This is a genomic window from Leucobacter sp. wl10, from assembly GCF_003569785.1.
In the GTDB taxonomy this organism is placed as follows: domain Bacteria; phylum Actinomycetota; class Actinomycetes; order Actinomycetales; family Microbacteriaceae; genus Leucobacter.
Map to the genome: position 1 here is coordinate 1 of NZ_KZ983989.1, position 114,462 is coordinate 114,462.

Annotated in this window: 101 protein-coding genes and 2 pseudogenes; 26 read left to right on the forward strand and 77 right to left on the reverse strand. The window is 71.3% G+C overall.

Annotation, left to right across the window (positions count from 1 at the left end):
* Positions 1-40: 40 nt before the first annotated feature.
* The 11 genes from D1J51_RS03805 to D1J51_RS03855 all read right to left on the reverse strand — a co-directional run bounded on the left by D1J51_RS03805 (position 41) and on the right by D1J51_RS03855 (position 16,841).
* Positions 41-1,396, reverse strand: a complete 1,356-nt coding sequence (locus D1J51_RS03805) for an aldehyde dehydrogenase family protein (RefSeq protein ID WP_119073868.1) — start codon at positions 1,394-1,396, stop codon at positions 41-43.
* 37 nt (positions 1,397-1,433) lie between these two features.
* Positions 1,434-3,350, reverse strand: coding sequence for a 3D-(3,5/4)-trihydroxycyclohexane-1,2-dione acylhydrolase (decyclizing) (iolD, locus tag D1J51_RS03810; protein ID WP_119073869.1), 1,917 nt, complete (start codon positions 3,348-3,350; stop codon positions 1,434-1,436).
* A gap of 130 nt (positions 3,351-3,480) precedes the next feature.
* Positions 3,481-4,980: a PucR family transcriptional regulator gene (locus D1J51_RS03815; RefSeq protein ID WP_162903653.1), complete on the reverse strand. Its 1,500-nt coding sequence runs from the start codon at positions 4,978-4,980 to the stop codon at positions 3,481-3,483.
* Positions 4,981-5,071: 91 nt separating this feature from the next.
* Entirely contained in the window at positions 5,072-6,220 is a 1,149-nt protein-coding gene (locus D1J51_RS03820; protein WP_240422876.1) for a Gfo/Idh/MocA family protein, read from the reverse strand.
* The gene (locus D1J51_RS03825) at positions 6,217-7,962 is read right to left on the reverse strand and encodes a hydantoinase B/oxoprolinase family protein (RefSeq protein WP_119074068.1); all 1,746 of its coding nucleotides are present in this window, start codon (positions 7,960-7,962) and stop codon (positions 6,217-6,219) included. The genes D1J51_RS03820 and D1J51_RS03825 overlap by 4 nt, the downstream gene beginning before the upstream one ends.
* Positions 7,963-7,964: 2 nt before the next feature.
* Positions 7,965-10,061: a hydantoinase/oxoprolinase family protein gene (locus D1J51_RS03830; RefSeq protein ID WP_119073872.1), complete on the reverse strand. Its 2,097-nt coding sequence runs from the start codon at positions 10,059-10,061 to the stop codon at positions 7,965-7,967.
* 17 nt (positions 10,062-10,078) lie between these two features.
* Positions 10,079-11,005 carry a fumarylacetoacetate hydrolase family protein gene (locus D1J51_RS03835; RefSeq protein WP_119073873.1) on the reverse strand — a complete coding sequence of 309 codons (927 nt, stop codon included), beginning with the start codon at positions 11,003-11,005 and terminating at the stop codon, positions 10,079-10,081.
* Between the two features lie 30 nt (positions 11,006-11,035).
* On the reverse strand, positions 11,036-12,307 hold the full coding sequence (locus D1J51_RS03840; protein ID WP_240422878.1) for an aspartate aminotransferase family protein: 1,272 nt from the start codon (positions 12,305-12,307) through the stop codon (positions 11,036-11,038).
* A 17-nt stretch (positions 12,308-12,324) separates the two neighbouring features.
* Complete coding sequence (locus tag D1J51_RS03845) at positions 12,325-13,275, reverse strand: C-terminal binding protein (RefSeq protein ID WP_119073875.1); 951 nt, start codon at positions 13,273-13,275, stop codon at positions 12,325-12,327.
* A gap of 209 nt (positions 13,276-13,484) precedes the next feature.
* Entirely contained in the window at positions 13,485-15,275 is a 1,791-nt protein-coding gene (locus D1J51_RS03850) for a sigma-54-dependent Fis family transcriptional regulator (protein ID WP_119073876.1), read from the reverse strand.
* A 195-nt stretch (positions 15,276-15,470) separates the two neighbouring features.
* On the reverse strand, positions 15,471-16,841 hold the full coding sequence (locus D1J51_RS03855) for a replication-associated recombination protein A (protein ID WP_119073877.1): 1,371 nt from the start codon (positions 16,839-16,841) through the stop codon (positions 15,471-15,473).
* Positions 16,842-16,890: 49 nt separating this feature from the next.
* Here D1J51_RS03855 and D1J51_RS03860 point away from each other — a divergent pair, with 49 nt between their 5' ends.
* Together D1J51_RS03860 and D1J51_RS03865 are read left to right on the forward strand one after the other, a co-directional pair.
* Positions 16,891-18,168, forward strand: a complete 1,278-nt coding sequence (locus tag D1J51_RS03860; RefSeq protein WP_119073878.1) for a DUF349 domain-containing protein — start codon at positions 16,891-16,893, stop codon at positions 18,166-18,168.
* Positions 18,169-18,271: 103 nt separating this feature from the next.
* Positions 18,272-18,838 (forward strand): hypothetical protein, encoded by a 567-nt coding sequence (locus D1J51_RS03865; RefSeq protein ID WP_119073879.1) that lies wholly within the window; start codon positions 18,272-18,274, stop codon positions 18,836-18,838.
* Between the two features lie 7 nt (positions 18,839-18,845).
* Here D1J51_RS03865 and D1J51_RS03870 read toward each other — a convergent pair whose 3' ends face one another.
* The 7 genes from D1J51_RS03870 to leuA form a co-directional block, all read right to left on the reverse strand.
* The gene (locus D1J51_RS03870; RefSeq protein WP_305773785.1) at positions 18,846-21,098 is read right to left on the reverse strand and encodes a RelA/SpoT family protein; all 2,253 of its coding nucleotides are present in this window, start codon (positions 21,096-21,098) and stop codon (positions 18,846-18,848) included.
* 85 nt (positions 21,099-21,183) lie between these two features.
* Positions 21,184-22,209 carry a protein translocase subunit SecF gene (gene secF, locus D1J51_RS03875; RefSeq protein WP_119073881.1) on the reverse strand — a complete coding sequence of 342 codons (1,026 nt, stop codon included), beginning with the start codon at positions 22,207-22,209 and terminating at the stop codon, positions 21,184-21,186.
* Position 22,210: 1 nt separating this feature from the next.
* Positions 22,211-23,938 carry a protein translocase subunit SecD gene (gene secD, locus D1J51_RS03880; protein WP_119073882.1) on the reverse strand — a complete coding sequence of 576 codons (1,728 nt, stop codon included), beginning with the start codon at positions 23,936-23,938 and terminating at the stop codon, positions 22,211-22,213.
* Between the two features lie 63 nt (positions 23,939-24,001).
* Positions 24,002-24,505, reverse strand: coding sequence for a preprotein translocase subunit YajC (gene yajC / locus D1J51_RS03885; protein ID WP_240422881.1), 504 nt, complete (start codon positions 24,503-24,505; stop codon positions 24,002-24,004).
* Between the two features lie 139 nt (positions 24,506-24,644).
* The gene (ruvB, locus tag D1J51_RS03890; RefSeq protein WP_119073883.1) at positions 24,645-25,664 is read right to left on the reverse strand and encodes a Holliday junction branch migration DNA helicase RuvB; all 1,020 of its coding nucleotides are present in this window, start codon (positions 25,662-25,664) and stop codon (positions 24,645-24,647) included.
* Positions 25,661-26,287: a Holliday junction branch migration protein RuvA gene (gene ruvA, locus D1J51_RS03895; protein ID WP_119073884.1), complete on the reverse strand. Its 627-nt coding sequence runs from the start codon at positions 26,285-26,287 to the stop codon at positions 25,661-25,663. Before ruvA ends, ruvB begins: the two co-directional genes overlap by 4 nt.
* 78 nt (positions 26,288-26,365) lie before the next feature.
* The gene (gene leuA, locus D1J51_RS03900; RefSeq protein ID WP_119073885.1) at positions 26,366-28,132 is read right to left on the reverse strand and encodes a 2-isopropylmalate synthase; all 1,767 of its coding nucleotides are present in this window, start codon (positions 28,130-28,132) and stop codon (positions 26,366-26,368) included.
* 199 nt (positions 28,133-28,331) lie between these two features.
* Here leuA and D1J51_RS03905 point away from each other — a divergent pair, with 199 nt between their 5' ends.
* The 3 genes from D1J51_RS03905 (at position 28,332) to D1J51_RS03915 (ending at position 30,961) form a co-directional block, all read left to right on the forward strand.
* Positions 28,332-30,146: a DUF2207 domain-containing protein gene (locus D1J51_RS03905; RefSeq protein ID WP_119074070.1), complete on the forward strand. Its 1,815-nt coding sequence runs from the start codon at positions 28,332-28,334 to the stop codon at positions 30,144-30,146.
* Between the two features lie 150 nt (positions 30,147-30,296).
* A complete protein-coding gene (locus tag D1J51_RS18615; protein WP_119073886.1) occupies positions 30,297-30,551 on the forward strand; it encodes a type II toxin-antitoxin system Phd/YefM family antitoxin in 255 nt (84 codons plus the stop codon).
* 59 nt (positions 30,552-30,610) lie between these two features.
* Positions 30,611-30,961, forward strand: a complete 351-nt coding sequence (locus tag D1J51_RS03915) for a PIN domain-containing protein (RefSeq protein WP_240422922.1) — start codon at positions 30,611-30,613, stop codon at positions 30,959-30,961.
* A gap of 72 nt (positions 30,962-31,033) precedes the next feature.
* On the opposite strand, the pseudogene D1J51_RS18305 reads toward D1J51_RS03915, so the two are convergent.
* From D1J51_RS18305 to lepA, 12 genes and pseudogenes are all read right to left on the reverse strand, one after another.
* Positions 31,034-31,330, reverse strand: a pseudogene (locus D1J51_RS18305) (isochorismatase family protein); the annotation flags it as partial.
* A 21-nt stretch (positions 31,331-31,351) separates the two neighbouring features.
* Positions 31,352-32,305 (reverse strand): GTPase Era, encoded by a 954-nt coding sequence (gene era / locus D1J51_RS03925; RefSeq protein WP_119073888.1) that lies wholly within the window; start codon positions 32,303-32,305, stop codon positions 31,352-31,354.
* Entirely contained in the window at positions 32,302-33,585 is a 1,284-nt protein-coding gene (locus D1J51_RS03930) for a hemolysin family protein (RefSeq protein WP_119073889.1), read from the reverse strand. Before D1J51_RS03930 ends, era begins: the two co-directional genes overlap by 4 nt.
* A complete protein-coding gene (gene ybeY / locus D1J51_RS03935) occupies positions 33,582-34,043 on the reverse strand; it encodes an rRNA maturation RNase YbeY (protein ID WP_119073890.1) in 462 nt (153 codons plus the stop codon). Before ybeY ends, D1J51_RS03930 begins: the two co-directional genes overlap by 4 nt.
* Positions 34,040-35,038 (reverse strand): PhoH family protein, encoded by a 999-nt coding sequence (locus D1J51_RS03940; protein WP_240422924.1) that lies wholly within the window; start codon positions 35,036-35,038, stop codon positions 34,040-34,042. The genes ybeY and D1J51_RS03940 overlap by 4 nt, the downstream gene beginning before the upstream one ends.
* A gap of 31 nt (positions 35,039-35,069) precedes the next feature.
* Positions 35,070-35,420 carry a histidine triad nucleotide-binding protein gene (locus D1J51_RS03945; protein ID WP_119073892.1) on the reverse strand — a complete coding sequence of 117 codons (351 nt, stop codon included), beginning with the start codon at positions 35,418-35,420 and terminating at the stop codon, positions 35,070-35,072.
* 23 nt (positions 35,421-35,443) lie between these two features.
* On the reverse strand, positions 35,444-36,202 hold the full coding sequence (locus D1J51_RS03950; RefSeq protein WP_119073893.1) for a 16S rRNA (uracil(1498)-N(3))-methyltransferase: 759 nt from the start codon (positions 36,200-36,202) through the stop codon (positions 35,444-35,446).
* A gap of 4 nt (positions 36,203-36,206) precedes the next feature.
* Complete coding sequence (gene dnaJ / locus D1J51_RS03955) at positions 36,207-37,307, reverse strand: molecular chaperone DnaJ (RefSeq protein ID WP_119073894.1); 1,101 nt, start codon at positions 37,305-37,307, stop codon at positions 36,207-36,209.
* Positions 37,308-37,360: 53 nt separating this feature from the next.
* On the reverse strand, positions 37,361-38,404 hold the full coding sequence (gene hrcA, locus D1J51_RS03960; RefSeq protein ID WP_119073895.1) for a heat-inducible transcriptional repressor HrcA: 1,044 nt from the start codon (positions 38,402-38,404) through the stop codon (positions 37,361-37,363).
* Positions 38,405-38,471: 67 nt separating this feature from the next.
* Entirely contained in the window at positions 38,472-39,710 is a 1,239-nt protein-coding gene (hemW, locus tag D1J51_RS03965; protein ID WP_119073896.1) for a radical SAM family heme chaperone HemW, read from the reverse strand.
* A gap of 6 nt (positions 39,711-39,716) precedes the next feature.
* Positions 39,717-40,373, reverse strand: a complete 657-nt coding sequence (locus tag D1J51_RS03970) for a DUF1990 family protein (RefSeq protein ID WP_240422883.1) — start codon at positions 40,371-40,373, stop codon at positions 39,717-39,719.
* Positions 40,370-42,220 (reverse strand): translation elongation factor 4, encoded by a 1,851-nt coding sequence (gene lepA / locus D1J51_RS03975; protein ID WP_119073897.1) that lies wholly within the window; start codon positions 42,218-42,220, stop codon positions 40,370-40,372. The genes D1J51_RS03970 and lepA overlap by 4 nt, the downstream gene beginning before the upstream one ends.
* Before the next feature lie 79 nt (positions 42,221-42,299).
* On the opposite strand from lepA, the gene D1J51_RS03980 reads away from it, so the two are divergent.
* Positions 42,300-43,148 carry an MOSC domain-containing protein gene (locus D1J51_RS03980; RefSeq protein WP_119073898.1) on the forward strand — a complete coding sequence of 283 codons (849 nt, stop codon included), beginning with the start codon at positions 42,300-42,302 and terminating at the stop codon, positions 43,146-43,148.
* 164 nt (positions 43,149-43,312) lie between these two features.
* Positions 43,313-43,573, forward strand: a complete 261-nt coding sequence (gene rpsT, locus D1J51_RS03985; RefSeq protein ID WP_119073899.1) for a 30S ribosomal protein S20 — start codon at positions 43,313-43,315, stop codon at positions 43,571-43,573.
* A gap of 51 nt (positions 43,574-43,624) precedes the next feature.
* Here the strand turns inward: rpsT and holA are convergent, their stop codons facing one another.
* From holA to D1J51_RS04015, 6 genes are all read right to left on the reverse strand, one after another.
* Positions 43,625-44,632 carry a DNA polymerase III subunit delta gene (holA, locus tag D1J51_RS03990; RefSeq protein WP_119073900.1) on the reverse strand — a complete coding sequence of 336 codons (1,008 nt, stop codon included), beginning with the start codon at positions 44,630-44,632 and terminating at the stop codon, positions 43,625-43,627.
* Positions 44,633-44,641: 9 nt separating this feature from the next.
* Complete coding sequence (locus D1J51_RS03995; RefSeq protein ID WP_205547698.1) at positions 44,642-47,134, reverse strand: ComEC/Rec2 family competence protein; 2,493 nt, start codon at positions 47,132-47,134, stop codon at positions 44,642-44,644.
* On the reverse strand, positions 47,134-48,066 hold the full coding sequence (locus tag D1J51_RS04000) for a ComEA family DNA-binding protein (RefSeq protein WP_119073901.1): 933 nt from the start codon (positions 48,064-48,066) through the stop codon (positions 47,134-47,136). The genes D1J51_RS03995 and D1J51_RS04000 overlap by 1 nt, the downstream gene beginning before the upstream one ends.
* Before the next feature lie 351 nt (positions 48,067-48,417).
* Entirely contained in the window at positions 48,418-48,606 is a 189-nt protein-coding gene (locus D1J51_RS04005; RefSeq protein ID WP_119073902.1) for a hypothetical protein, read from the reverse strand.
* A gap of 617 nt (positions 48,607-49,223) precedes the next feature.
* On the reverse strand, positions 49,224-49,751 hold the full coding sequence (locus D1J51_RS04010; RefSeq protein WP_119073903.1) for an RNA polymerase sigma factor: 528 nt from the start codon (positions 49,749-49,751) through the stop codon (positions 49,224-49,226).
* Positions 49,752-50,036: 285 nt separating this feature from the next.
* The gene (locus tag D1J51_RS04015; protein WP_119073904.1) at positions 50,037-50,441 is read right to left on the reverse strand and encodes a hypothetical protein; all 405 of its coding nucleotides are present in this window, start codon (positions 50,439-50,441) and stop codon (positions 50,037-50,039) included.
* 695 nt (positions 50,442-51,136) lie between these two features.
* On the opposite strand from D1J51_RS04015, the gene D1J51_RS04020 reads away from it, so the two are divergent.
* Positions 51,137-51,562, forward strand: coding sequence for a hypothetical protein (locus D1J51_RS04020; RefSeq protein ID WP_119073905.1), 426 nt, complete (start codon positions 51,137-51,139; stop codon positions 51,560-51,562).
* 30 nt (positions 51,563-51,592) lie between these two features.
* Here the strand turns inward: D1J51_RS04020 and leuS are convergent, their stop codons facing one another.
* Positions 51,593-54,133 carry a leucine--tRNA ligase gene (gene leuS / locus D1J51_RS18150; protein WP_205547721.1) on the reverse strand — a complete coding sequence of 847 codons (2,541 nt, stop codon included), beginning with the start codon at positions 54,131-54,133 and terminating at the stop codon, positions 51,593-51,595.
* 147 nt (positions 54,134-54,280) lie between these two features.
* A pseudogene (locus D1J51_RS18155) lies at positions 54,281-55,531 on the reverse strand (anthranilate synthase component I family protein); the annotation flags it as partial.
* A 74-nt stretch (positions 55,532-55,605) separates the two neighbouring features.
* Here D1J51_RS18155 and D1J51_RS04030 point away from each other — a divergent pair.
* Genes D1J51_RS04030 through D1J51_RS04040 form a run of 3 tightly spaced genes read left to right on the forward strand, consistent with a single transcriptional unit; the run spans position 55,606 to position 57,615 of the window.
* Positions 55,606-56,370, forward strand: a complete 765-nt coding sequence (locus D1J51_RS04030) for an aminotransferase class IV (RefSeq protein WP_119073907.1) — start codon at positions 55,606-55,608, stop codon at positions 56,368-56,370.
* A 35-nt stretch (positions 56,371-56,405) separates the two neighbouring features.
* A complete protein-coding gene (locus D1J51_RS04035; protein ID WP_119073908.1) occupies positions 56,406-57,383 on the forward strand; it encodes an SPFH domain-containing protein in 978 nt (325 codons plus the stop codon).
* A 1-nt stretch (position 57,384) separates the two neighbouring features.
* Positions 57,385-57,615 carry a type II toxin-antitoxin system antitoxin gene (locus D1J51_RS04040; RefSeq protein ID WP_119073909.1) on the forward strand — a complete coding sequence of 77 codons (231 nt, stop codon included), beginning with the start codon at positions 57,385-57,387 and terminating at the stop codon, positions 57,613-57,615.
* Here D1J51_RS04040 and cydC read toward each other — a convergent pair.
* Genes cydC through D1J51_RS04060 form a run of 4 tightly spaced genes read right to left on the reverse strand, consistent with a single transcriptional unit; the run spans position 57,612 to position 63,496 of the window.
* Complete coding sequence (cydC, locus tag D1J51_RS04045) at positions 57,612-59,303, reverse strand: thiol reductant ABC exporter subunit CydC (RefSeq protein WP_119073910.1); 1,692 nt, start codon at positions 59,301-59,303, stop codon at positions 57,612-57,614. The genes D1J51_RS04040 and cydC overlap by 4 nt on opposite strands.
* Entirely contained in the window at positions 59,300-60,976 is a 1,677-nt protein-coding gene (cydD, locus tag D1J51_RS04050; protein WP_119073911.1) for a thiol reductant ABC exporter subunit CydD, read from the reverse strand. Before cydD ends, cydC begins: the two co-directional genes overlap by 4 nt.
* Positions 60,977-61,001: 25 nt before the next feature.
* Positions 61,002-62,030, reverse strand: a complete 1,029-nt coding sequence (gene cydB / locus D1J51_RS04055) for a cytochrome d ubiquinol oxidase subunit II (RefSeq protein ID WP_119073912.1) — start codon at positions 62,028-62,030, stop codon at positions 61,002-61,004.
* Positions 62,031-62,056: 26 nt separating this feature from the next.
* Positions 62,057-63,496 carry a cytochrome ubiquinol oxidase subunit I gene (locus D1J51_RS04060; protein ID WP_119073913.1) on the reverse strand — a complete coding sequence of 480 codons (1,440 nt, stop codon included), beginning with the start codon at positions 63,494-63,496 and terminating at the stop codon, positions 62,057-62,059.
* A 236-nt stretch (positions 63,497-63,732) separates the two neighbouring features.
* Between D1J51_RS04060 and D1J51_RS04065 the strand changes: the two genes are divergently transcribed.
* Both D1J51_RS04065 and D1J51_RS04070 read left to right on the forward strand, forming a co-directional pair.
* A complete protein-coding gene (locus D1J51_RS04065; RefSeq protein WP_119073914.1) occupies positions 63,733-64,782 on the forward strand; it encodes an App1 family protein in 1,050 nt (349 codons plus the stop codon).
* Positions 64,779-65,849 (forward strand): FUSC family protein, encoded by a 1,071-nt coding sequence (locus D1J51_RS04070; protein WP_240422885.1) that lies wholly within the window; start codon positions 64,779-64,781, stop codon positions 65,847-65,849. The genes D1J51_RS04065 and D1J51_RS04070 overlap by 4 nt, the downstream gene beginning before the upstream one ends.
* Before the next feature lie 13 nt (positions 65,850-65,862).
* Here the strand turns inward: D1J51_RS04070 and D1J51_RS04075 are convergent, their stop codons facing one another.
* The 10 genes from D1J51_RS04075 to D1J51_RS04120 form a co-directional block, all read right to left on the reverse strand.
* Complete coding sequence (locus D1J51_RS04075; protein ID WP_119073915.1) at positions 65,863-66,420, reverse strand: YceI family protein; 558 nt, start codon at positions 66,418-66,420, stop codon at positions 65,863-65,865.
* A 124-nt stretch (positions 66,421-66,544) separates the two neighbouring features.
* Positions 66,545-67,270: a type 1 glutamine amidotransferase gene (locus tag D1J51_RS04080; protein ID WP_371414074.1), complete on the reverse strand. Its 726-nt coding sequence runs from the start codon at positions 67,268-67,270 to the stop codon at positions 66,545-66,547.
* Positions 67,267-68,592 (reverse strand): Mur ligase family protein, encoded by a 1,326-nt coding sequence (locus tag D1J51_RS04085; RefSeq protein ID WP_119073916.1) that lies wholly within the window; start codon positions 68,590-68,592, stop codon positions 67,267-67,269. Before D1J51_RS04085 ends, D1J51_RS04080 begins: the two co-directional genes overlap by 4 nt.
* Before the next feature lie 224 nt (positions 68,593-68,816).
* Positions 68,817-69,554: a tRNA (guanosine(37)-N1)-methyltransferase TrmD gene (gene trmD, locus D1J51_RS04090; RefSeq protein WP_119073917.1), complete on the reverse strand. Its 738-nt coding sequence runs from the start codon at positions 69,552-69,554 to the stop codon at positions 68,817-68,819.
* On the reverse strand, positions 69,551-70,156 hold the full coding sequence (gene rimM, locus D1J51_RS04095) for a ribosome maturation factor RimM (protein WP_119073918.1): 606 nt from the start codon (positions 70,154-70,156) through the stop codon (positions 69,551-69,553). Before rimM ends, trmD begins: the two co-directional genes overlap by 4 nt.
* Positions 70,156-70,425: an RNA-binding protein gene (locus D1J51_RS04100; RefSeq protein ID WP_205547700.1), complete on the reverse strand. Its 270-nt coding sequence runs from the start codon at positions 70,423-70,425 to the stop codon at positions 70,156-70,158. The genes rimM and D1J51_RS04100 overlap by 1 nt, the downstream gene beginning before the upstream one ends.
* 5 nt (positions 70,426-70,430) lie before the next feature.
* Complete coding sequence (gene rpsP / locus D1J51_RS04105; RefSeq protein WP_119073919.1) at positions 70,431-70,850, reverse strand: 30S ribosomal protein S16; 420 nt, start codon at positions 70,848-70,850, stop codon at positions 70,431-70,433.
* A 143-nt stretch (positions 70,851-70,993) separates the two neighbouring features.
* A complete protein-coding gene (locus D1J51_RS04110; protein WP_119073920.1) occupies positions 70,994-71,725 on the reverse strand; it encodes an ABC transporter permease in 732 nt (243 codons plus the stop codon).
* Positions 71,722-72,510 (reverse strand): ABC transporter permease, encoded by a 789-nt coding sequence (locus tag D1J51_RS04115; RefSeq protein WP_119073921.1) that lies wholly within the window; start codon positions 72,508-72,510, stop codon positions 71,722-71,724. The genes D1J51_RS04110 and D1J51_RS04115 overlap by 4 nt, the downstream gene beginning before the upstream one ends.
* A complete protein-coding gene (locus tag D1J51_RS04120) occupies positions 72,507-73,217 on the reverse strand; it encodes an ABC transporter ATP-binding protein (RefSeq protein WP_119073922.1) in 711 nt (236 codons plus the stop codon). The genes D1J51_RS04115 and D1J51_RS04120 overlap by 4 nt, the downstream gene beginning before the upstream one ends.
* A 118-nt stretch (positions 73,218-73,335) precedes the next feature.
* Here D1J51_RS04120 and D1J51_RS04125 point away from each other — a divergent pair, with 118 nt between their 5' ends.
* Positions 73,336-74,208 carry a sensor histidine kinase gene (locus tag D1J51_RS04125; protein WP_205547703.1) on the forward strand — a complete coding sequence of 291 codons (873 nt, stop codon included), beginning with the start codon at positions 73,336-73,338 and terminating at the stop codon, positions 74,206-74,208.
* Complete coding sequence (locus D1J51_RS04130; protein WP_119073924.1) at positions 74,205-74,915, forward strand: response regulator; 711 nt, start codon at positions 74,205-74,207, stop codon at positions 74,913-74,915. The genes D1J51_RS04125 and D1J51_RS04130 overlap by 4 nt, the downstream gene beginning before the upstream one ends.
* Here D1J51_RS04130 and D1J51_RS04135 read toward each other — a convergent pair.
* From D1J51_RS04135 to ftsY, 3 genes are all read right to left on the reverse strand, one after another.
* Complete coding sequence (locus tag D1J51_RS04135; protein ID WP_119073925.1) at positions 74,912-76,375, reverse strand: APC family permease; 1,464 nt, start codon at positions 76,373-76,375, stop codon at positions 74,912-74,914. The genes D1J51_RS04130 and D1J51_RS04135 overlap by 4 nt on opposite strands.
* Before the next feature lie 72 nt (positions 76,376-76,447).
* On the reverse strand, positions 76,448-78,010 hold the full coding sequence (ffh, locus tag D1J51_RS04140) for a signal recognition particle protein (RefSeq protein WP_119073926.1): 1,563 nt from the start codon (positions 78,008-78,010) through the stop codon (positions 76,448-76,450).
* Between the two features lie 13 nt (positions 78,011-78,023).
* Positions 78,024-78,899 (reverse strand): signal recognition particle-docking protein FtsY, encoded by an 876-nt coding sequence (gene ftsY / locus D1J51_RS04145; RefSeq protein WP_119073927.1) that lies wholly within the window; start codon positions 78,897-78,899, stop codon positions 78,024-78,026.
* 195 nt (positions 78,900-79,094) lie between these two features.
* Between ftsY and D1J51_RS04150 the strand changes: the two genes are divergently transcribed.
* From D1J51_RS04150 to D1J51_RS04165, 4 genes are read left to right on the forward strand one after another with little or no spacing between them, the layout of a single operon-like run.
* Positions 79,095-80,453 (forward strand): branched-chain amino acid ABC transporter permease, encoded by a 1,359-nt coding sequence (locus D1J51_RS04150; protein ID WP_119073928.1) that lies wholly within the window; start codon positions 79,095-79,097, stop codon positions 80,451-80,453.
* Between the two features lie 9 nt (positions 80,454-80,462).
* Positions 80,463-81,449, forward strand: coding sequence for a branched-chain amino acid ABC transporter permease (locus D1J51_RS04155; protein ID WP_119073929.1), 987 nt, complete (start codon positions 80,463-80,465; stop codon positions 81,447-81,449).
* Positions 81,442-82,428, forward strand: coding sequence for an ABC transporter ATP-binding protein (locus D1J51_RS04160; RefSeq protein WP_119073930.1), 987 nt, complete (start codon positions 81,442-81,444; stop codon positions 82,426-82,428). The genes D1J51_RS04155 and D1J51_RS04160 overlap by 8 nt, the downstream gene beginning before the upstream one ends.
* Positions 82,425-83,207 (forward strand): ABC transporter ATP-binding protein, encoded by a 783-nt coding sequence (locus D1J51_RS04165; RefSeq protein WP_240422887.1) that lies wholly within the window; start codon positions 82,425-82,427, stop codon positions 83,205-83,207. Before D1J51_RS04160 ends, D1J51_RS04165 begins: the two co-directional genes overlap by 4 nt.
* Positions 83,208-83,244: 37 nt before the next feature.
* Here D1J51_RS04165 and D1J51_RS04170 read toward each other — a convergent pair whose 3' ends face one another.
* From D1J51_RS04170 to D1J51_RS04180, 3 genes are all read right to left on the reverse strand, one after another.
* Complete coding sequence (locus D1J51_RS04170; RefSeq protein WP_119073931.1) at positions 83,245-84,546, reverse strand: ABC transporter substrate-binding protein; 1,302 nt, start codon at positions 84,544-84,546, stop codon at positions 83,245-83,247.
* 154 nt (positions 84,547-84,700) lie between these two features.
* Complete coding sequence (gene smc, locus D1J51_RS04175) at positions 84,701-88,276, reverse strand: chromosome segregation protein SMC (protein WP_119073932.1); 3,576 nt, start codon at positions 88,274-88,276, stop codon at positions 84,701-84,703.
* Positions 88,277-88,464: 188 nt separating this feature from the next.
* Positions 88,465-89,055, reverse strand: a complete 591-nt coding sequence (locus tag D1J51_RS04180) for a hypothetical protein (RefSeq protein ID WP_119073933.1) — start codon at positions 89,053-89,055, stop codon at positions 88,465-88,467.
* Positions 89,056-89,209: 154 nt separating this feature from the next.
* Between D1J51_RS04180 and D1J51_RS04185 the strand changes: the two genes are divergently transcribed.
* The gene (locus D1J51_RS04185) at positions 89,210-90,499 is read left to right on the forward strand and encodes an HNH endonuclease signature motif containing protein (RefSeq protein WP_119073934.1); all 1,290 of its coding nucleotides are present in this window, start codon (positions 89,210-89,212) and stop codon (positions 90,497-90,499) included.
* A 396-nt stretch (positions 90,500-90,895) separates the two neighbouring features.
* Here D1J51_RS04185 and D1J51_RS04190 read toward each other — a convergent pair whose 3' ends face one another.
* A complete protein-coding gene (locus D1J51_RS04190; RefSeq protein WP_162903654.1) occupies positions 90,896-91,270 on the reverse strand; it encodes a hypothetical protein in 375 nt (124 codons plus the stop codon).
* Positions 91,271-91,397: 127 nt separating this feature from the next.
* Here D1J51_RS04190 and D1J51_RS04195 point away from each other — a divergent pair, with 127 nt between their 5' ends.
* The 3 genes from D1J51_RS04195 to D1J51_RS04205 all read left to right on the forward strand — a co-directional run bounded on the left by D1J51_RS04195 (position 91,398) and on the right by D1J51_RS04205 (position 93,755).
* The gene (locus D1J51_RS04195) at positions 91,398-91,997 is read left to right on the forward strand and encodes a TetR/AcrR family transcriptional regulator (RefSeq protein ID WP_119073936.1); all 600 of its coding nucleotides are present in this window, start codon (positions 91,398-91,400) and stop codon (positions 91,995-91,997) included.
* Positions 91,994-92,680 (forward strand): type 1 glutamine amidotransferase domain-containing protein, encoded by a 687-nt coding sequence (locus tag D1J51_RS04200; RefSeq protein ID WP_119073937.1) that lies wholly within the window; start codon positions 91,994-91,996, stop codon positions 92,678-92,680. Before D1J51_RS04195 ends, D1J51_RS04200 begins: the two co-directional genes overlap by 4 nt.
* Positions 92,681-93,197: 517 nt before the next feature.
* On the forward strand, positions 93,198-93,755 hold the full coding sequence (locus D1J51_RS04205) for an MFS transporter (RefSeq protein ID WP_162903655.1): 558 nt from the start codon (positions 93,198-93,200) through the stop codon (positions 93,753-93,755).
* Between the two features lie 107 nt (positions 93,756-93,862).
* On the opposite strand, the gene mutM is transcribed toward D1J51_RS04205, so the two are convergent.
* From mutM to D1J51_RS04255, 10 genes are all read right to left on the reverse strand, one after another.
* On the reverse strand, positions 93,863-94,780 hold the full coding sequence (gene mutM, locus D1J51_RS04210; RefSeq protein WP_119073939.1) for a bifunctional DNA-formamidopyrimidine glycosylase/DNA-(apurinic or apyrimidinic site) lyase: 918 nt from the start codon (positions 94,778-94,780) through the stop codon (positions 93,863-93,865).
* Complete coding sequence (gene rnc / locus D1J51_RS04215; RefSeq protein WP_119073940.1) at positions 94,773-95,441, reverse strand: ribonuclease III; 669 nt, start codon at positions 95,439-95,441, stop codon at positions 94,773-94,775. Before rnc ends, mutM begins: the two co-directional genes overlap by 8 nt.
* Positions 95,442-95,502: 61 nt before the next feature.
* Positions 95,503-95,706, reverse strand: coding sequence for a 50S ribosomal protein L32 (rpmF, locus tag D1J51_RS04220; protein ID WP_119073941.1), 204 nt, complete (start codon positions 95,704-95,706; stop codon positions 95,503-95,505).
* A gap of 13 nt (positions 95,707-95,719) precedes the next feature.
* Positions 95,720-96,268: a YceD family protein gene (locus tag D1J51_RS04225; protein WP_119073942.1), complete on the reverse strand. Its 549-nt coding sequence runs from the start codon at positions 96,266-96,268 to the stop codon at positions 95,720-95,722.
* The gene (gene coaD / locus D1J51_RS04230; RefSeq protein WP_119073943.1) at positions 96,268-96,762 is read right to left on the reverse strand and encodes a pantetheine-phosphate adenylyltransferase; all 495 of its coding nucleotides are present in this window, start codon (positions 96,760-96,762) and stop codon (positions 96,268-96,270) included. The genes D1J51_RS04225 and coaD overlap by 1 nt, the downstream gene beginning before the upstream one ends.
* Before the next feature lie 59 nt (positions 96,763-96,821).
* Positions 96,822-97,526 carry a response regulator transcription factor gene (locus D1J51_RS04235; RefSeq protein WP_119073944.1) on the reverse strand — a complete coding sequence of 235 codons (705 nt, stop codon included), beginning with the start codon at positions 97,524-97,526 and terminating at the stop codon, positions 96,822-96,824.
* A complete protein-coding gene (locus D1J51_RS04240; RefSeq protein WP_119073945.1) occupies positions 97,523-98,908 on the reverse strand; it encodes a sensor histidine kinase in 1,386 nt (461 codons plus the stop codon). Before D1J51_RS04240 ends, D1J51_RS04235 begins: the two co-directional genes overlap by 4 nt.
* A gap of 19 nt (positions 98,909-98,927) precedes the next feature.
* Entirely contained in the window at positions 98,928-99,851 is a 924-nt protein-coding gene (locus D1J51_RS04245; RefSeq protein WP_119073946.1) for an ABC transporter permease, read from the reverse strand.
* 35 nt (positions 99,852-99,886) lie between these two features.
* Entirely contained in the window at positions 99,887-100,792 is a 906-nt protein-coding gene (locus D1J51_RS04250; protein ID WP_119073947.1) for an ABC transporter ATP-binding protein, read from the reverse strand.
* A 128-nt stretch (positions 100,793-100,920) separates the two neighbouring features.
* A complete protein-coding gene (locus D1J51_RS04255; protein WP_119073948.1) occupies positions 100,921-103,107 on the reverse strand; it encodes an ATP-dependent DNA helicase RecG in 2,187 nt (728 codons plus the stop codon).
* A gap of 61 nt (positions 103,108-103,168) precedes the next feature.
* Between D1J51_RS04255 and D1J51_RS04260 the strand changes: the two genes are divergently transcribed.
* A complete protein-coding gene (locus tag D1J51_RS04260) occupies positions 103,169-103,756 on the forward strand; it encodes an RsmD family RNA methyltransferase (RefSeq protein WP_119073949.1) in 588 nt (195 codons plus the stop codon).
* Here the strand turns inward: D1J51_RS04260 and D1J51_RS17825 are convergent, their stop codons facing one another.
* The 3 genes from D1J51_RS17825 to gabT are packed head-to-tail and all read right to left on the reverse strand — an operon-like array spanning position 103,757 to position 106,753.
* Positions 103,757-103,912, reverse strand: coding sequence for a hypothetical protein (locus tag D1J51_RS17825; protein WP_162903656.1), 156 nt, complete (start codon positions 103,910-103,912; stop codon positions 103,757-103,759). It abuts the gene before it with no gap.
* Positions 103,913-103,922: 10 nt separating this feature from the next.
* The gene (locus tag D1J51_RS04265) at positions 103,923-105,392 is read right to left on the reverse strand and encodes an NAD-dependent succinate-semialdehyde dehydrogenase (RefSeq protein ID WP_119073950.1); all 1,470 of its coding nucleotides are present in this window, start codon (positions 105,390-105,392) and stop codon (positions 103,923-103,925) included.
* 23 nt (positions 105,393-105,415) lie between these two features.
* Complete coding sequence (gene gabT / locus D1J51_RS04270; protein WP_119073951.1) at positions 105,416-106,753, reverse strand: 4-aminobutyrate--2-oxoglutarate transaminase; 1,338 nt, start codon at positions 106,751-106,753, stop codon at positions 105,416-105,418.
* 164 nt (positions 106,754-106,917) lie between these two features.
* Between gabT and D1J51_RS04275 the strand changes: the two genes are divergently transcribed.
* Entirely contained in the window at positions 106,918-108,504 is a 1,587-nt protein-coding gene (locus D1J51_RS04275) for a PucR family transcriptional regulator (protein ID WP_119073952.1), read from the forward strand.
* A gap of 12 nt (positions 108,505-108,516) precedes the next feature.
* On the opposite strand, the gene thiL is transcribed toward D1J51_RS04275, so the two are convergent.
* The gene (thiL, locus tag D1J51_RS04280) at positions 108,517-109,533 is read right to left on the reverse strand and encodes a thiamine-phosphate kinase (RefSeq protein WP_240422889.1); all 1,017 of its coding nucleotides are present in this window, start codon (positions 109,531-109,533) and stop codon (positions 108,517-108,519) included.
* 75 nt (positions 109,534-109,608) lie between these two features.
* Between thiL and D1J51_RS04285 the strand changes: the two genes are divergently transcribed.
* Positions 109,609-110,082, forward strand: a complete 474-nt coding sequence (locus D1J51_RS04285; protein ID WP_240422890.1) for a DUF3515 family protein — start codon at positions 109,609-109,611, stop codon at positions 110,080-110,082.
* On the opposite strand, the gene D1J51_RS04290 is transcribed toward D1J51_RS04285, so the two are convergent.
* From D1J51_RS04290 to murA, 4 genes are all read right to left on the reverse strand, one after another.
* Positions 110,076-111,227, reverse strand: coding sequence for a D-alanine--D-alanine ligase family protein (locus tag D1J51_RS04290; RefSeq protein ID WP_119073953.1), 1,152 nt, complete (start codon positions 111,225-111,227; stop codon positions 110,076-110,078). The genes D1J51_RS04285 and D1J51_RS04290 overlap by 7 nt on opposite strands.
* A complete protein-coding gene (locus D1J51_RS04295) occupies positions 111,185-112,306 on the reverse strand; it encodes an NAD(P)H-dependent glycerol-3-phosphate dehydrogenase (RefSeq protein ID WP_240422894.1) in 1,122 nt (373 codons plus the stop codon). The genes D1J51_RS04290 and D1J51_RS04295 overlap by 43 nt, the downstream gene beginning before the upstream one ends.
* Entirely contained in the window at positions 112,303-113,079 is a 777-nt protein-coding gene (locus tag D1J51_RS04300) for a lysophospholipid acyltransferase family protein (protein ID WP_205547706.1), read from the reverse strand. Before D1J51_RS04300 ends, D1J51_RS04295 begins: the two co-directional genes overlap by 4 nt.
* 68 nt (positions 113,080-113,147) lie before the next feature.
* Positions 113,148-114,455: a UDP-N-acetylglucosamine 1-carboxyvinyltransferase gene (gene murA, locus D1J51_RS04305; RefSeq protein ID WP_240422928.1), complete on the reverse strand. Its 1,308-nt coding sequence runs from the start codon at positions 114,453-114,455 to the stop codon at positions 113,148-113,150.
* Positions 114,456-114,462: the final 7 nt, after the last annotated feature.

Genomic DNA, 114,462 nt, shown 5'->3' on the forward strand with positions numbered 1-114,462 from the left:
TTCGATCTGCGACTGCTCGAGCACGTGTCCTCCGTCTCCGTTACTCCGCGAAGCGGAAGAGCTTCTTGTTGGCGAATTCGAGCATGCCGGCCTGACCCATCTCGCGACCGTAGCCCGACTTCTTCACACCGCCGAACGGCACGTCCGGCCCGCCGAGCATGCCGGCGCCGATGAACACCATGCCCACGTCGAGCTGATTCCCGATGCGCTCGGCGCGGTCGAGGTCCTCGCAGATGATCACGGCGCTCAGGCCGTAGGGCGAGGAGTTCGTCAGCTCGATCGCCTCCTCGTCGCTCGCCACGCGGTACAGCTGCGCGACCGGGCCGAACAGCTCCTCGCCGTACACATCCATCTCCGGGGTGATGTCCGTGAGGATCGACGGGGTGTACACGTTGCCCCGAGGCTCGTTGTCGCCGATGAGCAGCCGAGCGCCCTGATCGAGCGCGCTCTGCACCTGCCCGGTGAGCGTCCTGGTCGCCGAGGCCGAGGACAGCGGGCCGAAGTCGCCCGCCTCGTAGGACTGCCCGCCGATCGCCTCCCGGAACCGCTCCGCGAAGGCGTCGAAGAGCGCGTCGGCGACCACGATCCGTTTCGATCCGCTGCAGCTCTGACCGGTGTTGTCCATGCGCCCGATGACGGCCTGCTCGACTGCGCGGTCGAGGTCGTCGGTGTCGAGCACCAGGAAGACGTCGGAACCGCCCAGCTCGAGCACGCACTTCTTCAACGCGCGTCCCGCCTGCTCGGCGACGATCGCGCCGGCCGTCTCGGAGCCGGTCAGCGACACGCCCTGCACGCGGTCGTCGGCGATGATGTCGCCGATCTGCCGGTGGGAGGCGAACACGTTCACGTAGGCGCCATCCGGGAAGCCCGCGTCGCGGAACAGACCCTCGAGCGCCAACGCGGACTCGGGGCACTGACTGGCGTGCCGCAGGATGACGGTGTTGCCCAGGATCAGGTTCGGCACCGCGAACCGCGCGACCTGATAGTACGGGTAGTTCCACGGCATGACACCGAGGATCACGCCGGTTCCCTGGAACCGGAAGAAGCTCCGCAGGCCATCCGCCACAGGCAGGGGTTCGTCGGCCAGCCAGGTCTCGGCGTTCCGGGCGAACGCCGAGACGATCGCCGCGGTGAACTCGATCTCCCCCGCACCCTGCCGCAACGGCTTGCCCATTTCGCGGTTGATGATCGCCGCAAGGCCGTCCCTGCGCTCGATGAAGAGCTCCGCGAGGCGCTGGGCGAGCGCGGCGCGTTCGGCGATCGTGGTGCCTCGCGCCCATTCGCGGTAGGAACGCTGTGCGGCGGCGAGCGCCCACTCGATCTCACCGTCCTGCGTCGCGGGGTACTCGGCGACGCTCTGCCCCGTCGCCGGATCGGTCACGGCGAATGCTGCCATCTGTGCTCTCCTTCAGCCTTCAGTCGAGACGGGCCGCTCAGATCCGGCCCGGCGCCGCAGTGGCGGCGTAGAAGCGCTGGCGCGCGCGCCCCTCGAGATGCTTGGCGGTGCCCTCCCGGTTCCCCGGACGTTCCGAGGTCATCGGGACCCCCACGTCCCAGAAGGCTCCGTTGCCGGAGAGATACCGGTACGGCTCGACCCTGGCGACGATCACCGCGGGGCGATCCTCGACCGTCCGGGCCTCTGCGAGCGCATCCCGGAGCTCATCGACGGTCGTCGCCGTCCAGGCGGCCGCGCCCATGCTGGCAGCGTTCGCCGCGATGTCGATGTCGACCAGGGTCCCGTCGAAGTTGCCGCGCTCAGCGGTGCGCTCGCGCAGCTGGGTGCCGAACTCCGCACCCTTGCCGCCTTTGGCCTCCTGCAGCGGCCAGATGCACTGATTGCCGCGGTTGTCGATCACCACGACCGTGAACTTCTCGCGCAGCTGCGTACCCGTGACGAGCTCCGTGGGCTGCATGAAGTAGGTGCCGTCACCGATGAGCACAAAGACGTCGCCTGGGGCACCGGGCGTTGCGAGGCGATAGCCGAGGCCCGCGGGGATCTCGTGGCCCATGCACGAGTTCGCGTACTCGAAGTGGATCTCGGTACCGTTGGACGGGTCCCAGGACTTGTGCACCAGCTCGACCGCCCCGCCCGAACCCAGCACGAGCGCATCCTCGGCCCCCGTGTGCTCGTTGAGCACTCGGGCCACCTGCGCCTGGCTCATGACCTCGCCGGGGAAATCCTGCAGGTCGTGCTCGAGCCGCTCTGCCGTCTCCCGCTGTGCGTCGGCGATCTCGATGCTGTACTCCTCGGGGGTGGCATACCCCGAGTCGGTCAGCTGCTCGTGCAGTGCGGCCAGGGAGAGCTTCGCGTCCCCCACCACCGGGAACGAGCCCATCTTGTGCGCGTCGAAGGAGCTGACGTTGAGATGCACGAACCGCACCTCGGGGTTCTGGAACAGCGAGTGCGAAGCGGTGATGAAGTCCTGCAGGCGGGTGCCCACGGCGATCACGCAATCCGCCTGCTCCGCGAGACGGTCGGCTCCGACGGTGCCGGTGACCCCGAGGCCGCCGACGCCCAGCTCACCGATCGGACCGGCGCCCTTGCCCGCGAAGGTCTCGGACACGGGGATCCCGAACTCCGCGCTGAAAGCGGCCAGGGCTTCCTGCGCCTTCGCGTAGCGCACGCCGCCGCCGGCGACGATGAGGGGCCGCTTCGCGCCGCGGATGATCTCGACGGCGTCCTGAAGCTCGGCCGGGGTGGCGGGACGGCGGCGGATCGGCCAGACGCGCGGAGCGAAGAACGACTCGGGGAAGTCGAACTCGGCGCCCTGGATGTCCTGCGGCAGGCAGACGACGACCGCGCCGGTATCGACGGGATCCGTCAGCGCGCGCATCGCCTCGGGCAGGGTGGACAACAGTTGCGCCGGGTGGGTGATGCGATCGAAGTAGCGGCTGACGGGCCGGAAGCAGTCGTTCGCCGACACGTCGCGCTCGACGGGGTGCTCGACCTGCTGCAGCACGGGGTCGCCGAAGCGGTTGGTGATGATATCCGCAGGGAAGAGCAGCACGGGCAGACGGTTGGTCGTGGCCGTCGCCGCGCCGGTGACCATGTTGGTCGATCCCGGGCCGGCCGAAGCCGTGCACGCGAGCGTGGACATGCGGTTGGTCGCCTTGGCGTAGCCGATCGCCGCATGCACCATGGATTGCTCGTTCTTGCCCGGATAGAAGGGGAAATCGGTCCCGTACTCGTCGATGCCCTGCGCGAGACCGACCGAGTTGCCGTGCCCGAAGATGCCGTACATGCCCGGCACCAGGCGCCGGCGCTCCCCGTCATACTCGCTGTACTGGACCTGCAGGTACTCGACGATGGCCTGCGCGACGGTGCGACGGCGTACCTCTGTGCTGCTCATGCGTTCTCCTCACATCGATGCTCCCGGCGGTCGCGCCGGTTCGTGTCGAGGATCATGCTTCCACCGGCGCGCACGGCACCGGTGTGCCATTTTGGTACGCGGGTGGTCGCCTGCGGTGCCGATCCCGCACCTACTCGATGAGGGATCGGGCCTCCACCGCGAGCCAGAGCTCGAAGAGATCGCGGTAGAGCTTCAGGCTCCGCCCCGTGAGCTGCTCGATGCGGCGAAGCCGGTACGTCAGGGTGTGCTCGTGGACGAAGAGCTGCGCGGCGGCCTTCCGCAGCCGGCCCTGCTGCTGGAAGTACACGGAGAGCGTGTGCAGCAGCTCGGTTCCATGCTCGGCGTCGTGCCGCATGATCGGCAGCAGCGCCCCGTTCGCGAGCTGCTCCATCGTCTCCACGTCTGGGTTCAGCCAGCGGGTCAGGCCGAACTGCTCCTCCGCGAGCACGACCGCGTTCTCCGGCGACTCCCCCGCGAGGTTCAACGCCCAGAGGCTCTGCCGCTGCGCGCGCGGCAGTTCGGCGATTCCGGTGATCGACGAGCTCGCGCCCGCTCGGATCCCGAGTTCGGCGACGAGGCTCTGCAGCTCCGATTCGCCGCAGGCGACCAGCGCGAACAGCCTGCCCTGCGCCAGCAGCAGATGGGGCAGGGCCCGATCGGCGAGCCAGTCGCGCACCCGGATCTCGCTCAACCCACCACTCGGCTGCTCGAGGGCGAGCAGCCTCAGGCCTTGGGCGGGATCGAGGCCGGCATCGATGAGCTGATCCTCCAGGTCATCTGCGGCGAGCTGCCCATCCAGCGCGCTCGACAGCAGCGCGCTCCCTCGACGGTGCACCGCCTCGCGTCGCCGCTGGTCGTCGATGGCGTCGAGCACCGCGAGTGTGCTCACATGCTGCAGCGCCGCGAGGCCGCCCGGAGCGACCCCGGCTCGTTCCTTGCCCACGAGATACGCGGTCACCCGATCACCGACGTAGAGCGGGAGCACGTACCCGTCGGGGATCACCCGCAGATCAGCAGCGGCCTCGGTGCCGTGATGCAGCTCCAGCCCATCGGGCACCCAGCTCCAGTCGCTCAGCAGCGGGCGCCCGGCCGGGGATACCAGCGCCAGGCGGTATCCGGAGATCTGCTCCAGCTGCGCATAGATCTCGACGCCGTTGTTCTCGGCGCCGTTCCGCAGCCGGAGCGTCTCGAAGATCCGCAGATGGCGGGAGAGGCGCCCTCGCGCCGACCGCTCGCTCGCCCCGGCGACGAGATGCGAGAGCTCGATGAACGGCACCTGGCGCGGGATGCGCAGCACGGGGAACGAGAGACGGTCGGCCTCGTCGAGCAGTTCCTGGCTCAACTCGGGCGCTTTGACGCTCACGGCCAGACCTGCGAGACGGTGATGCGCCAGTCGGGCGAGGTACTCGACCTGCCCCTCGGGATCCGGTGGGATGCCGAAGCCGTTCACGATCAGCAGCTCCCCGCCCTCCAACCACGGCCCGGGATCGGAGAGCTCGGAGACGTGCGTCCACAGCACGGGGTTCGTCGCCGCGCTCGCGCCGGCGACGAGCCGCAGGCCCAAATGCGGCATGGCGACGAGGTCGGCGATCGTCAGGAACTCCCGCGCAACGGTGTGGTTCACAGGCACTGCGCCCCCTCCTCGTGTCGATTCCGACGATGTCGCCGCGGCCGCGCGGCGAGCGCGTGTGCGCCCCGGGACCGCGGGGCGCACCTCGCCGTCAGTCGAAGCGGTACGGCTCCTGCGGACCGACCGAGGGCAGCGGCCGCGGCCGTTCGCAGGTGCTCTCGATCTCGATGTGCCGGCCCTGCTCCGAGGAGGCCTCGAAGGCGAGCAGGATCTCCAGCACGTGGTAGGCGAACTCGCCGCCCGTCCGCGGCTCGACGTCGGCGCGGATCGCATAGCCGAACTCGGCCAGGCCGATCCCGCGATACGCGTCGTCGCGGTGAGTGATCGACGTCTCCCGCCAGTCGCCCCCGCCGGGAGGTGTCATATCGAGCGCGAGGTCCCGCGGTTCACCGCGCCGCAGCACCGGAGCGCCGGAGAAGTGATCGGGGTTCGGTGCCGCGATGGATCCGCTCGTCCCGTAGATCTCCAGATGGGGCAGGTGGTGGTTCCACACGTCCCAGCTCACCACCACCGTGGCGACCGCTCCCGACTCGAAGTCGATCGTGCCCGTCACATGGGTGGGGGTACGGATATCGATGACGCCGTCGAAGCCGCCGTCGCCCGTCGGCCGGGGCCGGGTTTCGGACGAACGGGGAGCCGAGGCGCTCACGCGCGCCGCGGGCCCGAAGAGGTTCACCAGATTGGTGATGAGGTACGGGCCGATGTCGAGCATGGGACCGGCGCCCGCGCTGTAGAACGGATCCACGTTCGGATGCCAGTACTCGTACCCCCGGCAGGCGAAGGATCCGAACGCTGCGACGGGCCGTCCGATCCAGCCGTCGTCGATGAGTTTGCGGCTCGTCTGCATCCCCGAGCCGAGGAAGGTCGTGGGAGCCGAGCCCACCTTGACACCGGCTTCGCGGGCGGCCTCGAGGATCTGCCTCGCCTCGTCGAGCGTGGTCGCGAAGGGCTTCTCGGAGAGCACGTGCTTTCCCGCTGCGATCGCCTGCAGTGTGACGGGGGCGTGGAGCTTCGGCGGTGTGAGGTTGAGCACCAGCTCCACCTCGTCGTCGGCGAGCAACTCGTCCGGCGAGAGCGCCTTCGGCACCGCGTACTCGGCCGCGCGCGCCTGCGCCGCCGCCGCGTTGACGTCGGCGAGGGCGACGATGCTCACGTCGGGGTGCACGCCGATCTTGTCCAGATACTGGTTCAGCACGTTCCCGACACCGATGATGCCGACTCGAATGGGTTCCATGCTCATGCCCTCGCCTTCTCCGTAGCCTCGTCGTCGATTGTGCCATCGACGATCACCACGCCGTAGATCGCCCGTGCCGCCTCCGGTGTGACGCGCAGTTCTCGCACGTCGTCGAGCACCGCCTCGGGGTCGCGCTCCCGCGGATCCCCGTATCCGCCGCCGCCGGGGGTGATCGAGACGATCTTCTGCCCGCGCAGCAGTTCGTATCGGCCGACGACTGGGACCTCGCTGCGCTCGCCGGTCTCCAGGTCCTCGACCCAGGTGATCGGTTCGGCGCCGCCGCGACCGCCGCGCACCCCCTTGGGCGGGTTAAGTTTTCCCTCGATCCCGTAGGTGAGCGTCACCTGCGCAACCCGGGATTCCATGGTCACTCGCGATCCCAGACCGCCGCGCTGGCGGCCGGCGCCACCGGAGTCCGCCACGAGGGCGCGCTCGTGGATGAGAATCGGATAGCGCTGCTCGTCGACCTCGACGCTGTCGTGATAGAGCAGCGCGTTGCACACGGGCCGCTGGTAGGTGGGCCAGCCGTCGACATACGGCGTCGCGGGACCGCCGACCCCGCCCACGAGGATCTGGTTCACGTACGCGTTGCCGGTGCGCTCGTCGGTTCCCGAGATCACTGATTTCGCCGGGGCCTGCCCCGCGGCGCCCTCTGCGGTGCCGTAGCCATCCGCGATCTGGGAGAACGCCGCCTGCGCGATGTTCACGATCCGATCGGCGAGATTCGTCGTCCCGGACGAGCAGGAGAACGGATGCCGGGGGATCCCGACCGCGCTGCCCTCGCGCAGCAGCACGTCGACCCGGCGGAAGGTGCCCGCATTGCTCGGCAGATTCTCCGGGATCCCCGAGAGGATGCCGGCGAGCGCCGCACCCGTCGCGGTCGCGCGGGTGAGGTTCAGCCCGTTCGGCAGGTTGTCGGGGTTGTCCCGCAGATCGATCGAGATGCGGCCTTCCGGGGGTTTGACCTCGATCGTCGCCTGCAGCTGCACGCCCTCGGGACCCGTGCCGGGGAAGGGATCGTGTGTTGACCGGCCGTGCAGCACGCACTCCGGCATCGTCTCGATGGCGCTCGCAGCCAGGCGTTCGGAGTAGTCGAACCAGGCGTCGACGAAGTCGACGAGGTCGACGACCCCGAACTTCTCCGCGAGCTCCGTGATGCGGCGCTCTGCGATGCGCGAGGCGCCGACCGAGGCGAGGTAGTCGCCGTACCACTGGTCCGGCACGCGGATGCGGGCCCGGCACATGCGGACGATGTCGTCGATGTCGGTGTAGTCGCGCTGCACCCGGACGCACGGGAAGATCAGCGCGCCCTCCTCGTAGACATCGCGAGCGGTTGCGAAGAAGGTCGTCGGCAGCGAGTTGCCGCAGTCGGCCTGGTGCGCCTTCGTCACCGCGGTGAACAGATGCCGGCCCTCGAGGAAGATGGGCACGAGGATCACGTGATCAGCGGCGTGGGAGTTGCCCCGATACGGGTCGTTGTGCAGGAAGGCGTCTCCCTCGCGGATGTCGTCGTGCAGCTCGATCATGTCCTCGCCCAGCGGTCCGGCGCCGAACACGTGCACCGGCACGCCCTCGGCAGCGGCGAGCAGCTGGTTGTCCGCGGTCAGCACGGCGCACGAGAAATCCCGCGCCGTGTTGATGACCGAGGAGCGAGCCGATCGGAGCAGTCCGTTCGTCATCTCTCGCACGATGCCGTCGAACGCATTGGCCAGCACCGAGAGCTTCACAGGGTCGAATTCGCGCGTCACGATCACGCCTCCTTACGGGTCAGGTAGATGTTGGATCGATCATCGAGCTGCGCATCCCACTCGGGAGGGATGACGATCGTGGTCGTCGGCTGATCGATGATCGCGGGGCCGTCCACCCGCTCGCCCGGCGAGAGCGTGACCCCGCGGTAGCGCGGGGTGTCGTGGCTCTCGCCGCCGAACACGATCGGATCGGTGCGATGGACGACCGTCTCCCCCACCGACCCGGACTCGGCGCTCAGCTGCTCGGGACGCGGGATCTCGACCCGCACGCCCCAGGTGATGATCTCGACGCGGCTGTCGGGATCGTGCGTGCCGTTGCGGCGGTCGTGCTCGGCGTGGAAGGCGCGCTCGATCGCCCGGGCCGCGTCCCCTTCCGGGTTCGGGACCCCCTCCAGATACACCCGGAGGTCCCAGGCCTGACCGGGGTAGCGCGCATCGACGAAGTAACTGGTCGTCGCATCGGGATTCACGCCGAGGAAGCGTTCGGCGAACGCCGCGCCCTTGGCTGAGAGGCCGTCGATCGCGGTGCGCGCCGACACCGGGTTGAAGCCGCGGGTGTCGTTATGCAGGGGCGACAGGAACTCCGTGGCGATCGGGGCGCGATGCGCCCCGTAGGCCGCGAGCACACCCGCCGTGGCGGGAATGAGCACGGTGTCGGTCTCGAGGATCTTTCCGATGATCGCCGCGACCATCGCGCCGGCGCCGCCACCCGCGACGACGAGGGCACCGCGCGGATCCACGCCCTGCTCCAGCGCGGCCTGGCGCGTCGCCGTGGCCATCTGGTGCGCGGAGACCTCGAGGATCGCCTGCGCGGCCTGCAGCGTGTCCATGCCGAGCGGCCCGGCGATCCTGGTGTCGATCGCACGAACCGCGGCCTCGCGGTCCAGGGTGAAGCCGCCTTCGAAGCCCTCGACGTCGAGGTAGCCCAGCGCGACGCAGGCGTCGGTGACGGTCGGCTCGATGCCGCCGCGACCGTATGCCGCAGGACCGGGAGTGCTGCGGGCGCTCTGCGGTCCGACGCGCAGCAGGCCTCCTCCATCGATCCACGCGATGCTGCCGCCTCCCGCACCGATGCTGGTGACCGCGACCGAGGACAGACCGGTCAGATGCCCGATGAACGGTTCGCCCAGCCAGGCTTCGCGGGTGTGGCGCACCACGCCCTTCTCCACGAGCGAGACGTCGAAGGTCGTGCCGCCCATGTCGCACACGACCACGGTCTCCCGGTCCGGTGCGGCGGCCGCGCCGACGAGCGGCGCCATCGAGGGGCCCGAGTTGAGCAGCAGCACCGGCCGGTCGAGCACGTCGACTACGTCGAGCACGGCACCCTCAGAGGTCACCACGAGCAGATCGCCGCCGAACCCGAACTCGAGCAGGTCGGAGCGCAGCTTGCCCAGGTGATCCGCCATGAGCGGCTTCAGCGAGGCGTCGATCGCGGCCGCGGAGGCACGCCGATACTCCCGGATCGTCGGGTTCGCGTCGTGCGAGAGGGTGTAAGGAATGCCCGGCAGCTCCTCCTCGATGAGCTCCGCGATCCGGCGTTCATGTGCACTGTTGATGATCGACCAGAGACAGGCCACGGCCACCGCCTCGATGCCCCGATCGGCGAGGGGCCTCAGCGACTCGCGCACTCGGTCCTCATCGAGCGGGACGAGCACCTCGCCCTCGGCGGAGATGCGCTCGGTCACCTCCAGGGTGAGGTGGCGCGGAACGTAGGGCGGCGGATAGGCGGCCTTCGAATCGAATGCCTCGCGACGTCCGCCCTCGCGCAGCAGCAGCGTGTCAGCAAAGCCGTCGGTCACGAGCAGCGCGGTCTTCGCGACCTTCCCGGTCAGCACTGCGTTCGTCGCGTGGGTCGTGCCGTAGACGATCACATCGGCGTGGCGCAGTACCTGCTCCCCCGTCCACCCGACCGACTCGGCTGCGCGCGACACGGCGGCCAGGAATCCTGTGAACACCCGGTCGTAGGTGGTGAGGGCCTTGCCGACCGCCATCTGCCCACTGCTGGAGCCGACCACCACATCGGTGAAGGTTCCTCCGGTGTCGACGGCGATGCGGAATCTCAGGTCCTCGCCGGCTCGTCCAACTGCGATCTCGTTCATCTGCTCTCTGCACCTTCTTACGTGTTTGCCTGTGTGTTCGCGGCGGCCGCGGCCGGATCCGCCACGCGGTTGCTGAGCACCCCGACCCGCTCGATCTCGATCTCGATCTCATCCCCCGGGTGCAGCCAGATCGGCGGGTTGCGCTTCGCCCCGATGCCCTGCGGTGTGCCCGTGGCGATCACGTCGCCGGGCGACAGCGTCAGGAATCGCGAGAGGTAGGAGACGATGTCGGCGACCCGGAAGATCTGGTGCCGCGTGTTGGATCGCTGCAGCTCCACGCCGTTGACGCGCGTCGCGAGCTCCAGGGACTGCGGATCGCCGACCTCGTCGAGGGTGACGATCGCCGGCCCCCACGGCGTGGAGCCGTCGACCGATTTACCCGCGAGCCACTGCGTTCCGCGATACTGCAGGTCGCGGGCCGTGATGTCGTTCAGGACGGCGAAACCGGCGACGTGGTCGAGCGCCTCATCGGGGCCGACCCGGCTCGCGGACCGCCCGATGACCACCGCGAGTTCTCCCTCGAAGTCGAGGTTCTCGGTGATGTCGGCTCCCCCGATCTCGTCCTCCGGACCGATCATGGTCGAGGCAAACTTCGGGAAGATGTCCGGATACTCGGGCAGCGCCCGACCGGTCTCCGCGACGTGGTCGCGGTAGTTCAGGCCGACGCAGAGCACCTTCGCGGGGTCCGGCAGTGGAGCCGTCAGCCGAACCTCTGAGCGCGCGCCGACGCGGTCCCTCGCGTTCGCCCCGGCCAGCCGTACGATCTCGGCGGAGAGCGCGCCGAGCCGGTCGCCGTAGAGGCTCAGGAACTCCCGCACCGACGCCGTCGAGCCGAACACGGCTCCGTCGGCCGCGTCGAGCAGATCTTCGAGATCGTACACCGAGTCGTCGACGAGCACGCCGCCCCGCGCACCCGAATCGTGGGCGTAGGAAACGATTTTCACCGTTCGTCTTCCTTTCTTCTGGGTTCGGGATCAGGCAGCCGTGGCGAGGACCGCATCGGCCAGGCGTTCGACGATGTCGTCGACCGCGCCCTGATCCATCGGGGTGGACAGCGACAGCAGGTTCGCCGGCGAGCCCAGCAGGCCGCGCTCGTAGCTCTCCCACCACAACCGGTACTGGGTGGCCTCGTCGACCTTCTCCGCGCCGACGGGCACGGCCCGGATCAGCGATCCACGGCCTCGAACCTCCCACCCGGCGTCCGCGACGCGCGCGTTCAGCGTCTCGCGCGCGGCGTCGCCAAGGCGGTTCAGACGCTCCACCTCGTCCGCCGGGTACAGCCGCAGCGCCGCGGCGCCGGCCGCCATCGACACGGGGTTCCCGGAGAACGTCCCCCCGTAGGGGAGGCTGCCCGGGCGGGTCGGATCGGTCTCTCGCATGAGCGCCTCCAATCCGACCACGGCGCCCACGGGGAGGCCGCCGCCGATGAGCTTTCCGGTGGTGAGCAGGTCGGGCGATACCCCGCACTCGCCGCTCGCTCCGCCGTGGCCGAGGCGCAGACTGATGGTCTCGTCGATGATCAGCACGATCCCGTGCCTGGTCGCGAGCTGCCGTGCCTCGCGCACGAACGGTTCTGAGACGCTCAGCAGTCCGGCGCGGTTCGGCAGGAGGTCGAGGATGATCGCCGCGTAGCCGCTCGCATCCGCCTCGACCGCCTCCCGCAGCGAAGCGATGTCGTTGAGCGGCACCGTCGTCACGTCCTTGACGACGCCCCGGGTGACCCCGCGGGTGTAGCCGGGACCGCCGGGCACCAGCGCCACCTCCGAGGTGCCGTGGTATCCCCCGCGCGTCACGATCACCCGTTCGCGTCCGGTGCTCGCGCGGGCGATGCGGATCGCCGACATCACGGCTTCGGTGCCCGAGTTCGCGAAGCGCACCTGGTCCAGCTGCGGCAGGCGCGCGAGCAGCAGCTCCGCGAGATCCCACTCGTACAGGTTCGGGATCCCCCAGCTCGCGCCCTCGGAGAGCGCCTTCGTGGCGGCCTCGACAATCTCGGGGTGGGCGTTGCCGTGGATGAGGGCGGTGAAGTTGTTGTTCGCGTCGATCAGTTCCCGGCCTCGGTCGTCGGTCACGAGGTACCCCGTGCCGCAGATCGCGTAGGGGCTGGGCGCGCCGGTGTAGTAGGTGGATCGGCCGTAGCCCCCGGGAAGGAGCGGATGACCGCGCGGCCCGCGTCGCAGGTGCGGATCCTCCGCGGTCTGCCGGTCGGTCGCGGCGGGCCGCTCCGTCTGATTGCTCGTCGTCACGTTCTGCGTCTCCACTCTTACTCGGTCACCAGGTCGATCAGGGGCTGATCCGTGAGCGCGAGGCGCACGCGCTCCACGGCGCCGTCCTGGAGGGCCCCTGTGGATCGGTTCGACCGCCATGCGATGTGCGGGGTGAGGATCGTATTCGGCGCGGAGCGCAGGGGATGCTCCGGGTCGAGCGGCTCCTGTGCGAAAGTGTCGATGCCGGCGCCGGCGATGCGACCCGACCGCAGCGCGGCGGCGAGCGCCACCTCGTCGACGAGGCCGCCGCGGGAGACGTTGACCACCACCGCTCCCTCGCGCATGCGCTGCAGCACCTCGTCCGAGACGAGGTTCCAGGTCGCGTCGCTCAGGGGCAGGTGCAGGGACACGACGTCGGAGTTCTCGAGCACGTCGTCCAGGCCCGCCATCTCGACGAAGCTCTCGGTGACGAACGGGTCGTAGGCCCGCACGCTCGCGCCGACCGCTGAGTACATCCGTGCGACGTGCTGACCGATGCGTCCCATGCCGACGACGCCCACCTCGAGCGCCGAGAGAGGCGGGGTGTCGTAACCGATGATGCCGCCCCAGCCGAAGTCGCGGATCGCCGTGTCGCCCGCCGGGAGCCGCCGCGTCAGCGCGAGCCCCATCGCGAAGGCGTGCGACGCCACCTCCTCGGACGCGGTGCCGGGCACGATCGAGACCGGGATCCCGGCCCGTGCGGCTGCACCGACGTCGATGTTGTCGTAGCCGATTCCGTAGCGGATCACCGCTCTGCACTGGCGCATGAGGGGGAAATCCTCCGCGGTGAGTCGCGCATAGGGCGTGACCATCACGATCTCCGCCTCGGGCAGGCCCGCGCGGAACGAGTCGGCGTCGGCGGCGACGACCAGCTCGTAGCCGAACTCGTCGGCGAGCGACCGCTCACGGTCCAGGTCCGGGAAGTGGTGGGGGGCCACCAGGATCTTTCCCCCGCTGTCACGGCTCATCGCCCGCTGTCCTCTCTCTCCATGTCTGCTGCTGCCGTCGAATCGTGGATTCGTGCAGCAGCGCGTGGAGTCAAGTACAGCGCGGAATCGTCGCCGCATTCCGTCCCAGATCGGAACATGATAGGCGCCTGAAAACACGCAAGCCGCGGTGCCCGGAGGGGTCTCCGGGCACCGCGGCCGTTCCGAGCGCGCCTCGGTTGCGGATCAGCTCAGAGTTCGAGGCCTCGGCTCTTGAAGTAGTCCATTCGCCGGTACAGGGTGGAGCGGCCGATCTGCAGCAGTTCCGCCGCGAGCCGTCGATTGCCGCGCGCCTCCTGGAGCGCCGCACGCAGTTCGCTGAGCTCGGCATCCTCCAGCCGGGAGAGCTTGTCACCGGTGACCACCCGCTGGAACCCCTGCGGCAGATCATCGACCGTCACCTCGGCGCCGCGCGCGCGTTCAACCGCGTTCGAGACCACCACCCGCAACTGGTCGATGTTCCGCGGCCAGTCGGCATTCGTGAGCGCGGTCAGGAGGCGGCGCGTCAGTCCACGATCCCCCAGCTCGCGCGCGAACGCCTCGGCGAGTACGGGAATGTCCTCGCGCCGGCTCCGGAGCGGCGAGAGCGGGATCTCGAGCAGGTCGCAGGCCTCGGCCACCAGCATCGTCGCGTCGGTCGGTCGAGCGACCGTCATCAGCACCCGGGTGCCGGTGATCGCCTTCAACGTGCGGACCAGCTCCTGCGCCTGCGGGCGAAGCAGCGCATCCGCGTCCTTCACGATCAGCGCGGACGGCGGAGCGGCGGCGATCCGGCGGATCTGCTGCGAGAAGCGGAGGCCCTGCGACTCGGGCTCCAGACAGTCGATCTCGAGCGCGTCGCCCAGTCTCCGCGCGATCGCCGCGGCGAGCCGTCCGCGCCCCGTACCGCTCTCGCCGACCAGGATCACGTGCCGCCGCTGAGCGATCGCCTTGCGTGCGAGATCGAGCGCCCCGTCGAGCTCCGCGCTCACACCGTCGAACTCGTCGTCCAGGCCGTCGGCCGGCCGTGCCGGTCGCACGAGCCCGGATTCGATCCGCACCGCGTCCCCCTGCAGGCCCGCGCGTGGCCGGATGACGACGATCGCCCCCGCTCGTTTCTGAGTCAGGGGCACCGGCGAGACCTCCAGCGTCACCAGTCCCAGGCCGCGCAGGTGCACCTCGCGCCTCGTGCCTCGCGAGGCGGTCATCACGTCCTTGGCGTAACTCGAGACGACCGCGAAGTCGCCTTGCTCCAGCGTCGCGGTCGCCATGGCGTTCATCAGAGTGTTCTTGCCGTCGGTCGCGAGCACGGCGGAACCGCCTCGGCGTCTCGACACCGTCAGGTACTCGTTCAGGAGCAACCGCTCGTCAGCCGAGGCCCTGGCCTCGATCTCACGTGCCACCTCTGCCGCGACGCCCTCGAGCATCAGCAGCGTCGAGGCCGGATCGAGGCTGCGCACCCGGTTCGCGGGAAAGGTCAGCGCGATGACGGCACGCACTCGGCTGTGGAAGGGATCCAGCACCAGCGAGGCGAAGCACCAGTTGCGCCGCATGTCCTCCCGGAAGTGCTCCTCGGGGGCGAGCCAGACGCTGCGGCCCTCTTCGAGCGCCAGGCCCTCGCCGTTGCTTCCGCAGTGCTCTTCGAGAAGCGAGTACCCCGCCGGGAACCCCTCGGTGTAGCGGAGGAAGTCCGTCCCCTTGATGGACCCGTTCGGCGCGGTGAGCGTGGCGTAACCGCCAAGATCGGCCGCGAAATCGTCGAGCTTCCGCAGAATCGGCTCCGCGATTCGAAGCGTGTGCGCATCGATTCTGCCCTCTTCGAAAACGCCTCGATCCACCGTTGCATCGACCCCGGCCGCCCGGCTCCGGTACCAGGATCGCGCGACGACAGGCCTGACACCCGCCAGATCTGCCGCGGGTTCGCTGAGAAATCGCTCCCAGATGCGCGCGACCTCACCAGACGGTTCTGCGGGCCGAACCTGCGCGAGTTGTGCTGAAGCCATCTGGGGTGCCTCCTTCGTCGAACCACCGCGAAGCCGCCGATTGATTGATCAAGCTAACACAGGCAGCGGGGCTGTGGGTTTCGACTTCGCCACAATCCACCACACCCGGCCTTGGCAGAACCCACAATGCCCCGGCGACCTACTCTCGAGAGTCGCGTGCGCGGCGCGGCGCCAGACCATGCGCCGCCAGCACACTCAGCCGCCGCGCGTGATGCGGCGGATCTTCTCCAGGCGGTCGGCGATCTCGCGCTCGTTGCCGTGCTGCGTCGGCGAGTAGTAGACCCTGTCGACCAGTTCGTCGGGCAGGTACTGCTGCTGCGACACGCCGCGCGGGTCGCTGTGCGGGTAGCGGTAGCCCTTGCCGTGGCCCATGCGCTTCGCGCCGGGGTAATGGGCGTCGCGCAGGTGCTTCGGCACGAGGCCGAAACTGCCGCGCTTGACATCGGCGATCGCGGCGTCGATCGCGGTGATCACGGCGTTCGACTTGGGGGCCGTGGCGATGTAGATGGTCGCCTCGGCGAGCGGGATCCGCGCCTCCGGCAGCCCGATGAGCTGCGTGGCCTCGGCCGCCGCGACCGCGACCTGCAGCGCCTGGGGATCCGCCATGCCGACGTCCTCCGCCGCGTGCACCATGAGCCGGCGCGCGATGAAGCGCGGATCCTCCCCCGCCTCGATCATGCGGGCCAGGTAGTGGATCGCCGCGTCGGGATCCGAGCCGCGCATCGACTTGATGAACGCGCTGATCACGTCGTAGTGCTGATCGCCGTCGCGGTCGTACCGGAGCAGCGCCCGGTCGACCGAGACCGACACGATCTCGGGGGTGACCCGGGGCCTCTCGCCCGCCTCCGACTCGGGCCGCTCCATCGCGAGCGCCGAGGCCGCGGCCGCCTCGAGGCCCGTGAGCGCTCGGCGCGCATCCCCCGAGGCGAGCTGCACGAGTGCCGCGAACGCCTCGTCGTCGACCTCGACGGCGCCCGAGAGGCCCCGCGGATCCTCCACGGCACGCTCGAGCAGGACGCGCAGATCGGCGTGCTGCAGAGGCTCGAGCGTCAGGAGCAGCGAGCGCGAGAGCAGCGGGCTGATCACCGAGAAGGAGGGGTTCTCGGTCGTCGCCGCGACGAGCGTCACCCACCCGTTCTCCACGCCGGGCAGCAGCGCGTCCTGCTGGGCCTTGGTGAAGCGGTGGATCTCGTCGAGGAAGAGCACGGTGGAGGTGTCGTAGAGATCCCGGTCGTCGAGCGCGCGCTCCATCACCGCGCGCACGTCCTTGATGCCCGCCGTGACCGCGGAGAGCTCGACGAAGCGGCGACCGCTCGAGTGCGCGATCGCCTGGGCGAGCGTGGTCTTGCCCGTCCCCGGCGGTCCCCACAGGATCACCGACACCGCTCCCCCGCCCCCTTCCGAATCGGCGGCGAGCGTGCGCAGCGGGGATCCGGGTCGCAGCAGATGCTGCTGCCCCACCACCTCATCGAGCGTGCGCGGCCGCATGCGCACCGCCATGGGGGCGGTGTGCGACGGCACGGCTCTCGATTCCACGTCCACAATGGTATCGATCGCCACCGACATCCCGGCCTCGAACCCCCTGGCTGTGGCATAGTGGAGGGGTCTATTCCGTATGGTCGGCGCGCCGGCCCACACACGACAGGTGAGCAGAACCGTGAGTGAAGCGAGCAACGAAACGGCCTGGGGGCGCGTCGACGACGACCGCACCGTCTACGTGCGCGAGGGCGACGGCGAGCGCGCGGTGGGCTCCTTCCCCGACGGCACGCCGGAAGAGGCGCTGGCCTACTTCACCCGCAAGTACGCTGACCTCGAGGGTCAGGTCACGCTGCTCGAGGCCCGCATCGCCCGGGGCACCGCGGATGTCTCGGCCGCGGACTCCGTCGCCAAGCTGCGCGAGCAGCTCGTCGAGCCCGCTGCGGTGGGCGACCTCCCCGCGCTGCGCGCGCGCATCGACAAGCTCGGAGCGAAGACCGCCGAGCTGAGCGAGAAGCAGCAGGCCGAGCGCGAGGCGGCCCGGAGGGAGGCGCTCGAGAAGCGCGAGGCCATCGTCGCGGAGGCCGAGCGCCTCGCAGCCCAGCCCGAGGAGTCGATCCGCTGGAAGGACACCAGCCAGGCCTTCGAGCACCTGTTCGCCGACTGGCAGTCGGCGCAGCGCGGAGGCCCGCAGATCCCGAAGGCGCAGGCCGATGCGCTCTGGAAGCGCTTCCGCGCCGCCCGCCAGTCCTTCGACTCGGCCCGCCGCTCGCACTTCGCCCGAATGGACGCGAACAACAAGGAGGTCAGGCAGCGCAAGGAGCGCATCATCGCCGCCGCGGAGGCGCTCGCCCCCAGCGGCATCGAGGGCATCCCCGCCTATCGCGGCCTGCTCGACGAGTGGAAGGCCGCCGGGCGCGCCAGTCGCAAGCTCGACGACCAGCTGTGGGCTCGCTTCAAGGCCGCGGGCGACGTGCTCTACGAGGCGAAAGCCGCCGAGGTCGCCCAGACCAACGAGGAGTACACGGCCAACCTCTCCGCGAAGGAGGCCCTGCTCGAGGAGGCCGCACCGATCCTCGAGCAGCGGGATCACTCGGCCGCGCGCAGGCGGCTCACCGAGATCCAGCTGCGCTGGGACGAGATCGGGCGCGTGCCGCGCGAGGTGCTGCGCGAGGTCGAGGGCCGCCTGCGCCGCATCGAGGACCACGTCAAGCACCTCGAGGACGAGCACTGGCGCAGGAGCAACCCCGAGACGAAGGCCCGCAGCGAGGGCCTGCGCGGCCAGCTCGAGGCGTCGATCGCCGAGCTGGAGGCGCAGGCCGAGGCGGCCCGCGCCGCGGGCGACGCCAAGGCGCAGGCCGAGGCCGAGGAGAAGCTCGCGGCCCAGCAGTCCTGGCTCGCCGCGATCGGCGACTGAGCGGGATCCCGCCTCCCGCCCTCGCTTCGCTCAGAAGCGCGAGTTATCCACATTCTGCCGTGAACCGGCGGCGACGACGCTCGGCTCGGGCCACACTGGAGGCATGACCTCCACGACCCCCTTCCCGGTGTGGCGCGCGCGACCGCGCGCGATCCCCCGGATCGACCGCTGGCCCCAGGCCGTCCGGTCGGCGGAGCTGCTGCGCGGCGCGCTCGCGCGCTGCGGGCCCGGACTGCGCCCGGTCGGGTGGCCCGAGACCCCTCGCGTGCGCGCTGCCGCGCTCGCCCCCTGGCTCGCACCCGACCGCATCGCCATCCGCATGAGCGCCGCCTGGATCTGGGGCGCCGCGCGCGACCCGGGCGCACCGCTCGAGTTCTCGACGGCCGGCCGGCGCAGGCCCGCGCGGCGGGTGCACCCCGACCACCTGCTGCACCAGTTCGGCTACGCCGAAGACGCGGTCGAGCGGCTCGGCGACTTCTCGGTGACCACCCCCGAGCAGACCGTCCACGACCTGCTGCGCCTGCCGGCCGGCTTCACCGCGCGCCACCGCGTCGCCTGCCGTCTCCTGCTGCAGCTCGTCCCGGACGGGCGCCGGGGCGTGGCCGAGCGTCTCTGCGCGCAGCACGCCCAGTACCGCGCCCTGGCGCGCGAGCGCCTGAGCGGCCTCTGAACCGGGCTCAGGTCGTGATGCGGTAGACGTCGTAGACGCCGTCGATGCGGCGCACCGCGTTGAGCACGTGCTCGAGGTGCGTGGCGTTCGCCATCTCGAAGACGAAGCGGCTGATCGCCAGCCGGGAGCTCGAGGTGTTGACCGACGCCGAGAGGATGTTGACGTGGTGCTCGGCGAGCGTGCGCGTCACGTCCGAGAGCAGCGCCGAGCGATCGAGCGCCTCGACCTGGATCTGCACCAGGAACAGGCTCTTCGCGGTCGGCGCCCACTCCACCTCGACCACGCGGTCCTGCTGCTCCCGCAGGTTGACGAAGTTGTGGCAGTCGACGCGGTGCACCGACACTCCCTGCCCCTTGGTGACGAAGCCGAGGATCTCGTCGCCCGGCACCGGCGTGCAGCACTTGGCGAGCTTCGCCAGCACCTCCGAGGCGCCCTTGACCACCACGCCGCTCTCGCCGCCGGCCTTACCGGCGCGCGGCGCCTCGATGATCGGCAACGTCGAGAGCGCGGGCTCCGTCGAGGTCTGCTCGTCGACCACGAGCGCGGTGACCTTCTCGATCACCGACTGCGCCGAGACGTGACCCTCGCCCACCGCCGCGTACAGCGCCGTCACGTCCGCGTAGCGCAGCTGCAGCGCCACCTGCTGCAGGGCCTCCGAGTTCATCACCTGGTGCAGCGGCAGCCCCAGCTTGCGCAGCGCCTTGGTGATCTCCACCTTGCCGGTCTCGGCGGCCTCCTCGCGGCGCTCCTTCGTGAACCACTGGCGGATCTTGTTCTGGGCCCGCTTGCTCTTGACGAACGTCAGCCAGTTCTGATTGGGCCCGGCATTCGGATCCTTCGAGGTGAACACCTCGACCACGTCGCCGTTCTGCAGCGCGGTCTCGAGCGGCACCAGGCGCCCGTTGACCCGGGCGCCCATGGTGCGGTGCCCCACCTCGGTGTGGACGGCGTAGGCGAAATCGACCGTGGTCCCGCCGGCCGGCAGGCCGATGACCCGCCCCTTGGGCGTGAAGACGTAGACCTCCTTCGCCCCGATCTCGTAGCGCAGCGCGTCGAGGAACTCGCTGGGGTCCTCGGTCTCGGCCTGCCAGTCCGAGATGTGCGCGAGCCAGGCCATGTCGTTGGAGCTCGGCCCCTCCTGCTGGCCCTGCTGGCGCTGCTTGTACTTCCAGTGGGCCGCCACGCCGTACTCGGCGCGCTGGTGCATCTCGACGGTGCGGATCTGGATCTCGACGGCCCGGCCGTCCGGGCCGATCACCGTCGTGTGCAGCGACTGGTAGAGGTTGAACTTCGGGGTCGCGATGTAGTCCTTGAACCGGCCAGGGATCGGGGTCCATCGGGCGTGAACCGCCCCCAGCACGGCGTAGCAGTCGCGGATCGAGTTGACCAGCACGCGGATGCCGACGAGGTCGTAGATGTCGTCGAAGTCGCGCCCGCGCACGATCATCTTCTGGTAGATCGAGTACAGCTCCTTCGGGCGCCCCGTCACCTCGCCGCGGATCTTCGCCTCCCGCAGATCCGCCTCGATCGAGCTGATCACCACCCCGACCAGCTCGTCCCGCTGCGGGTTGCGCTGCGACACCAGATTCTGGATCTCCGCGTACAGCTTCGGCTTGAGCACGGCGAAGGAGAGATCCTCCAGCTCCGACTTCATCGACTGGATGCCCAGCCGGTGCGCGAGGGGCGCGTAGATCTCGAGCGTCTCCTGCGCCTTGCGCTTCGCGGAGTCGCTCGAGACGAAGCCCCAGGTCCGCGCGTTGTGCAGGCGATCCGCGAGCTTGATCACGAGCACGCGGATGTCCTTCGACATCGCGACCACCATCTTGCGCACCGTCTCGGCCTGCGCCGAGTCGCCGTACTTGACCTTGTCGAGCTTGGTCACCCCGTCGACCAGCATCGCGATCTCGTCGCCGAAGTCGGCCGCGAGCTGATCGAGTCCGTAGTCGGTGTCCTCGACCGTGTCGTGCAGCAGCGCCGCCGCGATCGCGACGGGCGCGACGCCCAGATCGGCGAGGATCTGGGCGACCGCGATGGGGTGCGTGATGTAGGGCTCGCCGCTGCGGCGCTTCTGACCGCGGTGCGCGCGCTCGGCCACGGTGTACGCCCGCTCGATGATCGACAGGTCGGCGCGCGGGTAGTTGCTGCGCACCGTGCGCACGAGCTGATCGACGGCCCCCGGGGAGCTGCCTCGGGAGAAGATGCGCGGCACCAGACGTCGCAGCGCAGTCGTGCCGCCCTGTGTGACGTCATTCGCTACCACGTGCATCCTCCCTCGAATGTTTGAACATTACACTCGGCAAGCCGGTCAGGGCAAAGCGGGAGGCGGCGTGGATTGCGGATCCGGATCAGACCTCGGCGGCCGCTTCCGTATCCGCCGGCGCGCTCCTCGTCCCCCGCGCCCGCAGCACCCTCTCGTCGTGACGCTTGACCGCCGCGTCGCCCTGGCGCAGGTGCGCGTAGGCGGGCGCCGCGATGAAGATGGTCGAGTAGGCGCCGACCATGATCCCGATGAAGAGCGCCAGCGAGATGTCCCGCAGCGTGCCCGCGCCGAGCACGAACGCGCCGATGAAGAGGATCGAGCCGACCGGCAGCAGCGCGACCACCGAGGTGTTGATCGATCGCACCAGCGTCTGATTGACGCCGAGGTTGACCGACTCCGCGAAGGTGCGCCGGTCGTTCAACTCGCCCGGAGCCGTGTTCTCGCGGATCTTGTCGAAGACCACGACGGTGTCGTAGAGCGAGTATCCGAGGATCGTGAGGAAGCCGATCATGGCCGCCGGGGTGATCTCGAAGCCGGAGATGCCGTAGATGCCCGCCGTGATGACGAGGTCGTGGAAGAGCGCGATGATGGCCGCGAGCGACATCTTCCAGGTGCGGAAGTAGATCGCCATGACGAGTGCCGCGAACAGGATGAACACGATGAGCGCGATGATCGCCTGCCTCGTGATGTCCTGGCCCCACGCGGGGCCGATGTAGGAGTAGGTGACCTCGTCCTCCGACACCCCGTAGCCCTGCGCGAGCGCCGCGGTGACCTCGCGGTTCTCGGCGTTTTTCAGCGCCTCCGTCTGCACGCGGATCCCGTTCGCGCCGAGTTGAGTGACGCGCGGCGCGATCGCCGGCAGCACCCCCGCAACGGCGTCCTCGGCGACCGCGAGGTCGCGGTCCTGCCCGTTCGGGAGCTGCACCTGGAACTGGCTGCCGCCCGTGAACTCGATCCCGAAGGCGAATCCGCCGCGCAGCGCCGGACCGACGATGGAGAGCACGATGAGCACGATCGAGATGAGGTACCAGGTCTTGCGCCTGCCGATGAAGTCGATCGACTTCTCCCCGGTGTAGAGGGCGTTGCCAAACTCGGCGAATGAGCGAGCCATGTCAGCTCTCCTTTCCGGCGGTCGCGCCCGCGTTCTCCGACGCCTTGCGCTCGGCGATCGTCTGACGGCGCTCCGCCTCGCCCCGGCTGCGCGCGTTCTTCCTGCCCGCGCTCTTGCCCGTCACGACGGGAGCGCGGAACTGCGCACGGCCGCGGTACACCGCTCCCAGGCGCTTCGGGTCGAGCCCGGAGGCCGGGTGGCCCTCGCGGTAGAAGCGGGTGCGGGCGAGCAGCGCCATCATGGGGTGCGTGAAGAGCGCGACCACGATCACGTCGACGAGCGTCGTGAGGCCGAGGGTGAACGCGAAGCCCTTGACGTTGCCCACGGCGAGGATGAAGAGGATGAGCGCCGCCAGGAAGTTGACGCCGTCGGAGGCCAGCACCGTGCGGAACGCCCGCTTCCAGCCGTGCTCGACCGCGGCCCCGATCGAGAAGCCGTCGCGCAGGGCGTCGCGGATGCGCTCGAAGTAGACGATGAAGGAGTCGGCCGTGAAGCCGACCGCGACGATGATGCCGGCGACGCCCGCGAGCGAGAGGCGGTACCCCTGCCGCCAGGAGAAGAAGGTCAGCAGCAGGTAGGTGAGCACGCCCGCGATGACGAGCGACGCGATGGTCAGCGTGCCGAGCGCGCGGTACTGGAACAGCGAGTACACGACCACGAGCAGCAGGCCGATGAGGCCCGCGAGCAGGCCGGCGCCGAGCTGGCTGGTGCCGAGCGTGGCCGAGATGTCCTCCTGGCTCTGCACCGTGAAGTCGATGGGGAGTGCGCCGAACTTCAGCTGATCCGCGAGCGCCTGCGCGGACTCCTGCGTGAAGTTGCCGCTGATCGACGGGCGGCCGTCGAGGATCTGCCCCTGCATGGTCGGGGCCGACAGCACGCTGCCGTCGAGCACGAACGCGAACTGGTTCTGGGGCGCCTGAGCGCCGTACAGACGGGTGCTGATCTTGCCGAACGCATCGGCGCCCTTCTGGTTCATGGTGATCTGCACCACCCACCCGCCGGTCGTCGCGCCGGACTGGGTGGAGGCCATCTGGGCGCTGGCGTCGGTGATGACGTCGCCGCTCAGCTCGACGGGACCGAGCACGTACTTCGCGGCTCCCGAGTCGTCGCAGGTGATGAGCGGACGGTCGGCCGGCCGGTCGCGGGTGTCGAGCGCGGCGTTCGAGCCGCAGGTGAACGCGTCGAACTGCTGCTGCAGCGCCGGGGTGATCCACGCGGGATCCCCGGCTCCCTTGGGAAGCGGATCAGGATCGACCGGGCCTGGATCCCCTGTCGGGGCCGTCCCGTCGCTCCCGGCGGCGGGATCCCCGCCCGCCGGATTCTGAGGGGCCGCAGCGGGCGCCGTGGCGAGCACCGGACGGAAGTCGAGCTTCGCGGAGGCCTCGATGCGCTGCAGCGTCGCCTCGTCGGCCTTGCCGGGGATCGACACCGAGATGTTCTGGCTGCCCTGCGTGGTGATCTCGGCCTCCGACACCCCCGCCGCGTCCACGCGCTGCCGGATGATCGACACGGCCTGCTGCAGCTGCTCGCCGCCGACCGCCTGGCCGTCGGTCTGCTCGGCGGCGAGCAGGATCTGCGTGCCGCCCTGCAGGTCGAGCGCGAGCTTCGGCGTCCAGGTCGCGTCGCCGCGGAACACGCCCAGCGTGATCACGCCCGCGAGGGCGGCGAGGATGACCAACAGGAACACGAGGGAACGGCGGGCCCTGTGTACGGCGGGTGTGGACGCCAAGACTGACTGCTTTCTCTCTGGAACGGAGACGATGAGGTCGCGGGATGCCCCGCGAGGACCGGGTCAGGCCCTGGGGGCCGGCCCGTCGCCGCGTTCCTCGGTGCCGGGCTGCTCGGTGCCGGGCTCCTCGGCGCCGGGCTGCTCGGGATGGTCGCCATCGCGGGACTCCTGGGGCGGGGCGTCGCCGTTCTCGACCGAGCCGTTCTCGACCGAGCTGTTCTCGACCGAGCCGTTCGCGACGCGCTCGCCGAACGCCGGGTCGTCGTCCGGTGCGAGCGCCGCGTCCGCCGGCTCATCCTCGGGGGCATCGCTCGGGGTGACGATCTGCGACACCGCGTTGCGGTGCACGACGAAGGTGCTGCCGCCGCTCGTCAGCGTCACGCGGTTCTCGGCCTCATCGATCGAGTCGATCGTCCCGAAGATGCCGGCCTGCAGCATCACCTCGGCTCCGGGGCGCAGTCCGTTCTGCAGCTCCTGCATCGCGGCCTGCCGCTTCTTGCCGTTGCGGAACATGAAGAAGATCAGCAGCGCGATCAGCGCGAACATCACAATGGTGATCGGGTCCAACGGTGGTCCTTTCGATGGGCGTGCGCGTGCGTATGCGAAGGGCACAGATCTGAGAAGTGTACCGCGCCCAGACTGGGAGCCCCTGCAGCCAGGCCGAGAAAACGGGATCCATCCGATGAATCGCGTCCACCCGGACGCGTCACAGCAGCGTCGGCGGCCCCCCCTGCACCGGCGGAGGAGCCAGCCCCACGTGATCCCAGCCGAGCCGGGTCGCCACGCGACCCCGCGGCGTCCGCGTGAGCAGTCCCGCTCGCACCAGGAACGGCTCGACGACGGCCTCGATCGTCTCCGCCTCCTCGCCCACCGAGACCGCGAGCGTCGAGAGGCCGACCGGGCCGCCGCCGAAGCGCTCCACCACCGCGCGCAGCACCTCCCGATCGAGACGGTCGAGACCGTGCTGATCCACGTCGTACAGCAACAGTGCGGCCCGCACGCTCTCGGTGTCCCCGGGCGTCTCGTGCACCAGGCTGTAGTCGCGCACGCGGCGCAGCAGCCGGTTGGCGATGCGCGGCGTGCCGCGGGATCTCCGCGCGATCTCGGCGACGCCCTGCTCCGACAGCGCGAAGCCGAGCAGGCCGGCCGCTCGGCGCACCACGCTGACGAGCTCGTCGTCCGAGTAGAACTCGAGGTGGGCGGTGAAGCCGAAGCGGTCGCGCAGCGGGTTCGGCAGCAGGCCGGCCCTCGTGGTCGCGCCCACCAGGGTGAACGGTGCGAGCTCGAGCGGCACCGACGTGGCGCCCGCGCCTTTGCCGACCATGATGTCGACCTTGAAGTCCTCCATCGCGAGGTAGAGCATCTCCTCGGCGCTGCGCGCCATGCGGTGGATCTCGTCGACGAAGAGCACCTCGCCCGGCGTCAGCGCCGAGAGCACCGCCGCCAGATCGCCCGCGTGCTGGATCGCGGGCCCCGACGTCTGGTGCAGGGGCTTGTCGAGCTCGGCCGCGACGATCATCGACAGCGTGGTCTTGCCGAGACCGGGCGGTCCCGCCAGCAGGATGTGGTCCGGGGCGTGCTGCCGCATCGTCGCGGCGTTCAGCAGCAGCCCGAGCTGCCGTCGCACCTTCGACTGGCCGACGAACTCCGCGAGGGTGGCCGGGCGCAGCGCGCCCTCGTACCCCTGCTCGGAGGGCGCGGCCTGCGGCGAGAGCTCCCCCGTCATCGCTTCGCCCCGCCGCGGGCCGCCTGCAGCAGCGCGAGCGCCGCGCGCAGCAGGGCCGAGTGCTCCGCCGGAGCGCCCGCTTCGCGCGCATCCTGCACCGCCTGCCAGGCGTCGGGCTCGCTCCAGCCGAGGCCGACGAGGCCGTCGCGCACCGCCTCCGCCGCGAGCCGCGCGGGATCCTCGTCGTCGGCCGGTCCAGCGCCCCCGGCAGCGGCGAGCCCGAGCTCGGACAGCTTGCCCGCGAGCGAGACGACGATCAGCTTCGCCGTCTTGGGCCCGATGCCGGAGACCCTGCGGAACGGCTTCTCGTCCTCGGCCGCCACCGCGCGCGCCACGTCGGACGGGGCGAGCGCCGAGAGCACCCCGAGGGCGCTGCGCGGCCCCACTCCGGACACGGCGATGAGGTGGCCGAACACGTCCAGCTCGTCCTGGGTGGCGAAGCCGAAGAGCGTCAGCGAGTCCTCGCGCACGACGAGCGAGGTGCGCAGGTCGATCTCGTCGCCCGGCACCGCCTGGGACACCCGGCCGCTCGGCACCTCCACGCGCATGCCGACCCCGCCGACGCCCAAGACGACCCAACCTGCACCGGAGGCGAGCACGGGCCCGCGAATCGAAGCAATCACACACTCACCCTAGAGCGAACCTCCGACGCGCGGACCCGCGCCACTCCGGCCGTTCGAACAAAACTACGAACACCCGCCTCAGGCGCTCGCCGCCACCGCCTCCCGCGCCCACCGCGAGCGAACGGCCCGGTTCACCGAGGAGACGATCGCCTTGAGCGTGGCCCGGGTGGTGTCGGGGTCGATACCCACGCCCCACAGCCGCTGCCCGTCGACCTCGAGGTCGACGTACGCCGCCGCGACGGCGTCGCCGCCCGCGCTCATCGCGTGCTCCACGTAGTCGAAGAGCGTGACGGCGTGCCCGTTCTCGTTGATCGCCGTGATGAACGCGTCGACCGGCCCGTTGCCGCGTCCCGTGATCTGGTGCTCGCCCTCGCCGTCGCGGTAGTCGACGATGAGCTCCGTCACGCCGTCGCCCGCGCTGGTGGCCGAGGTGCGGAAGAGCTCGTACCGGCCCCACTGCTCGAAGCCGCCGCCGGTCGTCGGCAGGTACTCGTCCTGGAAGATGCGCCAGATCTCGTCGCTCGAGACCTCGCCGCCCTCGCTGTCGGTGACGCTCTGCACCACGGCGCTGAACTCGATCTGCAGGCGCCGCGGCAGGTCGAGGTGGTGGTCGTTCTTCAGCAGGTAGGCGACGCCGCCCTTGCCCGACTGCGAGTTGACGCGGATCACGGCCTCGTAGGAGCGGCCCAGATCCTTCGGATCGACGGGCAGGTAGGGCACGGCCCACTCGATCTCGTCGATCGGCCTGCCCGCGGCCTCGGCATCGGCCGCCATGCGCTCGAAGCCCTTCTTGATGGCGTCCTGGTGCGACCCCGAGAACGCGGTGTAGACGAGATCGCCGGCCCACGGGCTGCGCTCGGGCACCCGCAGCTGATTGCAGTACTCGGCCGTGCGGCGCACCTCGTCGAGGCGCGAGAAGTCGATCTGCGGGTCGATGCCCTGCGTGAACAGGTTGATGCCCAGCGCGACCAGGTCGACGTTGCCCGTGCGCTCGCCGTTGCCGAAGAGGCAGCCCTCGATCCGATCCGCCCCCGCCATGTACCCGAGCTCGGCAGCGGCGACCGCCGTGCCGCGGTCGTTGTGCGGGTGCAGCGACAGGATCACGTTCTCTCGGTGATTCAGGCGCCGGCTCATCCACTCGATCGAGTCGGCGTAGACGTTGGGCGTGGCCATCTCGACCGTGGCCGGCAGGTTGACGATCACCTTGCGCTCGGGGGTCGGCTCGAAGATCTCGAGCACGTCGTTGCAGACCTCGACGGCGTACTCCAACTCGGTGCCCGTGTACGACTCGGGCGAGTACTCGTAGTAGATCTCGGTGCCCTCGCAGATGTGCTCGCTCGCGCGGCAGAGCCTCGCGCCGTCGGTGGCGATCCTCTTGATGCCCGCCCGGTCCTCGCGGAACACGACGTCGCGCTGCAGCACGCTCGTCGAGTTGTAGAGGTGCACGATGGCCCGTTTGGCGCCGATCAGCGACTCGTAGGTGCGGGTGATCAGGTGCTCGCGCGCCTGGGTGAGCACCTGGATAGTCACGTCGTCGGGGATCGCGCCGTCCTCGATGAGCTGGCGCACGAAGTCGAAGTCGGTCTGGCTGGCCGAGGGGAAGCCGACCTCGATCTCCTTGTAGCCCATCTTGACGAGCAGATCGAACATGATGCGCTTGCGCTCGGGGCTCATCGGGTCGATGAGCGCCTGGTTGCCGTCGCGGAGGTCGACCGCGCACCAGCGGGGCGCTTCGGCGATGCGCTTCGAGGGCCAGGTCCGGTCGGGGAGATCGACGGCGATGATCTCGTGATACGGGCGGTAGCGATGGATCGGCATGCCCGAGGGCTGCTGCGTGTTCTTCATGGCTCGGAAACTTTCTCGTCTGGGTCCTGGGTTCAGCCAACACGAAACTCCGCGACGAGGGAGGCCTGAAGACTAGGACTCGTCGCGGCAGCTAAGGAGAAGCGAGCCGAACAGCATGCCTCCACTGTACCACTCCCCGCCGCGGCGCACGCGGGCCCCGAGTGCGGCTCCGAGTCCGGGCCCGACTACCCTGGTGAGCATGAGAATGCAGCGCAGTCCGCTCGCACGGTTCCTCGCAGGGCTCGGGATCGCGATCGGTGCCGCGGCGATCCTCGGTCTCGGCATCGCGGCGCCGGCCGCGGCCGACGTGTCCGATTTCAGCTACGACAGCTGGGAGGTGGAGTACCGGATCGACGTCGACGAGGAGGGCCGGGCCGTCGCCCGCGTGACCGAGACGCTGACCGCCCGGTTCCCCGACTTCGATCAGAACCGAGGGCTGGTGAGGGGGCTGCCGGTCGACTACGAGGGTTCTTCCACCGATCCGCGCGACTTCACGGTGACCGATGAGACGGGTGCGCCGATCCCCTTCGACGTCGAGCGCGAGGGCGGCTTCGTCTCCGTGCTCACCGGCGACGATCGGTACGTGCGCGGCGTGCAGACCTACGTCATCGGCTACACGCTGAGCGACGTGATCCTCGCGCGAGACGACGGCGCCGCCGACGAGTTCTACTGGGATCTGACCGACTTCGAGCACGTTCAGCCGATCGACGCGTTCTCGGCGACCATCGAGTTCTCCCCCGGGCTGGCCGAGCGCCTGAACGGCGACGCGAGGTGCTACTCCGGCCCCGCCCGGTCCGACCGGGAGTGCGCGATCACCGCGTCCGGCGGGTCCCTCTCGGTCTCGGTTCCGCAGCTCGGCGCCCGCGAGGGCGTGACGGTGGCGATCGGACTGGATCCGGGCAGCGTCGTGCAGCCCCCGGCCCGCCTGCCCAACTTCGCCTTCGACACGCTGCCGTACATCGGCGGGGCGGCGGTACTGGGGATCGGCGCGGCCGGCGTCCTCTCAGTGGTCGCGCTGCGCCGCAGGCACCGCACCGCCCGCGGCACGATCGTGGCGCAGTACGAGGTGCCGGCCTCGCTGCCGCCGCTCGTCGCGGCGCCGATCATCGGCTCGACGTCGAACGCCGCGTCGGCGCAGCTCGTGCACCTCGCGGTGAACGGTACCCTGCGCATCGAGGACGGCGCGGAGGAGCCGGGCCTCCTCGGAGACAAGAAGCCGCGGCCCGTGCTGCGGCTTCTCGATCCCGCGCGGGCCGTCGATCCGCTCGACCGCGAGACCATGCTGCAGCTCTTCCCGGAGGCGGAGCCGGGCGAGACGTTCACCGTGCCGAAGCAGAGCGAGTCGTTCGCCTCGAAGATGCGGAAGCTGCAGTCGAGCGGGGTCGGGCAGGCCCGCGAACGCGGATACCTGCAGCGGCTGCAGAGCCCGCAGGGTCGCCTGCTCGGCATCATCGGGATCGCGGGATCCCTCGCACTCGCGGCGCTCTCCCTGATCGGCCTCTCCCAGCGCGGCGGCGCGGCCGCCGTGGTGGGTCTGATCGCCGGGGCGGTCGCGCTCGTGCTGTCGATCATCGCCGTGTCCCCCCAGCGGGTGCACACCCCGGCGGGGGCCGAGACCCGCGAGTACCTCGAGGGGGTCCGCGAGTTCATCCGGGTCGCCGAGGCGGATCGCATCGAGATGCTGCAGTCGTACTCGGGCGCGGAGCGCCTCGAGGACGGCGCCGTCAACGTGATCCACCTCTACGAGAAGCTGCTCCCCTACGCGATGCTCTTCGAGCTCGAGAAGGAGTGGAGTCGCGCGCTGGCGGTGCACTACGAGCAGAGCCCCGGCTACGTGCCGTACTGGTACCCGGCCGTCGCGGCGCACGGCATCGCTTCGTTCGACAGCACCGTCTCGCAGTTCACGAGCTCGCTCAACTCGTCCGTCAGCTACACGTCCAGCAGCTCGGGCGGGTCGAGCGGGGGCGGTTTCTCGGGCGGCGGCGGTGGCGGCGGCTTCAGCGGCGGGCGCTGATCGCGGAGCCCACCCCTCTCACCCCCACCCCCGGATCTGCGGCGTCGAGACGCGGGGCGGGAATCGCCGCTGCGCTCGCGGTGCGCTGTTCGGCGCGCCGGGCGATGGCGTGAGAATCAGACGTGCTACCGATCGTGCTACACGGACGGTATGGCTACGATCACGCATCGTGAACTCCGCAACAACTCCGCTGACGTGTTGCGCCGTGTCGCCGCTGGAGAGGCGATGGAGGTGACTAACCGCGGTGTCGTCGTCGCGCATCTCACCCCTGTAGCGACTCCGGTGCTGCCATTCCCGGTATCGCGGCCCGCACGCCGAATCGGTGGCTGGTCGACGCTCCCGAAGGTCACGCTCAGTCGATCCGTGAGCGAGATCGTCGATGACGAGCGCGAGGATCGTCGGTGACGGGTACGACCGCGGTATCCGCGCCGGCGCAGGCGGTCTATCTCGATACCTCGGCGGCGGTGAAGCTCATCAGCGACGAGCGGGAGTCGGATGGACTGCGCGGCTACCTGGACGAAGGGCTGACTCTCGTCTCCAACGATCTCCTCGAGACCGAGCTCCGCCGAATCGGCGTGCGTTACCGCATTGATCAGGTGCTGATCACCGCCGTTCTCGACGGCGTGACGCTGACCCCGCTAACGAGGGAGCAGTTCCGCGAAGCCGGCCTGTACCCGCGACTCGGCCTGGGCAGTCTCGATGCGCTGCACCTTGCCGCTGCGCTGGGAGTCGAAGCTTCGGCGATGCTGACGTACGACATCAGGCTCGCCGAGGCTGCCCGCGCACACGGAATAGAGGTCGTCGCGCCGGGGTAGACCGCGTTGCACGCCGGGGCGCTCGCCTCCCAGGAGCGCCGAGGTGGTGGTGACGGTGGCGAAAGCGGTGTCGTAGCCGAGGTTTCCTGCGACGCGGGCGGTCGTCTCGCAGCAGTGGTTCGTCGTGATCCCGCATATGACCACCTGCTCGATGCCTTCCCGTTGGAGCCAAGCGTGCAGGTCGGGGGTGCCGTGGAAGCTCGAGTTCACGGTCTTGCCGACCAGCAGATCGGGCTCTCCGGTGATGATGTCCTTGAAGGCGTTGCCGGGCGTGCCGACCGCGAGCGGCGATTCCGGGTCGGCCGAGTCGTGTCGCACGAACACGATCGGCCAGGAGCGGTCGCGCCAGAGCACGATGAGGGCCGCGATGTTCTCTTCGCGGGCCGGGGCCTACTCGAAGCCCAGCCTGCCCAGCGCCTTCGGGTCCCGCTGCCACTCCTTGAGCACCTTCACGCGCAACGACAGGTACACGCGCCGGCCGAGCAGCGCCTCGATCTCACGGCGCGCCCGCTCGCCGACGTCGCGCAGCCGCGCGCCGCCCCTGCCGATCACGATGCCCTTCTGGCTGTCGCGCTCGACGTAGATCGAGGCGTAGATCTCCAGCAGGCCCGGCCGCCCGTCCCGACTCTCGCGCTCCTCGCGATCGTCGACGGTCGCGGCGAGCGAGTGCGGCAGCTCCTCGCGCGCGCCCTCGAGCGCCGCCTCCCTGATCAGCTCGGCGATGCGGTCGTCCTCGCTCTCATCGGTCGTCTGCGCGTCCCCGTACAGGGGCGGCGACTCGGGCATGAGACCCAGCAGCACGCCCGAGAGCACGTCGAGCCGATCCCGGGTCATCGAGGAGACGGGCACCACGGCGTCCCACTCGCGCAGCGCGCCGAGGCGGGCGAGCTGGTCGATCACCTCGCCCCTCGCGGCCCCGTCGACCTTCGTCAGGATCGCCACCTTCCTGGCCCGGGGAAAGTCGTCCAGCCGCTCGTTGATGAAGCGGTCTCCGGGACCGAGCTTCTCGTTCGCCGGTACGCAGAAGCCGATCACGTCGACGTCGCCGAGCGTCGCCTCGACGAGCGCGTTGAGCCGCTCGCCGAGCAGGGTGCGCGGCCGGTGGATGCCCGGCGTGTCGACGATGATGAGCTGGCCGTCGGGGCGGTGCACGATGCCGCGGATCGCGCGCCGCGTCGTCTGCGGCTGGGGACTCGTGATGGCGACCTTCTCGCCCACGAGCGCGTTCGTGAGCGTCGACTTGCCCGCGTTGGGCCGGCCGACGAAGGAGACGAATCCGGCGCGGAACCCGGGCCCGGTTCCGGATCCCTCGGCCGCGCCGGCGCCCGGCTGCTGCTCGCTCATTCGCCCTCCTCATCGCGGTATCCGACCCAGCGCGCCTCGACGGTGAGCAGGCGCTGCCGCTTCCGCTCCATGTCGGCCGCGGTCAGCTCGATGCCGCCCACGACCACGGCGTCGCCGGTCTCGGGCAGCCGTCCCAGGTGCTTCGCGACGAGCCCGCCGACGCTGTCCACCTCGTCGTCCTCCAGCTCCACCTCGAACAGCTCGCCGAGCCGCTCGACCGAGAGCCTCGCGTTCACGAGGAGCGCCCCGTCCTCCCGCAGCTCCACCTCGGGCACCGCGCGGTCGTGCTCGTCGGAGATGTCGCCGAGCAGCTCCTCGATCAGGTCCTCGAGGGTCACGAGCCCCGAGATGCCCCCGTACTCGTCGACGACGAGCGCCAGGTGGTTCGACTCGCGCTGCATGTGGCGCAGCAGCTCGTCGGCGCGCTGCAGCTCCGGCACGAACATGGCCGGCTTGGCGATGCGGCTCACCGGAACGATCTCCGCCTCGCCCGGTCGTCGCAGCACGAACCCGCTCGCGTCGCGCAGGTAGGCGATGCCGACGACGTCGTCGACCTCGCCGGCGATCACGGGGATGCGGGAGTGGCGCGCCGCGAGCAGCTGCTCGAGCGCGGCGCGCACCGTGTCCTCGCTCGACACCGTGACCATGTCGATGCGCGGGATCATCACCTCGCGCACGAGCGTGTCGCCGAACTGCACGAGGGAGTGGATGTACTCGCGGTCGTCGTCCTCGAGCAGCGCGTGCTCGGCGGCCTGGTCCACCATCGAGAGCAGCTGCTGCTCGTCCCGGATGCGCCCGGATCCGCGGCCGGGGGTGACGCGGTCGCCGAATCGCGCGAGGCCGATGGCGATCGGGCCGAGCAGCACGCGGAGGGCGCGCACGGTCGGCGCCGAGAAGCGGATCACGCCGTCGGGCCGGTGCATGCCCACGGTGCGCGGGCTCGAGCCCACGAGCACGAAGGTCGTCGCGGTCATCACGAGCGTGGCGAGCACGAGCTCGAGCCAGAGCGCCTGGAGCGAATAGGCCACAACGAGCGTGATGAGCACGGCCGAGAGCGTCTCGGCGAACACGCGCGCGAAGCTCAGCGCGCTCACGTGCGCCGGCTCGTCCTCGGCGATGGCGCGGATCGCGCGGCCCGTGCGGGGCGAATCGTCCGCGAGTGCGAGCAGCTCTGCCCGGGATCGGACGCTCAGCGCGGCGTCGGCCGCCGCGAGCAGACCGCCCACACCCATCAGCGCGCCGGCCGCGGCGAGCAGCAGCAGTGCGAGGCCGAGGGTCATCGGGATCGCTCGTGCATGGCGAAGGCGAGCAGCAGGTCCCGCTGCAGGCCGAACATCTCGGCCTCCTCGTCGGGGGTCGCGTGGTCGAAGCCCAGCAGGTGGAGCATGCCGTGCGTCAGCAGCACCGACATCTCCTGAGCGAGGTCGTGCCCGGCCGCCTCGGCCTGGGCCTCGGCCACCTGCGGGCAGATCACGACGTCACCGAGCAGACCCGCCGGCGTCTGCGCGTCGACGCGGCCGGGCCGCAGCTCGTCCATGGGAAAGCTCAGCACGTCGGTGGGCCCGGGCTCGTCCATCCACTGCACATGCAGCTGCTCGATCGCCGCCTCGTCGACCATCATCACGCCGAGCTCGGTGTCGGGGTGCACGTGCAGCGACTCGAGCACGAAGGCGGCGAGGCGCTGCAGCCGGGCCTCATCGATGCGGATGCCGGATTCGTTGTTGACCTCGACGCTCACGGTGCGTCTCCCCTCTGCTGCGCGGTCCGATCCTGCCCGCTCCGATCCTGCCCGCTCCGCTCCTGCCCGCTCCGCTCGTAGTCCGAGTAGGCGTCGACGATGCGGCTCACGAGATTGTGCCGCACGATGTCGTCGGAGTCCAGCTCGGCGAAGTGGATGTCCTCGACGCCGCGCAGGATGCGGTTCACCACGCGCAGGCCGCTCGCGGCGATCGGCAGGTCGGCCTGCGTGACGTCCCCGGTGACCACCATCTTGGAGCCGTACCCCAGGCGCGTGAGGAACATCTTCATCTGCTCGGGCGTGGTGTTCTGCGCCTCGTCGAGGATCACGAACGACTCGTTGAGCGTGCGCCCGCGCATGTAGGCGAGCGGCGCCACCTCGATCGTGCCGCTCGCGAGCAGCTTGGGCACCACGTCCGGGTCCATCATCGATCCGACGGCGTCGAAGAGGGGCCGCAGGTACGGATCGATCTTGTCCTCGAGGGTGCCGGGCAGGTACCCGAGCCGCTCGCCCGCCTCGACGGCCGGGCGGGTCAGGATGATCTTCGCCACCTCGCGGCGCTGCAGTGCCTGCACGGCCTTCGCCATGGCCAGGTAGGTCTTGCCCGTGCCCGCCGGGCCGATCCCGAACACGATCGTGTGCTCGTCGATCGCGTCGACGTACGCCCGCTGCCCCCGGGTCTGCGCGCGCACCGCGTGCCCGCGCACCGTGAGGATGGGCTCGCTGAGCACCTGAGCGGCCGTCGGCCCGTTGCCCTCGTGCACCATGCGGGTCACCTCTTTCACGTCGTGGCGCGACACCGCGCCGCCGAGTCGCGCGAGCTGCAGGATCTCCCGCACGACCGCCTCCGCCGCGAGCACCTCATCAGCCGGGCCGCGCATCGTGAGCACCTGGTCCCGCGCGTGGAAGCCGACGCGGGGGTGCTGCGCCTCCAGGTCGGCGATGAGCTGATCCCGATGGCCGAGGAAGGACGCGAGATCCACCCCGGTCAGCATCACGGTGCGCTGCAGTTCGGGCGTCTCGGCTTCAGGATCCAACGAGCGATCGCTCCTCGAGGCCGCCGGCGAGCACGTGGGCGTGCGCGTGGAACACGGTCTGCCCCGCGCTCGCGCCGTTGTTGAAGATGAGGCGGTACTCGCCGTTCGCGTACTGCTCCGCGAGCCGCTTCGCGACCGCGACCAGCTCGGCGAGAAGCTCGGGATCGCCCGCAGCGAGCTCGGTCACGTTCGCGTACTCGGCGGTCTTGGGGATCACGACGAGGTGCACCGCGGCCTGGGGCGCGATGTCGCGGAACGCGAGGATCCGTTCGGTCTCCGCGACGATATCGGCGGGGATCTCGCCGGCCACGATCTTGCCGAACACGGTCTCTGCTGCCATGCGCACCAGTCTACCGGGTGCGGCTACCAGCGTCCCAGCGCCGCGTTCAGCACCGCGAGTGCGGCCGGCCCGGCCGACGAGGTGCGCAGCACCGTCTCGCCGAGCGCGAGGGTCCGGGCGCCCGCGGCCTCGAGCGCGTCGAGCTCCCCGTCGGCGAAGCCGCCCTCCGGGCCGACCACGACGACGAGTTCGCGCGCGATCCCCGCCCTCTCGCTCATCGCCCACTCGGTGAGCCGCCGCCCGGCGCGGGGGTGCAGCGCGAGCGCCTCGACGCCCTCCCGCGCGGCCAGCGCGCACAGCCCGGCGAGGTCGAGCGGCTCGCGGATGTCGGGGATCCGGGCTCTGAGCGACTGCTTCGAGGCCTCGCGCGCGATCCGCCCCCACTTCGCGACGCCCCTCGCGGCCTTCTCGCCGCCGTCCCACCGGGACACGGAGCGCGCGGCCGACCAGGGCGCGACCGCGTCGACGCCGAACTCGGTGGCCTGCTCCACGGCCCGCTCGTCGCGGTCGCCCTTCGCGAGGGCCTGCGCGAGCACAAGGCGCCGCGCGGGCTCGGGATCGCGCCGAACCGCGTCGATCCGCACCGAGAAGCTGTCCCTCTCAGCCGAGTTGACGACGCCCTCGCCGACCGCGCCGCGCCCGTCGCCCACCGCGATCCGCTCGCCCGCGCGCAGGCGGCTCACGCGGACCGCGTGACGCGCCTCCTCCCCCGTCACCGCGACGAGCCCGCCGACGACGATGGCGCCGTCCGGGAGGTCCTCGCGGTAGTAGAGACCCGCCACCGCCTCAGCCCTGGCGGAAGAATCGGTCGCGGAGCTTGCCGAAGAGGCCCTGTTGGAACTCGCCGAGGTGCGGCGAGTCGTCGCCGCGCAGCGAGGCGAGCTGGCGCACCAGATCCCTCTCCCGGCCCGAGAGCTTGGTGGGCGTGACCACCTGCACCGCGATCTTCAGGTCGCCGCGGGTGGTGCTGCGGAGCCCCTGGATGCCGCGGCCCCGCACGGTGAGCACGTCGCCGGACTGCGTGCCCGCCTCCACCGAGACGGTCACCTCTCCGTCGAGCGCCGCGAGCTTCGCCTCGGTGCCGAGGATCGCGTCGGTCATCGAGAGCTGCATGGTGCAGAGCAGGTCGTTGCCGTCGCGGCTGAAGACGTCGTGGTGCATCACGCGGAACTCGATGAAGAGGTCGCCGTTGGGCCCGCCGCCCGGGCCCACCTCGCCGCCGCCCCGCATCTGCAGGCGCGTGCCGGTGTCGATGCCGGACGGCACGTCGATCGGGATCGTACGCCGCTCGCGCACCCTCCCCTTGCCGCCGCACTCCACGCAGGGGTGCTCGATGACCGTGCCGTACCCCTGGCAGCTGCCGCACGGGTGCATGGTGACGACGTTGCCGAACAGCGAGCGCACCTGCCGCTGCACCTGGCCCTGGCCGCCGCACACATCGCACGTGACCGGGTGGGTGCCCGGCTGGCAGCAGCTCCCCTGGCACGTGCCGCAGAGCACGGCCGTGTTGACGGCGACCTCGCGGTGCGCCCCGAAGATGACCTCCTCGAGCGACACGTCCACGCGGATCATCGCGTCGTCGCCCCGCTCCGAGCGCGAGCGCGGGCCGCGCTGGCCGGCTCCGCCGAAGCCGCCGCCGAAGAAGGTCTCGAAGATGTCGCCGAAGCCGCCCATGCCGGCCTGCCCGCCGCCCAGGTCGTAGCGCTGGCGCTGCTCGGGATCGCTCAGCACGTCGTACGCGTGCGTCACGTCCTTGAAGCGCTCCGCCGCGTCCTCGCTGGGATTCACGTCGGGGTGCAGCTCGCGCGCGAGCCGCCGATAGGCCCTCTTGATCTCTTCGGCCGTCGCCTCGCGCGGCACGCCGAGGGTCTCGTAGTGGTCGGCCACTGTGTCAGCTCCTCAAAACGGGGTGTAGTCGGAATGATTGGTTCGGGGCCGGATCAGGCCTGCCGGTCCTCGCCCAGCAGGCGGTTGAGGTAGCGCGCCACGGCGCGGACGGCGGCGATGTTGCCCGCGTAGTCCATGCGCAGCGGGCCGAGCACCCCGAGCTTCGAGACGGGGGTGCCCTCGTCCTCGTAGTTGGACGCGATCACCGAGGTCTCGGCGAGGCCGTACACCTCGTTCTCGCGGCCGATCGAGGCGGCGACGTCGCGCCCGTCCTGCACGAGCTCGTCGAAGAGGCGCAGCAGGGTCACCTGCTCCTCGATCGCCTCCAGCACCAGCGGCAGGGCGCCGCCGAACTCGCCCGGGCGCGAGATGTTCGCGGCCCCCGCGACCGCGATGCGGTCGCTGCGGTTGGCCTGGAGCTGGCGGCGCACCACCTCGAGCACGCTGCCCACCACGTCGGCCTCGTCGGCCCGCACGACGGTGCGCATGCGCTCCTCGAGATCGGCGACGGCGGCCACCGCGGTCTCGACGTCGGCGCCGACGGCCGCGTCCGCGATCCGCTCGCGCAGGCCGTGCACCCAGGCCTCGGTGACCCGCGACGCCGGCAGCCAGGCCACCTGCTGCTCGACAACGCCGCTGCCGAGGATCAGCACGCACAGCACCCGATCCTCCCCGACCGCGACGAGGTCGATGTGCCGCACCACGGTGCGCCGCAGCGAGGGGTACTGGGCCACGGCCACCTGGTTGGTGAGCTGGGCGAGCAGCCTCACGGTCCGCGCCATGACGTCGTCGAGGCCGGCGGACTCGCCGAGGAAGCGCTCGATCGCCGACCGCTGGGCGCTCGTGAGCGGGCGGATCTTCGCCAGGGTGTCGACGTAGAGACGGTACCCCTTGTCGGTCGGCACGCGCCCCGACGAGGTGTGCGGCTGGGCGATCAGCTCGTCCTCCTCGAGCAGGGCCATATCGTTGCGGATCGTGGCCGCCGAGACGCCGAAGCTGTGCCGGTCGACGATGGCCTTCGACCCCACGGGCTCGTTGGAGGAGACGTAGTCGCTCACGATCGCGTGCAGAACCGCCAGGCTGCGCTCGGATACCATCGTCCCTCCTCTGCTGGCACTCGATCCTTCCGAGTGCCAAGTCTACCGCAGGCTCAGGAGCGCGCCGTCAGCCGAGCAGCCGGTGCACCACCGTGTCGGCGAGCAGCCGCCCGCGCAGCGTGGGCACGACCCGCGCGGCGCGGCCGGGCGCGGCGATCGCGGCCCGGCCGTCGATGAGGCCGTCGGCGATGAGCGGCGGGATCGCCCGGCGCTCCACGGGCGTCAGCACGTCGGCGGGCAGGCCGTCGGCGATCCTCGTCTCGAGCAGGACCCGCTCCTCCCGCCGGGCCTCGTCGCTCAGCAGCTCCCGCGCGTGCGCCGGGGAGACGGCCGCCGCGATGCGCTGCGCGTAGGCCCCGGGGTGCTTCACGTTCCACCAGCGCACGCCGCCGACGTGGCTGTGCGCCCCCGGGCCGGCGGCCCACCAGTCCTCCCCCGTCCAGTACGAGAGATTGTGGCGCGAGCGCGTCCCGCGGCCGCGCGACCAGTTGCTGATCTCGTACCACTCGAACCCCGCCGCGGCGAGGCGCGCGTCGGCCAGCTCGTACATCTCCGCGTGCAGGTCCTCGTCGGGCTCCGGCACCTCGCCGCGGCGGATGCGCGCCGCCAGCTTCGTGCCCCGCTCGACGATCAGCGCGTACGCCGAGACGTGGTCGGGATCCGTCGCGAGGGCGGCGTCGATGGATCGCTCCCAGTCGGCGAGGCTCTCCCCCGGCGTGCCGTAGATCAGGTCGACGCTCACCTGCAGGCCGGCCTCGCGCGCCCAGCGGGTCACGAGCGGGACCCGCTCGGGCGTGTGCGTGCGGTCGAGCGTGCGCAGCACGTGCGGCACGGCGGACTGCATGCCGAAGCTGACGCGCGTGAAGCCCGCCTCGGCGAGTCGCCGCAGGTACGCCGCGTCGACGGAGTCGGGGTTCGCCTCCGTCGTGACCTCGGCCCCCGGGGCCAGCCCCCACTCGCCGCGGATCCGGCCCAGCATCGCCGCCAGGTCGTCGGCGGGCAGCAGCGTCGGCGTGCCGCCGCCGAAGAACACGGTCGAGACCGGGCGATCCGGCACCCCGGCGCGCCGCAGCACGTCGGCCCCGAAGCTCAGCTCCCGCTGCACCTGGCCCGCGTAGTCGTCGCGGCGGGTGCCGCCGAGCTCGCTCGCCGTGTAGGTGTTGAAGTCGCAGTAACCGCAGCGCACCCGGCAGTACGGCACGTGCACGTACACGCCGAAGCGGCGATCCCGCGCCCCGGCCGCGGCGCTCGCCGGCAGCGCGCCGTCGGCAGGGGCCGGATCGCCGTCGGGAAGAGCGCTCGGCATCGCGGGTCAGGCCGCGGGCTGCGCGCCGGGGGCGAGCGCGGCGAGCTGCTCCGTCGCGGCGTCGATGGCGGTGCGGATCGCCGAGCGCCCCTTCACGCCGAGCAGTCCGCTCTTCGGCGCGAAGAGGAAGCCGCGCGCGATCGCCCACACGGTGTCGTCGTCGCGGTGCTCGACCACGAAGAGCTGCTCGCCCACGGCGCCGTTCTCGTCGCTCGTGCCCCAGGCGAACCCCACGCGGCGATCCTCGTCGACGGTGTAGACGACCAGGACGCCGCGGGGCTCCCGCCCCTCTGCGCGCAGCGTCGCGGTCGTGCCCGCGACGAGGTACGGTTCGCCGTCGGGCCCGAAGTGCTCCTCGACCGACTCGGCGGCCTCCGGCGTGCCGTCGTCGCCGAAGCTGGGCCCGGCGTACAGGGCGCCCGGCCCGCGCACGACCTCCTCGACGCTCACGCCGCCGCCGCGCTGCGCGCCCCACGTCATCAGCAGGTTCGAGGCCAGCAGGAAACGCTCCTGACCGCTGCCGAGGCGCAGCTCCTCCTCGTACGGCGTGCTCCCCTCGGGCGGGAAGCGCATGAGATCGGGCAGCTTCGACGCCCCCACCGCCGCGTACGCGACGGGCATCTCGACGTGGCTCGAGCGCTTGGGCTGCTCCCGCTTGCTCATTTCTTCGCCTCCTTGCCCTCGACGTCGCCGGAGAGGGCGGCGATGAACGCCTCCTGCGGCACCTCGACCCGGCCGACCATCTTCATGCGCTTCTTGCCCTCCTTCTGCTTCTCGAGCAGCTTGCGCTTGCGGCTGATGTCGCCGCCGTAGCATTTGGCGAGCACGTCCTTGCGGATCGCCCGGATGGTCTCACGGGCGATGACGCGCGCACCGATCGCCGCCTGGATCGGCACCTCGAACTGCTGCCGCGGGATCAGCTTGCGCAGCCGCTCGGCCATCATGGTGCCGTAGTGGTAGGCGTTGTCGCGGTGCACGATCGCGCTGAACGCGTCGACCTTGTCGCCCTGCAGCAGGATGTCGACCTTGACCAGGTCGGCCTCCTGCTCGCCCATCGGCTCGTAGTCGAGGCTCGCGTAGCCCTGGGTGCGGCTCTTGAGGTGGTCGAAGAAGTCGAACACGATCTCGCCGAGCGGCATGCTGTAGCGCAGCTCGACGCGCTCGCCGAGGTACTCCATTCCCAGGAGGCTGCCGCGTCGGCTCTGGCAGAGCTCCATGATGGCGCCCACGTAGTCCTTGGGGGCGAGGATCGCGGTCTTCACGACGGGCTCGCGCACGCTCGCGATCTTGCCGTCGGGGTACTCGGAGGGGTTGGTGACGGTGATCTCCCTGCCGTCGTCCGCGGTGACCCGGTAGATCACGCTCGGCGCGGTCGCGATGAGGTCGAGGTCGAACTCGCGGCGCAGGCGCTCGGAGACGATCTCGAGGTGCAGCAGGCCGAGGAAGCCGCAGCGGAAGCCGAACCCCAGCGCCACCGAGGTCTCGGGCTCGTACTGCAGCGCGGCGTCCGAGAGCTTGAGCTTGTCGAGCGCCTCGCGCAGGATCGGGTAGTCGCTGCCGTCGAGCGGGTAAAGGCCGGAGAACACCATGGGCTTGGGGTCGGTGTAGCCGGGCAGCGCCTCGGTCGCGGGGCGCTGCTTGCCGGTGACGGTGTCGCCCACCTTCGACTGGCGCACGTCCTTCACCCCCGTGATGAGGTAGCCCACCTCGCCCACGGCGAGACCCTTCGCGGCCACCGGCTCGGGCGACGACACGCCGATCTCGAGCGCCTCGTGCTCGGCGCCCGTCGACATCATCTGGATCCTCTCGCGCGGGCTCAGCCTGCCGTCGACCATGCGCACGTAGGTGACGACGCCGCGGTAGGGGTCGTAGACGGAGTCGAAGATCATGGCCCGCGCCGGAGCGTCGGCCCGCCCGACGGGTGCCGGGATCCGCTCGACCACGCGGTCCAGCAGCTCCTCGACGCCCGCGCCCGTCTTGCCCGAGACCTTCAGGATGTCGTCGGGGTCGCCTCCGATGAGGTCCGCGATCTCGCCGGCCACCCGCTCGGGGTCGGCGGCGGGCAGGTCGATCTTGTTGAGCACGGGGATGATCTCGAGGTCGTTCTCCATCGCCAGGTAGAGGTTGGCGAGCGTCTGCGCCTCGATGCCCTGCGCGGCGTCGACGAGCAGGATCGCTCCCTCGCACGCCGCGAGGGAGCGCGAGACCTCGTAGCTGAAGTCGACGTGCCCCGGGGTGTCGATCATGTTGAGGGCGTACTCGCCGCCCTCGGCCCGCCAGTGCATGCGCACGGCCTGCGACTTGATCGTGATGCCGCGCTCGCGCTCGATGTCCATGCGGTCGAGGTACTGCGCGCGCATCTCGCGCTCGGGCACCGTCCCGGTGACCTGCAGCATGCGGTCGGCGAGCGTCGACTTGCCGTGATCGATGTGCGCGATGATGCAGAAGTTGCGGATCTGCGCGGGCTCGGTCAACGCCGGCACGGGTGGGTTCACACTGCGAGGAGACATTGCCGTCAAGTATTCCACAGCGCGCCTGCGCTCACGCGCGAAGCCGCCCGCCCCCACGCGGTTCTGCGAGGATGGCTGCATGGCCCAGGTCTCAGCCCTCTACCGCTATCCCGTGAAGGGGTTCACACCCGAGCGCCCCGAACGGCTCGTGGTGCAGGCCGACGGCCGCATCGCCGGGGACCGGGTGCTCGCCTTCCGCTTCGCCGACGCGGCGGTCCCGGAGCGGCGCGACGGGCTCGACTACTGGCCGAAGGCGAGGGGGCTCGCCCTGCAGGACTTCCCGGCGCTCGCCGCCCTGCGGCTCGAGTACGACGAGACGGCGCTGCGAGTGCGCGTCTCGGAGGCTGCGGAGGCGGGCTCCTCGGGCGGAACGCTCGTGGAGGCGGGGCTCGACCCCGAGGGCCGGGAGCGGATCGTGCGCGCGGTCACCGACTTCGTGCTCGGCACGCGGGAGGGGTCGCGTCTGCGGCGCCCGGGCCGCCTGCCGCTCGTCCTCGTCGGCGACGGCGTGCGCTCCCGCTTCCAGGATCGGCCGCGGGGCTTCGTGTCGGTGCACGGCAGCGCGAGCGTGGACGCGCTGGGCGCAGCGCTCGGGTTCCCGGTCGACGACCGCCGGTTCCGCTCGAACGTCGTCATCGACGGCGTCGAGGCGTGGGCGGAGCTCGGCTGGACGGGGCGGGTGCGGATCGGCGACCTCGTGTTCCTCGCGGAGGGCCCGATCGTGCGCTGCCTCGCGACCCACGCGAACCCCGACACGGGGGTGCGCGACGCGCGCGTGCTCACGACGCTCACGCAGCGCATCGGCCAGTCGGAGCCGACGCTCGGACGGCTGCTGCTCCCGGAGGGGTCGGCGGCGCACCGCCTCCCAGGCTCGGGAGGCGAGCCGCTCGGGACCATCCGGATCGGCGACGAGGTCGAGCCGCTGTGAGCCGGACGGCTCGGCGACCGTGCGCACTGTGCCGCGGCACGAGAATCTGCTAGGATCGATTCTTGGCTTGCGTGTGGATCACATCCGCACATGCCGCGAGGCGCCCTCTCTCGCCGAGCGGAACAACCCGTCAACCTCTACCTTTTCTAAGGACACAACTCAACGTGGCAAACATCAAGTCGCAGATCAAGCGCATCAAGACCAACCGCAAGGCGACCGAGCGCAACAGGGCGTACAAGAGCGAGCTGCGCACCGTCGTGCGCGCGACCCGCGAGGCCATCGCCTCGGGCGACAGGGCCGCCGCCGAGGCCAAGCTGGCCGCCGCCGGCAAGAAGCTCGACAAGGCCGTCTCCAAGGGCGTCATCCACAAGAACCAGGCGGCGAACCGCAAGTCGAAGCTCGCCGTGCAGGTCGCGGCGCTCTGAGCCCGCCCCCGCAGACCGAAGAAGCCCCGCCTCGGCGGGGCTTCTCGCGTTCTAGCGCCCCTTCCGCGCGACGAAGAGCAGGTACTTCTCGAGGGCGTACTCGGGATCCCTGCTGCCGCCCTTCAAGAGCCACTCGGTCTCGGCGGCGAGATCGATGCACCTCGCCAGATCCTCCTCGCGCCAGCCCCGAACCTCGCGCAGCGCGCGATCGACCTGCCACGGCGCCATCCCCAGCTCCCTCGCCAGCTGCCCGCTCGACCCGCGCGCGCCGTACACCCGCGCCATCGCGCGCAGCTTCATGTTGAGCGCCGCGAGCATCGGGATCGGATCGGTGCCCGTCGAGAGCGCCTGGCGCAGCAGCACGAGCGCATCGGCCGCCCGGCCCGCCGTCGCGGCGTCGGCGACCTTGAAGGCGCTCGTCTCGACACGGCCCTCCGTCGCGCGGTTCACCTCCTCCTCCGTGAGGCGCGAGCCCGCGTCCGACACCAGCTGCTCGCAGGCTCCGGCGAGCTCGCCGATGCCGCCCGAGTAGGCCGCGACGATCATGCGCAGCCCGCCGGGGGTGATCTGCGCCCCCAGACGCCGGAACTCGGCCTGGGCGAAGGCCAGCCGATCCTGGTCCCTCTTCACCTCGGGGCAGACGACCTCGATGCCGCTGCCCGCCCCGCCCCGCACGAGGTCGAGCAGCGCCTTGCCGCGCTGTCCGCCGCCGTGCCGCAGCACGAGGGTCGTGTCGTCGGCCGGCCCGGCGACGTAGCGCTTCGCGTCCTCGAGGAACGCGTCGGAGCACTTCTCGACGCCCTCGACTCGGATGAGGCGAGGCTCGGCGAAGAGCGACGGGCTCGCGATGGTGAACAGCTCGCCGGCGGTGTAGCTCGCGGCGTCGACGTCGTGCACCTCGAGGTCGCTGTGCTCGCCCTTCAGCGCATCGCGGATCGCCTGGCTCGCGCGGTCGGCAAGGAAGCCCTCCGGCCCGCTCACGAGCACCACCGGCGCCGGGCGGGCCTCGCTCCAGTCGAGCTGCGGGATCCTGCTCTTCGCTCCTCGTGCTGCTGCCACCCCTCAACCCTACTGGGAGCCGGGGACGGGCCCGGCCGCCCGCTCCACCCAGATGCGCAGCGACCCCGGCGCCCCGGCGATCGCGATGGAGCCGTGGCGGTCGGTGCGCAGCGGTCGGGATCCGGCCGCGACGTAGGCGTCGAGCGCCTCGGCCGTGGGGTGCCCGTAGCCGTTGCCGACGCCGACCGATACGAGCGCGACCTCGGCCCCGACCGCCTCGGCCAGGGCGGGATCCTGATCCCGGCTGCCGTGGTGCGCGACCTTCGCGACCGACGCGCGCACCGCGGTACCGGCGGCGCGCAGAGCGCGCTGCTCCTCCTCCCCCGTGTCCCCGAGCATCAGCACGGGCAGCTCCCCGGCCCGCACGAGCAGCACCACGCTCGCGGCGTTCGTGTCGGCCGGTGTGCGGTCCGGGGCGGGCGCGAGCGCCTCCCAGCTCAGCCCGCCCTCGGCACCCGTCATTCCGGCCGTGACCGCGCGGTACGGGATCCCGGCGGCGTCGAGCTGGGCGAGCACGGGCCGGTCCGCGCCGTCCTCGCTGTTGTCGGGTGCGACGAGGGCCGCCTCGGCCGCGTCGGCGGCCGCGCCGAGCGCGCCCGCGTGGTCGCGGTCGTCGTGGGTGAGCACGAGCAGCGCGATGCTGCGCACGCCGAAGCGGTCGAGGCAGGCCCGCAGCAGTTCGGCGTCGTCGCCCGTGTCGACCAGCGCGACCCGTTCGGGGCGCGCGGGGTCGCGCAGCAGGATCGCGTCGCCCTGCCCGACGTCGCAGGCGACCACGCTCCAGTCGCGCGGCGCATCGGCCCCGCTCACGAGCGGAGCCACGACGGTCGGCCCGGCGAACGCGCCGGCCGCCGCGCAGAGCAGCACGGCGGCGATCGCGCGGCCCCGCGCGGAGAGCGGGCGGCGGCCCCGCCACGGCAGGCGCCCGGATCCGCGATCCTCGCGCAGCCGGATCCGGCGCGACGCGATCCACCACGACACCAGCGCCGCGGCCTGCACCGCCGCGAGCAGCAGCGCGCCCGGCCACCCCTCCGGCCAGGGCCACCGCGCGAGCGGCAGCTGCGCCGAGACCTCGGCGGTCGCGGCGACCCACCGCGCCGGCAGGCCGGCGAGCACCGTCGCGGCGCCGCCGAGCGCCTCGGACGCGGGCAGGAGCAGCAGCGCCATCAGCCCGAGGCCGGTGCCGAGCGGCGCGGCCGGCGCGGCGAGCACGTTCGCGAGGATCCCGACCGCCGGGATGCCGGGCTGCAGCAGGACGAGGAGCGGCCCGCATGCGAGCTGCGCCGCAAGCGCGACGGCCACGGGCAGCACCAGCCAGCGCGGAAGCGGGAGCAGGCGCGATAGGCCGCGCTCGATCCCGGGCACGAGGAGCAGGATCCCAGCGGTCGCGGCCACCGAGAGCGCGAAGCCGGGCTGCAGCGCCTGCCAGGGGTCGAGCAGCAGCAGCGCGATCACGGCGGCGCCGAGCGCGGGAAGCGCGACCGCCCGTTTCCCGCCGAAGCCCGAGACCAGCACGACGGCGGCCATCAGGGCCGCCCGCTGCACGCTCGCGTCCGGACCCACGACGAACACGAAGGCGCCGAGCGCCGCGCCGGCCAGCACTATTCGCAGTCGCCGCCCGACGCCGAGCACCGCCGAGAAGCGCACAATCGCCCCCGTGACGAGCGCGCAGTTCGCCCCGGAGACCGCGACCAGGTGAAGGAGGGAGCTCTGCTGCATGCGCCGCTCGAGCGACTCGTCGACGAGCGCCGTATCTCCCACGGCGAATCCGGGCACGAGCTCGGCGCCAGGAACCGCGGCAGCGGCCTCGCGCAGCTGCGCGCGCAGCGAGGCCGCGACCCGGCCGGCCCCGGCGACCCAGCCGGCGGCTCCACCCCCGTCCGGCGCCGCCTCCGCGCGCTCCACCCGCACGCCGTACGCGGCCGCCGATCCCGCCTCCAGTTCGACCGGTCCACCGCGCACCTGCAACCGCGTGCCCGGCGCCCACGACTCCGCACTCACCGAGTCGGTCTCCTCGCCGCTCAGCCAGAGCACCACCGGCACCTCGCCGCCCGGCGTGCGCACGCCGGCCTCCGCCCAGGCCCGCGGGTCCCCGCTCGAGGCCCGTACCTGCGGGAACCCGCGCAGCACCACGTCCAGCTCGAGGGAGCGCTGCTGCTCGGCCGCCCGGGCCAGACCGGGATCCGACCGCACCCGCTCGGCCCCCTCGATGCTCGCTCCCAGGAGAAGCAGCACCGCACACGCGATGGCCCCGTGGCGCAGCCCCAGACGCGCGGCCCTCCGGAGCGCGGTCTCCCGAGGCGCCCAGGCGAGCACCAGCAGAAGGGCTCCGCTCGCGCCCGCCGCCACGGCGAGCACCCGACCGCTGCCGGGGTGCAGGATCGCAACGGCGGCACAGCCCCACGCGAGCAGCGCGGGCCCGAACAGCCGCCACGTCCCGGGCGGGGGCGAGCGGTTCCGCGCCTCCCGCTCGAGGGACCCGGTCCGAGCCGATGCATCCATCAGACCGTCACCAGCTCCCGGAAGCCGTCGAGGGTCTTCGCCCCGATGCCCGAGACCTCGAGCAGCTGCTCGACCGAGGTGAACCCGCCGTTCGCCTCGCGCCAGTCGATGATGCGCTGGGCGAGCGCGGGCCCGACCCGCGGCAGCGTCTCGAGCGCCGCCGCGTCCGCGGCGTTGAGGTTCAGCGGGCCGGAGCCGGTGCCCGCCTCCGACGGCGCGGTCGAACCGCTGCTCCCCGCGGCTCCGGCTGCGGCGCCTCCGCCCGAGGCCGCCTGCTCCGCGTTCGGCACGAGGATCTGCTCGCCGTCGGCGACCGTACGCGCCAGGTTGACACCCGAGAGCACCGCGGCCTCGCCGACCCCTCCCGCGGCCTCGATCGCATCGGCCACCCTGGATTCCGCCGGGAGCTCGACCACTCCCGGGCTCTTCACCTCGCCGACGACGTGGACGAGTACCGGCGCGGCCGAGCCGGACGCTGTCGGCTGAGCGCGCTCGGACGACGCGTCAGGGTCCTGCCCTCCGCCCGCGGTCTCCCCCCGAGGCGCCGCCTCGCCGACCGAGCGGGTGATCTCCTCGGCGGCCTCGGCGGCCGGGCGCAGCTGCAGCGCGGTGAGCACGATCGCGATCACCACGGCGATGAGGAAGGCGACCGTTCCCGCCGCCGCGGGGACCGCGACCGCGCGCCCGATCCTCCGGCCCAGCGGCGCGTCCGGCCGCCGCTCGAGCGCGGGCGGGAGACCCGGCGAGCCGAACGCGTCGAGCCCGTCCGTCGGGGTGGCCGCCGCGGCCCGCTCCCGCCAGTCCTGCCGCTCCAGCACGGCCTCGGGCGTCAACGCGTCGGCTGAGCCCGCTTCGGCGCGGCGCCGAGCGTGCCGACCGGTTCCGGGCGCACCTGCGAGGCCTGTCTGCGCGGGGCTGTTCTCGGGATGCATGCGGCCACGCTAGGCCGCCCACGCTCGACTCCGCCCCCCGCCGGCGCCTCGATGTGGAAAGGTTCCCCGCAACGCGGCAAAATAAGCGCGTTGTGGGCGACGGAGAGCACTCGCGTCGACGTCCCGCGCAGGCCTGCGCCCCGACGCCGGCGCCCTAAGCGGCTATCAGCACCCCAGCTTCACGATACCGGCCGGGGCGGAGTTGAGCCGCGAACCGGCGCCGACCGAACACCGATGCCAGGAGCTTCCAACGTGAGAATCATGTTGCCGTCGTCCCAGGAGATCTCGTTCGGTGCGACCTGGGTTCCTCCGGGGTAGTCGGCAAGGGCGGTGACGGTCTGTCAGCATGGGTTATCTCCAGAGGGTGTACGAGGTGACATCTCCCGGAGCGATATGGAACTCCGGGAATCCATCGATACTGATGGTTTCCGAGGCGAGGATCCGCCAAGAGGTGGTGTCGATGACGATCTGATCATGCGACTCCTGAGATTGCAGCGTGCCGGGCTCGAGGTCCAGGAGCAGCTCGCTGCGCGGCGTCACTCAACGTCCATGTCTGCATAAGGGTGACGAGAGCGAACGCGTAGTCCCCCGCCCGGTAATCGTTGGGCTCCTCTGAGCCGCTCTGCGCCAGATACGCCTTGAGATATGCGCGCATGGATTCCGCGTCCTCCGGTGGCTCTGCCGGAAACGCAGAGAGCAGCGACCCGGGCTCAGCCGGCATCTCCTCAAGCAGGGTTCCCGGAGCCGGAGCGTCCTTCGGGAGTGGCGAAATGGGTTTCGAACGGGCGTCCATCGGGGCACCGGCGTAGATGCGCGTCACTCCCGAACCGTCAGGAAGTACCAGCCTTCGAGAGAGTATCCGGGCTGAGAACGCTGACCGGACGGAGGGTTCGAAGCACGCAGTTCGTTCAACAGCACCTCTATCGTCGCCGTGGTCGTCCGGACGGGCAGAGGACGCGGAACAACCGCGAGCGCAACCGCCGCGACCAAGGCCAGCGAGTATGCGGACTGCGCGAGGGACGATGCTCAGCGGGAGAATCGGCTGGCCGCCTCTCTCCCGCGTTGAGCTCCCGCAGCGATCGCGCGCCCGACGCCGGCAACTCACGCTCCTGGTAGGAAGTCGCCTGACGTAGACGCTGTGTCAGATCATCCATGTCTCAGTCCTCCGAGGCCTTCGCCGCGTCCAGCGCCGCCGGCTCAGTTTCCTCTGCGAGCAACTTCCGGAGCGCACGCCTGGCCCGGGACAGCCGAGCCCAGAAAGCGGGCGTCGAGCACTCCATGACAACCGCGGCTTCAGAAGCCCGCAGGCCGTCCCAGTAGCTCAGCTGCAGAGCCAGCGCGTCCGCAGGATTCAGATGAGTCATCGCGAGTCTCAGTTCCACGTGCTCGTAGTCCCCATCCCATGCGCCCAGCTCGGCGAGTTCCTCCGTCAGGACGCGCAGGATCCGAGCCCGCTCGGTGGATCTACGCTGGTACTCGTTGCCGATCAGGTTTCTCGCGGTAGCGACGAGCCAGGGCATCGCGACCCGTAGACCGTCCCGATGCTTCGCCCACGCTCGGGCAAACACTTCGGCACTCAGATCCTCGGCGAGTTCTCGGTCGTCCACCCGCTGATATACGTAGCGGAGAATCACCCGATAGTGGCGCCGAAAGAGAGTGTCGAAGTCGTCCGCCGCTTGTCCCAAGCCGTCTCCTTCGAGTTCAGCGAATCGGACGCCGACGCGTCCTCACATCAATAAGTTTGTCCTCCAAGATAATCTTGACAGAAGAATTCCGGCCGCATCTACGCGCCATAGCTCGTGGGGTTGAGCGCATACTGGGCTAGGCAGTGCTCGTAGGCGAGTTCGTGGGGCGTCAGGGCTCCCATGCCTCGATCTGCTTGTGAACGTAGGAGATCCTGACGACCCGCTCTGGCAATAGCGAGGCATCAATCCGCTCGCTCCTGGTTCGGTGTCACCAGGAGGTGCAGATCAGGATTCGAGCAGTCCCTCGTCGTACCGACGGATACCCATCTCGAAGAGGTCGCCGCCGAAGAGCAGCTGAGCGAAGATGAGCCCCGCGAGGCTCGCGATGACCAGAGCCGCGGCACCGAACGCCAGGCCCCTGCCGCCCCACCCTCGCCAGCCGTTGTACAGCAGCAGACCGAGGCCGATCGCGTGAGCGATGACCAATGGAACCAAGCCGAAGGTTGCAGCAAAACCCTCCATGGTGGTGCCAGCAACAAGCGCTTTCCCTTGCTCCGATTCCTCCTCGTACAGCGTCAGTCCGTACCAGGCCCAGGCGATCGGCATGACGATCAGGCCGACGCCCGCCAACATCCAGAAGGCGATACGCGCACTTCCGCTCAGCTCATAGTCGTTTCGAATGGTGGCCATCCCCTTTGTCCGCTCCGACCTGCTGGTTCCCGTGGAAGGGTAAGTATGCGCGGTGAACGCGATGGTACCTGATCTGACTCTACTCAACGGAACGTCTCGTGCCACTTGGTCGAGCCCCAGGGGCGCCGCTCACCATTGAGCAGCAGTCAGGCCTACCGCCCGACATCTGAGGAGTTTGGCGGGCCGGGGGTTCCTGACCCGCAATGAGCCGTTTCCCAGCTGTTCACTTCTAGCCGATGATCACACATCTTCCTCGGGCCGGACCCTTGTCAGGATCCGTGTGCTCGTCAAACTCCATCCACAACGGCCACCCGGAAGGAGAACTCAATGAGGAGCAAGGGTGTTGTCGCTCCGATCGCAGCGGTCGTTCTGGCCGCTGGAGCGTTCATAGCGAGCTCGGTGTCGGCCGCAACCTCAGGGCGACCCCATGTGGGTCGGTGAGGAGCCGGTGTTCCTGACCTCGCGTGAAGCCGTGTCGAGATGGAACGGGCAGCTCGGTGCGAGAAGCTCGAGACCTGGCTCGGCGACCCGAGCCTCTCGGCAAAGCAGGTGGGGGCGGACGCTGAGAAGGACGGCATCTCGGTCGCCGCACCCTCGCAGGCCTCTTCGAGTTACACGTACGTGGTACGGAACGGTCATCTGGAACCAGTACTGAGCATCTCGGAAGAGCCTCGAACCGCCCCCTGGAGGATCGCATGATTACTGACAAGCAACGAGCCGGTTCCGCTCTCGCGTCGCTCGCCCTCGCACTGGCGCTGAGCGCCTGCGCCGGAGAAAGCCAGCAGCAGGCGGAGCCTGACAACACGCTCTCCCTGAGCGGCACCTGCGATGGAATCGGCGTGCTGCAGGGCCACTTCGGGGACGAGATGATGGCGTACATGGCCGGAGAGCGGACCCTCGCCGAGCTTCGGGAGGCCGAGGCTGCGCTCTCCGAGCGCTGGGGCGCCCTGGCCGCCGAGAGCGCCCCCGAGCTGAAGGAGGCGCTGAGCGTGGTGGCGGAGGAGTCGAAGGCCGGGGACTTCGAGAACAACCGTGCGGCAGGCCAAGCGCTCGGAACGGCAGTGGAAGCCTGCGAAGCCGCCGGCTACCCCATACAGGTGAAGGCCACACGCGGGGGCTGAGACGTCAGCGCATAACTCCCCCGCCTGGCCTCAGCGCGTGACGACGCTCACGATCTTCGGCACGCGCACCACCACGTTGACCACCTCGCGGTCCCCGATCGAGCGCTGCACGGCCGCCGACGCCCGCGCCGCGGCCTCGGCCTCCGCCTCCGTCACCGAGGCCGGCAGCGTGAGGCGATCCCGCACCTTGCCGTCGACCTGCACGACCATCGTCACCTCGTCCTCGACGAGGAGCGAGGGATCCGCCGCCGGCCACTCGGCCAGCGCCACCGTTGGCTCGTGCCCCAGCTTCGCCCACATGTCCTCCGCCGCGTATGGCGCGAAGAGCGACAGGATCACCGCGATCGCCTCGGCCGACTCGCGCACCGCGGGATCCGCGGCGCCGCAGCCCGAGTCGATCGCCTTGCGGGTCACGTTGACCTGGTCCATGAGACGGGCCACGACCACGTTGAACTTGTAGGCCTCGATGAGCCCCGGGGCGTCCGCGAGCAGCTGGTGGGTGTGCTTGCGCAGGGCCGCGTCGCCGCCGGAGAGGTCGGCCCCCGCCGGCGCGCCGGCGAGCTCCACGTCGTCGGCCACGCGCCAGGCGCGCCCGAGGAACTTCGCCGAGCCCTGCACCGACACGTCGGCCCAGTCGATGTCGTCCTCGGGGGGCCCTGCGAACGCGAGGGTCACGCGCAGCGCGTCGGCGCCGTGCTCCTTCAACTCCGAGGCGAACTCGACCAGGTTGCCCTTCGACTTCGACATCTTCGCGCCGTCCTGCAGCACCATGCCCTGGTTGAGCAGCGCCGAGAAGGGCTCCTCGAAGTCGAGGTAGCCGAGGTCGTGCAGCACCTTCGTGATGAAGCGCGAGTAGAGCAGGTGCAGGATGGCGTGCTCGACGCCGCCCGCGTACTGGTCGATGGGGCCCCACCGCTTGGCCAGCTCGGGATCGAAGGCCTGCGTGTCGTCGTTCGCCGACAGGAAGCGCAGATAGTACCAGGAGCTGTCGACGAAGGTGTCCATGGTGTCGGGATCGCGCGTCCAGGTCTCGCCGGTGCCGGGGTCGATCACGGTCGCCCACTCGGTCGCCGCGCCGAGCGGCGAGGCGCCCTTGGGCTTCAGGTCGAGGCCCTCGGAGGGGGGCAGCTCGACCGGCAGCGCCGAGGGGTCGACGGGCTTCATCTCCCCCTCGTGCTCGCCGGTGCCGTGCAGGATCGGGATCGGCGTGCCCCAGTAGCGCTGACGCGAGATCAGCCAGTCGCGCAGCCGGTAGGTGGTGGCCGCGCGGCCGGTGCCGCGCGCCTCCAGCACCTCGATGGCCCTCCGGATCGCGTCCTCCTTGGCGAGCCCGTCGAGCTCGCCCGAGTTGACGAGCACGCCGTCGCCCGCGGTCGCCACGCCGCTCAGAGCCGGATCCGGCAGCGGCTCGCCCTCGGCGTCGCGCGCGTCGACGACCACCCGCACCGGCAGCTCGAACCTGAGCGCGAAGTCGAGGTCGCGCTGGTCGTGGGCGGGCACGGCCATGATGGCCCCGTGCCCGTAGTCGGCCAGCACGTAGTCGGATGCCCAGACGGGGATGCGCTCGCCGTTCACCGGGTTCACCGCGAAGTGGTCGAGGAAGACCCCGGTCTTCTCGCGGTCGGCGTTCTGCCGCTCGATCTCGGTCTGCTTCTGGGTCTGCTCGAGATATGCCTGAAACTGCATGCGCACCTCGGCGGAGGCGCCGGCGGCCAGCTCGGCGGCCAGGTCGGAGTCGGGGGCGACCACCATGAAGGTGGCGCCGTGCAGCGTGTCGGGTCGGGTCGTGAAGACCGGCACCCGCTCCTCCCGGCCCTCGATCTCGAACTCGACCTCCGCGCCGCGCGAGCGCCCGATCCAGTTGCGCTGCATGTTCAGCACCTTGGCGGGCCACCGCCCCTCGAGCGCGTCGAGGTCGTCGAGCAGGCGATCCGCGTAGTCGGTGATGCGGAAGTACCACTGCGTGAGCTTCTTCTTCACCACCACGGCGCCCGAGCGCTCGGAGGTGCCGTCCGGCAGCACCTGCTCGTTCGCGAGCACGGTCTGATCCACCGGGTCCCAGTTGACCCAGCTCGCCTTGCGGTACGCGAGGCCCTTCTCGTACATCTTGAGGAACAGCCACTGGTTCCAGCGGTAGTACTCGGGGTCGCTCGTGTGCAGCACCCGGCTCCAGTCGAACGAGGGCGCGTAGACGCGGAAGCTGGCCTTCTGCTGCTCGATGTTGGCGTAGGTCCACTCGCGGGGGTCGACCCCGCGAACGATCGCGGCGTTCTCGGCGGGCAGGCCGAAGGAGTCCCAGCCGATGGGGTGCAGCACCTCGTAGCCGCGGCCGCGCCAGTAGCGGGCGAGCACGTCGCCGAAGCAGAACGCCTCCGCGTGGCCCATGTGCAGATCGCCGGAGGGGTACGGGAACATGTCGAGCACGTACTTGCGGGGCCGGCCGGAGGTTGCACCGGCACCGTCCGCGTCACCGACCTCGAACGGCTTCAGCCGGTCCCAGACGGGAAGCCACCGATCCTGGACCGCCCTGAAATCGTAGCCCTCGATCTCGCGCGCCTGCTGCTCGCTCACACACACCTCGATATCGTTCGTGAGTTCGGGATCGCGCCCGATGCCGCGGGCGCGCACATCCCTCAAGACTACCCCGTCTGCCTCGGCGCGAGGCACCGCCCGCCCCGCGCCGAGCGCCGCGATCAGCGGCGCCGCCTTGAGGTGCTTCTCGGCGACCTCGCTCGCCGCGCACGAGTCGGCCGTGATCCCGCCCCCGGCGCCGACGAGCGCCCGGTCGCCGCGCAGCTCGACCCCTCGGATCGTCATCGCGAGCTCGGCGTCGCCGCCGCGGTCGATCCACCCGAAGCACCCGGAGTACAGCCCGCGCGGCCCCGCCTCGAGCCCGGCGAGGATCTCCACGGCGCGCCGCTTCGGCGCCCCCGTCATGGACCCGCCCGGGAAGCACGCCTCGATCGCGGTGAAGGTGTCTTCGCCCCGGCGCAGATCCCCGGTCACCGTGCTCACCAACTGGTGCACGTGGGGGTGCGCCTCCACGTGCAGGAAGCCCTCGACGGCCACCGAGCCGGGTTCGCACACGCGGCTGAGGTCGTTGCGCATGAGGTCCACGATCATGAGGTTCTCGGCGCGCTCCTTCGGATCGGCGGCGAGCTGCTCGGAGAGCTCCCGGTCCGCCTCGGGAGTCTCGCCCCGGCGCCTCGTGCCCTTGACCGGCCGGGTCGCGATCCGCCTCCCGCGCACCGAGAGGAAGCGCTCGGGGCTCGCGCTCACGAGCGCGCGATCCCCCGCGACGATCACGCCGCCCCGCGTCGCGGCTCCGCTCGCCCGCAGCCTCAGGTAGAGCTCGAGCGGGTCGAAGCGCCCGCGCACCTCGGCCGTGTCGGTGAGGCACAGCACGTACGCCTCGCCATCGCGGATGGCTTCGCGGCAGGCCTCGACCTCGGCGGCGTACGCCTCGTCGGTGCGGCGCCAGACGATCGGGGCCGGGTCGAGGCCCCGATCCGGTCCGGCGCCGGCAGCCGGGTGCCGCCGATCGAGGATCCCGCTCAGCCGCCCGACCGCCCCGGCCTCGCCGAGCAGCTCCCCGCCCCCGCTGCCGTGGTCGACGGCGAGCACCGCGTCGAGCCGCAGCGCGAACCCGGGCGCGGCCGTGTCGGGTGCGGGATCGAGCCCGAGCAGCGCCGCCCCGAACTCGTAGCCCAGCGCGACCGCCCATCCGCCGCGCAGGCCGCCGGCGCCCGGCGCCCGCTCGCCGCCGACGCCCTCGCGCAGGCCCGCCAGGAACCCGCGCTCGCGCCCGCGCTCCGCGGTCCGCACCTCGCTCGCGACCCCGAGGCGGCTCACGCGCGGCTCCCCGGGCGCGGCGGCCTCCCCGTCGAACCAGCACCAGGGCAGGCCGCTCGCTGCGAGCGCGCGGGCGGCGGCCGCGGCGTCGGCCCGCCGGGCAGGTCTCCCAGTCACCCGACCACTGTACCGGCCGTCGGTCGCCGTCGGGGGCTGGAGACGCCGGGAGATGCCCGCGGTAGGGTGGGCGCGTGACTGCAGGACCGCCCCGGCTGCTCGCGGCCGACTCGTTCCGCGTGCGGGCGAACCCCCGCACGGGCGTCGCCGAGGCGCGGGGGCCGGACCTGCACCTCGATCGCTTCACCCGGACCGCGCTCGCGGCGTGGCCGGGCGAGGACGGGAGCGCCCTCGAGCGGATCCGGGCGTTCCTCGACGAGGCCGTCGCCCGCATCGCGGAATACGGCGAGGGGTTCCCCCGCCTCGAACTCCGGGGGCCCGACGATCCCGGCGGCGATCCCGAGCTCTCGTGCGCGCTGCGCCCGCTGCCCGAGCTGCGCGACACGATCGAGCTGCGCACCGCCCCCGGGGTGCGCCTCGACCGCCCTGAGCGCAAGGGGCCGAGCATCGCGCGGCTCTCCGAGCTGAATCGCCGGCTCGGCGCCGAGGCGCTGCTGCTCGACGGCGACGGCCGGGTGATCGAGGGCGCCACGACGAGCATCGTCTGGTGGCGGGACGGCACCGACGACTCGGGCCGCTGCGTCGCCCCTCCGTCTTCCGGGACCCGCAATCGCGTCGAATCGGTGACCGAGGCGCTGCTGCGGGAGGCCGCGTCGCTCTCCGAGGGGCGCCCCGCTCCCGAGGAGCTCGCGCGATGCGAGACCTGGGCGGTGAACGCGCTGCACGGCATCCGGCTGGTGACGGGCATCGACGGCGCTCCGCCCCCCGCCCCCCGGGCGGACAGGCTGCGACGGTTCCGCGAGGCGCTCGACCGGCGCTGGCGTCCGCTCGAAAAGTGATATCATTTTTATATCACCGAGCGAAAGGCAGCGACATGAGCGATGCTCACGACCCCACGACCCCGCAGGTCGAACCCGTCAACACCGAGCCGGTCGGGCACGACGGCGTGCGCGTCGACATCTCCGAGCGCCCGGCCTGGCACCGGGGCAGCGCCGCAGGCATCGCCGCGTTCCTGCTGGGGGTGCTCGCGATCCCTGGCGGCGTCCTCCTCGTCATCCGGGGCGCCATGGTGCTCGACGGGGGCAGCGCCGCGGGTGGCCTGATCGTCGTCCTGGGCGTCCTGGCCGTCGTCGCGGCGCTGCTCGTGTTCACCATGTTCACCATCGTCGCGCCCGGTCAAACCTCAGTGCGGCAGTTCTTCGGCCGGTACGTCGGCACGGTGCGCAGCAACGGCATCAGCTTCGTCGCCCCCTTCACGACGGGGCGCAAGGTCTCGGTGCGCGTGCACAACTTCGAGACCAACGAGCTCAAGGTGAACGACTCCGACGGCAACCCCGTCCACATCGCCGCCATCGTCGTGTGGCAGGTCGCCGACACCGCGAAGGCCGTGTTCGCGGTCGAGGACTACCGGGAGTTCATCGAGACGCAGGCCGAGGCCGCCCTGCGCCACGTCGCCACCACCCACCCCTACGACGAGCCCGCGCCGGGCGAGCAGTCGCTGCGCGGCAGCACCGACGTCGTGTCCGCCCAGCTCGCCGAGGAGGTCGCAGCGCGCGTGGCCATCGCCGGCCTCGAGGTGCTCGAGGTGCGCATCTCCTCCCTGGCCTACGCCCCCGAGATCGCGCAGGCCATGCTGCAGCGGCAGCAGGCGAGCGCGATCATCGCGGCTCGGGAGAAGATCGTCGAGGGCGCGGTGACCATGGTGGATCAGGCCCTCAGCCGCCTCGAGCACGAGGACATCGTTACGCTCGACGACGAGCGCCGCGCTCAGATGGTGTCGAACCTGCTGCTCGTGCTGACGAGCGACCAGCGGGCGACGCCCGTGATCAACGCGGGATCGCTCTACGGCTGACATGTCCGAGGAGGATCGCGCCGGCCCGTCCCGCGGGAGCAGGAAGCAACTGCTGCTGCGGCTCGACCCCGCCGTGCACACGGCGGTCGCAAAGTGGGCCGCCGACGACCTGCGCTCCGTGAACGCGCAGATCGAGGTGCTGCTGAGGCGCGCCCTGATCGACGCCGGCCGCGATCCTCGCGCGAACCCGATGCCGCGACGGGGACGCCCCCGGAAGGACTCGGCGGACTAGAGCTCGAGCCGGGCCGCCTCGATCCCCGCCGGCAGCCCGGTGTGCGTGATGACGATCACGGCCCGGTCGGCGGGCACCGCGCCGACGAGGTCTGCCAGCAGGCGATCGGCGAGCTCCCGGTCGACCCCGGCCGTCGGCTCGTCGAGCACCACGACCGGGAAGTCGGCGAGGAGCGCGCGCGCGAGGGCGATGCGCTGCGCCTGACCGCCGGAGACGAGCGCGCCGCGTTCGCCGACGCGGGCGTCGAGCCCGCCGCGCTCCCGCGCCCAGTCGCCGAGTCCCACCCGGTCCAGCGCGGCCATGAGCTCCGCATCGCTCCCGGCGCCCCGGTCGGCGCTGTCGCGCGCGAACTTGAGGTTCTGCCGCAGATCGGCGTCGAAGAGGTGCGGCGTCTGCTCGCAGAGGCCCACGGTGCGGCGCACGGCCGCGGCCGGGAGCTCGCGCGCCTCGACGCCGCGCAGCCGGTAGCTGCCCCGGTAATCGAGGAGGCGCACGAGCGCGAGCGCGAGGGAGCTCTTGCCCGCACCGCTATCCCCCGTCACCGCGAGCGTCTGCCCGGCGCGCAACTCGAAGCCCACGCCGTCGACCGCGTCGCGGGACGCCCCCGGGTGGCGCACCGCGAGATCGCGCACCTCGATGAGCGGCGCTGCGGGATCCGCCTCCTCCCGCGGCCCGTCGGCGCCGGGATCGTCCACCGGGATCTCCGGCGGCAGCTCCGTCTCCGTGAGCTCGGCGACGCGCCCCGCGCTCGCCTCCACCGCGCGCCGGGCGACGAGCGCCGCGGGCACCTGGGCGAACACCTCGAACACGGCGGCGGGCACCACGACCACGGCGGCGAAGAGCGGGGCCGAGAGCCCGCCCTGGCCGGGCTCCGGCAGCAGCAGCACGAGCGCGAGCAGCGAGGCGAGACCCGCCCCGAGGGCGAGCAGCGCCCCCGTGAGCCCGGCGGCTCGGGTGCGGCGCAGCTGCACCTCGGAGAGCCGGGCCTCCGCGGCGGCGATCCGCTCGCGCTGCCGCGGAAGCGCCCCGTAGGCCGCGAGCACCTCTGCGGCCGCGAATCGCTCGAGCAGGGTGTCCGAGAGCGCGGCGCGGGCGGCGCTGAGCTCGCGGTCGGAGGCGCCGGCCATGCGGCGGGCGAGCGGGATCGCGATCCCGCCGCTCGCGAGCAGCGCGCCCGCGAGCACCGCGCCCGCGAGCGGCGAGACGACGCCCACGAGGACCACGCTGAGCCCGACGACCACCCCGCTCACGAGCAGCGGCTGCCGCACCCGCAGCGGCTCATCCTGCAGCTGGTCGACGTCGTCCACGAACGCCGCGAGCACGTCGCCGCGTCGGTGCGACTCGATCGCGCCCGGCACCCGCGGCACGAGCGCCTCGAACGTGCGAGCCCGCAGCACGGCGAGCTGGGCCAGCGCGGCGTCGTGGCTGAGCAGGCGGTCGGTGTAGCGGAACGCGGCGCGACCGATCGCGAGCGCGCGCACACCCACGATCGCGAAGGTGAGGTGCAGGATCGGCGGCTGCTCGGCGGCCCGCACGATGAGCCACATGCTGAGGCCGAGCAGCCCGACCACGCAGAGGTCGGCGAGCGCCCCGAGCGTCAGCCCGGGCGCCCGGCGCCGGCGCGACGGCACCGCCCGCGCGAGCACCGCCCGGCGGCGCTCCCGTTCCACCGCCCCGCTCCCGCTCATGCTCGGCTCCCCACGACGCGCGGCGCGATCCGCACCACCCGGTCCGCGGCCGCGAGCACGGCCGGGCGGTGGCTCGCGACGAGCACCGCGCGGCCGGCCTCGGCCTCGCGGCGCAGCGCCGCGCAGACCACCGCCTCGTTGGCGGCGTCGAGCGCCGAGCTGGGCTCGTCGAGCAGCAGCACGCGCGCGTCCCTGCTCCACGCGCGGTAGAGGCAGCGGGCGACCGCGACGCGCTGCGCCTGTCCGCCGGAGAGGCCCGCTCCCGAGGCGCCGAGGGCGCGCCCGGGATCGACATCGCGCAGCCCCGCGGCCTGCAGCGCGCGGCGCACGAGCGCCGGATCCGGCTCCCCCTCGCCGAGCGCGACGTTCTCGGCGATGCTGCCCTGCAGCAGGCCGGGCCGCTGGCCGCACCAGGCGATCCCGCCGCCGACCTCGATCGCGCCCGTCTCCGGCCGCACGAAGCCCAGCGCCGCGGCGATCAGCGTCGACTTCCCGGAGCCGGAGGGCCCCGCGAGCGCGATGAACTCGCCGCGATCGACCGCGAACGACACGGGCCCCGCGACGGGCCGGCCGCCGCGCGCGACCGTCACCGCGTCGAGCCGCAGCCCGGCCACCCCCTCCCGGTCCGCGGGGGGCGCGGCAGCACCCGAGGAGCCCGACGGGCCGTCGATGATCTCGAACACGCGGCTCGAGGCCGCGAGGCCCTCGACGGAGGCGTGGAAGGCCGCGCCCACCTGCCGGATCGGGACGAACACCTCGGGCAGCAGCAGCAGCACGAACAGTCCGAGGCCGAGCGGGAACTCACCGTTCACCAGCCGCGTCCCCACGGTCACCGCGACGAGCGCGATCGAGAACGTGCCCGCCAGGTCGAGCACGAAACCCGAGAGGAACGTGACGCGCAGCACCCGCACGGTCCGGGTGCGGTACTCCTCGGTCTCGCGGGCGATGCGCGCGGACTGCCGTCCCTCGCGTCCGAAGATCTTGAGGGTGGCGAGGCCCGACACTGCGTCGAGGAACGACGCGGAGAGGTGCTCCAGCTGCGTCCACTGCCGGTCCTGCACGGCCTGCGTGGCGAGGCCGATGAGCAGCATGAAGACCGGGATCACGGGGAAGACGATGAGCACGGTGACGCCGCTGACCGGATCGGCGAGCAGCACCGCGGCGACGAGCAGCGGGGTCGCGACGGCGGTGAGGATCAGCTGCGGCAGATAGCCCGAGAAGTACCCGTCGAGCGCGTCGAGTCCGCGGCCGAGCACGGTGGTGAGTTCGGCGTCGGAGCGGCGGTCGTCCGCCGACGCGCCGTCGGGCTGCGGCGAGCGCGCGTCCAGCGCGTCGAGAGCCGCGGCCCGCAGCTGCGCCTTGACCCGCACGGACCCGCGCGCTGCCACCGTCTCCATCCCCCAGGACGCCGCGGAGCGCACGCAGACGGCGACGAGCGCGAGCCCGATGAGGCCGGGGAGCTCTCCCGGGCCGGAGGCGCCCTCGGGGATGCGGCCGGCCGCGCCACCCGCCCCGCCGAGCACCGGCAGCACGGCGATCGTCAGCGCCTGCGCCAGGCACCAGCACCACACGAGGATGGCGAGCGTGCGCACGAGGCCGAGCGCGGCGCCGACCAGCAGCACGCCGCGTGCGGCTCGTGCGTGGCGCAGCAGCCGCGGGTCGAGGGGCTTCATCGAGATCCAGTCCGGGAGTCGGCGCTCAGTGAGCGGCGGCCGGGATCGCCTCGCGGGTGAGGCGCTTGCGGAACACCCAGTAGGTCCAGGCCTGGTAGGCGAGCACGAGCGGCATCGTGAAGCCGGCGACCCAGGTCATCAGCTCGAGCGTCTTCTGCGAGCTCGCGGCGCCCGAGATCGACATCGAGTAGGCGGGATCGATGCTCGAGTGCATGACGTTGGGGAACATCGACATGAACACCGCGAGCAGCGCGAAGACGATCGCCGCCGCGTTGGCGGTGAAGGCCCAGCCCTCGCGGCCGAGCAGGTTGGCGACCCAGCCGCCGATCAGCGCCGCCGCCGCGAGCGCCGAGCAGAGCGCGATCACCCAGAACGTGTCGCTGTCGCGATGCTGCACGAGTGTCCACGCGAGGAACGCCGCTCCGGCGAGGATCGCGCCGATCCCGACGCGGGTGGCCAGACGTCGGGCCCGATCCCGCATGTCGCCCGCGGTCTTCAGCGACACGAACACGAGACCGTGCGTGAAGGTGATGAGCAGCAGCGTGAGCCCGCCGAGCAGGCTGTAGGGGTTGAGCAGGGTCAGCAGGGTGCCCTCGTAGATCCAGCCGCCGTTCTCGAGGGGCGCGATGGGCACGCCCTGGGCGAGATTGGCGAACGCGACGCCCCACAGCAGGGGCGGGATCACGGAGCCCCAGAAGATAAACCGGTCGAACCAGCCCGTCCACTGCGCACCCTTGCCCTGATGCCGGTACTCGAAGGAGACCCCGCGCAGGATCAGCGCGACGAGGATGACGAGCAGGGCGAGGTAGAAGCCCGAGAACATCGTCGCGTACCACTCCGGGAAGGCCGCGAACAGCGCTGCGCCCGCGACGATGAGCCAGGTCTCGTTGAGATCCCACACCGGCCCGATGGTGTTGATGATGAGGCGGCGGTCGGTGTCGTCGCGGCCGAGGAACGGCAGCGACATGCCGACGCCGAAGTCGAAGCCGTCGAGCACGAAGTACCCGATGAGCAGCACGCCGACGATGAAGAACCAGAGCGTGGTGAGTTCCATGATGCGCGTTTTCCCTCGTTCGTCGTTCAGTACACCGTCGCGAGCCGCTGCGGGTCGGGTTCGCCGCTGTCGTCCTGCTCGATATCCGGCGGGCCCTCCTTGGCCGCCTTCGTGATCAGCTTGAACTCGACCACCGCGAGGGCGCCGTAGACCAGCGTGAACACGATCAGCGACGTGAGCACCGCCCAGCCGGGCACGCCGGGAGACACACCCTGCTCGGTGGTCATGACCCCGAATACGATCCACGGCTGCCGCCCCATCTCGGTGAAGAGCCAGCCGACGAGCGACGCGAGCATGGGGATCGGCGCGGTCCAGATGGCGACCTTCCACACCCACTTCGGCAGGTCGATGCTCTTGCGCGTGATCCAGAGCCCGACTGCGGAGACGAGCGCCGCGAAGGCGCCGAGGCCGATCATCCAGCGGAACGCCCAGTAGGTGACCCAGATGATGGGGGCGAACTGCCCGTTGCTCGGGCAGGTCAGCAGGGAGCCGGCGCCGCAGTAGAGGGCTTCGTACTGCGTCTGCAGGTCGCGGATCCCCTCGACGCTGCCGTCGAAGGTGCCGTTCGAGAGGTAGGACAGCAGGTAGGGGATGCGGATCGAGAAGATCTCCTGCGTGCCGTCCGGCGTGCCCCAGCTGAAGATCGAGAACGACGCGTCGGCGCCGCTCGCGGTGTTGTAGAGCGCCTCGGCGGCGGCCATCTTCATGGGCTGCGTCTGCGTCATGACCCGGGCGAGCAGGTCACCGGAGAGGGCTGCGCCCGCGAACGCGACGATGTTCGTCCACGCGCCGAAGCGCAGTGCGGTGCGCATCTCGTCGACGTACTGCCCCCGCTGCAGGTGCCACGCGGCAACCGCCACGATCACGACGCCGGCGAACATGGCCGCCGCGAAGACCGTGTGCGGGAACTGGGTCACCGCGACGGGGTTCGTGAGCACCGCGCCGATGTCCTGGAGCTCGGCCCTACCGCGCTCCTCGTTGATCGTGAAGCCCACCGGGTTCTGCATGAAGGCGTTGGCGGCGAGGATGAAGTAGGCCGAGGCCACGGTGCCGATCCAGACCATCCAGATGGTGAGCAGGTGCACCTTCTTCGGCAGCTTGTCCCAGCCGAAGATCCAGAGCCCGATGAAGGTCGCCTCGAAGAAGAAGGCGATGAGGCCCTCCATCGCGAGCGGCGCCCCGAAGATGTCGCCGACGAAGCGGGAGTAGTTCGACCAGTTCATGCCGAACTGGAACTCCTGCACGATGCCGGTCACCACGCCCATGGCGAAGTTGATGAGGAAGATCCGGCCGAAGAGCCGGGTGAGGCGCAGGTACTTGTCCTTGCCCGTGCGCACCCACGCGGTCTGCAGGATGGCCACGAGCAGGGCCATGCCGACCGTGAGCGGCACGAAGATGAAGTGGTACAGCGTCGTCAGCCCGAACTGCCAGCGCGCCAGGATCAGCGGATCGAGGAACTCGTCCATGTATCGCTCCAGAACGAAGGGCGCGGCACCCCGCCAAGGGTGCACTCCCTTAGTGAGGTCCGCCACGAGATGTCATTCTCGCCGGAGCTGCCGGTCGGCGACCGGCCAACTCTGATTTTATCCTCTCTGTGAATCGCCTGCGAATGCGGTTTGACGTCGAACTACTTTTCGCTCGGGCTCGAGACACTTCTCGCCCGGCGCCGCGCCGAGCGAAGCGCTCGCCCTAGACTGGCTGGGTGATATCGAACACCCAGCCCGATCCCCGGCCCCGCCTCGCGGCGCGTCTGGAGGGCTGGGTGCACGGGCGCCGCGCCCGCCGCGCCGTGTCGCACGGCAAGACGCCGTCGGTGATCCCGTACCTGAGCTACGGCAGCACCGAGTGGGTGCGCGTGCTCGGCCGAGTGCTGTATCTGAAACGCGAGAGCCGCGAGCACACCCGATTCCGCCCCGACGTCGCGGAGGTCTCCCGCGTGCGCGGCTGGCGCACCTTCACCAGCGTCTCGGTGCCGCATCAGCCGGTGCGGGTGCTCATCGACGGCGAGCCCGTGACCGAGGTCGTGACCGACCGCGGCGGCGTGATCGACTCGATCGTGCCGGTCTCGCTCTCCCCCGGCTGGCACACGCTCACGCTGCAGGCCGGCGACAGCGAGGCGGCCGACGCCCCCATCGACGTCGTGAAGCCGAACGCGCAGTTCGGCATCATCTCCGACATCGACGACACGATCCTCATCACCGCGCTCCCGCGGCCGTTCGTCGCCGCCTGGAACAGCTTCGTGCTCGACGAGCACGCGCGCTCCGCCACCCCCGGCATGGCCGTGATGCTCGACCACCTGGTCGCCCGGCATCCGGGCTCCCCCATCGTCTACCTCTCGACCGGCGCCTGGAACGCGGCGCCGGCGCTGAGCCGCTTCCTCGCCCGCAACCTGTATCCCATGGGCGCGCTGCTGCTCACCGACTGGGGGCCCACGCACGATCGCTGGTTCCGCAGCGGCAGGGAGCACAAGCGCCGGGAGCTCAAGCGGCTCGCGGAGGAGTTCCCGGGGATCAAGTGGATACTCATCGGCGACGACGGGCAGCGCGACGAAGCGCTGTACCACGAGTTCGCCACCGCGCACCCCGACAACGTGGCCGCGGTCATGATCCGGCAGCTCTCCGTGGGCGAGGCCGTGCTCGCCGGCGGCCGCTCGAAGGCGCACCTGCACCGCAGCACGAGCGGGGTGCCCTGGCTGTACGGTCCGGACGGAGCGACGCTGCGCGAGGAGCTGCGCAAGCTGGACCTGCTGTGATCTGGCGCCGGCTCGCCCGCTGGAGCCGCGCGCCCCGTCGGCTCACCGGCCGGGTCAGGGCAGAGGAGCGGGCTCCGCTCATCCAGGTGTCGAAGACCCTCGCGGCCGTGGTCATCGCGTGGTTCACCTGCCTGCTCGTCTTTCCCGGGCAGCTCCCGATCTTCGGGGCGATCGCCGCGCTCCTCGTGGTGCAGGACAACGTCGACCAGTCGCTCAGCAGGGGCCTGGAGCGCGTGGTCGGCGTGCTGCTCGGCGTGGCGGTGGCGCTCGTCACCGGCGAGCTCCTCGGGCAGCACTCGTGGCTGTTCATCGCCGCACTGGTGGCGGGGCTCGCCCTCGGCTGGCTGCTGCGCATGACGCCGAGCGCCGCCAACCAGATCGTGGTGAGCGCCCTGCTGATGATCGCCCTCGGCGGCCTCGACCTGTACTACGGCGTCGAGCGGCTGGTCGAGACGCTCATCGGCGCGCTCATCGGAGTCGCCGTCAACGCTCTGGTGGTCGCGCCGGTGCGCACCCTGCCCGTGCACGAGGCGCTCGTGTCGCTCACCGCGGACGCCGCCTCGGCGCTGCGCCGGATCGCCGACGCCCTGGATCGGCCTCGCGACGACGACTGGCTCGAGCAGATGCACGAGGACGCCCGAGCGCTGCAGACCGGGCGCACCCGGGTGCACGAACTCCTGCGCGAGGCCCGCGAGAGCCTGCGCCTCAACCCCCGGAGCCGCCGCTACCGGCAGGGGCTCGCCGACGATGACGCGCTGTTCCAGCGGCTCCAGCCGATCGTCACGCAGATCGGCGGGATGTCGCGGGCGGTGTACGACCTCTACGAGCCCGATCTCATCACGGATCCCTCGGTGGTGGGCATGGTCGAGGAGATCCGCAGGGCCGCGCACGATCTCGAGCTGTTCGCGCGCGAGCCCTCGGCGGAGCAGGAGGGCGCCGCCGAGCCCCCGGCGCTCACGACCCCCTACACGATCCCGCGGCCGCACCCGGAGCACTGGGTGCTCATCGGATCGCTCATGGAGGATCTGCGCCGCGTGCGCGGCCGCATCACCGGCGATCCGGGGTGAGGCTCGGGCGGTCCTACTTCTCCAGAGCCGCCTGCACGTCGAGCGTGATCGCCACGTCGGAGCCGAGCAGCAGGCCGCCCTTCTCGAGCGGGGCGTTCCAGGTGAGCCCGAAGTCCTCGCGCTTGACGACGGCGGTGGCGGTGAAGCCGGCCTTGTAATTGCCGTAGCCGTCCTCGCCGAAGCCGCCGAACTCGAAGTCGAAGGTGACCGGCTTGGTGACGCCGCGCATCGTGAGCTCGCCGTCGACCTTGAACTCCCCGTTCTCCTCGCGCACCCCCGTCGAGACGAAGGTGAGCTGCGGGTGCTCTTCCGCGGCGAAGAAGTCGCCGGTGCGCAGGTGGCCGTCGCGGTTCTTCTCGTTGGTGTCGATGGAGGCGACCTCGGCGCTGGCAGTCACGGTCGACTCGAGCGGGTTCTCGGCGGTGACGAAGGTCGCGTCGAACTGCTCGAACTTGCCCTTGACCTTGCTGATGGCGAGGTGGCGCACGGAGAAGCCCACCTCGGAGTGCGTGGGGTCGACCTTCCACGTGCCGACGCGGTAACCGGGGATCTGATCTGCGGTGATTGACATAGAGGTGCCTTTCGTTCGACTGACGTGTCTGGAGAGCACAACCGATACATGCGCGCGCATATTCCCGGCCTCGAGAACTTTGCTCTTCCCGCATCGGCTCCGCCCGGCCAGGCGCCCCTCCCGCCTACCTCGGGCGCCGCTTCGCGCTCTCGCGCGCCCGCATCACCGTCTCGCCCACCGGCGCGACCGGGTCGAAGTCCCCGTAGCGGCGGCGGGCCGCCTCGCCGACGAGGAAGTCGCTCAGCGCGGGGTTCTTGGGCAGCAGGGATCCGTGCAGGTAGCTGCCGATCACGTTGCCGGTGCGCGCCCCCTCGACCCCGTCCTCGGGGTTGTTGCCGGCCCCCTGGATCACGCGTCCGAGCGGCCGCGATCCCGGTCCCAGCGTCGTGTTGCCGCTGTGGTTCTCGTAGCCGATGATCTCGCCGAACTCGTCTGAGTCGAGCACGATGTTGCCGATCATGCGCTCGCCGCCCCCGCGGGTCTCCACGTCGAGCACGCCGATGCCGACCAGTTCGTCACCCGTGTGGGTGATGAAGCGGTGACCGAACAGCTGGTAGAGCCCGCAGACCATGAGCATCGGCGTCCCGTCGCCCGCGAGCGCGCGGATCTCGCCGGCCCGCGCCGACAGGTCCTTCGCCACGCGGCCCTGTCCCGAGTCCTGGCCGCCGCCCCCGATCACGATGTCGACGACCTCGGGCAGCGCGTCGCCCGGGTTCACCTCGGTCACGCGCGGCGCGTAGCCGTGCTCCCGCGCACGGCGGGTGAGCGCGAGCACGTTGCCCCGGTCCCCGTAGATGTTCATGTCGCGGGGGTAGAGCGAGACGATCGCGAGTTCTCGTTGCCCGGTCACCAGATGTCCTCCACCTCGGTCAGCTCGGCGAGCGCCCTCCGCAGCTCCAGCATGGCGGTGTAGGTGCAGTAGATGCGCCGGGGCGCCCCGCCCGTGCGCCCCCGGAACTCGCGCAGCGCACGGCCCAGATCCTCCTCGACGCGCCCCACCGCGACGTCGTCGTGCTCCAGCCGCAGCGCCATGTCCCACGCGCGGGTGCCGCTGACCGTGTCGACGCCCCCCTCCGCGAGCGACGTGAAGTCGACGTCCCAGAGCCAGGACATGTCGCGCCCGTCGGCGTACTGGTCGTTGATCGCGATCATCGCGTCGACCCCGCCCGGGTCGAAGGAGGCGAGCCCCAGGCGGAAGCCGGCCGGGTTCTTCACGAGCACCAGCTCGAGCGGCTGCCCGTCGAGCGTCAGCCGCTCGCCGCGTCCGAAGGCGGGGCGCACCTCGGCGAGGGAGGCCAGGATCGCCGGAGTCGCCGGGCTCGGCACCGCGCCGGCCGGCAGCCCCGCGACCGGCCCCGCCCGCAGGATCATGCGCACCGTGGCGAGCGCCGCGGCCGCGTTGAAGGTGTTGTAGAGGCCCTCGAGCCTCAGGGACGTGCGGTGGTCGTCCCCGTCGAGGCGGAACACCGCCTCGTGGTCGCCCAGCTCGACCAGCGTGACATCCGCCTCCCCCCGGTCCGCGCCTCCCGCGACGAGCGCGCCGGCGTGGAAGTCGTCGTCGCTGGGAAACATCGACAGCAGCTCGTCGGAGAGCCCGAAGCCGCGCACCTCGGGTCCGCCGGCGCGTTCGCGGGTGCGCTCCCCGATCACCGCGACCAGGCGGTCCTCGCGGTTCACGACGAGCCCCTCGGCGGTGGCGTCGGCGATGCGCTGCAGCAGCTTCGCCGTGGTGTCGATCTCGCCGAAGCGGTCGAGCTGATCGCGCAGCACGTTGAGCAGCAGCGTGAAGCGCGGCGGCACGCGGTCGATGAAGTACATGGCGTGCGCCTCGTCGAGCTCGAGCACCGCGATGTCGGCGTCGAGTGCGCCGCCGATCGAGCACTCCTGAACGGCCGCGGCGACGACGCCGCGCGAGAAGTTCGAGCCGGTGCGGTTCGTGAACACGCGCAGCCCCTGGGCCTCGAGCATCTCCACGATCATCTTCGTCGTTGTGGTCTTGCCGTTGGTGCCGCTCACCGCGACGACGCCGTACGGCAGTCGGCCGAGCACCCGGGAGAGGAAACCGGGGTCGAGCTTCTCCACGACGAGGCCCGGAAGCGCCGATCCCCCGCCCCGCAACCGCGCCGCCTGCCGCACCGTCTTGCCGATGGCGGCCGAGAGGAAATCACGCATGGGACAAGCCTAGCGGCGGCGCCGTCCCCGCGAGCCGCACGGCGGCGCGCGGGGGGTCCCGCGGCGCCGCCGAAGCCCATCGAGGTGCGCCTTTCTGACGCCTCGCGTCGATGGAAGCGCCCGAAAGGCGCACACGGATCGCGGGCCCGGATCGCGGGGCCGGATCGCGGGGCCGGATCGCGGGCCCCGATCGCGAGACGGGATCGCGAGACGGGATCGCGCCGCTACTCGGCGGCGTGCCGCCCGCGCGCCTCCCCGCGCAGTTCGCGGGGCAGCAGCTCGGGCCGCACGCGCCGGGTGCGCTCGATGCGCTGCTCGCTCCGCCAGGCCCCGACCGCGGCGTGGTCGCCGCTCAGCAGCACCGGCGGCACCTCGCGCCCCCGCCACTCGGCCGGCCTGGTGTAGCTCGGGTATTCGAGGAGGCCCTCCTCCTCGTGGGACTCCTCGACGAGGCTCTCGGGGTTGCCCACCACGCCCGGCAGCAGCCGCCCGATCGCCTCGATCATGGCGATCGCGGCGACCTCTCCTCCGTTGAGCACGTAGTCGCCGATGCTCAGCAGGCGCACCCGCCCGCGCTCGGAGTACTCGTCGAAGACGCGCTGGTCGATGCCCTCGTACCGGCCGCAGCCGAAGACCAGGTGGCGCTCCCGAGCGAGCGAGCGCGCCGTGCGCTGCGTGAAGACCTCGCCCGCGGGCGAGGGGAAGATGAGGAGCGGATCGGGATCGGCGCCGTCGGAGCCGAGGATCCCGTCGAGCATCTCCCCCCAGGGCTCGGGCTTCATCACCATGCCCGCGCCGCCCCCGGCGGGAGTGTCGTCGACCGTGCGGTGCCGATCGTGCGCGGCGTCGCGCAGGTCGTGCACGCGCACGTCGATGAGGCCCCGCTGCCTCGCCCTGCCGAGCAGCGACAGGTCGAGCGCGTCGAAGTAGCCGGGGAAGATCGAGACGACATCGATCCTCATCCGGGGTCCTTCCCCGGAGCGTCCTCGAACAGGCCGGGGGGCGGGGTCACCCGCACCGCGCCGGCCTCGACATCGACGCCCGGCACGATGGCCTCGACGAACGGCACCAGCACGGTGCCCCGATCGGTCGTCACGGCGAGCAGATCCTGCGCCGGGAGGTGCTGCACCTCGGCGACCACGCCCAGCACCTCGAGTTCGCCGGACTCGCGCTCGCGCACCACGTCGAGCCCGACCAGCTGGTGATCGTACCAGGCGTCCTCCTCCTCGCCCTCGGCGACGGCCCGCTCGTCGATCCAGAGGATCGCGCGCACGATGCCCTCGGCCGCGGTGCGGTCGGGGAGCTCCTCGAAGAATCCCACCGGCGACTCGTTGAACCAGCGCAGCTCGCGCATCGTGATGGTGCGCCCGAACCACGGCGAGTCTTCGGGCACCTGCAGGTGGAAGACCGCGCCGGGCACGAAGCGCAGCTCGGGGTTGTCGGTGAAGAGCTCGAGTTTGATGCCGCCCTTCAGGCCGTGGGGCTTGGTGAGGCGGCCGACGCGCAAACTCCCCGCCCCGCTAGCGGGACGGGGAGCTCGCGCACGCTCTCGCGCATCGGCCATCAGGCGGCGTCCTCGTCGGCGCCCCGGTCCGTGTCCACCACGTCGACGCGCACGCGACCGGTCTCGGACAGCGCCGAGACGAGGGTGCGCAGCGAGGAGGCGGTGCGCCCGCCGCGGCCGATCACGCGACCCAGATCGCCGGGGTGCACGTGCACCTCGAGCACTTCGCCGCGAGCGGTGTCGCGCGAGTCCACGCGCACGCGCTCCGGGTGATCCACGATCCCCCGCACCAGGTGGTCGAGCGCCTCGGCCAGTGCCTGCTCAGCCAAGAGGATTAGCCCTCGCTGGTCTCGGCGGCGGCCTCCTCGGCCGGCGCCTCGGCAGCCGGGGCCTCGGCGGGCTTCTCCGACTTGGGGCGCAGCACCGGCTTCTTGGCGGCGTCGGCCTCGAACACGGACTTGGCCTCGGGGGTCTGCACTCGCGACTCGGTGGAGCCCTCGCCCGTGAACTTGCCCCAGTCGCCGGTCAGCTTGAGGATCGCGGCCACCTGCTCGGTGGGCTGCGCGCCGACGCCGAGCCAGTACTGGGCGCGGTCCGAGTCGACCTCGATGAGCGAGGGGTTCTCGGTCGGGTGGTACTTGCCGATCTCCTCGATCACGCGGCCGTCGCGCTTGGTGCGCGAGTCGGCGACGACGATGCGGTAGTAGGGCGCGCGGATCTTGCCGAGGCGCTTCAGACGGATCTTGACAGCCATGAATGACTCCTTGAGTAGAGGTGGTACGACGCCGGCCCGGAGCGGGCGCGGAAGCCTACACGCGCGTGGCGCGCGAACCCGACCATCCTCCCACACGGGGAGCTAAATAGCAATTTTCGTCACGAACAGGGATTTTAGAGCCTTCATGGGACGGGTTCGCTCCGGCAGAAGCGCCACGCGCCGAGCGCGGTGAGCGCGACGATCCAGGCGAGCGCGACGAGCGCTCCCGGAGCGGGGCCGAGCCAGTCGCCCGGCCCGGCGTCGGGCAGGTACAGCGCCGCCGCGGCCCGATCCGGCAGCCACCTCGCGAACGCTCCGAGCCCGGCGAGCACCGGCGACACCAGCAGCACGAGCGCGAGCGTCGACGTCAGCGCCGGCACCGGGCCGCGCAGCAGCAGCGCGACCGCGTGCGCGAGCAGGCCCATCAGCGCCAGGTAGAGCGCGGCGCCGAGCACCCTGCCGCCGCCGGCGAGCGGATCCGGCGCCCCGTCGCCGGTCGCGATCCCCGCGCCCCACGCGGCGCCCAGCGCGGCCGCCGTCGCCAGCGCCCCGGCGAGCAGCGACGCCGCCGCGGCGACCGCGGTCTTCGCCGCGATCACGGCGCCGCGCGACGGCACGGCGACGAGGCTCGTGCGCAGCTGGCGCCCCGCGTACTCCTGGGTGACGGGCAGCACGCCGAGCAGGATCGCCCCCGCCTGCGCGAGCGGCACCGCTCCGGCGACGGCGTCGGCCGCCGGGATCGGGGGCTCCTGCGCGGCCAGCGCCCCCGCGATCGCGCCGGCGAGGATCGCCGTGCCGAGCACCGTGAGCGGAGCGGCGGGCAGAGTGCGCAGCTTCGCCGCCTCCGCTGCGACGGCCCGCCCCAGCCCGCTCACGCGTCCCGCCGCGCGAACACGACGGCCGCGATCCCGAGCAGCAGCGCCGCCCACGCGGCCATCACGAGCCCGCCGGGGCCGGCGTCGAGCGCGCCCTCCATCATCGAGAGGTCGCCGAAGAGCCGCTGGCCCGCCGCGTCGGGCAGCCAGAACGCGAGCGGCGTCACCCGCGAGAGCAGGATCGACACCGACACGACCGAGCTGTTGGCGATGAGCACGACGAGCGGGATCATGACGGTGCGGGCGAGCGCGGTGATCGCGATCGCCATGACCGCGGTCAGCGCCCAGTAGAGCGCCGCGCCCGCCGACCGGGCGGCGGCCTCGCCGAAGCCCGGGGTCGGGACGGCGGCGTCGCCGAGCATGACGGCGGCGATGCCCGTGCTGAGCGGGATCGCGACCGCCGCGGAGAGCGCGACGAGCAGGACCACGACGGCGGTCTTCGCCAGCAGCACGCCCGTTCGGCCGGGCATCGCGGCGAGCGTGGTGGTGATCTGCCGCCCGCCGCCCGCATCGGTGCTGGCCGCGGTGTACTCGCTGCCGATGGCCACGACGCCGAGCACGACCGCGCCGACGGTTCCGAGCGGCATGCCCGAGTATCCGGTCTCGAACGGCGACAGCAGCCCGCGGTCCCACACGTCGCCCGAGGCGATGGCCGACCGCGCGTAGTTCGCGTTGAGCACGGTGATCGCCGCGGTGCCGAGGATCGTGACGGCGAGCGCGACCCAGGTCGAGGGCAGCGTCAGGGTCTTGTGCAGCTCGGCCGCGAGCGGGCGAAGGCCCCTCATCGCCGCTCTCCCCGGCCGTCGGTGAGGGCGAAGAAGGCTTCCTCGAGGGTCGGGTGGCCCGCGGTGACCTCGCCGAGGGTCCCGCGGGCGACGATGCGCCCGCCGGCGATGACCGCGAGGTCGTCGGCCACGTCGGCCACCTCGCTCATGAGGTGGCTCGACAGCAGCACGGTGCCGCCCCGGTCGGCGTGTTCGCGGAGCAGCCCTCTCATCCAGCGGATGCCCTCGGGATCGAGGCCGTTGACCGGCTCGTCGAGCACGAGCGCCTCGGGGTCTCCGAGCAGCGCGGCGGCGAGCCCGAGGCGCTGCCCCATGCCCAGCGAGAACTGGCCGACGCGCATCCGGGCGGCGTCGGCCAGCCCCACCTGCTGCAGCGCCTCGTCCACGCGGCGGCGCGGGATCCCTCCGGCGCGTGCGATCCACAGCAGGTGGTCGCGGGCTCGGCGCGAACGGTGCGCGCCCGAGCCGTCGAGCATCGATCCGACGACCCGCAGCGGTTCGCGCAGTCGGCGGTAGGGGGCGCCGTTCACGAGGGCGCGGCCGTCGTCGGTGGCGTCGAGGCCGAGCAGCGTGCGCAGCGCCGACGACTTGCCGGCGCCGTTGGGTCCGAGGAAGGCGGTGACGCGCCCCGGCCGGGCCTCGAAGGCGACGCGGTCGAGCACGGTGCGCGCGCCGCGGCGCCTGGTGAGGTTGTCGAAGAGGAGCATGCCCCCATCCCAGCTCGGCGGGGGCGGTGCGGCATCGACCCGGGGTTCGATCATCGCGGCGCCGTCTCGGACCCGGGTCGGATCCGCCCGCCGCGCCGCACTGCCTAGACTCGGTGTCGTGCAGCACTCCGAACGCCCGGTCTGGCGGAGCCGAGCCCGGCTCGCCTCCGCGATCACGGTCGCCGTCGCGCTCTTCGCGATCTCCCTGCTGGGCGTCGATCGCCCCGAGCAGGCCTGGATGCCGCTCGCGGCGCTCGTCGTGATCGTGAGCGCGGCGTTCTGGGCGACGGCGCGGCGGGAGTGGCGGGAGCGGCGGATCCACGAGGAGCGGCTCACGGTGTGGGCGGCCGAGCGGGCCGCCCAGGAGGAGCGGCTGCGGATCGCGCGCGAACTGCACGATCTGGCCTCGCACGGCCTGGGTCTCATCACGGTGCGCGCCGCGGCCGCCGCGCGCGCCGCCGGAGACGACTCCGATGCGGAGCGCACGGCCGCGCTGCGAGACATCGAGCGCACGGGCCGCGAGGCCACGACGGAGCTGCGCCGCATGCTGGCGGTGCTCCGCTCGCGGGACGGCGGCGCGGCGCTCCTCCGCCCGGCCGAGACCCTCGCCGATCTGCCCGGCATCCTCGCGGTCGCCCGCGAGACCGGCCTCGAGGTCGAGGCGCGGCTTCCGGACCCGGATGAGCTCGGCGCCGTGTCGCCGGGCGTGCAGCTCGCGGTCTGCGCGATCGCGCGCGAGGCGCTCACCAACGCCGCTCGCCACGCCGGTCCGACTGCGGTGAGCGTGGCGCTCGAGCGCTCGAGCGGCGAGGTGGTGGTCGAGATCCGGGATCGGGGCGCGGCGGCGTGCTGGGCTCCCGCTCCGGGCGCGGGCTTCGGCCTACTGGGCCTCCGCGAGCGGGTGACGGCGCTCGGCGGCCGCCTCGAGACCGGCCCCACCGCGAGCGGCTTCCGCGTGCTGGCCCGCATTCCCGACCGGAGCGCCTCGTGAGCGCGGACGCCGCGGGCGCCGCGGGAACCGCGGGCGCCGGCGATCTCCGCGTGCTGGTCGTCGACGACCAGCCGCTGATCCGGCACAGCCTGAGGCTGATCATCGACGGCGAGGCGGGCATGGCCGTCGCGGGCGAGGCCTCGAGCGGCGCGGAGGCGGTCGCCGAGGCGGCGAGGCAGCGGCCCGACCTCGTGCTCATGGACATCCGCATGCCGGGCGGCGACGGCATCGAGGCCACCCGGCGCATCGCCGCGGACCCCTCGCTCGCCGGCACGCGGGTGCTGGTGCTCAGCATGTTCGAGCTCGACGAGTACGTCGACGCCGCGCTCCGCGCCGGCGCGAGCGGCTTCCTGCTCAAGGACGCCCCTCCCGAGCGCCTCGTCGACGCGATCCGGCGCACCGGGGCCGGAGAGTCGCTGTTCGCGCCGACGATCCTCACCCGGCTCGTCGAGGAGTACCTGGACCGCCACGCCCCCGTCTCCCCCGACGGGCTGAGCCCGCTCACGGCGCGCGAGGTCGAGGTGCTGGCACTGATCGGCCGCGGCCTGTCGAACGAGGAGATCACGCGCGAACTGGTGATCTCGATGGGCACCGCGAAGAGCCACATCGGCAGCATACGCGCGAAGCTGCACGCACGCGACCGGGCGCAGCTCGTGATCGCCGCCTACGAGCACGGCCTGGTGCGGCCGGGCGCTGAGGAGCCCTAGAAGTTGGCGACGTTGCGCGGGCGCTCGCCCTTCCGGCCCCGGTGAATGAGCGCCGCGATCCAGGTCACCAGCCACAGCCCGACCCCGATCGCCAGCAGCCCTCCCGCGATCTCGTACTGGATCCAGTCCTCCCGGCTGCGCGCCCACGGCCCCGCGAGGAAGAGCGAGAGCAGGGCGCCGAGGATCGGCACGACCGTCGGGGCGCGGAACGCGCCCTCCGGGGTCGGGTCGCGGCGCAGCACGAGCAGGGCGACGTTGACGACCGCGAAGACGCAGAGCAGCAGCAGGCCCGTCGTGCCGCCGAGCGCGCCGACGATGCCGCTCTCCGAGTTGGCGTTGACGTAGACCACCAGGCCCACGGCCAGCGCGGTGCTGAACAGGATCGCCGCCCAGGGCGAGCGGCGCTTCGGCAGGACGACGCTGAGGAAGGCGGGCAGCACGTCCTGCCTGGCCATGCCGTAGAGCAGCCGGCTCGCCATCAGCATGTTGATGAGCGCCGTGTTGACGACCGCGAACACCGTGAGGAACGGGAAGATCGCGTCGACGGGGATGCCGGGGGCGCCGATGCGCACCACGTCGAGCAGGATCCCCGCGTCGGGATTCTTGGGGTTGGTCAGCTCGCCGGTCGGGATCACCATGATCACCGTCACCGCGACCAGCATGTAGACGATCGCGCAGATGCCGAGGCCCGTGAGCATGATCCGGGGGAAGTCGCGCTGCGGGTTCTTGCACTCCTCCACGAGGTTCACCGAGTCCTCGAAGCCGACCATGGCGAAGAAGGCGATCGCCGTCGCCATCGTCACCGCGGCGAAGACCCCGCGATCCTCGGGCGTCTCGAACACGACGAGCCGGCCGATGTCGCCGCCCCCGTTCACGATCGCGACGAATCCGATCAGGATCACCGCGGCCATGATGGCGAGCGTCACGAGGGTCAGTACGAGGTTGAACTTGACGCTCTCGCCGACGCCCCGCAGGTTGATGAGGGCGAGGATCACGATGATCGCGATCGCGGCGATCATCGTGGCCGTCGCGTCCTGCGGGGTCCCCTCGACGAACTGGCCGACGCCGATGAGCAGGTTCTTGCCGACGAGGGTCGACGAGGTCGCGGCACTCGTGATGCCCGACGAGGCGACCGCGAAGGCGACGATGAACGTGAAGAAGTGCACCCCGAACGCCTTGTGCGTGTACAGCGCCGCCCCGGCCGCGAAGGGGTACTTGGTGACGAGCTCCAGGTACGAGAAGGCCGTCAGCGTGGCGATCACGAACGCCAGCAGGAACGGCAGCCAGGCCGCGCCGCCGACCTGGCCCGCCACGCGCCCCGTGATCGCGAAGATCCCGGCGCCGATGATGTCGCCGATGATGAGCAGGAGCAGCAGCTTCGGCCCGATGACCCTCTTGAGGCCGGTGCCGTGCTCAGCACCCTCGAGCGACACGACCGCCTCGGTGTCCAGCTTCGCCATGGTCCAGCCCCCTGTGCATCGTCGCCGAGTCCCGGGAGGTGCCCGAAACCAATTCAGAGCACTTACTGTACCTTAGCGAAGCCCCTTGCCGAGCATCTGCTGCAGCTTGGCGAGATCCTCCTCCGTGGGCTGCGCGCCGGCTCCCGCGCCGAGACCGAATCCGGCGCCGGCGCCCTGCGCCGGCTTGGCCGCGACGCCCGCGGCCTCCTGCGCCCGCTTCGCGGGGTTGCCCGAGCGCTTGGCGCCCTTGCCCTTGCCCTGCTGCTTCTTCCTGCCGCCGTGGCCGCCCATGCCCGGCACGGGGCCCATGCCCGGGATCTGCGGCACGCCGCCGCGCGCCACCGTCTTCATCATCTTCGCGGCCTGGTCGAAGCGCTGCACGAGCTGGTTGACGTCGGTCACCGTCATGCCCGAGCCCTTGGCGATGCGCAGCCGGCGCGAGCCGTTGAGGATCTTCGGGTGCTCGCGCTCCTCACGCGTCATCGACTGGATGATCGCCTCGGTGCGCACGATCTCGCGCTCGTCGAAGCCGTCGAGCTGCTCCTTCATCTTGCCCATGCCGGGCAGCATGCCCATCATCTTCTTGAGGGAGCCCGCTTTGCGCAGCTGCTGCATCTGGCCGAGGAAATCGTCGAGGGTGAACGCGTCCTTCGCGATCTTCTCGGCGACCTTGCGGGCCTCATCCTCGTCGAACGCCTGCTGCGCCTGCTCGATGAGCGTGAGGATGTCGCCGAGGTCGAGGATGCGGCTCGCCATGCGGTCGGGGTGGAACGGCTCGAAGTCGCCGAGCCCCTCTCCCGTCGAGGCGAAGAGGATCGGGCGGCCGGTCGCGCCGCGGATCGAGAGCGCGGCGCCGCCACGCGAATCGCCGTCGAGCTTGGTGAGCACGACGCCCGTGAAGTCGACCCCCTCCTGGAACGCCTGGGCCGTCACCACCGCGTCCTGGCCGATCAGGGAGTCGACCACGAAGAGCACCTCGTCGGGGTCGGTCGCCCGCCGGATGTCGGAGGCCTGCTGCATCAGCTCGGCGTCGACGCCCAGGCGGCCCGCGGTGTCGATGATCACGAAGTCGTACTGCTTCGACTTCGCCTCGGCCACGCCGCTCTTCGCCACGCGCACGGGGTCTCCGACCCCGTTGCCCGGCTCGGGGGCGTAGATCGCGACGCCCGCCTGCTCGGCCACGACGCCCAGCTGGGTCACGGCGTTGGGGCGCTGCAGGTCGCACGCCACGAGAAGCGGCCGGTGCCCCTGCTCCCTCAGCCACCTGGCGAGCTTGCCCGCGAGCGTCGTCTTGCCCGCGCCCTGCAGCCCCGCGAGCATGATGACGGTGGGCGGGTTCTTCGCGAACTGCAGCCGTCGCTGCTCGCCGCCGAGAATGCCGACGAGCTCCTCGTTGACGATCTGCACGACCTGCTGGGCCGGGTTGAGCGCCTGGTTGACCTCGTCGCCGAGGGCCCGCTCGCGCACCGTCGCGGTGAACGCCTTGACGACGTCGAGGGCGACGTCGGCCTCGAGCAGGGCGCGGCGGATCTCGCGCACCGTGCCGTCGACGTCCGCGGCGGACAGCTTGCCCTTCGTGCGCAGGTTGGCGAAGGTCTTGGTCAGCCGCCCAGACAGGGTCCCGAAAGTAGCCATGATGCTGCTCAGTTTAGCCGACCAGCTGCTGCGCGAAGACGTGCGGGGTGAAGCCCGTGAGGTCGCCGATGCCCTCCCCCTGACCCACCAGCTTGATGGGCAGCCCCGTCTTCTGCTGCACCGACAGCACGAAGCCGCCCTTGGCCGATCCGTCGAGCTTCGTCAGCACGAGGCCGGTGACTCCGGCGTGCTCGATGAACGCCTCCGCCTGCGCCAGCCCGTTCTGCCCCGTCGTCGCGTCGAGCACCAGCAGCACCTCGGCGACGGGGGCCTGCTTCTCGATGACGCGCCGCACCTTGGCCAGCTCGTCCATGAGGCCGCCCTTGGTCTGCAGCCGGCCGGCGGTGTCGATGATGGCGATGTCGTAGCCCTCGTTCTTCGCCCGCTCCACGGTCTGGAACGCGACCGACGCGGGATCCTGCCCCTGCTGCTGCGGCTTCACGATGTCGACGCCCGCCCGCTCGGCCCAGGTGCCGAGCTGTTCGACGGCGGCGGCCCGGAAGGTGTCGGCGGCCCCCACGAGGATCTTCTTGTCGAAGGCGGTGAGGTAGTTCGCGAACTTGCCGATGGTGGTCGTCTTGCCCACGCCGTTGACGCCCACCACGAGGATCACGGCCGGCCGCTCGGAGAGGCGGAGCGTGGGGTCGTGGGCCGCCAGGCGCTCCTCGATCGCGTCCCGCAGCATGCCGCGCATCTGCTTCACCTCGGTCACGCGGTGCCGCTCGACGTCGGCGCGCAGCTGATCGAGGATCGAGTCCGTGATGTCGGGCCCGAAGTCGGCGGTGATGAGCGCCGACTCCAGATCGTCCCAGGTCTCCTCGGTGATGAGCTCGGGACCGCTGAAGATGCTGCGGAACGCTTTCGAGAAGGACCAGGATCGCTCAGCCATGCCACGATCCTACCGTCGGGCGGCGACAATATCCGCCGCCCGAGCGCCCTCCGCGCTGTGCCGGCCCGACAACGAAACCGACACGCCAGTGGGCCGGCCCGTGCACGGTGCGAGGTGTCGGTATATATTTGGGCGACACCGTTGCCGAGCGGCGCCTCGTGCTGCGCCCACAATTCATTGACCACTGGAGGTCCAGTGAATCCGAAGCCCCAGCGAAGACGAACCGCATCGAGGGGACTGCTCCTCGTCATCATCACCGGGCTGCTGGCCGCGTTGGGAGTGGGGGCTCTCGCCTCGCCCGCGTTCGGGGCCGACTGCACGCCGGACGCCTCCACGGCGTGCGTGCAGGGCGTGATCAAGCTGAGCACCGGGGAGCCAGCGCCCGACATCTCGGTGTCGCTCACCGGCGGTTCGGGCGAGCAGCAGGCCACGACGGACGAGAACGGACGCTGGGTGTTCAGCGTGACCGAGGCCGGGACCTACACCGTCGAGGTCGACGAGGCGTCGCTGCCGGAGGGGGAGTTCTTCAAGAGCCTCAGCAGCCGCGAGGTGCAGGTGCAGCTCAACAACCAGGCGAGCGCGCTGTTCCCCCTCACCGACGATCCGGAGGCGGCGCAGGCCGCGGGCGAAGCGGCGGATTCCGGCGAACAGGCGGCGAGTTCGGCGGGCGGCTTCTCGTGGGCGCGCTTCTGGCAGCAGTTCGTGTCGGGCATCCGCATGGGGCTGCTCATCGCTCTCGCGTCGCTCGGGCTCTCGCTCGTGTTCGGGACGACGGGGCTCAGCAACTTCGCGCAGGGCGAGATGGTCACGATGGGCGGTCTCCTCGCCGCCGCGTTCATGGGTCTCACGGGCAATCTCTGGCTGGCCGGGATCATGGCCGTCGCCGTCTCGGCCCTCTTCGGCTGGACGCAGGACAAGATCCTGTGGAAACCGCTGCGGAGGAGACGGCTGAGCCTGATGCAGCTGATGATCGTGTCGATCGGCCTGTCGATCACGCTGCAGTACGTCTTCCAGTTCTTCTTCGGCTCGGGCGTCGTGCGCATCGACCGGAGCACGGCCGCGACCGTGACGATCGCGGGGGTCACGCTCACCGTGCAGTCGTACGTCGCGATGGCGATCTCGCTGCTCGCGATCGTCGCCGTCGGGCTGGGATTGATGTACACCCGCTTCGGCCGCGCGACCCGCGCGATCTCGGACAACCCGGCGCTCGCCCGGGCCTCCGGCATCGACGTCGACCGGGTCATCAACGTGGTGTGGATCGTGGGCGGCGGCCTCGCCGGTCTCGCCGGCGTGTTCTTCGGGCTCGTGTTCAACGGGCTCAACTGGTTCACCGGCGGCACGATGCTGCTCATGTTCTTCGCGGCGGTGACCCTCGGCGGGCTCGGCACCGCGTTCGGCGCGTTCGTCGGCTCGATGATCATCGGCATGATGGTGGAGCTCACCAACATCTGGCTTCCCGGTGACCTGAAGTACGCGACGGCGCTGCTTCTCCTCATCCTGATCCTGCTGGTCCGTCCGCAGGGCATCTTCGGCCGCAGAGAGCGGATCGGCTAGGAGCGCATCATGGAATTCTGGACTGGACTCCTGCAGAACATGCTGCAGACCGCGATCGCCCCGACCACCGCGGCCTTCGTGCTCGCGGCGATCGGCCTCAACGTGCACTTCGGCTTCACCGGCCTCATGAACATGGGACAGGCGGGTTTCATGCTCGTCGGCGCCTACGGCTTCGGCATCTCGGCCGTCATGGGCGCCGACTTCTGGGTCGCCCTGCTGATCGCGATCGGGGCGGCGGTGGTGTTCGCCCTCATCCTCGGCATTCCGACGCTGAAACTGCGCGGGGACTACCTGGCGATCGTCACGATCTCGGCGGCGGAGATCATCCGCATGGTGGTGAAGCTCGCCGCGCTGCAGGACATCACCGGCGGCCCGAGCGGCATCTCCGGCCAGAAGTACCGGCCGATCTTCACCGAGCTCTCGCCCCTCCCCGATGGACGGACCACGATCCTCGGCATCACCTACGCGAACACCGGCGTCGACGACTGGTGGACGCGCATCGTCGCGTGGGCACTCGTCGCCGTCTTCATCCTCGTCACTTGGGCGCTCATGCGCAGCCCCTGGGGCCGGGTGCTCAAGGGCATCCGCGAGGACGAGGACGCGGTGCGCAGCCTCGGCAAGAGCTCCTACGCCTACAAGATGCAGGCGCTCATCATCGGCGGGGTGATGGGCGCGCTCGGCGGCATCGTGATGGCGCTGCCCGCGGCGATGCAGCCGGACTCGATGGGGCGTCCCACCACGTTCAACCTCTGGATGATCATGCTGCTCGGCGGGGCGGCCACCATCTTCGGCCCCCTGCTCGGCAGCATCCTCTTCTTCGTGGTGCGTCTGGTCCTCACGAGCTTCGCCGGCGAGTTCATCCCGAGCTCGGTGCTGAACGCGCAGCAGACCGAGCAGCTGGCCTGGATCCTGATCGGCATCTCGCTCATTCTGCTGGTGGTCTTCAGACCGCAGGGCATACTCGGCAATAAGAAGGAGCTGTCGTTCAATGTCTGAGTCCGTAGCGCCGACCTCCTCGGCGGATCCGACCTACCCCTACGACCGGCAGGCGCTCCGCGCGACGCTGCGCACGCTGGAGCAGGTGCCCGGCGTAGCGAAGCCCGACCCGATCCTCGCCGTGGACCACATCGAGCGGCACTTCGGCGGTCTGACCGCGGTCGACGTCGGTCACCTCGAGGTGCAGCGCGGCGCGATCACCGCGCTCATCGGGCCCAACGGTGCGGGCAAGACCACGTTCTTCAATCTCATCACGGGCTTCGATCGTCCGTCGAACACCCCGCGGCTCATCGGCGGCGGAGACGCGAAGTGGTCGTTCAACGGTCGCTCCCTCGGTCGCACCGGCGCGTCGCAGGTCGCCCGCGCGGGCATGGTGCGCACCTTCCAGCTCACCAAGGCGCTCAGCCGCATGACCGTGCTCGAGAACATGCTCATCGGCGCGAACAACCAGCCCGGAGAGAACCTCTTCGTGGGCCTCATCAGGCCGCTCTGGGCGGCGCGCGAACGCGAGAACATCGCGCGGGCCGAGGAACTGCTCGCGCGGTTCAAGCTCGACGCCAAGAGGGACGACATGGCGGGCGACCTGTCGGGCGGGCAGAAGAAGCTGCTCGAGATGGCGCGCGCGCTCATGTCGAATCCGGCCATGATCATGCTCGACGAGCCGATGGCCGGAGTCAATCCGGCGCTCACCCAGAGCCTGCTCGACCACATCCAGGCCCTGCGCGACGAGGGCACGACCGTGCTCTTCGTGGAGCACGACATGCACATGGTGCGCCACATCTCCGACTGGGTCGTGGTCATGGCGCAGGGCCAGATCATCGCCGAGGGGCTCCCCGAGGACGTGATGACCAGCCAGGCCGTGGTCGACGCCTACCTCGGCGCGCACCACGACAAGGACCTCGGCGACGACGAGGCGCTCACGACGGGCGTGATCTCGGCCATCGCCCAGGAGGTCGAGGACGAGGAGGAGGCCCGATGAGCCAGCAGATGCAGGCCGAGCGCGATCTCGTGGTCAAGGCCGACAACGTCACCGCCGGGTACCTGCCCGGCATCAACATCCTGAACGGCTGCACGCTCGAGGCCTACGCGGGCGAGCTGATCGGCATCATCGGCCCCAACGGCGCCGGCAAGTCGACGCTCCTGAAGGCCCTGTTCGGCCTCGTGGACATCCGGGAGGGGACCGTCGCGCTCGCGGGCGAGGACATCACGAACGCGCCCACGAACCAGCTCGTGCGCAAGGGCATCGGCTTCGTACCGCAGACGAACAACGTGTTCCCCTCGCTCAGCATCGAGGAGAACCTGCAGATGGGCCTCTTCCTGAAGCCCAGGGACTTCGCCTCGCGCGCCGAGGAGATGTGGGAGCTGTTCCCCATGCTGGCCGAGCGGCGCAAGCAGCGCGCCGGATCGCTCTCGGGCGGCGAGCGTCAGTCGGTCGCGATGGCCCGCGCCCTCATGATGAACCCGAAGGTGCTGCTGCTCGACGAGCCGAGCGCGGGCCTCTCTCCGGTGCGGCAGGACGAGACCTTCATCCGCACCAGGCAGATCAACAAGACCGGCGTGACCATCATCATGGTCGAGCAGAACGCGCGGCGCTGCCTGCAGATCTGCGACCGCGCCTACGTGCTCGACCAGGGCCGCAACGCCTACGAGGGTCCGGGCCGCGAACTCGCGAACGACCCCAAGGTGATCGAGCTCTACCTCGGCACCCTCGCCGCCGACGTCGAGACGAAGGCGGCCGACGAGGGGGCGGGCGCGTGACAGGGGGCCGGCTCTCGCCGGCCCCCTGTTGCGAGGGCTACTTGGTCTTGCCCTCGACCGCCTTCTGGAAGACCGGGTTGTTCGACGCGTCGTACTTGTAGATGCCGATGAACGCCGACGCGGGGTCGTTGTTCTTGTTCAGGGGGCCGGTGCCCGCCTTGCCGACGTAGCGGATGTCCGATCCGTCGGCGATCAGCGCCTTGCAGTCGGCGAAGGTCTTGCACTCCTCGCCGCCGTCGGCGCCAGAGACCGCCTGCAGATTCTTCCGGATCGATTCGGCGTCGGTCGCCCCGGCCTTCTCGGCCGCCAGCGCGACGAGCGTGACCAGGTCGTACGCCTCGGGCGCGTAGGTGAAGCTATCGAGGGTGCCGTCGAACTGCTCGGTGTAGATCGACTCCAGCTGCGCCTTGAAGTCGTCGTTCGCCTGCGCGCCCGGAATGGACGCCTGGGCACCCTCGAGCGTGCCGGGGTCGAAGGCCTCCTCGTAGCCGTTGGCGTTGCCGTCGACGAGGTAGAACGTCGACGTGTCGAGTCCCTGGTTCACGGCCTCCGGAACGATCTGGGCGAACTGGTCGTAGGTCACTACGACGACCGCCTCGGCGCCCGACGCCTTCACCGCGCTGATCTCGGAGGCGAAGGAGGTCTGCTCGGTCGGGAACTCGTTGCCGTCCCCCTTGCCGCCGTAGACGACCTCGGCGCCGCCCGCCTCGACGGTCTGCTGGATCACGTCGCGCAGGCCGAGGCCGTACGGGTCGTTGAAGGTCAGGAACGCGACCGAGGTCACGCCGTCGGAGAGGATCTGGTTGCCGAGCGCGTCGCCCTGCACCGTGTCGGGCGGGGCGGTGCGGAAGTAGTTGGGGCTGATGCCGCTGAGGTCCTGCGAGGTGTTCGACGGCGAGCCCATGAGCATCCCCGCCTCGGCGATCTTGTCGACCACCGCTTGCGTGCGGCCCGATCCCATGGCGCCGAGCACGAAGGAGGCGCCGCTCTTGATCACTTCGCCCGCGCCCTTCTCCACGACCGTCAGGTCGGTCTGGTCGCCCTCGTTCGCGTTGGCGACGATCTCGACGTCCTGGTCGAGCACGCCGCCCGCGCCGTTGATATCCGAGAGCGCCTGCGCGATGCCCGCCTGCACGGGCGGCATGAGGAATCCGAGCGAACCGGTCTGGGGCAGCAGCGTCGCGATCTGCAGGGGGCCGGTGCTCTGCTTCGAGGCGCCGTCCGTCGTCGACGCCGAGTCGCCGCCGGCATTACCGCTGCTCGAACAACCGGCCAGCACGAGTGCCGCGCTGGCGACCAGGGCGAGCGCCCCGGCCGTCTTCCTGGTGTAAACCTTCATTGGGCTACGCCTTTCTCACGTATCGCATGCGCTCCGCTGTCGAAGCGCTGCAACCGAGACTATCCCTCCGAGCACGGCCCATCGATCCCGACACCACCGGCGCAACAAACTTGTTAGAAAGTTCAGCGCCGAGGCAGTGCCGAACCCACAACGATCAGTCCTCCTCGCGCCCGATCCGCTGCCCCACCACCGCCGAGATCCCGTCCTGGCGCATCGACACTCCGTAGAGCGCGTCGGCGATCTCCATAGTGCGCTTCTGGTGGGTGATGATGATGAGCTGGGAGTTCGCGCGCAGCCGCTCGAAGACCTGCAGCAGCCTGCCGAGGTTGGCGTCGTCGAGCGCCGCCTCGACCTCGTCCATGATGTAGAAGGGGCTCGGGCGCGCCTGGAAGATGGCGATGAGCCACGCCACGGCGGCCAGGGAGCGCTCGCCGCCCGAGAGCAGCGAGAGCCGCTCCACCTTCTTGCCCGCCGGCTTCACCGCCATGTCGATGCCGGTGTTCAGCAGGTCGCCGGGGTCGCTGAGCATGATCTCGCCCGAGCCGCCGGGGAAGAGGATCGGGAACACCTCGGCGAACGCCGCCCTCGTGTCCTCGAAGGCCGCGGCGAAGATGCCCTGCATCTTCTGGTCGAGCTCGTCGATGATCGCGAGCAGGTCGGTGCGCGTCTTCGTGAGGTCGGTGAGCTGATCCGACAGGAACCGGTGCCGCTGCTCGAGCGCCGCGAACTCCTCGAGCGCCAGCGGGTTGATGCGGCCGAGCTGCGCGAGCCGCCTCTCGGCCTTCGCGAGTCGCGCCTCCTGCTCCGCCCGCACGAACGGAGCGCCGTCGGCGCCCGGCTGCTCGGGCTGCTCGGGCTGCTCGGGCTGCTCTGGCTGCTCTGGCTGCTCCGTGGGGATCGGCACGTCCGGCCCGTACTCCGCGATGAGCACGTCCTCGACGAGCCCCAACTCGTTGCCCGAGCGCTCCAGCAGCGACGAGAGCTGCAGCTTGCGCTCGTAGCTCCTGAGCTCGGCCCCGTGCACGCGCTCGGTGAGCGCCTGCAGCTTCTGGCGCAGCGCCGATTCCTCCGAACGCAGCAGCGTGAGCTCCTGGCTGTGCCGCGCGCGCTCCTGCTCCGCGTGCTGCTGGGCGAGGCGCGCCTCGGCGAGCGAGCGGTCGCAGGCGTCGAGGATCGCCGGCAGCATGTCGGCCACCCGTTCGGCCTGAGCCACCTGACGCGAGCGCAGCACGGCCCGGCGGGCGGCCTCCTCCGCGGCCCGGCGCTCGGCCTCGAACTGCTCGGCGAGCGTCCGCCGGTGCGCGGCACCCGCCCGCGAACGCTCGCGGGCGGTCTCGAGCGCGAGACGCGCCTCCATCTCGGCCGCGCGGGCCCGATCGACCTCGGCGACCAGCCCCTCGCGCTGCGTCGCGTCGAGGATCGGCCTCGGCTTCGCCTCGGCCTCCGCGCGGGCCTGCTCCGCGCGCTCCGCCTCCCTCGCGGCCTCGGCGGCGCTCTCGGCAACCGTCGCGATCGTCTGGCGCGCGCGCTCGGCCTCCGCCTGGGCCGCCTCGGCACGCGCGGCGAGGCGGTTGCGCTCCCGCGACAGCTCCGCGAGGCGCGCGTCGGCGGCGCGAAGCTCGGCGTACGCCTGCTGCGCGTCGGTCTTGGCGCGGGCGGCCCCCGCCCGCAGCTCCGCCAGCTCGGCCTCGGTCTCGGCGATCCGCTCGGCCACCGCGGCCCGGCGCTGCTCCGCCTGCTCCAGCTCGGCGGTCAGCTCGATGCGGGAGGGCGCGAGCCCGGATCCACCGCTCAGCGTGTGCTCGGTGAGCACGTCGCCGCGGGCGGTGACGATGGTGAAGGCGGCGGAGGGGAACCGCGCGCGCAGCTCGTCGGCCGCGGCGACCGCCTCGGGCAGCTCGGCGGCCACGTAGCTGCGCGCGAGCACCCCCCGAACGCCGTCGGGCGCGTCGAGCAGCACCTCGGAGACTCGGGTGAGACCCGCGATCTCGGGCGCGTCGCTCTCGGCCCCCGCGCGCGCCGGAAACCCGTTGCGCGCGATGACCGCCCGCATGCGGCCGAGATCCCGCTCCCTCGCAACGGCCGCCGCGGCCTCGGCGTCGCCCGCCGTCTCGGCCAGCAGCGCGTCGGCGAAGACGCCGAGCGCCGCGCCGACGGCTGCCTCGTAGCCCTCCCGCACCCGCACCCGATCCGAGATCCGCTCGCTGATGCCGCCGAGCCCCTCGGCGAGCAGCGCCCCGGAGGCGTCCCGCTGATCGAGCGAGCGCGTCAGGGCGCTCGCGCGGGCCTCGAGTCCCGCGCGCTCCTGCTCCAGCTCGTGCAGGCGATCCCGCGCCTCGTCGCGTCGCTGCTCGCTCGCGCCCTGCCGCTCCTGGGCCGCGCGGTAGGCGTCGTCGAGCCCCGTCTCCGGCGTCTCCCCGATCTCCTCGCGCGCCTCGAAATCGGCGAGCTGCCGCCGCGCCTCCTCCACCCGCTCGTCGGCCTGCGCGACCGCCTGCTCGCGCCTGGCGACCTCCTGGGCCACCGTGGCGCGCTTCTGCTCGGCGGCCTCGGCGCGCCCGCGCAGCTGCGAGAGCTGCAGGTCGTGCTTCGACACGAGCTCGCTCTGCGCCGCGATGTGCTCGTCGATCGCGTCGAGCGCCTGCCGCGCCCGCCGCGTCGCCGATCCCGCGCGCTGCCACGCGGCCTCGGCCTCGGGGATGAGCGCCTCGAGCCGATCCGCCTCGGCCCCGGCCTCGTCCACGGCGGCTCGGCTGACGCGGTTCGGCTGCTCGGGTGCCTCGGCCTGGGTCGCCAGGAAGGTGAGCCGCTGCTGCGCCTGCGCGTAGAGCCCCCTCAGCCTCGACTGCGCGGACTCGAGGCCCATCGTGACGCGGCGCGCGGCGTCCAGCTCGTCGCTCTGCTGGTCCTGCTCGAGCCGCTCGATGCGCAGCTGCTTCTGCTCGACCCTCTCCTGCAGCACGATGCGCTCGGAGTGCTGCTCGGCCTCGTCCTTCGCGAGCTCGTCGAGCTCCCGCCTCAGCCGGAACACGTCGTCGGCGAGCAGACGGGCCTTCGCGTCGCGCACCTCGGCGGCGATGCCCTGCGCCTGTTTCGCCACCTCGGCCTGGCGTCCCAGCGGCTTCAGCTGCCTCCGGATCTCTCCCGCGAGGTCGTTCAGGCGGGTGAGGTTCGTCTCCATCGCCTCGAGCTTGCGCAGCGTGCGCTCCTTGCGGCGCCGGTGCTTCAGGATCCCGGCGGCCTCCTCGATGAAGCCCCTTCGGTCCTCCGCGGTCGCGCGCAGCACCGCGTCGAGCTGCCCCTGGCCGACGATCACGTGCATCTCGCGCCCGAGACCCGAGTCGCTCAGCAGCTCCTGCACGTCGAGCAGACGGCACTGCTCGCCGTTGATCGCGTACTCGCTCGCCCCGTTGCGGAAGAGCGTGCGGCTGATCGTCACCTCGGAGTACTCGATGGGCAGCGCGCCGTCGCTGTTGTCGATCGTCAGCCGCACCTCGGCGCGTCCGAGGGGCCCGCGGGTGGAGGTGCCCGCGAAGATGACGTCCTCCATCTTGCCGCCCCGCAGGGTCTTCGCCCCCTGCTCCCCCATCACCCACGCGAGCGCGTCGACGACGTTCGACTTGCCCGAGCCGTTGGGCCCCACGATCGCGGTGACGCCGGGCTCGAACTGGAAGGTGGTCGGCTGCGCGAAGGACTTGAAGCCCTTGAGCGTGAGGCTCTTGAGGTGCACGCCGCCGCCTTTCTCGCTCGGGGTTTCGGGGTTTCGGGGTCGTGTGCGGCGACGTCCCGGTGATCCGGGATCGCCGATCGCTACGACTTTACCCGCCCGCGCCCCGCTTGCCCGCCTATTGCGCGGCGACGTCGGCTATTGGGCGGCGGCCGTCGGGAGGCTGCTGCGCGGCTGCTACCGCGCGACGGCTACCGCGCGACTCGCTCGATAACGCCCGTCGCCGCCAGCAGGCCGACCGCGACGATCACCGCGATCGCCGCCGCGAGGAGCGGCCAGAGCATCTTCCCGCCCCGCCGGGTCGAGGCCCAGATCGCGAGCGGATAGGCGATGGCGCTCTGCAGGAAGACGGGGAGGGCGAAGAGGATCCAGAACCAGAAGAAGTCCATGAGCGGGGGCGCGCAGTAGTCATCCGGCGAGCACGTGTAGCCGATCGACGAGATCAGCAGCCAGGCGAATGCGAGGAGCGCAACCGCGGCGAGGCCGAGGAAGCCGAAGATCAGCATCTGCGAGAACGGGAAGTAGCGTTTCAACCAGGGGCCGATCGCCCAGGAGAGCGCGCCCAGCACCGCCGGGATCGGCGCGATGAACGCCAGACCGTAGACGAGCGTCCGGCCGGCGAGCAAGGCCGGCCCCCAGATCACGAGGAGGGATATCGGGGCCGCGGTCGCCCCCACGAGCACGGAGCTCAGCAGCGTGCGCCAGGCGATCCCCCACCGCGACAGCGCGAGCCAGGGGTGCCCCTCGGGCATGCCGGGCACGGTCTGATGCAGATCCACCATGCCACCACGCTATCCGTGCCCGACGCCTCGGCGGTGACGCCGGCCCGCAGCGGAAGATTTTGTCTATCGCTCACCAAGGATCGTCGCGAATCTTTGGAATCCCGCGGGTGCTCCCCGACCCCACAGTGTCGGTGGCTGGGTGTTGACTGGCCTCATGGAAGATCTCACGCACCTCATGACCGACGAGCAGCGCGCGGCGCTGGCCGCCGGGGTGGCGGCGGTCGAGCGGATCGAGACGATGATCCATCAGCTGGAGTACCTCAAGTCCCTCCAGCTCGCCGGGCTGACCCGGCTCGCCTCTCAGATCGCCCGCGCCGAGGGGCACGCGGATCACGGCGAGCTCGTGCACCGCGCCGTCGAGGCCGAGGTGGCGGTGGCGACGCGCACCGGCCAGGCGGCGACGGCGCACCGCATGGGGCACGCGGACCTGCTGCTGGACCGCTACCCGGCGATCTCCGATGCCTTCGGGGCGGGGCGGGTGTCGCTGCGGCACTCCGAGGTCATCGTCGACGCGGGCCAGATCGTCGCCGCGCCCCGAGCGCGCGCCGCGTACGAGGCCGAGGTGCTGCCGCTCGCGCTCTCCATGACCGCCCGTCAGCTCCGGCCGCACGCTCGGCGCCTCGCCGAGCACTTCGCCGAGCGCAGCATCGACGAGCGGCATCGAGATGCGCGCGAGCGGCGGTGCGTGCGCGTGATCGACCTCGACGACGGCATGGCGCAGCTCGTCGCCACCGTCGGCGCCGCCGAAGCGTACGCGATCAAGGATCGCCTCGCCCGTCTCGCGCATCGCGCACGCTCCGCCGACGGGGGCGCCGGCGCCCCCGCCGCGCGAACCCTCGCGCAGGCGCAGGCCGATGTTCTCACCGATCTGCTGCTCGCCCGCGAGCCGGGCACGGGCGACGGGCCGAGCGCGATCGCGGGCCGCGTGCAGGTGACCGTCCCGGTGCTCGCGCTGGCGGGGGCGCCCAGCACCCCCGAGGCGGCGCCGCACCTCGGTCCGGCGGAACTCGAGGGCTACGGCCCGATCGACGCGGCGACCGCACGACGCCTCGCGGGTCGCGCCACCGGTTGGGACCGGGTGCTCACCCATCCCGTCGACGGCTCGGTGCTCGCGGTCGACCGCTACCGGCCGAGCGAGGCTCTCAGGCGCTCCCTCGGCGCGCGCGACCAGCACTGCCGGTTCCCCGGCTGCACCCGCCGCCTCGATCACTGCGACCTCGACCACACGGTGCCCGCCGCGCGGGGCGGGCCGACGGAGCCCGGCAATCTCGCCCACCTCTGCCGCAAGCATCACACGCTGAAGCACTTCGAGTTCCTAGCCGGCTGCGGTTGGAGGCCGCGGCAGCGCTCCGGAGGAACGATCGAGTGGCTCAGTCCCACCGGCCGCGGATACCGGGACACCCCGACGAGCCGGGTGCGCTTCGCACCGGTCGCACACTGCTAGGCCCAATGCTAGAGCCAATGCCCCGCTCGACCGGGACCCTCATCGTCGAACGAGCCGGTGTGCAGCGTCTGCACGCAGTACCCCCGGCCAGGGTTTCGAGTCCGAGATCATCGAGTCGCGCGGGAGCGGCTTTCGCCCTGACGAGGTCGATCGTCTGCTCGAGGAGTTCCCGGTCGATCCAGTCCCGCACCATGAGCATCATGGTCCAGTCCCAGCGGGATGCATCGAGGGCGCCGGTGAACGTCTCCATGTCCTCGGCCCACCACAGTCCCTCGGGCGGTGTACGACGGGTCGCCGTTCGGGTCGCCGTGGCCGTCGATCATGAGGTACCGCGTCTCGGGGATCTACACGACGCGGAACTCGCCGAGCGCCGCACCGGGGGCGCCGCGCCGCGCGTCACCGAGCGCGCATCGACGCGACGGCCTCCGAGAGCAGGCGCCGGGCCTCCGCGGCATCGTCGACCGACAGGTAGAGCTGATTGAAGTGCTGGCTCCCGTCAAGCCTGATGCTGAGCGCTTCGCCGGATCCGGAGTAGTTCCAGTAGTGCCGCTCACCTCTCGGATGGAAGGTGCCGGACAGCTTGACGAAGGTGTCGAGACCGGGACCGCGCCAGCCCCTCGGCACCCGGTGGGGACGGGGCTCGACACGAACCTCCGCGATGCTCGCGAGCGGAACCACCACCCGGCGCCGAAAGCTCCATACACGATCGAGACCCCGTGGAACGACTATCAGCGCACCGTCCTCGATCCGCAGCACGTTCCGAGCAGCCATGGCGACAAGCCTATCCGCAGCCCCTCCTCGGGTCGAGCGCCCCGGGTGATTCACCGCCGCTACCGTCTGCCGGAAGCGTGACGGCCGGCATAATGTTAACATTGCTTACATTATCGGGGAGGAGTCCATGGGCACGAACGCGGCGAGGACCGACTATCACCACGGCGATCTGCGGTCGACGTTGGTTCTCGCGGCGCTGGAGATGCTCGAGGCCGGTGAGCCGTTCTCGTTGCGCGCGGTCGCCCGCCGAGCAGGCGTGTCCACCGCCGCACCCTACCGGCACTTCGCCGACCGCGAGGCACTGGAGACGGCCTTGGCGGTTCACGGACTGCGCGAGCTGACGAGCGACCTCGCCGCGGGCACGGACCCCCTGGTATCGGCTGTCGAGATCGGCGAGCTCGCCGTCGGCTACGTGCGCTTCGCGCTGCGCAGGCCGGCACTGTTCCGGCTCATGTTCGGACGGGCGTGCGACGACCAGGACGACGACAGGGTGCGGGCCGCCCGTGCGCTCCACGACTATCTCGAGGCCGTCATGACGGAGATCTTCCCGCAGTCCGATCCCGCGCCCCTCGCCACCGCCGGGTGGTCCCTGGCTCACGGGCTGGCCTTCCTGCACCTCGACGGCAAGCTCCCCAGCACCGATCCGGTCGCAATCGACGAGCGCGTGCGGTCGACCTTCGCCGCCGTCCTCCCACCCGCCGCCCGACCCGGAATCGAGGAGCCGTGAGCACCCGTATCCTTCTCGTCGTCACGAACGTCGATCGCTACGCCTCCGACCCGTCGCATCCGACGGGTCTGTGGCTGTCGGAGCTGACCCACGCCTACGACATCTTCGCCGAGCACGGTTTCGAGCAGACCATCGCGAGTCCGACCGGAGGCAGGTCGCCGCTGGAGCCGCGGTCGCTGAAGTTTCCGAGCTACGGCAGGTCCGCCAGGGCGTGGCACGGCGAGCCGGCGCGGATGGCGCTGCTAGAAGACACGGCCAGCCCCGAGCGGATCGACTCGGCCGACTACGACGCGATCTACTTCACCGGCGGTCACGCGGTGATGTTCGACTTCCCCGGCAGCGAGGGGCTGCAGCGGATCACCCGCGAGATCTTCGAGCGCGGCGGTGTCGTCGGCGCGGTCTGCCACGGGTACTGCGGATTGCTCGACACACGGCTCTCGGACGGCAGCCATCTCGTCTCCGGTCGCAACCTCACCGGCTTCTCCTGGCGGGAGGAGGTTCTCGCCGGCGTCGACGGGCTCGTGCCCTACAACGTGGAGGAACTGATGAAGGAGCGCGGCGCGCGCTACTCGAAGGCGCTGCTGCCGTTCGTCTCCAACACGGTCGTCGACGGCAGGCTCGTCACCGGCCAGAACCCCGGCTCGGCGAAGGAGACCGCGACCAGGGTCGCGGAGCTCCTCTGACCGCCGAAGAGCTCACCCGGGAAGACCATTCCGTACACCGTCGTCCCCGGGTGGGCGTTCAGGATCGGCGGACTCGTCGATCCAGCGCTCAAAGAGGCGGATGAACGGATGCCCCGCTACCGGCGGAACGACACCTTCGACTCCGCGAAATTCACGATGCGGTTCCCCGGCTTCCCGATCACGACCTACCCGGAAGGGATCGCACACCTCCTCGAGATCTAGCATCGCTGCGGGGGTCGACACCGTCGAGGATGAGGTCCAGGCCGTCTGCGAACCAGTCTCGGCTGATCGGCGGTGCTGGCCCCGCGATGAGCTCGGTCAGCCGTGGAAATTCTGAGAGGTCGACATCTCGGAGTCGTTTCCGCCATGCGTGGCCGGGGTTGTCGCCTACGCCGGGCGCTCATCGTGATGGGGAACATCGGCGACCGCATCGGGCGACGCAAGCTGCTGATCGCGACCCCGCTGCTCGTGCCTGAACACCGCAACGCCGCATCGACCCGACTCGATGCTGGTCGGGGTGATGCTCCACAAGGCGCAGTACCTGCAGTTGGTCGCCGGCCTCTCCCCGCTGATCGCGGTGGGGTCGATGGCCGTGCTGTCATCCGCGCTTGTGGGCCGGTTCGGCTGCGCGGTCGTGTTCGGGGCGGGTGCCGCGGTCGCGGCGGCCGGGATGCTCGTGTTCAGCAGGGTTCCCGCCGACGGCGGGCTCCCACTGGCGATCATCGCCTCGGCGTTCATCGGAGCCGGTATCGCGCCCATGATGACCCTGGCGACCGATGTCGTCGTCGGTTCCGCGCCACCGGAGCGCCCGGGTGCGGCATCGGCGCTGTCGGAGACGGCCAGCGAGTTCGGTGCCGCATGGGGCATCGCCGCTCTCGGCTCGATCGGCGCAGCGCTGTACCGCGCGCAGGCGCAGGGCGGCGTCCCCGACGACATCCCCGCTGAAGTCGCCGACGTGATCGGCTCCAGTCTCGGAGCCGCGCTCGGTATCGCCGAGCAGCTTCCCGACGACGACGCAGCGCATCCGACCGCACTCGTCCGGCAGTCGTTCATCGGGGGAAGGACGGCACGGTGAGCGCCGACGGAGAGGCCCGCTGAGTCGTGCGGTGACACCGTTCTCAGCGGCAATCGTATCCATCTGCGTCCACCTCGCCCTGCTCGCCGTCGCTGGAGCCGGTCAGCTCAAGAACTCCGAGATCCCCGGAAACGCTGGCATTTCGGGCAGAAGTGCGACGAACGGTTCATGAAGGCGGTCCGCTTGATGGGGCCTCCACACCGACTGCAGGGCTGTCCGGTTCGTCCGTAGACCTCGAGTTCTCGCGCGAAGTAACCCGCCCGCCCGTTCACGTTGACGTACTGCGCATCGAAGCTCGTGCCGCCCTCCGCGAGCGCCTGGGCGAAGACCTCGCGCACGCGCGTGAGCAGCTCTCGCGCCTTGCGCGGCCCCAGCGAGCGCCCCGGGGCTTCCGGGTGCAGCCGCGCGCGCCACAGCGCCTCGTCGGCGTAGATGTTGCCGACGCCGCTCACGAGGGTCTGGTCGAGCAGCAGCTTCTTCGCTCCGGCCGCGCGGGATCGCAGCGCGACCACGAACGCCCCGTCGTCGAAGAGCGGGTCGAGCGGGTCGCGGGCGATATGGCCCGACTGGCTCGGGATCGTGCCGCCGCCCGGCGCCGGCACGAGCGCGTCGAGCGCGAGGGATCCGAAGAGCCGCTGGTCCGCGAAGTCGAGCCGCAGCTCGCCGTGGGCCGGGTGCTCGATCCAGAGCCGGATCCGCACGTGCCGGTCGTCGGCGGCCTCGAGTGAGCGCAGCAGCAGCTGGCCGCTCATGCCGAGATGCGCCAGCAGCGCGACCCCCGGCTCGGCGCCCCCGCGCTCGGGCGCGACCGGGATCCACAGGAACTTGCCGCGCCGCTCGGGCGCCGCGAGCCGCAGCCCGACCACCCGCCGCTCGAAGTCGGCGGAACGGGCGCGACCCGCCTCCGGCGGCAGGTGGCGCTTGAGCGCGCGCGGATCCAGCACCTCCGCGCCGATGACGCGCGCCCCGGTGACGGCGGGGGCGAGGCCCGCCCGCACCACCTCCACCTCCGGCAGCTCAGGCACGCTTCTTGCGGCGGGCGCGCAGCTGCTCCACCGCGTCGCGCGCGGCGGCCAGCTCGGCCACCTTCTTGCTGGTGCCCTCGCCCACGCCCGTCACCCCGTCGAGCGCGACCCGCGAGGTGTAGCGGCGGTCGTGGTCGGGGCCGCTGCCGGTGGTCTCGTAGGGCGGGTGCGGCTGGCCGCGCCGCGCCGCCTCCTTCTGCAGGGACGTCTTCGGGTCGAGCGTCACCGTGAAGCGCTCGGGGTCGGCGAGCAGCGGGGCGACGAGGTCGAGCACGAAGCGGTCCGCGGTCTCCGGGTCGGTCGAGAGGAACGCAGCGCCGATGACCGCCTCGACGGCGTCGGCCAGGATCGAGTCCTTGTCGCGTCCCCCGGTGAGCTCCTCGCCCCGGCCGAGGCGCAGCGACGCGCCGATCCCGAGCCCGCGCGCCACCTCCGCGAGCGCCACTGTCGAGACGAGCGCGGCACGGCGCTTCGCGAGCTCGCCCTCGCTCAGTTCGGGGTATTCGCGGTAGAGCTTGACCGTGACGGCCTGCCCCAGGATGGAGTCGCCGAGGAACTCGAGGCGCTCGTTGTGCGGCGCACCGCCGTGCTCGTAGGCCCACGAGCGGTGCGTGAGCGCGAGCTGCAGCAGCTCCGGATCCACGGCCACCTCGAAGGGCACGAGAAAGCCGCCGGGTTCGCCCAGCGGCGTTCCCGACGGCCCTCGAGACGTGGACACCAACTCAGACGTCGGCGACCTTGCGGCCCTTGTACTCGAGGAAGAGGGGGTTGCCCTGCGAGTCCTCGACGACGCGCGCGCGGTGCGGGAGGCTGTAGACGGTGCGGCCGTTCTCGACGGTCTTCACCAGCTTGGGCGCCTCGGCCTTCCACGCCGAACGACGGTGACGGGTGTTCGAACGCGACATCTTGCGCTTGGGAACAGCCATGATGCTCTCTTTCCTAGTTGCCTTCCGGATCGGTTGACCGATCCACGTCTTCTTCCTCGGCCAGAAACCCGGCCAGCGCAGCCCAGCGCGGATCGACCGCGTCGGGCTCGGCTGCAGCCCCGGCCTCGCGGGGCTCGCCGGACTCGGGATCGAGCCCCGGGCAGTCCGGGCGACACACTGGCTGGAACGGCAGTGCAAGCACCACCGCGTCTCGGAGCGGGGGTTCAAGATCCACGTGATCACCGTGAACCCCGTACTCGTCGGCCTCCGTAGGAGTATACGCGAAAAGCTCCTGAAACTCGACTCGAAACGGCGTGGTGAACGCCCGCAGGCACCGCCCGCACTCCGCGTGCACGGTGGTGCGGGCCTCGGCGGTGACGAGAATCCCCTCGTGCACCGACTCGAGACGCGCGTCGAGATCGATCCGCTCCCCCTCGGGAACCCGCGCGAGCCCCTCTCCCAGCCTCTCCGGGGCCTCGATCTCCCGGGAGCGCTCCCGCATCTCGCCGGGGCGGTGCAGCAGCTCGCGAACGCTCTCCTGGAATATGCGCGACGTCGGCATCAGACGGGTCGCGACTTGTCGAGGAAGCGGCAGACCGCCGGCGGCACGTACTGGCTCACGTCGCCGCCGAGCGACGACACCTGGCGCACGAGCGTGCTGGAGACGTGGGCATGAGCCGGATCCGGCAGCATGAACACCGTCTCGACGTTCGCCAGGCTGCGGTTCATGAGCACCATCGGGGTCTCGTAGGCGACATCGATCTGGGATCGGATGCCCTTGACCAGCACCGAGGCGCCGACCTCCGTGCAGTAGTCGACCAGCAGGCCGACCGACCACGAGGCGACGAGGATGTTGCCCGGCATCTCGGGATCCTCGTCGATCGACTTCTGGATCAGGCCGACGCGCTCGGAGATCGGCAGCATCGCGTCCTTGCCCGGGTTGTGGACGACGAGGACGTGCACCTGATCGAAGATCCCGGCGGCGCGACGGATCACATCGAGGTGCCCCAGGGTGACCGGATCGAAGGATCCGGGAACAACGGCGATCTTGCTCATGCCCTCTAGCCTATGGGTTCGTCGATCAACGATGGCTGCGAGACCCCGGATCTCCCCGGCTACAGCCCGTGCCGCTTGGCGAAGATCACCGCGTGCACGCGATCCCGAAGCTGGAGCTTGGCGAGCACCCGGCCCACGTGGGTCTTCACGGTCGACTCCGAGAGGAAGAGCTCGGAGCTGATCTCGGCGTTGTTCCTGCCCGCCGCGATGAGGCGCAGCACGTCGAGCTCCCGCTCCGTGAGCACGCCCAGCGCCGCGTCGGCGGCGGGCGCCGGATCGGCGGCCCACGGGCTCGCGGCCGCCCCGGGCCCGCCCCCCGCCTTGATCTGCTCCAGCAGACGCTTCGTCACGCTCGGCGCCATCGCGGCGTCTCCGGCCGCGACGCGCCGGATCGCGTCCACGAGCTCCGTGGGGCGGGCGTCCTTGAGCAGGAACCCGCTCGCTCCGGCCTGGATCGCCCCCGTGGCGTACTCGTCGAGGTCGAAGGTCGTCAGCACCACCACGCGCGTCTCCGGGAATCCGCGCACGATCTCCCCCGTCGCATCGATGCCGTTCATGCCGGGCATGCGCACGTCCATCAGTGCGATGTCGCAGCCCGTTCCCCCGGCCCGCAGTCGGGCGAGCTCGGCCAGCGCCGCCTCGCCGTCCGCCGCCTCGGCGATCACCTCGATGCCGGGCTCGCTCATCAGCACCAGCCGGAAGCCGGTGCGGATCAGCTCCTGGTCGTCGACCAGCATGACCCTGATCTGCTGCGTGTCGTTCATCGGCGATCCTCACTCTCCGTCGTCGTCGGGCCCGGCACGGCCGCCGAGTTCACCGGAAGCTCCGCCCAGAGCCGCCAGCCGCCGCCAGCCGCGGCGCTCACCGGCCCCGACTCGATGCGACCGCCGAACACGCGGGCCCGTTCCGCGAGCCCCGTGAGCCCGCGGCCCGACCCCACGTCCGCAACGGGGGTCTGAGCGCCGGCCGGGCTGCCGTAGTCCCGCACCTGTACCACGCTGCGATCAGGCTGGCGCATGACGGTGACCCTGGCCCGGGCGCCGGTGCCCGCGTAGCGCAGCACGTTGGTGAGCCCCTCCTGTACCACACGGTACACCGCGAGGTCCTGCCCCCGGTCGCCCGCCGCCTCGCCCGACACCTCGAGCGACACCGCGAGCCCCGCGTCCACGAAGCCCTCCACCAGACCGGGCAGTTCCTCCACTCCGGGCTGCGGTACGAGTTCGGCCTGCTGCTCCTCCGAGGAGTGCAGGGCGCCGAGGAGGCGGCGCATCTCGGCGAGCGCCGTCCGTCCCGTCTCCGCACTGCGCCGCATCGCGTCGGCCGCGGCCTCCGGGGCGGTCTCCGTGACGCGCGAGGCGCCCTCCGAGAGCGCGATCATCACGGAGACCGAGTGCGCCACGATGTCGTGCATCTCCCTGGCGATGCGCGACCGCTCCTCGGCGACCGCGAGACGCGCGAGCTGGTCCCGCTCGCGCGCGAGCTGGTGGGCGCGGTCGATGACCGCCTGCAGGTAGCGGCGACGATTGCCGAGGTTGATCCCGAGCATCAGGATCGCGAGGTACCAGAGCGCGGTCATGAGCAGCAGCGCAAGGACCTCCTCGACGCCGCGCGCGCGCCCCGTCTCCGAGAGGAGCACCCCGCCCGGCCCGGTCACGCCGGCCGCTCCGAGCCCGGCGTCGAGCCAGTACTGGAGCACGGCCCCCACCACGGCGATGCCGTACCCCAGCCAGCCGGCCGCGACGTCGCGATAGACCGGCACCGCGTAGATCATGAACAGGATCGCGACCGCGGTCGCGAAGCCCTGGATGCTGACCTCTCCGATGCTGGCGAGCACGACCGCGACGAGGCCCGCGAGGGGGAAGCGGCGCCGGAGCAGGAGCGCGGTGGAGACGACGGCGATCCGCGCCGCCGTGAGCGGCCACCACGGCCAGGCGAGGTAGCCGGGGACCTGGAACCACCCCGAGGCGTCGTTCCCCGTCAGGGGCGCCGCCGCGGACATGAAGTCGAGGAAGACGCCGAAGAGGGATCCGATCAGATACCAGACGACGATGAAGACGTCGACCGCGACGGGGTGCGCGGCGAGCGCCCGCCGGATCACGCCCGGCGGGCGCGGGAGGCGCACCTCGGCTTCCGTCGACTCCGTCATCCCTTCACCCTACTGCGGGCTAGCGGGCGTCGCGCCGCCTGAAGGCGATCGCCGCGGGGACGACGACGACCGCCGCCCACGCCGTCATCGACCCGAGGGCGAGCCAGTACCCGGGCCCCGAGGCGGCGCCGGCGCTCTCGACCGTCGCCATCGCCGCGAGCGCCGCCTCCGAGATGCCCTGCGACAGCGTTCCGCCGAGCTCGGAGGGGAGGTAGGCCGCGACCGTCGGCACCCACTCCCACCCGGTGAGCGCGAGCAGCTGGAAGGCGATCGGCAGCACGAACGTGATGCCCGCGGCCACGGCGATGCCGCCGGCCGTCGAGCGCAGCAGCCCCGCGACGCCGAACGCGAGCAGGGTGATGAGCACCAGGTACGCGACCGTGCCCAGCGCGCCCGACACGACCGCGGCAGATCCCAGCTCCGACGCCGCGTCGGGCAGGAAGGCGACCGCGACCGCGAGCCCGCCGAGCACGAGGAGCAGCGCGGTCACCGCGGCGATCACCGCGGTCACGAGCGCCTTCGCCACGAACACCGGGGTGCGCATCGGCACCGCGGTGAGCGTGGAGAGGATCATGCCGCTCGAATACTCGCTCGAGATCGCGAAGACGCCGAGCACGCCGAACACCAGCGCCAGAAAGGGAGCGGTGAAGGTGGAGACGATGAGCAGGTAGGCCTGCAGGCCGGCGCTGTCGGCGGCGGCCGCGCCCGATCCCATCACCTCGCTGCTCCAGGCGAGGGCGATCAGGGCGCTCAGACCGAGACCGAGCAGCGCCGTGATGAGCAGCGTGATCCGGATGCTGCGCAGCGAGGACAGCTTGATGCGCTCGGAGCGCAGCACGCCCCCGAAGGTGAGCCGCGGGGCCGGGCCCTCGGGTCGGCGGGCGGGCGAGGCCGGGACGGGCGCCGGCGCGGTGCTCGCGTCGATGATGATGGTGGAGGTCATGGTGTGGTCCTTACTCGGTGGTGGTGCGGAGACGGTCAGGCGGCCTGGTACTCGAGCTCGTCGCGGGTGAGGGCGAGGTAGGCGTCCTCGAGCGACGAGCCGACGGGGCTCAGCTCGTGCAGCTCGATGCCGAGGCGAGCGGCCGCTCGGCCGATCTCGGGGGCCGCGATGCCGCTCGCCGCGAACCGGTCGTCGCCCCGCGGCTCGAGTTCGACCCCCTCGATGCCCATGAGGTGCGAGGCGAGCCGCGCGGCCTCCGGGCTGCAGACCTCGACGCGCTCGCCGCCGCCTCGGGCGACGATCTCGGCGATCGGCGCGTCGGCGACCACGCGCCCCCGTCCGAGCACGATCACGTGGTCGGCGGTCTGCGCCATCTCGCTCATGAGGTGGCTGGAGAGCAGCACGGTGCGCCCCTCGCCCGCCAGGTGGCGCAGCAGCCTGCGCACCCAGAGCACTCCGTCGGGATCGAGTCCGTTGACCGGCTCGTCGAGGATCAGCACTCCCGGGTCGCCGAGCAGCGCGGCCGCGATGCCGAGCCGCTGCCCCATGCCGAGTGAGAAGCCGCCGACGCGCTTGCCCGCGACGGCGGCGAGGCCCGTCTGCTCGAGCACCTCGTGGACGCGGCGGTCGGAGACGCCGTGCGTCGCGGCGAGCGCGCGCAGGTGGCTGCGGGCGCTGCGCCCCGGGTGCACGCCCTTCGCGTCGAGCAGGGCGCCCACCTCGGAGAGGGGGGCTGCGGCGTCGCGGTAGCGGTGGCCGTTGACGGTGACGGTGCCGGCGCTCGGGCGGTCGAGGCCCACCATGAGGCGCATGCTGGTCGATTTGCCCGCGCCGTTGGGGCCGAGGAACCCGGTCACCTGACCGGAGCGGATGGTGAAGCTGACGTCGTCGACCGCCGTCTTCCGGCCGTAGTGCTTGCTCAGGCCGCGTGCCTCGATCATGATCTCTCCTCGTGTGGGCGCTCGCCGGAGGTCGGCGATGATTCCACGCTAGGAGTGGCGGCGGCGCGGCGGATCCCCCGGAAGTGCTGCACCGCGTGGTACCTGGGTACCGCGTTCGCGACGGAGAACTACGACTTGCTGAGGTTGTCGAGGTGGCCCGCCTCGTGCTCGCGGGCGATGAGGGCGGCCAGCTCGGGGGCGTCGCGCAGCTCGGGATCGCGCTCGAGCAGCCCGGCCGCCAGCTCTCGGGCGCGCACGATGAGCTCGCCGTGCTCGGCCACCCGCAGCAGGCGGAGCGTCGACCGGCCCCCCGACTGCGCGGTGCCCAGGATGTCGCCCTCGCGGCGCAGCTCGAGGTCGATCTCGGCGAGGGCGAATCCGTCGGAGGTGCTCGCCACCGACTCGACGCGCTCGCGGGCCGTCGTGCCCTGCTCGGCGGTGGTCATGAGCAGGCAGAGACCGGCGTGCTCGCCCCGGCCCACGCGCCCGCGCAACTGGTGCAGCTGGGAGATGCCGAAGCGGTCGGCGTCGCGCACGATCATGATCGAGGCGCCCGGCACGTTCACGCCGACCTCGATGACGGTCGTGGCGACGAGGGCTCCGGTCTCCCCCGCCGCGAAGGCCCGCATGATCCGGTCCTTGTCCGCCGAGCTCATGCCGCCGTCGAGACCCTCGATCTGCACGCCCGCGAACTCGGGCCGGCCGCGCAGCTCCGCGACGGTGTCCTCGACATTCGCGAGCGGCCGGTCGGGAGACTCGGGCTCGTCTTCCAGTTCCGGATCCGCGTTGCCGGAGGAGATGGCCGGGCAGACCACGTAGACCTGCCGCCCCGCCGCGAGGTCCTCGGCGGCGCGCGCCCAGACCCGGGCGGCCCGCCTCGGCATCTCGAGTTCGGGCACCGTGAACGTCTCGATCCCCTGCCGCCCCGGCGGCAGCTCCCGGATCGTCGTGACCTCGAGGTCGCCGAAGGCCGTGAGGGCCACGGTGCGCGGGATCGGGGTCGCGGTCATGGCGAGCACGTGCGGCTGCGCCCCCTTGCGGCGCAGCGTCTCGCGCTGCTCGACGCCGAACCGGTGCTGCTCGTCGACCACGATGAAGCCGAGGTCGTAGAACGTCACCCCCTCCCCGAGCAGGGCGTGGGTGCCGACGGCGATGCGCGACGCCCCGGAGGCAAGAGAGAGCAGCGCGCGCTTGCGCTCGCCCGCGGGCATGCGGCCGGTGATCAGCACGGGGTTCAGCTCGGCGGCGAGCTCGGGGCCGAGCGCCTCGACGATCGACCGGAAGTGCTGCGCGGCGAGCACCTCGGTGGGGGCGAGCATCGCGCTCTGCCCGCCGCTGCCGGCCACCTGCAGCATGGCCCGCAGCGCGACGAGCGTCTTGCCCGATCCGACCTCGCCCTGCAGCAGCCGGTGCATGGGGTGCGCGGCGGCGAGCTCGGCCGAGATGGTCGCTCCGGCGCGGCGCTGGTCGCCCGTGAGCTCGAAGGGCAGCCCCGCGTCGAAGCGGGCGAGGGGGCCGGCCTCCGCCTCATCGGCCGTCGGGAGCGGGCGGGGCGTGCTCGTCTCGAGGCCGGCCCGGCGACGGCGGTCGAGCAGCGCGAGCTGCAACTCGAAGGCCTCTCGGAAGAGCATGCTGTGCCGCGCGGCGCGCCAGTCGTCGTCGCGCTGGGGGCGGTGGATCAGCTCGAGCGCGCGCGCGAGCTCGATGATGCCCTCGCTCGCCCGAAGCCCGGGCGGCAGCGGGTCGGTCACGGGCTCGAGGGCGTCGAGCGCGAGCTCGACGGCCCGCTGCACGGTCCAGCTGGGCACCTGCGCCGTGGCGGGGTAGATGGGAACCGGGGTCTCCGCCCAGGCCTTGGCCGCGGCCTCGTCGAGCTGCTCGCCGCCCGGAGCCTCGTCGCGGTGCTCGAAGAGCTCGTACTCGGGGTGCTGCAGCTGCGACTGGCCGCGGTACTCGCTGACCTTGCCCGCGAAGATGCCGCGCTGCCCGGGCACGAGATCGCGCACGCGCCACTGCTGGTTGAAGAAGGTGAGCGTCAGCGAACCGGTGCCGTCGGTGATGCGCGCCTCGAGAATGCTGCCGTTGCGGCGCTGCATGCGCCGCTCGCGCACGTCGAGCACCTGCGCGACGACCGTGATCTGCTCCCCCGGCGGCAGTCCGCTCAGCGGGGTCAGCTCGCCCCGGCGCGAGTAGCGGCGGGGGAAGTGGAACAGCAGGTCGCCGACCGTGCGCATCTCGAACGCGCGCCCGAGCGGCTTGGCGGTGCGCGCGCCCACGACCCCGTCGAGGGCGGTGTCGAGCGTCGCGCGGGTCATGCCTCCAGCGTAGCGGCGGCCCCCGACGCTCACCGCTAGGCCGAGGCGCTACCCTCGTTGAGTGACCAGAATCATCGCCGGCGCGGCCGGCTCCCTGCGCCTCGAGGTGCCGAAGTCGCGCACGCGCCCCACGAGCGATCGCGTGCGCGAAGCGATCTTCTCCGCGCTGGAGTCGTGGGGCCTCGTCGAGGGCTGCCGGGTGCTCGACCTCTACGCGGGGTCCGGAGCCCTGGGCCTCGAGGCGGCGAGCCGGGGCGCCGCGGCCGTCGCGCTCGTCGAGAGGCATCCCGCTGCCGCGCAGGTGGCGAGCCGCAACGCGCGCACGGTGCTCGGGGCGTTCCAGGGGCCCGGATCCGCCCCCGCCGTCGCCGTGGTGCGGCAGTCGGTGCAGGGCTTCCTCGACGGGGCCGAGTCGCCGCCCGACGCCCCCGCGTGGGACGTCGCCCTGCTCGACCCGCCCTACGACCTCTCGGAGGCGGAGCTCGCCGAGAACCTCGCCGCGCTCGTGCCGCTGCTCGCGCCCGAAGCGGCCGTGCTCGTGGAGCGCAGCAGCCGCTCCCCCGAGCCCTCCTGGCCGTCCGGTCTCGCCGCAGTGCGCGAGAGGCGCTACGGCGAGACCACGCTGTGGTGGGCGGAGCCGGCACCATGATCAAATGCGCTCGGCGGCCCGCCTGAGCAGCTGAGGGATGCGCAGCACCACCGCTTCGACCAGCACGCCCGGATCGATCGAGAAATAGTCGCGGGCCGCGTAGTTCTTCGTATCGCGCAGGCATCGGACGTCAAGCGGATCGAGGTGATCCAGCACTGCGCCGCGCTTACGAGCGCGGGATCAGCGTGTACTTCTTCGAGAGGAACTCCTGGATGCCGTCGAAGCCGCCCTCGCGGCCCACGCCCGACTGCTTGACGCCGCCGAACGGAGCCGCCGCGTTCGACACGAGGCCGGTGTTCAGGCCCATCATGCCCGTCTCGAGCTTCTCGATCATGCGGTGCCCGCGAGCCAGGTTCTCGGTGAACACGTACGACACGAGACCGTACTCCGTGTTGTTGGCGATCTCGACCGCTTCCTCCTCGGTGGAGAAGCGGATGATGCCGAGCACCGGCCCGAAGATCTCCTCGCGCATGATCGCCGCCCGCGAGCTGATGTTGTCGATCACGGTGGGCTGGAAGAAGTGGCCCGGCCCGTCGATCGCCTCGCCGCCGGTGACGATCGTGCCCCCGGTCTCCACGGCGTCGGACACGAGGCGGGCCGTGTTCGCGACCGCCTTCTCCTCGACCAGCGCGCCGATGTCGTTGCCCTCCTCGGCGCCGCGGCCGATCGACATCGCCGCGACCCGCTCGCCCACGCGACGCGCGAACTCGTCGGCGACCGACTCGTGCACGATGATGCGGTTCGCCGCGGTGCAGGCTTGGCCGATGTTGCGGAACTTCGCCAGCATCGCGCCCTCGACGGCCTTATCGAGATCCGCGTCCTCGAACACCACGAACGGCGCGTTGCCGCCGAGCTCCATCGAGGTGCGCAGCACGTTCTGCGCGGCGGCCTCCAGCAGCTTCACGCCCACCGGCGTCGAGCCCGTGAACGACAGCTTGCGCAGGCGCGGATCCGACAGCAGCGCCGACGACTGCGCCGACGACTTCGAGGTCGGCACCACGTTCACCACGCCCGCGGGCAGGCCCGCCTCCTGGAGCAGCTGCACGAAGTAGATCGTGGTCAGCGGCGTGAGCGCGGCCGGCTTGATCACCGACGTGCAGCCCGCGGCCAGCGCCGGAGCGATCTTGCGGGTCGCCATCGCGAGCGGGAAGTTCCACGGCGTGATGAAGTAGCACGGCCCCACCGGCAGGTGCGAGACCACGATGTTGCCGGTGCCCTCCGGGTTCTGGCGGTAGTCGCCCTGCACGCGCACGGCCTCCTCGGAGAACCAGCGCAGGAACTCCCCGCCGTACACGACCTCGCCGCGGGCCTCGGCGATGGGCTTGCCCATCTCCATCGCCATCAGCAGCGCGAACTCCTCCTTGCGCTCCATCAGCAGCTCGAACGCGCGGCGCAGGATCTCCGCGCGCACGCGCGACGGCGTGCGGCCCCACTCGTCCTGGGCCTCCACCGCCGCGTCCAGCGCGCGCACCGCGTCCTCGACCGTCGCGTCCGCGATCGTCTTGATCACCTCGCCGGTCGCCGGATCCTGCACGTCGAACGTCGCGCCGGAGGTCGAGGCCTCCCACTTCCCGCCGATCCCGAGACCGCTCTCGACGCGGTCGAGCAGTTCCTGCTCGTTCTGCTTCAGTGCCATGTCGCTATCCCTTCGAAACGAATTCAGTTGGCGGCCAGCGCGTCGGCGACGACCTGCAGGCCCTCGCGCAGCAGCTCGTCGGAGATCGCGAGCGGCGGGAGGAAGCGGATCACGTTGCCGTAGGTGCCGCAGGTGAGGAGGATCACGCCCTGCTCTCCCGCCCGCTTCGCGATGGCCCCGGTGAGCGCGGCGGCGGGCTGCTTAGATCCCGGCTCCACGAGCTCGATCGCCTGCATCGCCCCGCGGCCGCGGATGTCGCCGATGCGGTCGTCCTTCTTCGCCAGCTCGCCGAAGAACTCCTCGATGATGGCGCCGATCTCGCGGGCGCGCTCGGTGAGGTTCTCCTGCTGGTAGGTCTCGATCGTGGCGAGCGCCGCCGCGCACGCGATGGGGCTGCCCGCGTAGGTGCCGCCGAGTCCCCCCGCGTGGGCGGAGTCCATGATCTCGGCGCGGCCGGTCACCGCGGAGAGCGGCAGACCGCCCGCGATGCCCTTGGCGGTGGTCACGAGGTCGGGCACGACGCCCTCGTGGTTCGCGGCGAAGAGGTCGCCGGTGCGGGCGAAGCCCGTCTGCACCTCGTCGAGCACGAAGACGACGCCGTTCTCGGCGGCCCACTCCTGCAGCGCGGGGAGGAAGCCCTCCGCGGGAGCGATGAAGCCGCCCTCGCCCTGGATGGGCTCGATGATGACCGCCGCGAGGTTCGAGGCCCCCACCTGCTTCTCGATCTGGGTCAGCGCCACCCGCGCGGCCTCGGCGCCGGTGAGGCCGTCGCGGAACGGGTACGAGGCGGGCACGCGGTAGACCTCGGGGGCGAAGGGGCCGAAGCCGTCCTTGTAGGGCATGTTCTTGGCGGTCATGCCCATGGTGAGGTTGGTGCGGCCGTGGTAGCCGTGGTCGAACACGACGATCGCGTTCCTCTTGGTGTAGTGACGCGCGATCTTGACCGCGTTCTCGAGCGCCTCGGCACCGGAGTTGAAGAGGGCGGAGCGCTTCTCGAAGTCGCCGGGGGTGAGCTCGTTGAGCTTCTCGGCCACCCGCACGTAGCCGTCGTACGGGGTCACGGTGAAGCAGGTGTGGGTGAACTGCCGCACCTGCGCCGTGACGGCCTCGACGACGCGGGGGGCGGCGTTGCCCACCCCGGTCACCGCGATGCCGGATCCGAGGTCGATCAGCGAGTTGCCGTCGGCGTCGACCATCACTCCGCCGCCCGCGGCGACGATCGAGACGGGGAGCGCGACGCCGACGCCCGCGGCGACCGCGGCGCTCTTGCGCGCGAGGATCTCCTGCGATCTGGGGCCGGGGATGCTCGTGACGAGCTTGCGCTCCTGCGGGAGCGAGGGACCGCCGATGACATCGACCATGATGATTCTCCTTGCCTGAGGCTCCGGGGACCCGCTCGGGATGCGCCGCGGGTTCGAGTGATTCGGGATCAGCCTAGCCGGGGAGCCACGCGGAGCGGCGTGCCACAATGGACGAAAGCTCCCGTCACTTTCGACAGGGTGGCTGCGGGACACCGAGGAGGATCATGGCGCAGGCACAGGACCCGGCGGCCGGTGCGGAGAGCGCCGCGCCCCCGCAGCCCACGATCGCCCTCGGCGAGCTGCTGCATCAGTACCAGCTGAGTCTCGTGCTCATCGCGGGCGCCGCGGAGGACGCCGCCGAGCGCGCCGTGCAGTGGGTGCACGTCAGCGAGCTGGAGGACCCGACGCCCTTCCTCACCCCCCGCACCGTGCTGCTCACCACGGGCGCCCGGTTCTCCGCGGTGCACGACCAGCGGGAGGCCGACGCCTACGTGCGGCGCCTGATCGACGCGGGGGTCGCGGCGCTCGGCGTGGCGGTCGGCCTCCATTTCGACCGGATCCCGGCCCGCATCGTCTCCGCCTGCGACCGCTTCGGCCTGCCGCTCTTCCGCGTGCCCTACGACACCGCGTTCATCGAGATCGTGCAGACGGCGGCCCGCCTGCTCGACGCCCGGGCGCGCGAACGCGACGTCTGGGCGCTCGAGTCCCAGCGCGCGGTGGCCGGCGCGTCCCTGCATCGCGACGGACTCGGCGCCGCGATACGCGAGACGGCCGCGCGGCTCGGGCGCTGGGTCTGCGTGACCGACCGCTCGGGGCGGATCATCGAGTTCGCGCCGCAGGCCGCGCGCGCCGAGATGCAGGCGGAATGGATCCGTCGCGAGACGCGCCGCATCGTCGAGCGCGGGGTGAGCGCCGGACGCATCGGCTCCGAGAACGGGCTCGGCGTCCAGATGCAGACGCTCGGTCGGCAGGGCCAGGTGCTCGGCGTGCTGGTGGTCGAGGATCACGGAGCGCCGGACACCGCGGAGCGCACGCTCATCGGCCTCGTCGCGGCGCTCGCGACGGTGCAGCTCGAGCATCGCAGCGGCATCGACGACGCCCAGGCGGCGCTGCGCGAGACGGTCGTCGAGCTGCTGCTCGCGAAGAACCTCGCCCTCGCCGAGACCCTCGGCCGCGGCGCGCTCTCACGGCTGCCGCGGGGGCCCGTCGTGGTGGCGCGCTATCGCACGCCTGCGAACCCCGACCCCGGAATGCTGGAGGACCTGCAGTCGCTCGCCGCGGGAAGCCCCGGTCTCATCGCGGCGACCCGCGAGGGGGCGCAGCTCATCCTCGCCGAGACCCGCCACCTCCCGGCGATCCGACGCCTGCTGCTCTCCCACCGGGTCGCGGCCGGGATCTCGGAGCGCGGCGCCCTGCAGGGGCTCGAGGAACTGCTGGGACAGGCCGACCGCGCCCTCGCCTACGCGCTCGCGAGCGGAGCCGAGGCGCCCGTCGACTACCTGCCCGCGCTGCACGACGGCGTGCTGCACCTGCTGGGCGCCCACCCCGAGGCGAAGCGCCGCGCCGAGGGACTGCTCGCCCCGCTGCGGAACCACGACCGGCGCCACGGCGACACCATCGAGGAGAGCCTCGCGGCGTGGCTCGCCCACCACGGGCAGACGAGCCCCGCCGCGGTCGAGCTCGGCGTGCACCGGCACACCCTCAGGGCCCGGGTGCAGACGGCGGCCGCCCTGCTGCAGGCCGACCTCGACTCCCCCGACACGCGCGCGGAGCTGTGGGCGGCGCTGCGGCTGGCCGGGGAAGCAGGCTGAGGGGATCGCGCGCTACGACCCCGGCGGCCGCACGGTGTACGGGTCCCAGCCGCGCGGCTCGACCGCCGCGCCGTCGAGCAGCACCCCCGCTCCCTCACCCGCGTCGCCGATGGCCGCGAACCCGGGCGGCAGGTCGGCACCCGCGGGAAACGTCGCGAGCAGCCCGTGATCCTCGCCACCGGTCAGCATGGCCTCGAGCGGCACCAGCACCCCGCACTGCTCCCCGAAGGCGGCCTCGATCAGTGCGGCTTCGAGGCGCACGCCGATCCCGCTCGCCCGCGCGAGCCGGTCCGCGTCGATCGACAGCGAGTCGGAGACGTCCATCATCGCGGTCGCGCCGGCGAGGGCGGCTGCGACGCCGAGGGGGATCGGCGGCGACGGGGCGAGCTGCGCCGCGATCACCTCCGGGTGCCGCGCCCACAGCTCCGGGAGCGCGCGGCCGTGCGCAGTGCCGTCGGGGTCGGCCGCCTCGGCGAAGAGCAGCGAGAGGCCCATGCCGGCGAGGCCGAGATCCCCCGCGTACGCCACCACGTCGCCCGGACGCGCTCCCGCTCGAGTGACCGGCGCCCGGCCCCCGAGCTCGCCGATCGCCGTCACCGCGGCGGTGATCACCGGGGAGCGTCCGAGATCGCCTCCGACCACCCCGCACCCCGGCGCGAGCGCCCGGCAGGCCGCGTCGACCCCCTCGGCGATGCGCTCGAGCAGCGGCACCCGCGTGTCGTGGGGCACCGCGAGCGCGAGCGTCAGCGCGGTCGGCACGGCGCCCATCGCGGCCACGTCGGAGAGGTTGGTGGCCGCGAGCTTCCACCCCAGCTCGAAGCCGCCGTGCCAGGCGAGCCTGAAGTCGGGGCCCTCGATCATCGTGTCGGTGGTGACGACCGCGTCGCCCCGCACGCGCAGCACCGCGCAGTCGTCGCCGGGGCCCAGAACGGCCCCCTCGGCCGTCCCGAGCCTCGCCAGCACGCGCGAGAGCACCCCGCTCTCGCCCAGCTCGCCGACCGTCGGTCCGAGATCATCGCCCACGCCCACCACCCCAAGCTAGCACTCGGGGTCTCCGCTCCCGGCCGCCCCGGAGTCTCAGGCGGCACTCGCTAGGCTGGCACCGTGAAAACTTCGGCCCCTCGCCTCCTCGCGCCGACCGCCGCGGTCGCCGGCGCGGCCCTGCTGCTCACCGCCTGCTCGGGGAGCGTGCCGATGGAGGCGGCCGAGAACGCCGACGACCCCGCGTGCACCGACGTGATCGCGCAGCTGCCCTCGCAGGTGGCCGGCCTGGACCGCCGAGCCACGAGCGCGCGGTCGACCGGCGCGTGGGGCGATCCAGCGGCGGTGCAGCTGCAGTGCGGCGTCGAGCCGAGCGGGCCCACGACCGACCCGTGCCTCACCGTGAACGGCGTCGACTGGGTCGCGGACGAGTCGGCCGCGCCCATCACCCGCTTCGAGGCGTACGGCCGCTCCCCCGGGCTCGCGATCTTCGTCGACTCGAAGCAGGTGAACGGCACCGACGCGATCATCGATCTCGGCCCGATCGCGCAGCTGCTGCCGCAGCAGCGCCAGTGCACGAGCCCCGCTTCTCAGTAGGCGGGCCGCTTCGCGATCGCCAGCTCGACCAGCTCGGTGATGAGCTCCGTGTAGCCGAGGCCCGACTCCTCCCAGAGCCGCGGATACATCGAGATCGGGGTGAAGCCGGGGAGCGTGTTGATCTCGTTGATCACGGGCCCGTCCGCCGTGAGGAAGAAGTCGATGCGCGCGAGACCGGCGCACTGCGTCACCTCGAACGCGTGCACCGCGGCGTCGCGGATCGCTGCGAACTCCGCGCCCGTCACCCTCGCGGGCAGCTCGAGCTCCACGCCCGCGGCTCCCAGGTACTTCGCCTCGAAGTCGTAGAAGTCGCGCCCAGTGAACACGATCTCCCCGATCACCGAGCTCGTGCGCGGCCGATCGTCCCCGCGCCCCTCGAGCACCGCGATCTCGACCTCTCGACCGGTCACGCCCGACTCGATGAGCACCGTGCGATCCTCGGCGAAGGCGACCTCGAGCGCACCGGGGATCCCGGAGGCGTCGATCACCCGGCTCACGCCGACCGACGATCCCGCCCGCGCCGGCTTCACGAACAGGGGGTAGCTCAGCCCCTCGTCGAGCCGCTCCACGAGGTACGGGTCACGCTCCAGCTGCTCGCGCGTCACCGTGCGCCAGGGAGCGACCGGGATCCCGGCTGCGGCGAGCACCGTCTTCACCGCGTGCTTGTCCATGCACAGGGCCGACCCCAGCACGCCGCTGCCCACGTAGGGCAGGTCGACCAGGTCGAGCATGCCCTGCACCGTGCCGTCCTCGCCGTAGGGGCCGTGTAGCATCGGCAGCACCGCGTCGACGTGGCCGAGCGTGCGCAGCGCCCCCGACTCGTCGATCAGCGTGAGCGATCGCGTGGCGACCGAGGCGGGCCACAGCACCCGCGTGCCGTTGTCCCGCACCTCGGGCAGCGAACCCGCCTCGAGCCGGTAGCCGGCGAGATCGTCCTCCCGCATCAGCACGGTCGCGCCCTGCTGGGTGATGCCGACGGGGATCACGTCGAAGCGCGAGCGGTCGATCGCCCGCAGCACGCCCGCGGCGGTGACGCAGCTGATGCCGTGCTCGCTGGATCGGCCCCCGAACAGCAGCACCACGGTGCGCTTCGCAACGGTATTCACTCGAGACTTCCCTTCATGCGGTCGAGCAGTCGGCGCCATCGGCCGGGCCTGCGCCCCGCGAGGCTCAGCTCCGGCCGGGGCACGTCGTCCTCGGTGGCGAGGTGCGGGCCGAGGTCCTTCGGCGCCATGGTACCGTTCAGCACCATCTGCACCTGGGCGACGATCGGCATCACGATGCCGCGCTCCCGGGCGAGCTCGAGCACCGGATGCACCGAGGTGATCCCCTCGGCCACCTGCTGCATCTGCTCCCTCGTCTCCTCCTGCGTGTACCCCTGGCCGATCAGGCGGCCGGCGGTGTTGTTGCGCGAGAGCGGCGACTGGCAGGTGGCGATGAGGTCGCCGAGGCCGGCGAGCCCCGAGAGCGTCGCGGGATCGGCGCCCGACACGACCGCGAACTCGGTCATCTCGGCGAGCCCGCGCGTGATGATGGCGGCCTTCGTGTTCTCGCCGTAGCCGACGCCGTCGACGATGCCGATCGCGAGCGCGATGAGGTTCTTCAGCACGCCGCCGAGCTCGGTGCCCACCACGTCGGTGTTGACGTAGGTGCGGAAGTACGGTGCCGACGCGGCGGTGGCGATCTCCTGGGCAACCCCGAGGTCGAAGCAGGACGCGACGGCGCCCGTCGGCTGCTCCTTCGCGATCTCGAGGGCGATGTTGGGCCCCGAGAGCACGGCGATGCGGGCCGGATCGAGGTCGAGCGTGTCGGCCATGACCTCGGACATGCGCATGGTGGTGGCCTTCTCGACGCCTTTGACGAGGCTCACGAGCACGCTGCGGCGATCGAGATAGGGCTCGATGTCGGCGAGATTCTGCCGCAGGGTCTGGCTGGGCACCGCGAGGAAGACCAGTCGCGCGCCCGTGAGCGCCGCGCCGAGATCGCTCGTCGCCCTGAGCCCCTTGGGCAGGTTGATGCCGGGAAGGTACTCGCTGTTGCGCTTGGCCACCTGGATCTCGTTCGCCACCTCCGGCCGCCGGGCCCACAGGGTCACATCGCACCCCGCGTCGCACAGCACCTTGGCGAAGGTCGTGCCCCAGCTGCCCGAACCGATCACGGCGACCTTGCGCCCGCGGTTGCGCGCGCCGTTGCCGGCGACCACGGGAACGGATCTCGTGCTCAAAAGCGCCCCGTCTCGTTCTGCTGGTGCTTGCCGGGATCCCACCGCTCGGGGGGCGGTTGCTCCCCGCGCAGCTCGGCGAGCAGGGCCGTGATGGCGTCCATCAGCTCGTTCGTCGCCTCCGCGATGACCCGCTGATCCGGGTAGCGCCCGCTGAAGCGGCTGAGGTCGAGCGGCTCGCCCACGGCGACGTGGATGGTCTTGCGGGGGAACGGGTGGATGCGCTTCGCGTAGCGCGGCATCAGCCGCTGCGTGCCCCAGTGGGCCACGGGGATGAGCGGGATCCCGGTCTCGAGCGCCAACCGCACCGCCCCGCTCTTGCCCCGCATGGGCCAGAGCCCCGGATCCCGGGTCAGCGAACCCTCGGGGTACACGATCACCCCGGCCTCGCGCTCGATCAGCGCCCCGGCGGCGCCCATGGGGCTGCCGTTCCGCGCGCGCACCCGCACGGCCCCGTCGCGCTCCACCGGGATCTGGCCCGATGCCCGGAGCAGCCATCCCAGAGCGGGCACCCTGAACAGGCTCGCCTTCGCCATGAAGCGCGGCAGCCGGCCCAGGTGCCACACCGCAGCGCCCATGGCGATCGGGTCGATCTCGCTGTAGTGGTTGGGAGCCAGGATGAACGGCCCCGTCTTCGGCAGGCGCGACTGCGGGGTGAAGCGGTAGCGCACCATGAGCGACCACAGCGGCAGGATCAGCGCGGCCAGCAGCCAGAACACGGAGGGTCGTCGTTTCTCAGCCGAGGGGCGGCTCCGGAGCTTCACCGTGTCAGTCATACCTCACATTATTCCGGAGCGGCCCTCCCGCGGCGGTATGCCGTCCCGGGAGAGCGCCATCGGGTCTCTCAGCTCTCGAAGATGAAGTCGGCGCCGAGCAGCCTGAGCTTCTCGATGAAGTTCTCGTAGCCCCGCGAGATGATGCCGAGATTGGTGACCTTCGACTGCCCCTCCGCGGTCAGCGCCGCGATGAGGTGGCTGAAGCCCCCGCGCAGATCGGGCACCTCGATGTCCGCGCCGGCGAGCGGCGTGGGCCCGGTGATGACGGCGGCCTGCTCGAACTCGCGGCGCTTCACGCGGCGGGCGTCGTCGTGCAGGCCGTCCTTGTACACCGCGATGTCGGCGCCCATGGTGTTGAGCGCGTCGGTGAAGCCGAACCGGTTCTCGTAGACGGTCTCGTGGATCGTCGACACGCCCTGCGCCTGGGTCAGCGCCACGACGAGCGGCTGCTGCCAGTCGGTCATGAAGCCGGGGTGCACGTCGGTCTCGATGGTGACCGGCTTCAGCTCGCCGCCCGGGTGCCAGAAGCGGATGCCGTCGTCGTAGACGTCGAAGTCGCCGCCGACCTTGCGGAAGACGTTGAGGAAGGTCATCATCTCCTCCTGCCGCGCGCCCCCCACGAAGATGTCTCCCCTGGTGGCGAGCGCCGCGGCCGCCCAGCTCGCGGCCTCGTTGCGGTCGAAGATGGCGCGGTGGTCGTAGCCGCGCAGCTCCTGCACGCCCTCGATGAAGATGACGCGGTTAGGCTCGACGGTGATGATGGCGCCCATCTTCTGCAGGATGCAGATGAGATCGATGATCTCGGGCTCGATGGCCGCATTGCGCAGCTCCGTCTGCCCCTCGGCGAGCACGCTCGTGAGCAGCACCTGCTCGGTGGCTCCCACCGAAGGGTACGGCAGCTCGATGTTGGCGCCCTTGAGCCCGTTCGGCGCGGTCAGGCTGATGCCGCTCGGCAGCTTCTCCACGACCGCGCCGAACTTGCGGAGCGCGTCGAGGTGGAAGTCGATGGGGCGATCGCCGATCCTGCACCCGCCGAGATCGGGGATGAACGCCTCGCCGAGGCGGTGCAGCAGCGGCCCGCAGAAGAGGATCGGGATCCGGGAGGACCCGGCGTGTGCGTCGATGTCGGCCTGGTGGGCGACCTCGACGTTCGAGGGGTCGAGCCGCCACTCGCCCGGGTCGTCGCCGCGCGTGATGAGCACGCCGTGCAGGGCGAGGAGGCCGGCGACCACGCGCACGTCCGAGATGTTCGGCACGTTGCGCAGGATGCTGGGCGTCTTGCCGAGCAGCGCCGCGACCATCGCCTTCGTGGCGAGGTTCTTGGCGCCCCGAACCTCGATGCGGCCCGCGAGCGGCCGGCCGCCGTTGACGATGATCTCGTCG

What these genes read in the sequence shown, in the direction of transcription:
- D1J51_RS03980 (WP_119073898.1), top strand. Translation starts at nt 42,300, where the DNA reads ATGGCCCAGGTCTCAGCCCTCTACCGCTATCCCGTGAAGGGGTTCACA.
- D1J51_RS03945 (WP_119073892.1), bottom strand. Translation starts at nt 35,420, where the DNA reads ATGGCAGCAGAGACCGTGTTCGGCAAGATCGTGGCCGGCGAGATCCCC.
- D1J51_RS04115 (WP_119073921.1), bottom strand. Translation starts at nt 72,510, where the DNA reads ATGAGGGGCCTTCGCCCGCTCGCGGCCGAGCTGCACAAGACCCTGACG.
- D1J51_RS03820 (WP_240422876.1), bottom strand. Translation starts at nt 6,220, where the DNA reads ATGAGCATGGAACCCATTCGAGTCGGCATCATCGGTGTCGGGAACGTG.
- D1J51_RS04035 (WP_119073908.1), top strand. Translation starts at nt 56,406, where the DNA reads ATGAGCGATGCTCACGACCCCACGACCCCGCAGGTCGAACCCGTCAAC.
- cydD (WP_119073911.1), bottom strand. Translation starts at nt 60,976, where the DNA reads ATGAAGCCCCTCGACCCGCGGCTGCTGCGCCACGCACGAGCCGCACGC.
- D1J51_RS18615 (WP_119073886.1), top strand. Translation starts at nt 30,297, where the DNA reads ATGGCTACGATCACGCATCGTGAACTCCGCAACAACTCCGCTGACGTG.
- D1J51_RS04190 (WP_162903654.1), bottom strand. Translation starts at nt 91,270, where the DNA reads ATGGCTGCTCGGAACGTGCTGCGGATCGAGGACGGTGCGCTGATAGTC.
- D1J51_RS04135 (WP_119073925.1), bottom strand. Translation starts at nt 76,375, where the DNA reads ATGGCGAAGCTGGACACCGAGGCGGTCGTGTCGCTCGAGGGTGCTGAG.
- cydB (WP_119073912.1), bottom strand. Translation starts at nt 62,030, where the DNA reads ATGGAACTCACCACGCTCTGGTTCTTCATCGTCGGCGTGCTGCTCATC.
- D1J51_RS04250 (WP_119073947.1), bottom strand. Translation starts at nt 100,792, where the DNA reads ATGATCGAGGCACGCGGCCTGAGCAAGCACTACGGCCGGAAGACGGCG.
- hemW (WP_119073896.1), bottom strand. Translation starts at nt 39,710, where the DNA reads ATGCCGAGCGCTCTTCCCGACGGCGATCCGGCCCCTGCCGACGGCGCG.
- D1J51_RS04255 (WP_119073948.1), bottom strand. Translation starts at nt 103,107, where the DNA reads ATGACCCGCGCGACGCTCGACACCGCCCTCGACGGGGTCGTGGGCGCG.
- ffh (WP_119073926.1), bottom strand. Translation starts at nt 78,010, where the DNA reads ATGGCTACTTTCGGGACCCTGTCTGGGCGGCTGACCAAGACCTTCGCC.
- D1J51_RS03905 (WP_119074070.1), top strand. Translation starts at nt 28,332, where the DNA reads ATGAGAATGCAGCGCAGTCCGCTCGCACGGTTCCTCGCAGGGCTCGGG.
- cydC (WP_119073910.1), bottom strand. Translation starts at nt 59,303, where the DNA reads ATGAGCGGGAGCGGGGCGGTGGAACGGGAGCGCCGCCGGGCGGTGCTC.
- ruvB (WP_119073883.1), bottom strand. Translation starts at nt 25,664, where the DNA reads ATGACGGGGGAGCTCTCGCCGCAGGCCGCGCCCTCCGAGCAGGGGTAC.
- D1J51_RS04120 (WP_119073922.1), bottom strand. Translation starts at nt 73,217, where the DNA reads ATGCTCCTCTTCGACAACCTCACCAGGCGCCGCGGCGCGCGCACCGTG.
- D1J51_RS03860 (WP_119073878.1), top strand. Translation starts at nt 16,891, where the DNA reads ATGGTCGGCGCGCCGGCCCACACACGACAGGTGAGCAGAACCGTGAGT.
- D1J51_RS03855 (WP_119073877.1), bottom strand. Translation starts at nt 16,841, where the DNA reads ATGTCGGTGGCGATCGATACCATTGTGGACGTGGAATCGAGAGCCGTG.
- D1J51_RS04290 (WP_119073953.1), bottom strand. Translation starts at nt 111,227, where the DNA reads ATGGCGCCGACTGCTCGACCGCATGAAGGGAAGTCTCGAGTGAATACC.
- coaD (WP_119073943.1), bottom strand. Translation starts at nt 96,762, where the DNA reads ATGAGCAAGATCGCCGTTGTTCCCGGATCCTTCGATCCGGTCACCCTG.
- D1J51_RS04015 (WP_119073904.1), bottom strand. Translation starts at nt 50,441, where the DNA reads ATGGCCACCATTCGAAACGACTATGAGCTGAGCGGAAGTGCGCGTATC.
- D1J51_RS04195 (WP_119073936.1), top strand. Translation starts at nt 91,398, where the DNA reads ATGGGCACGAACGCGGCGAGGACCGACTATCACCACGGCGATCTGCGG.
- D1J51_RS04225 (WP_119073942.1), bottom strand. Translation starts at nt 96,268, where the DNA reads ATGCCGACGTCGCGCATATTCCAGGAGAGCGTTCGCGAGCTGCTGCAC.
- D1J51_RS04020 (WP_119073905.1), top strand. Translation starts at nt 51,137, where the DNA reads ATGATTACTGACAAGCAACGAGCCGGTTCCGCTCTCGCGTCGCTCGCC.
- rimM (WP_119073918.1), bottom strand. Translation starts at nt 70,156, where the DNA reads ATGGCCGATGCGCGAGAGCGTGCGCGAGCTCCCCGTCCCGCTAGCGGG.
- D1J51_RS03865 (WP_119073879.1), top strand. Translation starts at nt 18,272, where the DNA reads ATGACCTCCACGACCCCCTTCCCGGTGTGGCGCGCGCGACCGCGCGCG.
- ftsY (WP_119073927.1), bottom strand. Translation starts at nt 78,899, where the DNA reads ATGGCTGAGCGATCCTGGTCCTTCTCGAAAGCGTTCCGCAGCATCTTC.
- D1J51_RS03995 (WP_205547698.1), bottom strand. Translation starts at nt 47,134, where the DNA reads ATGGATGCATCGGCTCGGACCGGGTCCCTCGAGCGGGAGGCGCGGAAC.
- D1J51_RS04000 (WP_119073901.1), bottom strand. Translation starts at nt 48,066, where the DNA reads ATGCATCCCGAGAACAGCCCCGCGCAGACAGGCCTCGCAGGTGCGCCC.
- D1J51_RS04170 (WP_119073931.1), bottom strand. Translation starts at nt 84,546, where the DNA reads ATGAAGGTTTACACCAGGAAGACGGCCGGGGCGCTCGCCCTGGTCGCC.
- lepA (WP_119073897.1), bottom strand. Translation starts at nt 42,220, where the DNA reads ATGTCTCCTCGCAGTGTGAACCCACCCGTGCCGGCGTTGACCGAGCCC.
- D1J51_RS04245 (WP_119073946.1), bottom strand. Translation starts at nt 99,851, where the DNA reads ATGACCTCCACCATCATCATCGACGCGAGCACCGCGCCGGCGCCCGTC.
- era (WP_119073888.1), bottom strand. Translation starts at nt 32,305, where the DNA reads ATGAGCGAGCAGCAGCCGGGCGCCGGCGCGGCCGAGGGATCCGGAACC.
- D1J51_RS04185 (WP_119073934.1), top strand. Translation starts at nt 89,210, where the DNA reads ATGGAAGATCTCACGCACCTCATGACCGACGAGCAGCGCGCGGCGCTG.
- D1J51_RS03805 (WP_119073868.1), bottom strand. Translation starts at nt 1,396, where the DNA reads ATGGCAGCATTCGCCGTGACCGATCCGGCGACGGGGCAGAGCGTCGCC.
- D1J51_RS04060 (WP_119073913.1), bottom strand. Translation starts at nt 63,496, where the DNA reads ATGGACGAGTTCCTCGATCCGCTGATCCTGGCGCGCTGGCAGTTCGGG.
- D1J51_RS04075 (WP_119073915.1), bottom strand. Translation starts at nt 66,420, where the DNA reads ATGTCAATCACCGCAGATCAGATCCCCGGTTACCGCGTCGGCACGTGG.
- D1J51_RS03970 (WP_240422883.1), bottom strand. Translation starts at nt 40,373, where the DNA reads ATGAGCAAGCGGGAGCAGCCCAAGCGCTCGAGCCACGTCGAGATGCCC.
- D1J51_RS03930 (WP_119073889.1), bottom strand. Translation starts at nt 33,585, where the DNA reads ATGACCCTCGGCCTCGCACTGCTGCTGCTCGCCGCGGCCGGCGCGCTG.
- leuA (WP_119073885.1), bottom strand. Translation starts at nt 28,132, where the DNA reads ATGAAGAACACGCAGCAGCCCTCGGGCATGCCGATCCATCGCTACCGC.
- D1J51_RS03940 (WP_240422924.1), bottom strand. Translation starts at nt 35,038, where the DNA reads ATGCTGACCGGGGTGGATCTCGCGTCCTTCCTCGGCCATCGGGATCAG.
- D1J51_RS04160 (WP_119073930.1), top strand. Translation starts at nt 81,442, where the DNA reads ATGTCTGAGTCCGTAGCGCCGACCTCCTCGGCGGATCCGACCTACCCC.
- trmD (WP_119073917.1), bottom strand. Translation starts at nt 69,554, where the DNA reads ATGAGGATCGATGTCGTCTCGATCTTCCCCGGCTACTTCGACGCGCTC.
- D1J51_RS04240 (WP_119073945.1), bottom strand. Translation starts at nt 98,908, where the DNA reads ATGACGGAGTCGACGGAAGCCGAGGTGCGCCTCCCGCGCCCGCCGGGC.
- D1J51_RS03845 (WP_119073875.1), bottom strand. Translation starts at nt 13,275, where the DNA reads ATGAGCCGTGACAGCGGGGGAAAGATCCTGGTGGCCCCCCACCACTTC.
- D1J51_RS03830 (WP_119073872.1), bottom strand. Translation starts at nt 10,061, where the DNA reads ATGAACGAGATCGCAGTTGGACGAGCCGGCGAGGACCTGAGATTCCGC.
- D1J51_RS04180 (WP_119073933.1), bottom strand. Translation starts at nt 89,055, where the DNA reads ATGGTGGATCTGCATCAGACCGTGCCCGGCATGCCCGAGGGGCACCCC.
- iolD (WP_119073869.1), bottom strand. Translation starts at nt 3,350, where the DNA reads ATGAGCAGCACAGAGGTACGCCGTCGCACCGTCGCGCAGGCCATCGTC.
- D1J51_RS04265 (WP_119073950.1), bottom strand. Translation starts at nt 105,392, where the DNA reads ATGGCACTGAAGCAGAACGAGCAGGAACTGCTCGACCGCGTCGAGAGC.
- rpmF (WP_119073941.1), bottom strand. Translation starts at nt 95,706, where the DNA reads ATGGCTGTTCCCAAGCGCAAGATGTCGCGTTCGAACACCCGTCACCGT.
- D1J51_RS03850 (WP_119073876.1), bottom strand. Translation starts at nt 15,275, where the DNA reads ATGGCTTCAGCACAACTCGCGCAGGTTCGGCCCGCAGAACCGTCTGGT.
- D1J51_RS04300 (WP_205547706.1), bottom strand. Translation starts at nt 113,079, where the DNA reads ATGACTGACACGGTGAAGCTCCGGAGCCGCCCCTCGGCTGAGAAACGA.
- D1J51_RS04235 (WP_119073944.1), bottom strand. Translation starts at nt 97,526, where the DNA reads ATGAACGACACGCAGCAGATCAGGGTCATGCTGGTCGACGACCAGGAG.
- secF (WP_119073881.1), bottom strand. Translation starts at nt 22,209, where the DNA reads ATGGCTCGCTCATTCGCCGAGTTTGGCAACGCCCTCTACACCGGGGAG.
- rpsP (WP_119073919.1), bottom strand. Translation starts at nt 70,850, where the DNA reads ATGGCTGTCAAGATCCGTCTGAAGCGCCTCGGCAAGATCCGCGCGCCC.
- D1J51_RS04165 (WP_240422887.1), top strand. Translation starts at nt 82,425, where the DNA reads ATGAGCCAGCAGATGCAGGCCGAGCGCGATCTCGTGGTCAAGGCCGAC.
- D1J51_RS04085 (WP_119073916.1), bottom strand. Translation starts at nt 68,592, where the DNA reads ATGCGTGATTTCCTCTCGGCCGCCATCGGCAAGACGGTGCGGCAGGCG.
- D1J51_RS04040 (WP_119073909.1), top strand. Translation starts at nt 57,385, where the DNA reads ATGTCCGAGGAGGATCGCGCCGGCCCGTCCCGCGGGAGCAGGAAGCAA.
- gabT (WP_119073951.1), bottom strand. Translation starts at nt 106,753, where the DNA reads ATGGTCGATGTCATCGGCGGTCCCTCGCTCCCGCAGGAGCGCAAGCTC.
- D1J51_RS04155 (WP_119073929.1), top strand. Translation starts at nt 80,463, where the DNA reads ATGGAATTCTGGACTGGACTCCTGCAGAACATGCTGCAGACCGCGATC.
- hrcA (WP_119073895.1), bottom strand. Translation starts at nt 38,404, where the DNA reads ATGGTATCCGAGCGCAGCCTGGCGGTTCTGCACGCGATCGTGAGCGAC.
- D1J51_RS04275 (WP_119073952.1), top strand. Translation starts at nt 106,918, where the DNA reads ATGGCGCAGGCACAGGACCCGGCGGCCGGTGCGGAGAGCGCCGCGCCC.